The 96263-nt window shown below is 60.7% G+C and carries 106 protein-coding genes and 4 pseudogenes (1 of these 110 only partly in view); 51 read left to right on the forward strand and 59 right to left on the reverse strand.

The genetic code is table 11. The annotated features are described in order from the left end of the window. Together M5G18_RS08665 and M5G18_RS08670 are read right to left on the reverse strand one after the other, a co-directional pair. Positions 1-87, reverse strand: the 5' end (the start) of a protein-coding gene (locus tag M5G18_RS08665; RefSeq protein ID WP_273897533.1) for an HlyD family secretion protein. It extends 1056 nt beyond the left edge of the window; only the first 87 of its 1143 coding nucleotides appear in the window; it begins with the start codon at positions 85-87; its stop codon lies beyond the left edge, outside the window. Next, positions 84-1735: pseudogene (locus M5G18_RS08670) on the reverse strand (MFS transporter). Before M5G18_RS08670 ends, M5G18_RS08665 begins: the two are co-directional and overlap by 4 nt. Before the next feature lie 196 nt (positions 1736-1931). Between M5G18_RS08670 and M5G18_RS08675 the strand changes: the two are divergent. Further along, on the forward strand, positions 1932-2882 hold the full coding sequence (locus tag M5G18_RS08675; protein WP_273897534.1) for a polysaccharide deacetylase family protein: 951 nt from the start codon (positions 1932-1934) through the stop codon (positions 2880-2882). A gap of 45 nt (positions 2883-2927) precedes the next feature. Here the strand turns inward: M5G18_RS08675 and M5G18_RS08680 are convergent, their stop codons facing one another. The 3 genes from M5G18_RS08680 to M5G18_RS08690 are packed head-to-tail and all read right to left on the reverse strand — an operon-like array spanning position 2928 to position 5359. Continuing rightward, positions 2928-3728 carry a sulfite exporter TauE/SafE family protein gene (locus tag M5G18_RS08680; RefSeq protein ID WP_273897535.1) on the reverse strand — a complete coding sequence of 267 codons (801 nt, stop codon included), beginning with the start codon at positions 3726-3728 and terminating at the stop codon, positions 2928-2930. Between the two features lie 9 nt (positions 3729-3737). Continuing rightward, a complete protein-coding gene (locus M5G18_RS08685; protein ID WP_273897536.1) occupies positions 3738-4982 on the reverse strand; it encodes an NAD(P)/FAD-dependent oxidoreductase in 1245 nt (414 codons plus the stop codon). A 38-nt stretch (positions 4983-5020) separates the two neighbouring features. After that, positions 5021-5359 carry an ArsR/SmtB family transcription factor gene (locus tag M5G18_RS08690; RefSeq protein WP_007952897.1) on the reverse strand — a complete coding sequence of 113 codons (339 nt, stop codon included), beginning with the start codon at positions 5357-5359 and terminating at the stop codon, positions 5021-5023. A 98-nt stretch (positions 5360-5457) separates the two neighbouring features. On the opposite strand from M5G18_RS08690, the gene M5G18_RS08695 reads away from it, so the two are divergent. Together M5G18_RS08695 and M5G18_RS08700 are read left to right on the forward strand one after the other, a co-directional pair. Next, on the forward strand, positions 5458-6321 hold the full coding sequence (locus tag M5G18_RS08695) for an MBL fold metallo-hydrolase (protein WP_273897537.1): 864 nt from the start codon (positions 5458-5460) through the stop codon (positions 6319-6321). Positions 6322-6447: 126 nt separating this feature from the next. Next, complete coding sequence (locus M5G18_RS08700; protein ID WP_273897538.1) at positions 6448-7308, forward strand: tyrosinase family protein; 861 nt, start codon at positions 6448-6450, stop codon at positions 7306-7308. A 14-nt stretch (positions 7309-7322) separates the two neighbouring features. Here M5G18_RS08700 and bkdR read toward each other — a convergent pair whose 3' ends face one another. Further along, a complete protein-coding gene (gene bkdR, locus M5G18_RS08705) occupies positions 7323-7811 on the reverse strand; it encodes a Bkd operon transcriptional regulator BkdR (protein WP_085602691.1) in 489 nt (162 codons plus the stop codon). 185 nt (positions 7812-7996) lie between these two features. Between bkdR and M5G18_RS08710 the strand changes: the two genes are divergently transcribed. The 5 genes from M5G18_RS08710 to M5G18_RS08730 all read left to right on the forward strand — a co-directional run bounded on the left by M5G18_RS08710 (position 7997) and on the right by M5G18_RS08730 (position 14136). Continuing rightward, the gene (locus M5G18_RS08710; RefSeq protein WP_007952906.1) at positions 7997-9232 is read left to right on the forward strand and encodes a 3-methyl-2-oxobutanoate dehydrogenase (2-methylpropanoyl-transferring) subunit alpha; all 1236 of its coding nucleotides are present in this window, start codon (positions 7997-7999) and stop codon (positions 9230-9232) included. 1 nt (position 9233) lies between these two features. After that, positions 9234-10292 carry an alpha-ketoacid dehydrogenase subunit beta gene (locus tag M5G18_RS08715; protein WP_273897539.1) on the forward strand — a complete coding sequence of 353 codons (1059 nt, stop codon included), beginning with the start codon at positions 9234-9236 and terminating at the stop codon, positions 10290-10292. Beyond that, complete coding sequence (locus M5G18_RS08720; RefSeq protein WP_273897540.1) at positions 10293-11573, forward strand: dihydrolipoamide acetyltransferase family protein; 1281 nt, start codon at positions 10293-10295, stop codon at positions 11571-11573. A gap of 4 nt (positions 11574-11577) precedes the next feature. Continuing rightward, positions 11578-12951: a dihydrolipoyl dehydrogenase gene (gene lpdA, locus M5G18_RS08725; RefSeq protein WP_273897541.1), complete on the forward strand. Its 1374-nt coding sequence runs from the start codon at positions 11578-11580 to the stop codon at positions 12949-12951. Positions 12952-13116: 165 nt separating this feature from the next. After that, positions 13117-14136, forward strand: coding sequence for a branched-chain amino acid aminotransferase (locus tag M5G18_RS08730; RefSeq protein WP_273897542.1), 1020 nt, complete (start codon positions 13117-13119; stop codon positions 14134-14136). Between the two features lie 52 nt (positions 14137-14188). On the opposite strand, the gene M5G18_RS08735 is transcribed toward M5G18_RS08730, so the two are convergent. After that, a complete protein-coding gene (locus M5G18_RS08735) occupies positions 14189-15067 on the reverse strand; it encodes a LysR substrate-binding domain-containing protein (RefSeq protein WP_273897543.1) in 879 nt (292 codons plus the stop codon). A 105-nt stretch (positions 15068-15172) separates the two neighbouring features. On the opposite strand from M5G18_RS08735, the gene M5G18_RS08740 reads away from it, so the two are divergent. Further along, a complete protein-coding gene (locus M5G18_RS08740; RefSeq protein ID WP_273897544.1) occupies positions 15173-15781 on the forward strand; it encodes a LysE family translocator in 609 nt (202 codons plus the stop codon). A 29-nt stretch (positions 15782-15810) separates the two neighbouring features. Here M5G18_RS08740 and M5G18_RS08745 read toward each other — a convergent pair. The 3 genes and pseudogenes from M5G18_RS08745 to M5G18_RS08755 all read right to left on the reverse strand — a co-directional run. Then, positions 15811-16623, reverse strand: a pseudogene (locus tag M5G18_RS08745) (TIGR03915 family putative DNA repair protein); the annotation flags it as partial. Beyond that, positions 16620-17840 carry a putative DNA modification/repair radical SAM protein gene (locus tag M5G18_RS08750; protein WP_085602681.1) on the reverse strand — a complete coding sequence of 407 codons (1221 nt, stop codon included), beginning with the start codon at positions 17838-17840 and terminating at the stop codon, positions 16620-16622. The gene M5G18_RS08750 and the pseudogene M5G18_RS08745, both read right to left, overlap by 4 nt. A 79-nt stretch (positions 17841-17919) precedes the next feature. Next, positions 17920-18684 (reverse strand): ArsR/SmtB family transcription factor, encoded by a 765-nt coding sequence (locus tag M5G18_RS08755; protein WP_273897545.1) that lies wholly within the window; start codon positions 18682-18684, stop codon positions 17920-17922. A gap of 79 nt (positions 18685-18763) precedes the next feature. Between M5G18_RS08755 and M5G18_RS08760 the strand changes: the two genes are divergently transcribed. Further along, a complete protein-coding gene (locus M5G18_RS08760; RefSeq protein WP_273897546.1) occupies positions 18764-19864 on the forward strand; it encodes a cytochrome P450 in 1101 nt (366 codons plus the stop codon). Positions 19865-19883: 19 nt separating this feature from the next. On the opposite strand, the gene M5G18_RS08765 is transcribed toward M5G18_RS08760, so the two are convergent. After that, complete coding sequence (locus tag M5G18_RS08765) at positions 19884-20198, reverse strand: helix-turn-helix domain-containing protein (protein WP_192561526.1); 315 nt, start codon at positions 20196-20198, stop codon at positions 19884-19886. A gap of 513 nt (positions 20199-20711) precedes the next feature. On the opposite strand from M5G18_RS08765, the gene M5G18_RS08770 reads away from it, so the two are divergent. The 5 genes from M5G18_RS08770 (at position 20712) to M5G18_RS08790 (ending at position 23398) form a co-directional block, all read left to right on the forward strand. Next, positions 20712-21083: a DUF6124 family protein gene (locus M5G18_RS08770; protein WP_127798595.1), complete on the forward strand. Its 372-nt coding sequence runs from the start codon at positions 20712-20714 to the stop codon at positions 21081-21083. A gap of 9 nt (positions 21084-21092) precedes the next feature. Continuing rightward, a complete protein-coding gene (locus M5G18_RS08775) occupies positions 21093-21374 on the forward strand; it encodes a hypothetical protein (protein ID WP_273897547.1) in 282 nt (93 codons plus the stop codon). Between the two features lie 209 nt (positions 21375-21583). Next, positions 21584-22807 carry a colicin E3/pyocin S6 family cytotoxin gene (locus M5G18_RS08780; protein WP_273897548.1) on the forward strand — a complete coding sequence of 408 codons (1224 nt, stop codon included), beginning with the start codon at positions 21584-21586 and terminating at the stop codon, positions 22805-22807. 15 nt (positions 22808-22822) lie between these two features. Further along, entirely contained in the window at positions 22823-23062 is a 240-nt protein-coding gene (locus M5G18_RS08785; RefSeq protein WP_273897549.1) for a pyocin S6 family toxin immunity protein, read from the forward strand. 27 nt (positions 23063-23089) lie between these two features. Further along, on the forward strand, positions 23090-23398 hold the full coding sequence (locus M5G18_RS08790; protein ID WP_273897551.1) for a hypothetical protein: 309 nt from the start codon (positions 23090-23092) through the stop codon (positions 23396-23398). Between the two features lie 76 nt (positions 23399-23474). Here M5G18_RS08790 and M5G18_RS08795 read toward each other — a convergent pair whose 3' ends face one another. Both M5G18_RS08795 and M5G18_RS08800 read right to left on the reverse strand, forming a co-directional pair. Further along, positions 23475-23885 (reverse strand): hypothetical protein, encoded by a 411-nt coding sequence (locus M5G18_RS08795; protein ID WP_273897552.1) that lies wholly within the window; start codon positions 23883-23885, stop codon positions 23475-23477. A 43-nt stretch (positions 23886-23928) separates the two neighbouring features. Beyond that, a complete protein-coding gene (locus M5G18_RS08800) occupies positions 23929-24267 on the reverse strand; it encodes an FKBP-type peptidyl-prolyl cis-trans isomerase (RefSeq protein ID WP_007952931.1) in 339 nt (112 codons plus the stop codon). A 160-nt stretch (positions 24268-24427) separates the two neighbouring features. Here M5G18_RS08800 and M5G18_RS08805 point away from each other — a divergent pair, with 160 nt between their 5' ends. Continuing rightward, on the forward strand, positions 24428-25504 hold the full coding sequence (locus M5G18_RS08805) for a sensor domain-containing diguanylate cyclase (protein ID WP_273897555.1): 1077 nt from the start codon (positions 24428-24430) through the stop codon (positions 25502-25504). A 3-nt stretch (positions 25505-25507) separates the two neighbouring features. Here the strand turns inward: M5G18_RS08805 and M5G18_RS08810 are convergent, their stop codons facing one another. Further along, the gene (locus tag M5G18_RS08810; protein ID WP_273897556.1) at positions 25508-25972 is read right to left on the reverse strand and encodes a hypothetical protein; all 465 of its coding nucleotides are present in this window, start codon (positions 25970-25972) and stop codon (positions 25508-25510) included. Positions 25973-26072: 100 nt separating this feature from the next. Then, positions 26073-26381 (reverse strand): RcnB family protein, encoded by a 309-nt coding sequence (locus M5G18_RS08815; protein WP_115078403.1) that lies wholly within the window; start codon positions 26379-26381, stop codon positions 26073-26075. A 247-nt stretch (positions 26382-26628) separates the two neighbouring features. Between M5G18_RS08815 and tcuC the strand changes: the two genes are divergently transcribed. Beyond that, on the forward strand, positions 26629-27921 hold the full coding sequence (tcuC, locus tag M5G18_RS08820) for an MFS transporter (protein WP_273897557.1): 1293 nt from the start codon (positions 26629-26631) through the stop codon (positions 27919-27921). A 10-nt stretch (positions 27922-27931) separates the two neighbouring features. Next, the gene (locus M5G18_RS08825; RefSeq protein ID WP_273897558.1) at positions 27932-28702 is read left to right on the forward strand and encodes a substrate-binding domain-containing protein; all 771 of its coding nucleotides are present in this window, start codon (positions 27932-27934) and stop codon (positions 28700-28702) included. Here the strand turns inward: M5G18_RS08825 and M5G18_RS08830 are convergent. Further along, positions 28692-29606: a LysR family transcriptional regulator gene (locus tag M5G18_RS08830; RefSeq protein WP_011334875.1), complete on the reverse strand. Its 915-nt coding sequence runs from the start codon at positions 29604-29606 to the stop codon at positions 28692-28694. The genes M5G18_RS08825 and M5G18_RS08830 overlap by 11 nt on opposite strands. A gap of 164 nt (positions 29607-29770) precedes the next feature. Between M5G18_RS08830 and M5G18_RS08835 the strand changes: the two genes are divergently transcribed. Then, positions 29771-31579, forward strand: a complete 1809-nt coding sequence (locus M5G18_RS08835) for a monovalent cation:proton antiporter-2 (CPA2) family protein (protein ID WP_273897559.1) — start codon at positions 29771-29773, stop codon at positions 31577-31579. Positions 31580-31690: 111 nt separating this feature from the next. Here M5G18_RS08835 and hcnC read toward each other — a convergent pair whose 3' ends face one another. The 6 genes from hcnC to M5G18_RS08865 form a co-directional block, all read right to left on the reverse strand. Then, the gene (gene hcnC, locus M5G18_RS08840) at positions 31691-32950 is read right to left on the reverse strand and encodes a cyanide-forming glycine dehydrogenase subunit HcnC (RefSeq protein WP_134023230.1); all 1260 of its coding nucleotides are present in this window, start codon (positions 32948-32950) and stop codon (positions 31691-31693) included. Beyond that, complete coding sequence (hcnB, locus tag M5G18_RS08845) at positions 32943-34352, reverse strand: cyanide-forming glycine dehydrogenase subunit HcnB (protein ID WP_085602652.1); 1410 nt, start codon at positions 34350-34352, stop codon at positions 32943-32945. The genes hcnC and hcnB overlap by 8 nt, the downstream gene beginning before the upstream one ends. Further along, positions 34349-34663 carry a (2Fe-2S)-binding protein gene (gene hcnA / locus M5G18_RS08850; protein ID WP_207983171.1) on the reverse strand — a complete coding sequence of 105 codons (315 nt, stop codon included), beginning with the start codon at positions 34661-34663 and terminating at the stop codon, positions 34349-34351. The genes hcnB and hcnA overlap by 4 nt, the downstream gene beginning before the upstream one ends. Before the next feature lie 249 nt (positions 34664-34912). Further along, positions 34913-35452, reverse strand: a complete 540-nt coding sequence (locus M5G18_RS08855) for a hypothetical protein (protein ID WP_273897560.1) — start codon at positions 35450-35452, stop codon at positions 34913-34915. A 222-nt stretch (positions 35453-35674) separates the two neighbouring features. Next, positions 35675-36613, reverse strand: a complete 939-nt coding sequence (locus M5G18_RS08860; RefSeq protein WP_207983172.1) for a hypothetical protein — start codon at positions 36611-36613, stop codon at positions 35675-35677. Between the two features lie 193 nt (positions 36614-36806). After that, complete coding sequence (locus M5G18_RS08865; RefSeq protein WP_420793308.1) at positions 36807-37115, reverse strand: YdcA family protein; 309 nt, start codon at positions 37113-37115, stop codon at positions 36807-36809. 190 nt (positions 37116-37305) lie between these two features. Here M5G18_RS08865 and M5G18_RS08870 point away from each other — a divergent pair, with 190 nt between their 5' ends. Beyond that, entirely contained in the window at positions 37306-37989 is a 684-nt protein-coding gene (locus tag M5G18_RS08870) for a response regulator transcription factor (protein ID WP_007952956.1), read from the forward strand. Further along, positions 37967-39361: a sensor histidine kinase gene (locus M5G18_RS08875; RefSeq protein WP_273897562.1), complete on the forward strand. Its 1395-nt coding sequence runs from the start codon at positions 37967-37969 to the stop codon at positions 39359-39361. Before M5G18_RS08870 ends, M5G18_RS08875 begins: the two co-directional genes overlap by 23 nt. A 44-nt stretch (positions 39362-39405) precedes the next feature. On the opposite strand, the gene M5G18_RS08880 is transcribed toward M5G18_RS08875, so the two are convergent. Genes M5G18_RS08880 through M5G18_RS08890 form a run of 3 tightly spaced genes read right to left on the reverse strand, consistent with a single transcriptional unit; the run spans position 39406 to position 41658 of the window. After that, entirely contained in the window at positions 39406-39816 is a 411-nt protein-coding gene (locus tag M5G18_RS08880; RefSeq protein ID WP_273897563.1) for an SRPBCC family protein, read from the reverse strand. Positions 39817-39841: 25 nt separating this feature from the next. Further along, positions 39842-40639, reverse strand: a complete 798-nt coding sequence (locus tag M5G18_RS08885) for an SDR family NAD(P)-dependent oxidoreductase (RefSeq protein WP_273897564.1) — start codon at positions 40637-40639, stop codon at positions 39842-39844. After that, positions 40636-41658 (reverse strand): aldo/keto reductase, encoded by a 1023-nt coding sequence (locus tag M5G18_RS08890; protein WP_273897565.1) that lies wholly within the window; start codon positions 41656-41658, stop codon positions 40636-40638. Before M5G18_RS08890 ends, M5G18_RS08885 begins: the two co-directional genes overlap by 4 nt. A gap of 112 nt (positions 41659-41770) precedes the next feature. Here M5G18_RS08890 and M5G18_RS08895 point away from each other — a divergent pair, with 112 nt between their 5' ends. Continuing rightward, a complete protein-coding gene (locus M5G18_RS08895) occupies positions 41771-42673 on the forward strand; it encodes a LysR substrate-binding domain-containing protein (protein ID WP_273897566.1) in 903 nt (300 codons plus the stop codon). Between the two features lie 155 nt (positions 42674-42828). Beyond that, positions 42829-43200, forward strand: coding sequence for an endonuclease domain-containing protein (locus M5G18_RS08900; RefSeq protein ID WP_273897567.1), 372 nt, complete (start codon positions 42829-42831; stop codon positions 43198-43200). Positions 43201-43782: 582 nt separating this feature from the next. Here M5G18_RS08900 and M5G18_RS08905 read toward each other — a convergent pair. After that, positions 43783-44700 (reverse strand): pyridoxal-phosphate dependent enzyme, encoded by a 918-nt coding sequence (locus M5G18_RS08905; protein WP_273897568.1) that lies wholly within the window; start codon positions 44698-44700, stop codon positions 43783-43785. Positions 44701-44832: 132 nt separating this feature from the next. Between M5G18_RS08905 and M5G18_RS08910 the strand changes: the two genes are divergently transcribed. Continuing rightward, positions 44833-45492: a methyltransferase family protein gene (locus tag M5G18_RS08910; RefSeq protein WP_273897569.1), complete on the forward strand. Its 660-nt coding sequence runs from the start codon at positions 44833-44835 to the stop codon at positions 45490-45492. Here M5G18_RS08910 and M5G18_RS08915 read toward each other — a convergent pair. Together M5G18_RS08915 and M5G18_RS08920 are read right to left on the reverse strand one after the other, a co-directional pair. After that, positions 45486-46154 (reverse strand): HAD family hydrolase, encoded by a 669-nt coding sequence (locus tag M5G18_RS08915; protein ID WP_273897570.1) that lies wholly within the window; start codon positions 46152-46154, stop codon positions 45486-45488. The two genes, M5G18_RS08910 and M5G18_RS08915, sit on opposite strands and share 7 nt — an antisense overlap. A gap of 63 nt (positions 46155-46217) precedes the next feature. Continuing rightward, positions 46218-46631, reverse strand: a complete 414-nt coding sequence (locus M5G18_RS08920; protein ID WP_273897571.1) for a response regulator — start codon at positions 46629-46631, stop codon at positions 46218-46220. A 187-nt stretch (positions 46632-46818) separates the two neighbouring features. Between M5G18_RS08920 and M5G18_RS08925 the strand changes: the two genes are divergently transcribed. Then, positions 46819-47760, forward strand: coding sequence for a class I SAM-dependent methyltransferase (locus tag M5G18_RS08925; protein ID WP_273897573.1), 942 nt, complete (start codon positions 46819-46821; stop codon positions 47758-47760). Between the two features lie 9 nt (positions 47761-47769). On the opposite strand, the gene M5G18_RS08930 is transcribed toward M5G18_RS08925, so the two are convergent. Then, positions 47770-48354, reverse strand: a complete 585-nt coding sequence (locus M5G18_RS08930) for an NAD(P)H-dependent oxidoreductase (protein ID WP_273897574.1) — start codon at positions 48352-48354, stop codon at positions 47770-47772. A 100-nt stretch (positions 48355-48454) separates the two neighbouring features. Here M5G18_RS08930 and M5G18_RS08935 point away from each other — a divergent pair, with 100 nt between their 5' ends. After that, positions 48455-49087, forward strand: a complete 633-nt coding sequence (locus tag M5G18_RS08935; protein ID WP_273897576.1) for a TetR/AcrR family transcriptional regulator — start codon at positions 48455-48457, stop codon at positions 49085-49087. A 193-nt stretch (positions 49088-49280) separates the two neighbouring features. Here M5G18_RS08935 and M5G18_RS08940 read toward each other — a convergent pair whose 3' ends face one another. Next, positions 49281-49907 (reverse strand): TetR/AcrR family transcriptional regulator, encoded by a 627-nt coding sequence (locus M5G18_RS08940; RefSeq protein ID WP_273897578.1) that lies wholly within the window; start codon positions 49905-49907, stop codon positions 49281-49283. Positions 49908-50063: 156 nt separating this feature from the next. Between M5G18_RS08940 and M5G18_RS08945 the strand changes: the two genes are divergently transcribed. Further along, entirely contained in the window at positions 50064-50504 is a 441-nt protein-coding gene (locus M5G18_RS08945) for a hotdog fold domain-containing protein (protein WP_273897581.1), read from the forward strand. A 71-nt stretch (positions 50505-50575) separates the two neighbouring features. Here the strand turns inward: M5G18_RS08945 and M5G18_RS08950 are convergent, their stop codons facing one another. The 3 genes from M5G18_RS08950 to M5G18_RS08960 form a co-directional block, all read right to left on the reverse strand. Further along, complete coding sequence (locus M5G18_RS08950) at positions 50576-51262, reverse strand: GNAT family N-acetyltransferase (protein ID WP_273897584.1); 687 nt, start codon at positions 51260-51262, stop codon at positions 50576-50578. Between the two features lie 66 nt (positions 51263-51328). Next, a complete protein-coding gene (locus M5G18_RS08955) occupies positions 51329-51886 on the reverse strand; it encodes a YceI family protein (RefSeq protein WP_273897585.1) in 558 nt (185 codons plus the stop codon). A 53-nt stretch (positions 51887-51939) separates the two neighbouring features. After that, on the reverse strand, positions 51940-52845 hold the full coding sequence (locus tag M5G18_RS08960) for a LysR family transcriptional regulator (RefSeq protein WP_273897586.1): 906 nt from the start codon (positions 52843-52845) through the stop codon (positions 51940-51942). 122 nt (positions 52846-52967) lie between these two features. Between M5G18_RS08960 and M5G18_RS08965 the strand changes: the two genes are divergently transcribed. Beyond that, positions 52968-54404, forward strand: a complete 1437-nt coding sequence (locus M5G18_RS08965; RefSeq protein WP_273897587.1) for an amidase — start codon at positions 52968-52970, stop codon at positions 54402-54404. 6 nt (positions 54405-54410) lie between these two features. Here M5G18_RS08965 and M5G18_RS08970 read toward each other — a convergent pair whose 3' ends face one another. Beyond that, a complete protein-coding gene (locus M5G18_RS08970; RefSeq protein ID WP_273897588.1) occupies positions 54411-55409 on the reverse strand; it encodes an acyltransferase family protein in 999 nt (332 codons plus the stop codon). A gap of 83 nt (positions 55410-55492) precedes the next feature. Next, positions 55493-56848, reverse strand: coding sequence for an MATE family efflux transporter (locus M5G18_RS08975; RefSeq protein ID WP_273897589.1), 1356 nt, complete (start codon positions 56846-56848; stop codon positions 55493-55495). Positions 56849-56995: 147 nt separating this feature from the next. Here M5G18_RS08975 and M5G18_RS08980 point away from each other — a divergent pair, with 147 nt between their 5' ends. Together M5G18_RS08980 and M5G18_RS08985 are read left to right on the forward strand one after the other, a co-directional pair. Further along, positions 56996-57562, forward strand: coding sequence for a chorismate mutase (locus M5G18_RS08980; RefSeq protein ID WP_273897590.1), 567 nt, complete (start codon positions 56996-56998; stop codon positions 57560-57562). 126 nt (positions 57563-57688) lie between these two features. Next, positions 57689-58038: pseudogene (locus tag M5G18_RS08985) on the forward strand (hypothetical protein). Between the two features lie 61 nt (positions 58039-58099). Here M5G18_RS08985 and M5G18_RS08990 read toward each other — a convergent pair. After that, a complete protein-coding gene (locus tag M5G18_RS08990) occupies positions 58100-58576 on the reverse strand; it encodes an Hcp family type VI secretion system effector (RefSeq protein ID WP_273900385.1) in 477 nt (158 codons plus the stop codon). A gap of 269 nt (positions 58577-58845) precedes the next feature. Here M5G18_RS08990 and M5G18_RS08995 point away from each other — a divergent pair, with 269 nt between their 5' ends. Beyond that, entirely contained in the window at positions 58846-59286 is a 441-nt protein-coding gene (locus M5G18_RS08995; RefSeq protein WP_273900384.1) for a phage infection protein, read from the forward strand. A gap of 73 nt (positions 59287-59359) precedes the next feature. Here M5G18_RS08995 and M5G18_RS09000 read toward each other — a convergent pair whose 3' ends face one another. The 3 genes from M5G18_RS09000 to M5G18_RS09010 form a co-directional block, all read right to left on the reverse strand. Further along, complete coding sequence (locus M5G18_RS09000) at positions 59360-59695, reverse strand: hypothetical protein (protein ID WP_273900383.1); 336 nt, start codon at positions 59693-59695, stop codon at positions 59360-59362. A gap of 102 nt (positions 59696-59797) precedes the next feature. Continuing rightward, entirely contained in the window at positions 59798-60886 is a 1089-nt protein-coding gene (locus M5G18_RS09005) for a polyamine ABC transporter substrate-binding protein (protein WP_273900382.1), read from the reverse strand. Between the two features lie 51 nt (positions 60887-60937). Next, the gene (locus M5G18_RS09010) at positions 60938-62239 is read right to left on the reverse strand and encodes an NAD(P)/FAD-dependent oxidoreductase (RefSeq protein WP_273900381.1); all 1302 of its coding nucleotides are present in this window, start codon (positions 62237-62239) and stop codon (positions 60938-60940) included. A gap of 160 nt (positions 62240-62399) precedes the next feature. On the opposite strand from M5G18_RS09010, the gene M5G18_RS09015 reads away from it, so the two are divergent. Continuing rightward, positions 62400-63284, forward strand: a complete 885-nt coding sequence (locus M5G18_RS09015; RefSeq protein ID WP_273900380.1) for a LysR substrate-binding domain-containing protein — start codon at positions 62400-62402, stop codon at positions 63282-63284. Between the two features lie 49 nt (positions 63285-63333). Here M5G18_RS09015 and M5G18_RS09020 read toward each other — a convergent pair whose 3' ends face one another. Together M5G18_RS09020 and M5G18_RS09025 are read right to left on the reverse strand one after the other, a co-directional pair. Further along, on the reverse strand, positions 63334-63720 hold the full coding sequence (locus tag M5G18_RS09020) for a cytochrome c family protein (protein ID WP_273900379.1): 387 nt from the start codon (positions 63718-63720) through the stop codon (positions 63334-63336). Positions 63721-63775: 55 nt separating this feature from the next. Then, on the reverse strand, positions 63776-65107 hold the full coding sequence (locus M5G18_RS09025) for an aminotransferase-like domain-containing protein (protein ID WP_273900378.1): 1332 nt from the start codon (positions 65105-65107) through the stop codon (positions 63776-63778). Positions 65108-65196: 89 nt separating this feature from the next. Between M5G18_RS09025 and M5G18_RS09030 the strand changes: the two genes are divergently transcribed. Next, positions 65197-66090, forward strand: a complete 894-nt coding sequence (locus M5G18_RS09030; protein WP_085602576.1) for a DMT family transporter — start codon at positions 65197-65199, stop codon at positions 66088-66090. 3 nt (positions 66091-66093) lie between these two features. Here the strand turns inward: M5G18_RS09030 and M5G18_RS09035 are convergent, their stop codons facing one another. Then, a complete protein-coding gene (locus M5G18_RS09035; protein ID WP_273900377.1) occupies positions 66094-66915 on the reverse strand; it encodes an AraC family transcriptional regulator in 822 nt (273 codons plus the stop codon). Positions 66916-67049: 134 nt separating this feature from the next. Between M5G18_RS09035 and M5G18_RS09040 the strand changes: the two genes are divergently transcribed. After that, positions 67050-67568 (forward strand): carboxymuconolactone decarboxylase family protein, encoded by a 519-nt coding sequence (locus M5G18_RS09040; protein ID WP_273900376.1) that lies wholly within the window; start codon positions 67050-67052, stop codon positions 67566-67568. Between the two features lie 19 nt (positions 67569-67587). Here the strand turns inward: M5G18_RS09040 and M5G18_RS09045 are convergent, their stop codons facing one another. Further along, positions 67588-69033, reverse strand: coding sequence for a SulP family inorganic anion transporter (locus M5G18_RS09045; protein WP_273900375.1), 1446 nt, complete (start codon positions 69031-69033; stop codon positions 67588-67590). A 175-nt stretch (positions 69034-69208) separates the two neighbouring features. On the opposite strand from M5G18_RS09045, the gene M5G18_RS09050 reads away from it, so the two are divergent. Both M5G18_RS09050 and M5G18_RS09055 read left to right on the forward strand, forming a co-directional pair. Then, a complete protein-coding gene (locus M5G18_RS09050) occupies positions 69209-69505 on the forward strand; it encodes a DUF7693 family protein (protein WP_273900374.1) in 297 nt (98 codons plus the stop codon). A gap of 78 nt (positions 69506-69583) precedes the next feature. After that, complete coding sequence (locus tag M5G18_RS09055) at positions 69584-70129, forward strand: hypothetical protein (RefSeq protein ID WP_085602565.1); 546 nt, start codon at positions 69584-69586, stop codon at positions 70127-70129. A gap of 52 nt (positions 70130-70181) precedes the next feature. Here the strand turns inward: M5G18_RS09055 and M5G18_RS09060 are convergent, their stop codons facing one another. Together M5G18_RS09060 and M5G18_RS09065 are read right to left on the reverse strand one after the other, a co-directional pair. Then, positions 70182-70796: a hypothetical protein gene (locus M5G18_RS09060; protein ID WP_085602563.1), complete on the reverse strand. Its 615-nt coding sequence runs from the start codon at positions 70794-70796 to the stop codon at positions 70182-70184. A gap of 123 nt (positions 70797-70919) precedes the next feature. Next, on the reverse strand, positions 70920-71378 hold the full coding sequence (locus M5G18_RS09065; protein ID WP_273900373.1) for a GNAT family N-acetyltransferase: 459 nt from the start codon (positions 71376-71378) through the stop codon (positions 70920-70922). A gap of 124 nt (positions 71379-71502) precedes the next feature. Here M5G18_RS09065 and M5G18_RS09070 point away from each other — a divergent pair, with 124 nt between their 5' ends. Both M5G18_RS09070 and M5G18_RS09075 read left to right on the forward strand, forming a co-directional pair. Beyond that, complete coding sequence (locus tag M5G18_RS09070; protein ID WP_041475350.1) at positions 71503-72144, forward strand: TetR/AcrR family transcriptional regulator; 642 nt, start codon at positions 71503-71505, stop codon at positions 72142-72144. 55 nt (positions 72145-72199) lie between these two features. Next, positions 72200-72472, forward strand: a complete 273-nt coding sequence (locus M5G18_RS09075) for a DUF3630 family protein (protein WP_273900372.1) — start codon at positions 72200-72202, stop codon at positions 72470-72472. 54 nt (positions 72473-72526) lie between these two features. On the opposite strand, the gene M5G18_RS09080 is transcribed toward M5G18_RS09075, so the two are convergent. Beyond that, a complete protein-coding gene (locus M5G18_RS09080; RefSeq protein WP_273900371.1) occupies positions 72527-73060 on the reverse strand; it encodes a cysteine hydrolase family protein in 534 nt (177 codons plus the stop codon). Between the two features lie 66 nt (positions 73061-73126). Beyond that, complete coding sequence (gene ggt / locus M5G18_RS09085) at positions 73127-74854, reverse strand: gamma-glutamyltransferase (RefSeq protein ID WP_221533701.1); 1728 nt, start codon at positions 74852-74854, stop codon at positions 73127-73129. Positions 74855-74990: 136 nt separating this feature from the next. Here ggt and M5G18_RS09090 point away from each other — a divergent pair, with 136 nt between their 5' ends. Further along, positions 74991-75506, forward strand: coding sequence for a methylated-DNA--[protein]-cysteine S-methyltransferase (locus M5G18_RS09090; RefSeq protein WP_273900370.1), 516 nt, complete (start codon positions 74991-74993; stop codon positions 75504-75506). Here the strand turns inward: M5G18_RS09090 and M5G18_RS09095 are convergent. The 4 genes and pseudogenes from M5G18_RS09095 to M5G18_RS09110 form a co-directional block, all read right to left on the reverse strand. Continuing rightward, on the reverse strand, positions 75503-76093 hold the full coding sequence (locus M5G18_RS09095; protein WP_064380653.1) for an NUDIX domain-containing protein: 591 nt from the start codon (positions 76091-76093) through the stop codon (positions 75503-75505). The two genes, M5G18_RS09090 and M5G18_RS09095, sit on opposite strands and share 4 nt — an antisense overlap. Positions 76094-76260: 167 nt before the next feature. Continuing rightward, a pseudogene (locus M5G18_RS09100) lies at positions 76261-77262 on the reverse strand (chitinase); the annotation flags it as partial. Positions 77263-77302: 40 nt separating this feature from the next. Next, positions 77303-77938: a lytic polysaccharide monooxygenase auxiliary activity family 9 protein gene (locus M5G18_RS09105; protein ID WP_262195729.1), complete on the reverse strand. Its 636-nt coding sequence runs from the start codon at positions 77936-77938 to the stop codon at positions 77303-77305. Between the two features lie 223 nt (positions 77939-78161). Next, a complete protein-coding gene (locus M5G18_RS09110; RefSeq protein ID WP_115078454.1) occupies positions 78162-78599 on the reverse strand; it encodes a hemerythrin domain-containing protein in 438 nt (145 codons plus the stop codon). Between the two features lie 137 nt (positions 78600-78736). Here M5G18_RS09110 and M5G18_RS09115 point away from each other — a divergent pair, with 137 nt between their 5' ends. Continuing rightward, positions 78737-79162: a GNAT family N-acetyltransferase gene (locus M5G18_RS09115; RefSeq protein WP_011334932.1), complete on the forward strand. Its 426-nt coding sequence runs from the start codon at positions 78737-78739 to the stop codon at positions 79160-79162. A 62-nt stretch (positions 79163-79224) separates the two neighbouring features. Here the strand turns inward: M5G18_RS09115 and M5G18_RS09120 are convergent, their stop codons facing one another. Beyond that, positions 79225-79575: a hypothetical protein gene (locus tag M5G18_RS09120; protein WP_007958217.1), complete on the reverse strand. Its 351-nt coding sequence runs from the start codon at positions 79573-79575 to the stop codon at positions 79225-79227. Positions 79576-79710: 135 nt separating this feature from the next. Between M5G18_RS09120 and M5G18_RS09125 the strand changes: the two genes are divergently transcribed. The 8 genes from M5G18_RS09125 (at position 79711) to M5G18_RS09160 (ending at position 84333) form a co-directional block, all read left to right on the forward strand. After that, positions 79711-80040 carry a DUF6388 family protein gene (locus tag M5G18_RS09125; protein ID WP_007958215.1) on the forward strand — a complete coding sequence of 110 codons (330 nt, stop codon included), beginning with the start codon at positions 79711-79713 and terminating at the stop codon, positions 80038-80040. Positions 80041-80064: 24 nt separating this feature from the next. After that, positions 80065-80766, forward strand: a complete 702-nt coding sequence (locus M5G18_RS09130; RefSeq protein ID WP_273900369.1) for a YoaK family protein — start codon at positions 80065-80067, stop codon at positions 80764-80766. Between the two features lie 100 nt (positions 80767-80866). Beyond that, positions 80867-81259, forward strand: a complete 393-nt coding sequence (gene tusD / locus M5G18_RS09135; protein WP_039767683.1) for a sulfurtransferase complex subunit TusD — start codon at positions 80867-80869, stop codon at positions 81257-81259. 1 nt (position 81260) lies between these two features. Next, positions 81261-81617, forward strand: coding sequence for a sulfurtransferase complex subunit TusC (gene tusC / locus M5G18_RS09140; RefSeq protein WP_273900368.1), 357 nt, complete (start codon positions 81261-81263; stop codon positions 81615-81617). Then, a complete protein-coding gene (tusB, locus tag M5G18_RS09145; RefSeq protein WP_273900367.1) occupies positions 81617-81910 on the forward strand; it encodes a sulfurtransferase complex subunit TusB in 294 nt (97 codons plus the stop codon). The genes tusC and tusB overlap by 1 nt, the downstream gene beginning before the upstream one ends. After that, the gene (locus M5G18_RS09150; protein ID WP_011334938.1) at positions 81907-82242 is read left to right on the forward strand and encodes a TusE/DsrC/DsvC family sulfur relay protein; all 336 of its coding nucleotides are present in this window, start codon (positions 81907-81909) and stop codon (positions 82240-82242) included. The genes tusB and M5G18_RS09150 overlap by 4 nt, the downstream gene beginning before the upstream one ends. Continuing rightward, complete coding sequence (locus M5G18_RS09155; RefSeq protein WP_273900366.1) at positions 82239-83240, forward strand: glycosyl transferase family protein; 1002 nt, start codon at positions 82239-82241, stop codon at positions 83238-83240. The genes M5G18_RS09150 and M5G18_RS09155 overlap by 4 nt, the downstream gene beginning before the upstream one ends. 91 nt (positions 83241-83331) lie before the next feature. Then, on the forward strand, positions 83332-84333 hold the full coding sequence (locus M5G18_RS09160; protein WP_273900365.1) for a glutathione S-transferase family protein: 1002 nt from the start codon (positions 83332-83334) through the stop codon (positions 84331-84333). Between the two features lie 45 nt (positions 84334-84378). Here M5G18_RS09160 and cysG read toward each other — a convergent pair whose 3' ends face one another. The 6 genes from cysG to M5G18_RS09190 all read right to left on the reverse strand — a co-directional run bounded on the left by cysG (position 84379) and on the right by M5G18_RS09190 (position 91898). Then, positions 84379-85773, reverse strand: coding sequence for a siroheme synthase CysG (cysG, locus tag M5G18_RS09165; RefSeq protein ID WP_179694435.1), 1395 nt, complete (start codon positions 85771-85773; stop codon positions 84379-84381). After that, entirely contained in the window at positions 85774-87054 is a 1281-nt protein-coding gene (gene serS, locus M5G18_RS09170) for a serine--tRNA ligase (protein ID WP_007958190.1), read from the reverse strand. A gap of 15 nt (positions 87055-87069) precedes the next feature. Continuing rightward, positions 87070-87444 carry a fluoride efflux transporter CrcB gene (crcB, locus tag M5G18_RS09175; protein ID WP_007958188.1) on the reverse strand — a complete coding sequence of 125 codons (375 nt, stop codon included), beginning with the start codon at positions 87442-87444 and terminating at the stop codon, positions 87070-87072. Then, complete coding sequence (locus M5G18_RS09180) at positions 87444-88766, reverse strand: replication-associated recombination protein A (RefSeq protein ID WP_064597723.1); 1323 nt, start codon at positions 88764-88766, stop codon at positions 87444-87446. The genes crcB and M5G18_RS09180 overlap by 1 nt, the downstream gene beginning before the upstream one ends. A 24-nt stretch (positions 88767-88790) precedes the next feature. Then, positions 88791-89411 carry an outer membrane lipoprotein periplasmic chaperone LolA gene (gene lolA / locus M5G18_RS09185; protein ID WP_007958184.1) on the reverse strand — a complete coding sequence of 207 codons (621 nt, stop codon included), beginning with the start codon at positions 89409-89411 and terminating at the stop codon, positions 88791-88793. 78 nt (positions 89412-89489) lie between these two features. Continuing rightward, complete coding sequence (locus M5G18_RS09190; RefSeq protein WP_045121862.1) at positions 89490-91898, reverse strand: DNA translocase FtsK; 2409 nt, start codon at positions 91896-91898, stop codon at positions 89490-89492. A 522-nt stretch (positions 91899-92420) separates the two neighbouring features. Between M5G18_RS09190 and aat the strand changes: the two genes are divergently transcribed. The 3 genes from aat to infA all read left to right on the forward strand — a co-directional run bounded on the left by aat (position 92421) and on the right by infA (position 94198). Next, positions 92421-93101 (forward strand): leucyl/phenylalanyl-tRNA--protein transferase, encoded by a 681-nt coding sequence (gene aat, locus M5G18_RS09195; RefSeq protein WP_273900364.1) that lies wholly within the window; start codon positions 92421-92423, stop codon positions 93099-93101. 58 nt (positions 93102-93159) lie between these two features. Further along, on the forward strand, positions 93160-93867 hold the full coding sequence (locus M5G18_RS09200; RefSeq protein WP_273900363.1) for an arginyltransferase: 708 nt from the start codon (positions 93160-93162) through the stop codon (positions 93865-93867). Between the two features lie 112 nt (positions 93868-93979). Next, complete coding sequence (gene infA, locus M5G18_RS09205) at positions 93980-94198, forward strand: translation initiation factor IF-1 (protein ID WP_002553999.1); 219 nt, start codon at positions 93980-93982, stop codon at positions 94196-94198. 395 nt (positions 94199-94593) lie between these two features. Here infA and M5G18_RS09210 read toward each other — a convergent pair whose 3' ends face one another. Continuing rightward, the gene (locus M5G18_RS09210) at positions 94594-95610 is read right to left on the reverse strand and encodes an IS110 family RNA-guided transposase (protein WP_273900362.1); all 1017 of its coding nucleotides are present in this window, start codon (positions 95608-95610) and stop codon (positions 94594-94596) included. Between the last annotated feature and the right edge of the window lie 653 nt (positions 95611-96263).

A 96263-nucleotide genomic window follows, 5' to 3' on the forward strand; every position in this document is an offset into this window, starting at 1 on the left:
CGGCTCGGTGTTGGGTGATGACGGCGGCGCCACGCCTTCAGGGGTGGCGGCGATGGCATTGGTGGTCGTGGTAGTCGGTTCGGTCATGAAGAAGTGGCACCGCTGGAAGGTACGGAAGGTGTCGGGGCGACGGCTCTGGTGGTGCTGATCAGCCACAGCGCACGGATGGAAATCCAGATCATGGTCAGGATCGCGATCACCGCGATCAGCATGAACACATCGTTATAGGCCAGCACGTTGGCTTCGCGGGTGGCGGCGTTCGCCAGGCTGCGAATGCCTTGCAGGTTGCGCAGGCTCGGATCGGCAATCAGCGAGCCAACCGCCGACCCGCCGCTCTGCACCCGGGCGGCGACGCGGGGATCGGACATCACCAGCTGCTCGACGATATGACTGGAATGAAACTTCTCGCGCACGATCTGGAAGGTCCCCAGCAACGCCGCGCCGATCAGGCCGCCAAGGTTGTTGCAGATCCCGAACAACACCGAAAAGCTCACAAGGTTGCGCGGATTGGTCAGCACGTTGCGCGTGCCCAGCACCATGGTCGGGCCGAGAAGGTACTGCCGAACGCCAGCAGGAACTGGCTGAAATACAAGTTGCCGGGGCGGGTCAGGTTGTTCGATGAGCTGTCCATGATCGAACCGGTGGCCATCAACGCCAGCGAGACGATCAGCGGCATCAGCAGGTGTTTCGGGTCGATGGTCAGCGCACTGGTCAGCAGCCCGGCAACGCTGCCGATCAACATCACCACATACAGGCTATGAAGCTGCTGGCTGCTCATGTTCAGGTTTTGCATGAAGCCCACGGCACCGGTGGATTGCTCCGAGGTCACCATGCGAATCAGGATCACCGCCAGCGCCAAACGGATCATCACCCCGCTGCCGAGCCAGCGGGTCATCAGCATCGGGTTGCTGCGGTTATGTTCGATGGCCAGCCCCGCGAGAATCAGGGCAATCGACGCGGCCAGGGCGATGCCGATCCAGTCGGCCTCCAGCCACCAGTCGATCCGGCCCAGGGACAACACGGCGCACAGCAGGGCCACGCCACTGGCAAGGATCGCAAAGGTGAGAAAATCGAGAGGTTCGAAGGTCTTGAACCGGTCACCCGGCGGCAGTTTGAGCATCAGGACGCAGCCCAGCGACAGCAGTGCCATGCCCAACTCGAACAGGTACAGGCCGCGCCATTCGGCGATCTGCAACAGGTCTTCGGAAAACAGTCGCGCCAGCGGCAACGCCAGTTGCGAGGTGCCGAGCCCCAGGACCAACGCTTTCATCCGCCATTTGGCCGGGAACGCCTGGACCATGTAATACAGGCCCAGCGAGCTCAACGCCGCGCCGACCATGCCGTGGGCGGCGCGCACGGCGACTGCCGAGTTAAGGTCATTGACGAACAAATGGCCGAAGGTCACCAGCGCATACAGCACCAGAAACACCTCGGTGAACGCGCGCAAGCCGAACTGCTGGCGAAACTTCACCAGCAGCAGGTTCATCGACACGTTGGTCATCACGTACGCCGCCGGCAGCCAGGCCATCTCCGCCGTGGTCGCCCCGAGCGCGCCTTGCAGGTAAGGCAGGTTGGCAACCACCAGCGAATTGCCCAACCCGCCGGTCAACGCCACCAGCAACCCGACCAGCGCATACGCCAGGCGCTTGGGGTTGGAGTGCAGCGGCGTCGAGGGGGAACCGGGCAGACTGGGCTTCTCGTGCGGCTGCCAGTTGCGCGGGGCGTATTGGTTCATTGATTGGCCTTGTACGGTGATGGCTTGAGTGTGCCGCAAAACGGCAGCCAAACCCATATCCCTGTGGGGGCTTGCTCACACGGGTTTGGGGGGGATTCGTAAATTTTGTTTAAAAGTCATCTCTCCCGCAGCGGATTTTTCCCATGCGTGGCGAATGCCAACCTTGCAGCACTTCTCAACCTGCAAGGTGCCCGATATGACCACTCCCCGTTGGCAACGCTCCCCGCGTCTGCTGAAAAACCTGCTGGCCGCCGCGCTGTTGCTGCCCGCCCTCGCCTTCGCCCAGGAACGCCCGTGGCCGGATGGCTCGCAACTGGTGATTTCAGTGTCGATGCAATTCGAAACCGGCGGCCAGCCCGAGGGCGCTGAAAGCCCGTTTTCCGGTACACCGCTGCCAAAAGGTTATCCAGACCTGCCGGCGCAGACCTGGTTCGATTACGGCTACAAGGAAGGCTTGTGGCGCATGCTCGATCTGTGGGATCGCACCGGCATCAAGGTGACCTCCCACGTGGTTGGCGAAGCGGCGCTCAAGCACCCGGAACTGGCCAAAGCCATTGCCGAGCGCGGTCATGAACTGGCGGCCCACGGCATGCGTTGGGCCGATTCGTACAACATGAACTACGCCCAGGAAAAACAGTTCATCGGCGACGGCGTCGCGGCAGTGGAAAAAATCACCGGTCAGCGCTCGGTCGGCTACAACGCCAACTGGCTACGGCGCAGTCCCAATACGTTGAAAGTGCTACAGGATCTGAACTTCACCTACCACATCGACGATGTCAGCCGCGATGAGCCGTTCGTGACCATGGTTCGCGGGCGCAAATTCGCCGTGGTGCCGTACACCCTGCGCAACAACGACATCGTGCTGGTCGAGGGCCGGCACTTCTCCGCGGAGCAGTTCTATCAGCAACTGGTGCTGGAATTCGATCGACTCTACGCCGAAGGCGCGAGCAAGCGGCGGATGATGTCGGTGAGTCTGCACGACCGTATTGGCGGCACACCGGCAATGGTCGAGGCCATGGAGCGTTTTATCCGTTATGCGCAATCCCATCCGAAGGTGACATTCATGCGCAAGGACAAGATTGCCCAGATCGTCCTGACCGAGAAAAACCCGCTGATCGACAACACCGAGGCGGCGTTCAACCAGTGACAAAAAAATCGCAGCCAGGGCTGCGATTTTTTCTCTGCTAACGACTCACGCCCGCAGCAGCATATAAGCCGCAACCACCAGGCACACACTGGCGAATCCCACCTGCAACGTCCTCGCCGGCACTCGCGCGCAGAGTTTTCGGCCGATCATCATGCCGACGATGCTGGCGACGATGAACGACGCGCCCAGATGATCGATGCGTACCCCGGCATGGAAAGCGCCGATCACGCCGATGGCGGAAATCAGGCTGATGACCATCAAGGACGTGGCGACGATGCCGCGCATTTGCACGTCGGTCAGTTGCTTGAACGCCGGCACGATCAGAAACCCGCCGCCAACCCCCAGCAACCCGGACACCACGCCGGTGACCGCGCCCAGTGCCGCGAGGGTCGCGGTGCATTTGGCGGTCCAGTCGAAACGGCCGGTCTGCTCATTGAGCATGCAGTTTTTCTGGCCCCAACTGGCGTGGCCATGATCGCTCGGCCCCTCCTGCTGGCGTTCGCGGCGCAGCATGCGCCAAGCCACCATCACCATCAGCAGGCTGAACAGGATCATCAGGACCTTTTCCGGCAACTGATGGGCGAAGTAGATGCCCACCGGCGAAAACACCGCGCCGAGCGCCGCGATCAACAGCGCCGCGCGATAACGCACCAGACCATGGCGCAAGCCATCAATCGCGCCGACTGCCGCCGCGCTGCCGACGGCGAACAACGCCACCGGCGCCGCTTGCGTCATCGTCCAGCCCAGCCCGAGCACCAGCGCCGGCACGGCGAGAATCCCGCCACCGGCCCCGGTCAGACCGAGGATCAACCCCATCACCACGCCAAACAGACTTGCCAGCAACATAGAGTGTTCTCAGTCGACCCTGGACAGGCTTGTCAGCCATTCGCGGCCCTTGAGCATGCCGTTCCAGTAGAACCACGGCAGCAGCGTCGCCTTCAGCCACCACGCGGAGCGGCGCGGCACGGTCGGGTCGAGGGGAAAGGTCGGCAGCAGTTTTCCGCCATAACCGAACTCGGCGAGGATCACCTTGCCCTTCTCTACCGTTAGCGGGCAGGAACCGTAGCCGTCGTACTTCAGCGGCAACGCCAGCTCCTTGCGCAGGGCCAGCAGGTTTTCCGCTACTACCACGACCTGCTTGCGCACTGCCGCAGCGGTTTTCGCATTGGTGGTGCCGCAGATGTCGCCCAGGGCAAACACCTCGGGATAACGCGGATGTTGCAGCGTGTGCGGATTGACCTCGCACCAGCCGGCGGCGTCGGCCAGCGGACTTTGCGCGATGAAATCCGGTGAAACCTGCAGCGGGACGACGTGCAGCAGATCGAAGGTCTTGGCCTGACGGGTGACGTTGCCATCCGCATCCTTGACGTCGAACCAGGCGGTTTTCGCCGGGCCGTCGACCTTCACCAGATTGGAATTGAACGCCAGCCGCGCGTTGTATTTTTCGATGTACTTCATCAGCGGCGGCACGAAGGTCGGGACGCCAAACAGCGCGGCGCCGGCCAGATTGAACTCGACCTCGACCTTGCTCAGCACATTGCGCTTGAGCCAATGATCGCAGGACAGGTACAGCGCCTTTTGCGGCGCGCCGGCGCACTTGATCGGGATCGGCGGCTGGGTGAACAGCGCTTTGCCGCCGTGCAGTTTCTGCACCTGATCCCAGGTGTATTGCGCGTGCTGATAGCTGTAGTTGGACGTGACGCCGTGCTGGCCGAGGCTTTCCTGCAGACCTTCGATCTTCTCCCACGCCAGGCGCAAGCCGGGGCAGACAATCAGGTTCTGATAGGTGACCGTGCGTTGATCATTGAGGGTGAGACGGCGCTGGTCGGGATCGATTCCGGTCACTGCCGCCTGAATCCAGGTGGCCTGACGCGGCATCACTTTGTTCATCGGTCGGGCGGTGTCTTTGGCATCAAAGGCGCCACCGCCGACCAGCGTCCACGCCGGCTGATAGTAATGCAGGGTGCTCGGCTCGATCACCGTGATTTTCAGGCCGGGATCGCGCTTGAGCAGGCTCGCGACAAAACCGATGCCGGCAGTGCCGCCGCCGATGACCACGATGTCCGCACTGATGGATGGGCCCCAGTGTTGATCGTTCATTGTTTGTTCCTTATGGCTGCACGCAAGGATAGCCGGGTCTATTGCGCCCAGCTTTTGAGCACGGCTCCGCAGTAGAGTCCGGAAAGGGTTTTCATCACCTGGATCACTTCGTGACTGGCGAGACCGTAAAAAATGTACTTGCCTTCACGACGGGTCGCGACCAGCCCTTCATCGCGCAGGATGCCCAGTTGCTGAGACAGGGTCGGCTGACGCACGCCGGTCATTTTCTCCAGCTCGCCGACATTGCGCTCGCCCTGGGTCAACTGGCACAGGATCAACAATCGATCCTCGTTGGCCAGGGCCTTGAGCAGCGAACAGGCCTTGGAGGCCGAGGCGCGCAGTTGGGCGACTTCACATTCGGTCAGACTGGATTGCATTTGCAGGATGCCTTCAACGTCACTTAAGCTGCGGACATTATGTGTTTACATAAAGTGTTGCAACTCTGACTTCCCACCTTCTGCACAGGACCGTGTCCATGCCCGCGCTGATTGAAGCTTTCCTCGACCCCGCCTCTTCGACCTACAGCTACGTGGTCTACGAGGCCGACGGCGGGCAGTGCGCAATCGTCGATCCTGTGCTTGATTACGACGGTGCGGCCGGCCGCACCTGCACGGCTCAGGCGGACAAGATCATCGCCTTCGTGCGGGCTCATAACCTGCAAGTGCAGTGGCTGCTGGAAACCCACGCCCACGCCGATCACTTGTCCGCCGCGCCGTACCTGCGCCGGGAACTGGGCGGGAAAATCGCGATTGGCGAGTCGATCAGCAAAGTGCAGAACGTGTTCAAGGCGCTGTTCAACCTGGAACCGGAATTTCGCGTCGACGGCTCGCAGTTCGATCATCTGTTCGCGCCGAACGAGTCGTTCCGGATCGGCAATCTCAAGGCCACCGCCCTGCACGTCCCCGGGCATACCCCGGCGGACATGGCCTACTTGATCGACGGCGAACAGATCCTGGTCGGCGACACGCTGTTCATGCCCGACGTCGGCACCGCCCGTTGCGACTTTCCCGGCGGCAACGCGCATCAATTGTTCAATTCGATTCAGAAGCTGCTGGCCTTTCCCGCCAGCGTGAAGCTCTACGTCTGCCACGACTACCCGCCGCAAGGTCGCGACTCGCAGTGCCAGACCACCGTTGGTGAACAGCTCAAAAGCAATATCCATGTGCATGACGGCGTCGACGAAGCCGCGTTCGTCGAGATGCGCACCCAACGTGATGCAGGATTAGGCATGCCGACGCTGTTGCTGCCGGCGATTCAGGTCAACGTGCGGGCGGGAAATTTACCGCCAGCCGAAGGCAATGGCGTTGTCTACCTGAAGATTCCTGTCAACGCCGTGTAAGAAAAAATCATTGAAGAAACCCGAAACAAGGGGATTCGTACCTGTCACGTCGGATCCCATGAACTGGGCGGAATCTCGGCCGGCAGGCAGACTTCATGGGCATTCAACCCATGGAGATTTGGCAATATGGATATTCGCCGTAACCACCGAGACATGACGCAAACACAGAAAGAGGAATTCGTGAATGCCATTCTGATCCTGAAAAACCGGACGCCCAGTGTGCTGCGTCCGGGACAGCAGAATCGCTACGATGACTTCGTGCAGATCCACAAGAACGCAATGGGGCGAGGCAACCCGATCTTCCCCAACCCTCATCGCAGTCCACTGTTTCTCCCATGGCACAGAATCCTGATTCGCCAGTTCGAGCTGGAACTGCAAGCTGCCGCAGAAAACCCGACCATCACGCTGCCCTACTGGAACTGGAGCATGAGTGGTGCAGACGACCCCTTTACTGACGACTTCATGGGCAGAGATGGCGATTCGACGCAAAACCAGCGGGTTACCATTGGCCCGTTTGCCTACGAGCATCGTTTATTCGGGATCAAGGTCTGGGATGGTGAAACCGGAGATGCAGGCCTGCGGCGCAACTTTGGAGCAGGGCCCGCTCCGCTGCCTTCTGCACAGGATGTCGAGACCGTATTGAACAGGACGCCCTACTGGCTCGAACCGACCGGATGGGAAAACCTGACGGAAATGATGCACAACGATGTGCATGCCTGGCTTGGAGGCAACATGGGTGAAGCCTCCTCTCCCAACGACCCGGTGTTCTTCCTGCACCACTGTTATCTCGACTATCTCTGGGAGCGCTGGAAACGCAAACACCCGACCGAGCCGGTGATCGCGTTTCCCGAGAACGCACCGCACGGGATGCTCGGCTCAACCCTGATTTTCAACCCGGACAATGAGCCTGCGCCCTGGCTGCAGCCTTTCAGGGTCGAGCAGACCTTGAACACGGCAAGTCTGGATTACGGCTATGCCGATCTTTGATCAGGGCTGGACACTCAGCTCCCGAGAATCAGGCCATTGGCCGGCAATGGCAGTGCCGTCTTGTAGCGCACCTGCTTGAGCGCAAAGCTTGACCGGATGTTCGCCACGCCGGGGACTTTGGTCAGAAAATCCATCATGAAGCGCTCAAGCGCCTGAATGGTCGGCACCAGCACCCGGATCAGATAGTCCGGGTCGCCGGCCATCAGATAGCACTCCATGACTTCGGGGCGGTCGGAAATAGCCTCCTCGAAATGCTGCAGCGCTTCCTCTACCTGCTTCTCGAGGCTGACATGGATGAACACGTTGACGTGCAGCCCCAGCAGGTCGGCGTCCAGCAGGGTCACCTGCTCGCGGATCAGTCCCAGTTCCTCCATCGCCTTGACCCGGTTGAAGCACGGCGTCGGCGACAGATTGACCGAACGGGCCAGGTCGGCGTTGGTGATGCGCGCGTTCTCCTGAAGGCTGTTGAGAATGCCGATGTCGGTACGGTCCAGTTTGCGCATGAGACAAAACCACCTGTTTTTTATGTTTATGCAGAATTTCTATCTGCAAATGATCTCCAGCGCAACGAAACAGAGAGAAATATTCTTCTTGCCCGGGCCTATGATTGTTGTAGGACAAGATTTCTTTTATCGAAGAATGACTGCCAGCTCACTACAAGAAATTCACAAGATCGAGCGTAGAAGCCATGACCCAAGCGTATGAACCGCTGCGTCTGCACGTCCCTGAACCCTCGGGCCGCCCAGGCTGCAAAACCGATTTCTCCTACCTGCATCTGACCGATGCCGGCACGGTGCGCAAACCCTCCATCGACGTAGAACCCGCCGACACCGCCGACCTGGCCCGTGGCCTGATCCGCGTGCTCGACGATCAGGGCAACGCCCTCGGCCCATGGGCTGAAAACGTGCCGGTCGAGATCCTGCGCAAAGGCATGCGCGCCATGCTCAAGACGCGGATCTACGACAACCGCATGGTGGTCGCCCAGCGTCAGAAAAAAATGTCGTTCTACATGCAGAGCCTCGGCGAAGAAGCCATCGGCAGCGCCCAGGCCCTGGCCTTGAACATCGACGACATGTGCTTCCCGACCTACCGCCAGCAAAGCATCCTGATGGCCCGCGACGTACCGCTGGTCGACCTGATCTGCCAGTTGCTGTCCAACGAGCGCGATCCGCTCAAGGGCCGTCAGTTGCCGATCATGTACTCGGTCAAGGACGCCGGTTTCTTCACCATTTCCGGCAACCTCGCCACTCAATTCATTCAAGGCGTGGGCTGGGGCATGGCCTCGGCGATCAAGGGCGACACCAAAATCGCCTCGGCCTGGATCGGCGACGGCGCCACCGCCGAATCGGACTTCCATACCGCCCTCACCTTCGCCCACGTTTACCGTGCGCCGGTGATCCTCAACGTAGTCAACAACCAGTGGGCAATCTCGACCTTCCAGGCCATCGCCGGTGGTGAGGCCACCACCTTCGCCGGACGCGGCGTCGGTTGCGGCATCGCCTCGCTGCGGGTTGACGGCAACGATTTCTACGCGGTCTACGCCGCCTCCGCCTGGGCTGCCGAACGCGCTCGCCGCAACCTCGGCCCGACCATGATCGAATGGGTCACCTACCGCGCCGGCCCGCACTCGACCTCCGACGATCCGTCCAAATACCGTCCTGCCGACGACTGGAGCCACTTCCCGCTGGGCGACCCGATTGCCCGCCTGAAACAGCACCTGATCAAGGTCGGCCACTGGTCGGAAGAAGAGCACGCCGCCGTCAGCGCCGAGCTCGAAGCCGAAGTGATCGCCGCACAGAAACAGGCCGAACAGTACGGCACCCTCGCCGGCGGCCAGATTCCGAGCGCCGCGACCATGTTCGAAGACGTCTACAAAGAGATGCCGGAGCACTTGAAGCGCCAGCGTCAGCAGTTGGGGATCTGACATGAACGATCACAACAACAATATTCAGTTGGAAACCGCCATGACCACGACCACCATGACCATGATCCAGGCCCTGCGCTCGGCCATGGATGTGATGCTTGAGCGTGACGACAACGTTGTGGTGTTCGGCCAGGACGTCGGCTACTTCGGCGGCGTGTTCCGTTGCACCGAAGGCCTGCAGACCAAGTACGGCACCTCGCGGGTGTTCGACGCGCCGATCTCCGAAAGCGGTATTGTCGGTGTCGCGGTGGGCATGGGCGCTTATGGCTTGCGCCCGGTTGCCGAGATTCAGTTCGCCGACTATGTGTATCCAGCCTCTGACCAGATCATTTCCGAAGCCGCGCGCCTGCGTTATCGCTCGGCCGGTGAGTTCACCGCCCCAATGACCCTGCGCATGCCTTGCGGCGGCGGCATCTACGGCGGACAGACCCACAGCCAGAGCATCGAGGCGATGTTCACTCAGGTCTGCGGTCTGCGCACCGTCATGCCGTCCAACCCGTATGACGCCAAAGGCCTGCTGATCGCCTCCATCGAAAACGATGACCCGGTGATCTTCCTCGAGCCAAAACGCCTGTACAACGGCCCGTTCGACGGCCACCACGACCGCCCGGTAACCCCGTGGTCGAAACACCCGGCCGCCCAGGTGCCGGACGGTTACTACACCGTGCCGCTGGACCTGGCCGCGATCACTCGTCCGGGCAAGGACGTGACCGTGCTTACCTACGGCACCACCGTTTACGTATCGCAAGTTGCGGCTGAAGAAAGCGGTGTGGACGCTGAAGTCATCGACCTGCGCAGCCTGTGGCCGCTGGACCTGGAAACCATCGTCAAATCCGTGAAGAAAACCGGCCGTTGCGTCGTGGTTCACGAAGCCACCCGCACCTGCGGTTTCGGCGCCGAACTGGTGTCGCTGGTGCAAGAGCATTGCTTCCACCACCTGGAAGCGCCGATCGAGCGCGTCACCGGTTGGGATACCCCCTACCCGCACGCGCAGGAGTGGGCGTATTTCCCTGGGCCGTCCCGAGTGGGCGCGGCGCTGAAACGGGTCATGGAGGTCTGAATGGGCACGCACGTTATCAAGATGCCGGACATCGGCGAAGGCATCGCAGAAGTAGAACTGTCGCAGTGGCACGTCAAGGTTGGCGATCTGGTCGTTGAGGATCAGGTGCTGGCGGATGTGATGACCGACAAGGCGATGGTCGATATTCCCTCGCCGGTGCACGGCAAGGTGATTGCGCTGGGCGGTCAGCCGGGCGAAGTGATGGCGGTCGGCAGTATCTTGATCAGCATCGAAGTTGAAGGCGCAGGCAATCTGAAGGAGTCGGACAAACCGGCGCCTGTTGCGGCGAAAGAAACACCTGTCGCAGCCAAAGTTGAAGCTGTCGTTGAAAGCAAACCTGCTGGTGCCGCACCGCGTCCGGCGGCTGCCGTTTGCCAGGGCCCGATGGTTGCTCGCGAAGCCGATGAGCGTCCGCTGGCCTCGCCGGCCGTGCGCAAACATGCGCTGGATCTGGGCATTCAATTGCGTCTGGTGCGCGGCTCCGGCCCGGCCGGTCGCGTATTGCACGAAGACCTCGACGCCTATCTGGCGCAAGGTCAGTCGAACGCTTCGGCGCCGGTCGCCGCCGCGTACGCTCAGCGTAACGATGAAGAACAGATTCAAGTGATCGGCATGCGCCGCAAGATCGCCCAGCGCATGCAGGACGCCACCCAGCGTGCTGCGCACTTCAGTTATGTCGAGGAAATCGACGTCACGGCGATTGAAGAACTGCGTGCGCACCTGAACGAAAAACACGGCGCCAGCCGTGGCAAGCTGACCCTGCTGCCGTTCCTCGTGCGCGCCTTGATCGTCGCCCTGCGCGACTTCCCGCAGATGAACGCCCGTTACGACGACGAAGCCCAGGTCATCACCCGCCTCGGCGCGGTGCATGTCGGCGTCGCCACCCAAAGCGATGTCGGCCTGATGGTGCCGGTGGTGCGTCACGCCGAGGCTCGCAGCCTGTGGGACAGCGCGGCGGAAATCTCCCGCCTGGCTAACGCCGCCCGCAACGGCAAGGCCAGCCGCGATGAACTGTCCGGCTCGACCATCACCCTGACCAGCCTCGGCGCCCTTGGCGGCATCGTCAGCACCCCGGTGCTGAATCTGCCTGAAGTCGCGATCGTCGGCGTCAACAAAATCGTCGAACGCCCAATGGTCGTTAAAGGCCAGGTGGTGATCCGCAAGATGATGAACCTCTCCAGCTCTTTCGATCACCGCGTGGTCGACGGCATGGACGCGGCGCTCTTCATCCAGGCCATTCGTGGTCTGCTCGAACAACCCGCGACCCTGTTTGTGGAGTGACGGCATGCAAACTCTGAACACCACGCTGCTGATCATCGGCGGCGGCCCTGGCGGTTACGTGACGGCCATTCGTGCCGGGCAACTGGGCATTTCGACCATTCTGGTCGAGGGCGAAGCGCTGGGCGGCACCTGCCTGAACATCGGCTGCATTCCGTCGAAAGCGCTGATCCATGTGGCCGAACAGTTTCACCAGACTCTGCACCACAATCAGCATTCGGCTCTGGGCATCAGCGTCTCCGCGCCGACCCTCGACATCAGCAAGAGCGTCGAGTGGAAGGACGGCATCGTTGATCGCCTGACCACTGGCGTCGCCGCGTTGCTGAAGAAGCACAAGGTTCAGGTCATCAACGGCTGGGCCAAAGTCATCGACGGCAAGACCGTGGAAGTCGGCGACACCCGCATCCAGTGCGAACACCTGGTGCTGGCCACCGGTTCGAAAAGCGTCAACCTGCCGATTCTGCCGATTGGCGGGCCGATCATTTCGTCCACCGAAGCGCTGGCGCCGAAGTCGGTTCCGAAACGTCTGATCGTGGTCGGCGGTGGTTACATCGGTCTGGAACTGGGCATTGCCTATCGCAAGCTCGGCGCCGAGGTCAGTGTGGTCGAGGCGCAGGATCGGATTCTGCCGGCCTACGACGCCGAACTGACCCAACCAGTGCATGACGCGCTGAAGCAACTGGGTGTAAAGCTGTACCTCAAGCACAGCGTGCTGGGCTTCGACGGGACGTTGCAGGTGCGCGATCCGAACGGCGATACCCTGAACCTGGAAACCGATCAGGTGCTGGTGGCCGTTGGTCGCAAACCCAATACCCAGGGCTGGAACCTCGAAGCACTGAACCTGGACATGAACGGCTCGGCGATCAAGATCGACAGCCGCTGCCAGACCAGCATGCGCAACGTCTATGCCATCGGCGACCTGAGCGGCGAACCGATGCTGGCCCACCGCGCCATGGCTCAGGGCGAAATGGTTGCCGAGCTGATCAGCGGCAAGACCCGCGAATTCAACCCGACCGCCATCGCTGCCGTGTGCTTCACCGACCCGGAACTGGTGGTCGTCGGCAAGACGCCGGACGAAGCCAAGGCGGCGGGACTGGACTGCATCGTGTCGAACTTCCCGTTTGCGGCGAATGGTCGGGCGATGACGCTGGAATCGAAAACCGGCTTCGTGCGGGTGGTCGCTCGTCGGGACAATCATGTGATTGTCGGCTGGCAGGCGGTCGGTGTCGGGGTATCCGAACTGTCGACCGCGTTCGCGCAAAGCCTGGAAATGGGTGCGCGACTGGAAGACATCGGCGGCACCATCCATGCGCACCCGACCCTGGGTGAAGCGGTGCAAGAAGCGGCGTTGCGTGCCTTGGGGCACGCGTTGCACCTGTAAAAAACCGCCGCGGGGGAGTTTTTTCATAAGCAGGCTAATAAATCTGCTGCTCCCCCCATCGCCCGGGCTGCGAAACCGCTCAAGAATGAAGTATTGTTGTGCCCATCCAAAAAAACGTCAGAAGCCTTGAACCGCTTCGGCGGTTGTTCAGTGATAGAGGGTGTCATGGGTAACGAAAGCATCAACTGGGACAAGCTGGGTTTTGACTACATCAAGACCGACAAACGCTATCTGTCGTACTTTCGCAATGGCGAGTGGGACAAAGGCACCCTGACCGAAGACAACGTGCTGCACATCAGCGAAGGCTCCACTGCCCTTCACTATGGCCAGCAATGCTTCGAAGGCCTGAAGGCCTATCGTTGCAAGGACGGCTCGATCAACCTGTTCCGTCCGGACCAGAACGCCGCACGCATGCAACGCAGCTGCGCCCGCCTGCTGATGCCGCATGTATCCACCGAGCAGTTCATCGAAGCGTGCAAGGAAGTGGTTCGCGCCAACGAGCGCTTCATCCCGCCTTACGGCACCGGCGGCGCGCTGTACCTGCGTCCGTTCGTGATCGGCGTGGGTGACAACATCGGCGTGCGTACCGCCCCTGAGTTCATCTTCTCGGTGTTCGCGATCCCGGTCGGCGCCTACTTCAAGGGCGGCCTGACCCCGCACAACTTCCAGATCTCCACCTTCGACCGTGCCGCGCCACAAGGCACCGGTGCCGCCAAGGTCGGTGGCAACTACGCCGCCAGCCTGATGCCAGGCTCCCAGGCCAAGAAAGCGCACTTCGCTGACGCCATCTACCTGGATCCGCTGACCCACAAGAAGATCGAGGAAGTCGGTTCGGCCAACTTCTTCGGGATCACCCACGACAACAAGTTCATCACCCCGAACTCGCCGTCGGTACTGCCGGGCATCACCCGTCTGTCGCTGATCGAACTGGCCAAGTCCCGTCTGGGCCTGGAAGTGGTCGAAGGCGACGTGTTCATCGACAAGCTGTCGGACTTCCAGGAAGCCGGTGCTTGCGGTACCGCTGCGGTGATCACCCCGATCGGCGGCATCAGCTACAACGATCATCTGCACGTGTTCCACAGCGAAACTGAAGTCGGCCCTGTGACCCAGAAGCTCTACAAAGAGCTGACTGGCGTGCAGACCGGCGACGTTGAAGCGCCAGCAGGCTGGATCGTCAAGGTTTGATCTGACGGCCAGATGCACAAAAGCCCCCATCGAGTGATCGATGGGGGCTTTTTCATGGGATCTGTTTTTGCAGCCACGCCACAAACACCTGAGCCGCTGCAGAGGCCTGCGGTGTAACGCCGTAGTAATAACGTGGCAACGGCATCCGCAGGTCGGGCAACGGGCAGACCAGCCGACCGCTCGACAGATGCGTGCCTAGTAAAGTCGTCGGGCACAGCGCAATGCCCTCACCCGCCACGGCGGCCTCCAGCACTCGATGCATGTAGTCGAACTGGCGAATCTCCTGACTCGCGCTCTGCTGCTGGCCAAAACGCAGCGCCCAGTGGTGCCAGTCCTCACGCCGGGCCCTGACGGTCAGCAACGTGTGCTGCCCCAGATCGGCAAGATCCGCCAATGGGATTCGCTCGATCAGCTCGGGCGCCGCCACCATCAGTAATTCATCCTCAAACAACGGGTGCGACTCGATGGTCGGCGCCCAGTCGTCACGTCCACGGCGGATGACGATGTCGAAGCTGTCCTGCGCAGGATCCGGGGATCGGGTCTGGGTGATCACCTGCGGTTCGATGTCCGGATGCTCTGCCATGAAGGCATCCAGCCGGGGCGTCAGCCACAATTGGGCAAAAGACGGGCGGGTGTTGATATTCACTGTCGGCCGTGCCGCCTGCTGTCGCAACTCGGCAGCCGCGTCGGCGATCTGCGCCAGACCGGCGCTGACCTGCTGATAAAAACGCTGGCCGGCAGGCGTCAGCAACGATTGCCGGATGCGCCGTTCGAACAGCAACACACCCAGGTGTTCTTCCAGCAATTTGATGTGCCGGCTGACGGCACTATGGCTTACGTGCAGCTCTTCAGCCGCCAGCGTGAAACTCTGATGACGGGCAGCGACCGCAAAGGCACGAACCGCATTGAGCGGCGGGAGAGATTTGTTCATGGGTCTAATTTAGTCACGTATGCGCTGCATTTAAAGCGTTTGTCACACGTTCGGCGCCACGCCAATCTGCCCGCACGCCTAATCCCGCGCCCCGACGGAGCAGACATGCACAGCTACGGACTCTTTGTACTCTTCGCCACGCTGACCATTTTGAGCCCCGGCCCGGGTGTGGTGCTGACCCTGTCCAACGCCGTGCGCCTGGGCTGGGCGGGCGCAGTGCCGGGGATTTTGGGAATTGCCTCGGGGGCCTTCGTGGTTGCCGCCCTTAGCGCCACCAGTGTCGGCCTGATCCTCAGTGCCTCGGCAACGGCTTTTACCGTGCTGAAATATGCTGGCGCCGCTTATCTGTTGTATCTGGGTTTCAAGAGCTGGCGTTCTGATCGTTTCCGTACCCTGCAAGACGTCCGCCCTTCTCGCCCGGGCTACCGCTTTCTGGAAGCCGCATCCCTGCAGTTCCTAAATCCCAAAGCCATCTTCTTCTTTCTGGCGGTATTCCCGCAGTTCATCAACACCGCACAGGCTTTCCATCCGCAGTTCTTCAAACTGGTGACCACCTATGCAGCGCTGGTGATTCTGGTGCACGGCAGTTATGCGCTGCTCGCCAATGCCGCCAAGGGTTGGTTGTCGAGCCCGAAAGGCTCCTGGCTGGCGGCGAAAGTCTCGGGCGTGACCTTCGCCGGTTTTGGACTGTTGATGGCTTCAGCGACGCGCTGAACGGACGGCGGATGCTCCAGCTGTTTCAACGCAATACGTTTGCCGCCACGCCCGGCAATCCCGCTCGCCTGCCCGTTCTGCTGCTTGCCCATGCGCGCCTGGGTAATCAATCCGGGAATCAGTTCCCCCTCCGGCAGGTTCTTCCAGAACCGCGTCGGCAAATGCCCCTGCATGACCTTCTCGTTCAACCGCGCCGGGTTGAAGATGTGGCTGTAGTACGTCAGCCATAGGTCACCGTGGGGATCGTCGACGTTCTGCGCCAGTTGCTGCCATTCCACCGGACACTGACGCTGATGGATCAGTTGTTCGCCATCGTAATAAACCCCGTCGCGGGGTGTGGCGATCAGCCAGCGATGCCGGCCCATGCGCCCGATGAAGTGTTCGCTGGCGCTGTGCAGGATGTCGTGGGCCGGTTCGTGCCACGCCACATATTGCGGGCCCGGCAACTCAGCCGGGCGTTCGATGAAACGCACGAACGCATGCAGGTGATGCGCTTCACGCTGCACCTGCTTGATCCGCCGCTGCAACTCGCTGCCCAGTTTGTCACCGGCCATCATTGCCGTGCGATCGCCATGGCTGACCCGCCACAGCACTTCATACAGCAGGCTCCAGCGTTGATCGCCCCGGTAACGAGATGCTTGTTCCAGGGTGTCGAGCAACGCACGCGGGATGCGCGCCTGAAATGGCCCCTGCCCTTCGGGCACCGCTACGTCACTGGCAAACAGATCACTCACCCCTTCCGACGCCCAGCTCACCAGACTCGGATCGATTTCATGGCTAAGCAGCCAGCGCGCCTGTTGGCGCCACGTGTCGAACAGGTCGTCGCAGTCGAGGTTGATCATCCCCATAGCCCCATCTGCTGCGGCATCGGCCGGTCGCGCAACTGCTGATAGAGCATCTGGCTGGTGACCTCGGCCTGCTGCGGGTGGTAATCGCTGGTGATGATGAACGGCTTGGCCTTGGCCAGCACACAGCGCATGCGGGCCACGTCTTCGTAGCGAATGCGCCGCTGCCTTCGCAGTTCCACCAGACGTTCGGTCGTACGCAGGCCGATGCCTGGGATGCGTGAGATCAACGCCGGTTCAGCGCGATTGAGGTCCAGCGGAAACACCTCACGATTCTGCAGCGCCCAAGCCAGTTTCGGGTCGATGTCCAGCGCCAGGTTGCCCGGCCCCGTGAGCAACTCACCGGCGGTATAGCCATAACCGCGCAACAGAAAATCCGCCTGATACAAGCGGTGTTCGCGCATCAGCGGCGGCGCGGCCAGTGGCACACTTTTAGGGCTATCGGGAATCGGGCTGAACGCCGAGTAATAGACCCGGCGCAGGCGAAAGTTGCCGTAGAGCGCCTGAGCACTGTGCAGAATGGTGCTGTCGTCGGTGTCATCGGCACCCACAATCATCTGCGTGCTCTGCCCGGCCGGGGCGAATTTCGGTGCACGGGGTTCGTTGAGCACGGTCTGCACGCCGGTGTAGATGGTGTTCATCGCCTGCTTGATCGAACCGATGTGCTTCTCCGGCGCCAGGGTTTGCAGGCTGGCATCGGTGGGCAATTCGATGTTGACGCTCAAGCGATCGGCATAACGCCCGGCCTCTTCGATCAACGCAGGATCCGCATCGGGAATGGTCTTGAGATGAATGTAGCCACGGAATTCATGCTCCTCGCGTAGCAGCTTCGCGACGCGCACCAGTTGCTCCATGGTGTAGTCCGCCGAACGGATGATCCCCGAGCTGAGGAACAACCCGCTGACGCAATTGCGCCGGTAGAAATCCAGGGTCAGCGTCACCACTTCCTCGGGCGTGAAACGCGCACGCGGCACGTCACTGGAGCGTCGGTTGACGCAGTATTGGCAGTCGTAGAGGCAGAAATTGGTCAGCAGGACCTTGAGCAGTGACACGCATCGCCCGTCCGGCGTGTAGCTGTGGCAGATGCCCATGCCATCGGTCGATCCCAGCCCGCTCTTGCCCTCGGAGCTGCGCTTGGGCGCGCCACTGCTGGCGCAGGAGGCGTCGTACTTGGCGGCGTCGGCGAGGATGCTGAGCTTGTCGATGATTTGCATGGCACGGACTCGATACTGTTCGCATATACAGTATAGAGTCCGCCCACGGGCCACAAGCCGTAAAACGACCCTTCGTCAGTCAGGCTTGCTGCGCTCGACTGCCAGCCGCCACGGTTGAGGATTTACGCACCGGGACCGGTTGCTTCGACTCGGGCCACTTCACCCCGAATCGCGCCGCCATTTCCTTGCGCCCCAACGCCGTCAACGTCAGCGCCCGGCTGTCCAGATCCTGCGTCACCCATTTGCGCTTCAACGCCGCCTGCAACAACGCCGCCCCGAGCGAACCGCCCAGATGCGGCCGGCGCATGCTCCAGTCCAGGCACGGGCAAGCAAAGCGGCGGCGCATCGTCGACAGATCCTTGACCTCAATACCCATCCCCTCAAAAAACGCCTCGCCGCTGTCACTGAGGCGATAAACCTGCTCGTCGGTTTCCACCAGCCATCCCGTTTCAAGCAAGCGGTCATGCAGCATTACCGCCAGCGTCCCGGCCATATGGTCGTAGCAGGTTCGGGCGAATTGCAGGCGATCCGGCGTGTGCGGCTTGAAGGTCGGCGCGGGGTTCTGGCCGATCACCATCAGCGCTTCCAGCGCCTGGGCCACGCGTTTGTCGGCGAGGCTGTAATAACGGTGGCGGCCTTGCACATGCAGGCGCACCAGCGCCAGGTCCTTGAGCTTGGCCAGGTGTGCGCTGGCGGTCGAGGCGCTGACGTCGGCGAGGGTCGCCAGCTCCGTGGCGGTGCGGGCGTGGCCGTCCATCAGCGAGCACAGCATTTTGGTCCGCGCCGGCTCCGCGATGGCAGCGGCCACTTGCGAGACGCCGATGTCTTGATGTTCTGCGTGCATATTTCGCTCCCGGACGAATCATCGCCCTCAAGGACTGGAGATAGTAGCAACACTTTCCCCACCGACAAGGTTGCGATCCATGGACCCGATCATCGCTGCGACTCACGCCGATCCCTATCCCTACTACGCCGAACTGCGCGCGGCGGGCGGGCTGACTTTTCATCACGGACTGAAACTGTGGGTTGCCAGTAGCGCCCGGGCGGTGTGCGCGGTGCTGGCGCATCCGGATTGCCGGGTGCGCCCGGTGCAGGAACCGGTGCCCAAGGCGATTGCCGATGGCATGGCGGGTAAGGTGTTCGGCCAATTGATGCGCATGAATGACGGCGAAGCTCAGCGCTGCCCGCGTTCGGTCATCGAGCCGCCGTTGGGGCTGTTTGATCGGGAAGAAGTCAGCGCTTTGGTGTCCGCGCGGCTGATAACGAACGACGCCGACGGCCTCTATAAAGCCATGTTTCGCGGCCCGGTGTGCGTGGTTGCATCGCTGCTCGGATTCACCCCGGCGCAGGCGCGGGTCATCAGTGAACTGACGGCGGATTTCGCAGCGTGCCTGTCGCCGTTGAGCAATGACCTGCAACTGGCGGCAGCCCATCGGGCGGCGGAGCAATTGCGCGGATACTTTATTGAATTGCTGGCGGATCCGAACCCGTTTCTCGCCGACATCCAACAGCGTTTTGTCGGCGATGAGGACGTGTTGCTCGCCAACCTGATCGGCCTCTGTTCGCAGACGTTCGAAGCCACCGCCGGGCTTATCGGAAATGCGCTGGTGGCGTTGCAGCGTCAACCTGAATTACGCGCGGCGTCAGTGGATTCATTGCTGGCTGAAGTCCAGCGCTTCGATCCGTCGGTACAGAACACCCGCCGATTTGTGGCAAACAGCTGTGAAATCGACGGCTTGCGGCTGGAATCGGGCGACGTGATTCTGGTGTTGCTGGCCTCGGCCAATCGCGACCCGGTACTCAATGAAAACCCGGATCGTTTTATGCCGGATCGCCCGAATCGCCGCAGCTTCACGTTCGGCAGCGGTCGGCATCAATGTCCCGGACAGATGTTGGCGATGACGATCGCCCGCGCCACGCTCACTGAAATTCTCGCCCGCGACATTGATCCGGGAAGATTCACGTGGCACTACCGGCCTTCGTTGAATGGGAGAGTTCCGATGTTCAGCGAGGTGCAGATTTAAGCATCGCTGCAATCAAGGATCAGGTGGCCCATTCCAGGGAAGCAGGCAGCTGGAAACAGAGGTCTACTTCCAGTTTTGCGGCCGCCGACAGGTTGACCAGCGCATCCAGCGAGAACTTGTCGATTTTGCCGTTGAGTACGTCGTTAAGACGCGGCTGAGTGATGCCGAGACGCTTGGCCGCCTCTTTCTGCGGAAGCTCCCACGCACGAATCGTTTCGCAAAGCGTGCGCATCAATTTGGCCCGCAGACGCATGTTGGCCGCTTCCTGCGGCGTGTCTTCCAGCGCATCCCAGATGCTTGAGAAACGCTGGGGTGGGTTTTGATGATCCTTCATGGTTTAACCTGTTCCTGGCATTTGAACGTGCCACGCAGGCTATATCGAAACCAATATAAATCAAGCTCGAAGTGGCTTATTAAATATTCGGTATCACAAAGAGGATGTTCACAAGCAAGCACGCTTCACAGGCCGGCGGCGACCTCTTATGTGAGCCATAACGCCTGACAAATGAAGCATCATTTTGCCCTCATCCGAGAGGCTACATCGCCTTGCGCCTTTGCCTACAACTACGCCAGAATCCGCCGGCTTGTGCAGTTTGGAGCCTGCCCGTAACTTGATTCGCATCACTGAATGGTCAGTGAACGGGTTTAGTCGCTCGGACGGTTTTAAGTTGCATGCAGTCCATTTAGTCAGGTGTTCATTTGCCTGTGCTCAATGGTAGCTGTGCGCAGGGCGTCTTCGGGCGCGCCGGGAATGCTTAGAACCACCGGTCGACTAACCTGCGCATAGCTGCCACCTAATTGTTTAGTCGCAATGACGGTGTAAGCCTCAATTAAAGGTTCTAGGCAAATGTTCAAATACGTTCCTGATCCACCCGAAACTGACGTACCCAACGAATCCGACCCAACCTCTCCCTACTCCACAACCGACTCAAAAAAACTCCACGAAGCCGCCGAGCGCGCCCTCGACCATTACCTGAAACCCACCGCCCCGAAACAACACTGCCCCGGCCGCATGTTCCTCGTCGCCCCCGACCTGGATCAACATGCCCTGCTGGCCCACGCCTGCGAATCGATGACTTCGGCCAGCGTGATGCTCAGCGACTTCGCCGCACTGCTGGACCCGCCCTACCGCAGCACCGTGCTGGGCATCGCCCAAGTGGTGATGTGTGGCGAACTCGCGGTGAACCGGGCGCTGGACACTCTCGATGCCACGACCTGAGGAACACCCATGGAAAGCAAATCCGATGCACACATCGTCGCCGCCCTGATCTCCATCGGCCTCAACGAGAAAGACAGCCAGTGGGCCCAAAAAGCCTGTCTGTTACTGCTCGAGAGCGAACGGAAATCCATCGTCAGCGCCGCACTCACCGCCCTCGCCCAACTCGCCCGTGACCATGGCGAACTGGATCGCAATCGCCTGCTGCCGGCACTCACCAGCGTAAAACGCAGATTTCCAAGCCTGACCGGCACGGTTACCGCGACGCTGGATGAGATGGCGATGGCTGCGTAATAACCTGCGCACAAGGCAAGAAAAAACCCGCGGTCTCCCTTCACGGAGGCAGCGGGTTTTGTGCTTACAACTCATAAGAAATCGCTCCACGGATCTTGCCGAGAGCGTCATTTTGTAACAACCGCTTGAGCTTCAGAACCGTCCTACATCTTTCAAATGCTCATTCAGATAGCGTTCCCAACGCTTTAAAAGTTGGAACAAGGACGCTCATGGCTCAAAAATCAGAAATTCCCCGAATTCAGAATCCCCCCTCAGGCGACGGGCACCACATCACTACCCGCTACATGACTGCTACCGAGCTGGCAGAGCAGGACGCCAGACAAAAAAAGTACGACGAGATGCAGGCCAGACAACAAGCCTACGAAGATCGCTTTCTTCGGCAGTCTCAACAACCGAATCAACACAGCGCCCTAGGGTGTGTATTTACCAAGAGCTGCAACCTCCCCGACGGCGTCATCAACCATGAAAGCCCCGCAGGGTTTATCCCGGTCGAACGACTTGCTGACTTTGGAGCATTCACCTTGCTCGGTGGCCGCGAATTAGATGCGGCGGGAAATATCACCCTCAAAAGAATAGGTGGTGCCAAGTTACCGTCTGCTGTAGGCACGCTTCTCTTGGGAGGCTCGGCTTCTATTGGCACCAGCACAAGCGCCATATCCAGTGCTGGCGCAGTCACGGGCGGTGTTGCAGCAGGTGCTTTGGCGGGCATGGTTGCACTTTTGTGGCCATCCAATCTTGGTGACAGTTCACTCTATACCGAAGAACAGCTCAGATCGCTGAAGGAAGGTCGAACACGTATTCGACTACAGGTAGAGCAACAGCCCGATGGCAGTCTCAAAGGGTACGGGTACAACACTCAAAAGCGTCCTGACTGGGAAATGATTCCGGTTGTGCAGTTCACCGCCCAAGGCTCTCGCCAAGTGGCTGACTTTGGCAATGGCGCCACTTTGACCTGGACGCCTGCCGTCGATTCATCCAGCACCTCGGGTATCCCTCCGCTGGAAGGTGCCCCGCAAACACCGACTATCTGGATCTATCCGCCGACTGAGCAAGCAGACAAAATCATCGTCAACCCGATCTATCCGCCAGAGTACGAGGATTTCATCCTTGTGTTTCCGGCTGACTCCGGGGTGCAGCCTCTGTATGTTGTGCTCTCCAGGCCAGCACTGGGCGGTGATATCAAATACCACAGGCCCCCACGGACACTGCCCGCATTCCCGGATGCCCAACCAGTCAAATCAAAAAGCAGCGTTCAGGGTGGAGGAGGCAAGCGAAGCCGCTGGAAGGACCGGAAGGGGCGAATATATGAATGGGATAGCAAGACTGGCGCTATTGAGCTTTACAACAAACAAGGCAAACACCTTGGTGAATTCAACCACGAAACCGGTGAACAAATAGATCCCGCAGATCCCGAGAGATCTACCCCGAAGTAATACAGGAGGCTTTTAATGTTTTTATGGATAAGTGGCTTTTTGAAAGGTGATGAAGAGGACGACTCTTTGAAGTTTGAACTGACGGTGAAGCCTGAGGCAGAAGCTGCGGTTTTAGCATTGCTGGGTTGGGATAGCCTGGAAGAAAGCGAGGCCGGAGAATGGTTATTGAATGAAGGTCAGGTCCGGCAAATCGCTTCAGTCCTTAATGAACACCTACCAACTGAACTAGATCTTTTTATCGGGGTTCGGGAATAGTTGAGTCTTTCCTATCAAGAACCAACAGTGAACCACGATGAGGCAGTGAGGCTTCTTGAAAGCGGCGTGGAAAGGAATGTTGTCGCTGGATTGATTTCTATTGGCTTGAACGAATCAGACAGAATCTGGGCTCAGCAAACCTGCCTGAAGTATTTCGCCAGCAGCAATGAGTCGGTTGTCACCTCTGCCATTACCGCTCTCGGCCACATTGCTCGTAGACACGGCGAGCTGGACAAAGACATTGCCTTTGCAGCGCTGGAAGAAGTAAAGACAAGATTCCCTTCGCTGGAAGGCGTGATCGCAGACACACTTGACGATATTGAGGCGTTCACCTGATTCATAGAGCCCTTGCACACAGTACGTTGTGATCAGGGTTTCCCCTCATCACAACGGGCTTTATATGCAGACGCGATCACCGCCGAAAGTCAGACAGGATGAAAGGCGTAGTCCCCCTCAAGTAAGCCTCGACCTCCTCCAGCGAGTGCAGTCCGTCGCTCGAAGAAACAACGGAGCCTTGAACATTTTGTCGAGTCAGGGTCACGGTATAAGTCCCCTCTTCCTCCAGCAGAACGCCGGTGAATCTGACCTGTTGCCCGCCTTCTTCTGCGAAGGAAGTCGCTGTAAGGCTTCCAGACGCAAGCGTCGTCGTCACACGATCCTTGAGCGCTTTGCGCTTTGCCATCAGTTCCCTGGCCACAACCCAAGTGCCAACCCCCACAGCAGCGTTGAGCACAGCCATATACCCGTAAGACCAGCGCCCGTGCGACGAGTGTTTCTCGCCCAACCACTGGGCAATCTGGGAAATCATGTGCCACACGTCCATGCGCTAATCCCTTAATGCGATCATCAAATCTGCAACGCCGGATTCAATCCTCCCGCGTCAAAACCTCAAGCAACTCAATCTCGAACACCAGATTCGAATTCGGCGGAATCTTGCCCATCGTCCGCTCGCCGTAACCCAGATGCGCCGGCACCAGCAGCTTGCGCTTGCCGCCCACCTGCATCCCCATGATCCCCTGATCCCAACCCTTGATGACCCGGCCCGTACCGATCACGCACTGAAACGGCTTGCCCCGGCTCCAGGACGAATCGAATTCGGTGCCGTCTTCCAGCCAACCGGTGTATTGGGTGGTGATCAACGCGCCTTTGACGGCGGCTTTTCCGTCACCGGGCTGAAGATCGATTATCTGCAGTTCATCATTCATAACATTCGCTCTATTGTTCCGCTGGCCGCCGTTTTCCCAGAAATGCCGGCCATTGGCAACCGTTTGACCCAAGGTTGCCGCTGTTTCCGGCGTTGGCCGTGAATTAAGATAGCGACACGCCATCACTCCCGGATCGATACGCCATGACAGCGACGCTTGAATGACTCAACTCTGGATCAGCTTCGCCATTGTCGTCGTGCTGATGGTCGTGATCGCCTTTCTGATCCGCCGAGTGCGCGAGCTTCGTCAGCAACTCGCCGAGTATCGCGAACTGCTCACCCGCGCGGCCGAGGGCCAGAACATCCGTCAGGATGGCGATGCCGACCGCTTCAAGCGCAGCCAGTATTTCGCCCGGATCGGCACGTGGGACTGGGAGGTCGACACCGATCGGCTCTACTGGTCGGACGCGATCTTCGGCATGTTCGGGTTCAAGATCGGCGAAGTGACGCCGTCCTACGCTCTGTTCTGTTCCTGCGTACACCCCGATGACCGCGCACGGGTACGCGCCGGGGAATTGCGATGTCTTGAGACCGGCGAAAACCACGATGAGGAATACCGCGTGGTCTGGCCCGACGGCACGATTCGTTGGCTGCGGGAAACCGGCAATGTGGTGCGCAACGATCACGACGCGGTGATCAAGATGATGGGCGTGGTACGCGACATCACCGAAGAAAAGGCCTCGGCCAGCTATCTCCAACATCTGGCCCACTTCGACCCGTTGACTGGCCTACCCAATCGGCTGGTGCTGGAACAACGGCTATCGGAAGCACTGGAACATGCGCGCGCGACTGAAACGCGGGTGGCGCTGGTGTTCATCGATCTCAACGGCTTCAAAGCGATCAACGACCGCTACGGCCACGCCGCTGGCGACCGCGTTCTGATCACCACCGCTACGCGCCTGAAACGCATCCTGCGGGTCAGCGACACCGTCGCACGGATCGGCGGCGACGAGTTCGTGGTCATCCTGCAAGGCCTCGCCCCCGGCCTGAACCTGCAGGACGAAGCCCGCAGCATCTGTCAGAAAATCTTCATCGAACTGTCCCCGCCGATCCCCATCGGCAACGAGCAACGCCACATCGGCACCAGCCTCGGCGTCGCCGTATTCCCGGACCACGCACCGACCATGGATCGCTTGCTGCACATTGCGGATCTGGCGATGTATGAGGCCAAGCGCAGCGGGAACAATCAGTATCGATTGGGTGGTGGGCAGACGCTCAGTCATGGCCGGGCTGATTGAATTTCAGCGCTCGGGCGTACCGAATACAACGCCATTGAAGGTATGCGTGCAGCACTGGCAGTAGGGCGTCATGTCTTCGGCTTTCAGGGCAGGATTGACGATTTGCAGGCGCTTCTGTTCATCGACATACAGGCCATTGAAGTAACTCGATTCACCGAGTCGCACTATTTCTTGCCGGTCACTTTCCAGCACAGCGACCATCCAGAACACCGGTTCCTGCCGATCCAGCCGCGACACGGCCGCACTGAAAATCTCGTCCCAATCACCGCCGACACGCGACAGCAAAAAGCGAAACAAAGGCGTGTAATCGAAGCCACGGTGCTGGACCCCATGCATCGAGCCACGAGTAGCGTCGCTGTTGATTTCAGCCTTGGTGTTTCGCTGATGCCGGTAATGCCCGCCGGGATTGTTGCGACGGACGTTATGGGTGGTCGTGTTTTCTTTGCGGTAAAGGGGTTTCTTGTCCAACGAATTGCTCCTGACATCCAGTCACTCGAAACGCCCCTCGCGTTTTACCGGAACGGCGCTCGAATGCAATCAACCGTCCATGGCTAATTGTTGCTTGAGGTCAGCGCTCCACCGGCTGAATCGCCACAATCGTCCCGTTGGTAATCATCACCATCACGTACTTGTCATTGATCTGTACCCACTGCGCCTGCGGCTCCGGTTGCTTGAGGCCTTTCTGTTTCCAGTTGGTCAGGGCTTTTTCGCTGCGCTGATAGATGTCCGGAGCGCGGTCGTTGACTTGCAATTCGCGGCCGTCGACCGGGGAATGTTCGACGGTAGAGGTCGAGGTTTGCGCCGCTTGAACGAGGGGGCTGATCCCGGCGATGCCGGCGACGAGGGCCAGGCTGGCGATTAGGGTCTTGTTGTTCATCGGTGAACCTCCTGAAATTTGTGATACCTGAACTCCGACTGCGGGGTTCTGGAATCATTCCTTGTTTTTTGATGATGGCGGATCCGAAAGTGTAGCCGCCCACCGGACACATTGATCCGCCTTGAACATCAATCCATGCCAACTATGCAATTAACAGATCGATCACCCTGCGCCACTATCCGCCCCAATAAAAACCGTGCGCCGCCTCCCCGTCGCGCACGTCATAAAAGCGGTGGAGTATTTTTCGATGACAGCCTCAATCCCACACGGCGGCTCGCGGGCCGGCGCCATTTTCCGGGTGACCTCGGGTAACTTCCTCGAACAGTTCGACTTCTTTCTGTTCGGTTTCTATGCCACGCAGATCGCGGCGGTGTTCTTTCCGGCGAGCAGTGAGTTCGCGTCCCTGATGATGACTTTTGCGGTGTTCGGCGCAGGCTTTTTGATGCGTCCGCTCGGGGCTATCGTGCTCGGCGCGTACATCGATGACGTCGGCCGGCGCAAAGGGTTGATCGTCACTTTGTCGATCATGGCCAGCGGCACGATCTTGATTGTGCTGGTGCCCGGATACGAAACCATCGGCCTGTTCGCCCCGGCGCTGGTGTTGATCGGGCGGCTGCTGCAAGGCTTCTCCGCCGGTGCGGAGCTGGGCGGGGTTTCGGTGTATCTCTCGGAGATCGCCACGCCCGGCCGCAAGGGCTTTTTCACCGCGTGGCAGTCGGCCAGTCAGCAGGTGGCCATCGTCGTCGCCGCCGCACTGGGTTACGCGTTGAACCAATGGATGGCGCCGGACGTGGTTGCGGATTGGGGCTGGCGGATTCCGTTTTTCGTCGGCTGCATGATCGTGCCATTCATCTTTATCCTGCGTCGTAACCTGGCCGAGACCGAAGAGTTCGCCGCCCGCAAACATCGCCCGAGCATGAAGGAAGTGTTCCGTACCCTCGGCCAGAACTGGGTCGTGGTGCTGGGCGGGATGTTGATGGTTGCCCTGACCACCACCGCGTTCTACCTGATCACCGTGTACGCGCCGACCTTCGGCAAAACCGTGCTGCACCTGAGCACGTCCGATGCGTTGCTGGTGACGTTGCTGGTGGGCGTTTCCAACTTCTTCTGGCTGCCGATTGGCGGCGCGTTGTCCGACCGCATCGGGCGGCGCCCGGTGTTGATCGCCATGTCGCTGCTGGCCCTGGCCACCACGTATCCGGCGCTGTCGTATCTTGTGCAGGCACCGAGCTTCAGCCACATGTTGCTGTCGCTGTTGTGGCTGTCGTTTATCTACGGCCTGTACAACGGCGCGATGATTCCGGCGCTGACCGAGATCATGCCGGTGGAAGTGCGCGTAGCCGGTTTCTCCCTCGCCTATAGCCTGGCGACGGCGGTGTTCGGCGGTTTCACCCCGGCGATGTCGACTTTCCTGATCCAGTACACCGGCGACAAGGCTGCGCCGGGTTACTGGATGAGCGTCGGCGCGCTGTGTGCGTTGTGCGCGACGCTGTATCTGTATCGCCGCACGGGCGGTCGTCTGCAACCTGTCGCTGCCTGAGGAGAGCACCATGAAAAAACTGATGACCGTTACGGCCCTGCTCGCCGGCCTCGCGTTCAACGTTGCGGCCCAGGCCGAAGAACTGCGGGTGATGACCTCCGGTGGCTTCACTGCCGCCTACAAAATCCTCGGGCCGAAATTCGCCGCGAACAGCGGCAACACCCTCGACACCATCCTCGGCCCGTCGATGGGCAAGGCCCCGGAAGCGATCCCCAATCGCCTTGCGCGTGGCGAACAGGCCGACGTGGTGATCATGGTCGGCTACGCCCTCGATGACCTGATCAAACAAGGCAAGGTCGACCCGGCTTCGCGTGTGGAACTGGCGGATTCGCGGATCGGCCTGGTGGTGCGCGAAGGCGCGCCGAAACCGGACATCAGCAACGTCGACAACCTGAAGAAAACCCTGCTCGACGCCCAGTCGGTGGCCTACTCCGACAGCGCCAGCGGCGTATACATCGAGCAGCAACTGTTCAAGAAACTCGGCATCGAGGATCAGCTGAAACCGAAGGCGAAGATGATCCCGAAAATCCCGGTAGGCTCGGTGGTTGCCACCGGCAACTATCAACTGGGCTTCCAGCAGGTCAGCGAATTGCTGCCGGTGCCGGGGGTGAGTTTTGTGGCGAAGATTCCGGAATCGGTGCAGTCGGTGACGCGGTTTGCTGCGGGGATTCCGGTGGGTGCGCAGCATCCAGAGGAAGCGAAAGCGTTGCTCGCTTATCTGGCCGCACCTGCCGCCCAGCCTGACGTGCAGGCCACCGGGCTGGATTCGGTCAAGCGCTGACCGTCGGCGGCTGGACTTTCATTTCCACCACCAGCCGCTCCAGTTCCAGTGCCGCCGGGGTCAATGTGCGACCCCGGCGTTTGATGATGCCGACGCTGCGCATCACTTGCGGATCGGTCAGCGGCACCCGCGTCAGGATCGGATGATCCGCCGCCGGCATCGCCATCAGCGGCACCGCCGCCACGCCCAACCCCGCTTCCACCAGACCGATCATGGTCGTCACATGCCGCGTCTCGCAGATGCTCGGACGCTGCGGCACCACTTTGGCCAGGGCCTGATCCAGCAGAAAACGATTGCCCGAAGTCTTGTCCAGCGAGATGTAATCCTGCCGGTAGAACTCGTCCCAGGTCACGCTGCTGCGCCCGGCCAGCGGATGATCGCGGCGACAGGCGACCACGTAACTCTCCTGCACCAGCGGCTCGAAATCCACGCCCGCTTCCTGGGTGCCCATGAAACTCAGGCCGAAATCCGCCTCGCCGTTGACCACCGCGCTCAGCACGTCGTGGGCGCTGGAGTCGAGGACTTTGACTTTGATTCGCGGGAACTGTCGGTGATAGCGGGCGACCACGCTCGGCATGAAGTAATACGCCGCCGACGGCACGCAAGCGACCGTGACGTGTCCCTGCCGATTAGAGGCGACTTCGCTGATGCCGAGTAACGCGACGTCCAGGTCATCCAGCAAACGCTCGACACTGGGCATGAAACCGCGACCGGCCTGGGTCAGGCTGACCTTGCGCGTGGTGCGTTCGAACAGCTTCACGCCGAGGGCGTCTTCGAGCTTTTCGATGCGCCGGCTCAGGGCCGGTTGCGACAGGCGCACGGTGTCGGCGGCCTTGCGGAAACTGCCCTGCTCGACCACGGCGCGAAAGGCTTGCAGGTCGTTGAGGTCGAAGTTGATGGCCATGGGAAACTCGGGGGGAATTGATTCGCTGAGGCTATAAATGTAACCAATTGATGCAAATTATTACAGAAGCACATCTGCTCAAGCAGGCTGTGCGGTAGATCTGCAATCATTTCAGCCTTTATCCTTGTCGCCCCCCGCCGTACCGCGTTACTGGAGTTCCGCTCATGCCCCATGAAGGCAATCTGTTGCAAGCCGCCGTCGTCTTTCTCATGGCCGCCGTGCTTACCGTTCCCCTGGCCAAGCGCCTGCAACTGGGCGCGGTGCTCGGTTATCTGTTTGCCGGGGTGATCATCGGCCCGTCGGTGCTGGGCCTGATCGGCAATCCGCAAAGTGTCAGCCATATTTCGGAGCTGGGCGTGGTGCTGCTGTTGTTCATCATCGGTCTGGAGTTGTCGCCGCGACGGTTGTGGGTGATGCGCAAATCGGTGTTCGGCGTGGGTCTGGCGCAGGTGCTGCTGACCGGTTCGGTGATTGGTGTGCTGGCGTTGTCGGTGTTCGGCCAGCCGCTGAACAGCGCGATTGTCTTGGGCCTCGGTCTGGCGCTGTCGTCCACCGCATTCGGCCTGCAAAGCCTGGCGGAACGCAAGGAACTGACCAGCCCCCACGGTCGTCTGGCGTTTGCGATTCTGCTGTTTCAGGACATCGCTGCGATCCCGTTGATCGCGCTGGTGCCGATGCTCGCGGGCGTCGATCACCACACCAGCACTGCCGACGATGTGCGCCACAGTCTGCAGGTTTTGGGTAGCATCGCCGTGGTGGTAATCGGTGGGCGTTATCTGTTGCGTCCGGTGTTCCGGGTGGTGGCGAAAACCGGTTTGCCGGAAGTCTCTACCGCCACCGCGTTGCTGGTGGTGATCGGCACGGCGTGGCTGATGGACATGGTCGGCGTGTCGATGGCGCTGGGCGCGTTTCTCGCCGGCCTGCTGCTGGCGGATTCTGAATATCGCCATGAGCTGGAAGCACAGATCGAGCCGTTCAAGGGCCTGCTGCTCGGATTGTTTTTCATCAGCGTCGGCATGGGCGCCAACCTCAGTCTGCTGCTCAGCGCGCCGATCACGGTGCTGGGGTTGACGCTGTTGTTGATTGCCCTGAAATTGCCGCTGCTGTTTGTGGTCGGACGTCTGGCCGGTGGGTTGAACAAGGTCAGCGCAATTCGCCTCGGCATCGTGCTGGCGGCAGGTGGTGAATTCGCGTTTGTGGTGTTCAAGATCGGTCGCGATCAGGGCCTGTTCGAACCGCGTCTGTATGACCTGCTGGTGCTGACCATCACCCTGTCGATGGCGGTCACGCCGTTGTTGCTGTTGATCTGCGCACGGTTGGTCAGCCCGAAGGTGCAGCCGGTGGAAGTGCCGGAGAAATTCCGCCAGATCGAGACCGAAACCCCACGGGTGGTAATTGCCGGCATGGGCCGGATGGGCCAGATCGTGGCGCGGATTTTGCGGGCGCAGAACATCAAGTTTGTGGCGCTGGACACCTCGGTGGAAACCATCGAACTATCGCGCAGTTTTGGTGGCGTGCCGGTGTTCTACGGTGACCCGATGCGGCCGGAAATCCTCAGCGCGGCCAAGGTCGGGGAAGCGGAATATTTCGTGATTGCCACGGACGATCCGGAGACCAACATCAAGACCGCCGAGATCGTGCGCAAGCTCTACCCGCACATGAAGATCATCGCCCGGGCGCGTAACCGGCAGCATGTTCATCGGTTGGTGGATGTGGGGGCCGATCCGATTCGGGAGACCTATTACTCCAGTCTGGAAATGAGCCGTCGCACGCTGGTTGGCCTCGGCTTGACCCAGGCCCAGGCCGATGCGCGGATCAAGCGCTTCAAGCACCACGATGAACAGGTGCTCGAGGCTCAACACGCGGTGTACGACGACGCGGCCAAAGTGCTGCAGACCGCCCAGGAAGCGCGTGCGGAACTGGCCCGGTTGTTCGAGTCGGATCAACTGGAAGAACAATCGGGCAAGTCCTGAAGTTTGCAGAGTTCCAAATGTGGGAGCCAGCCTGCTGGCGATTGCGACAGCTCGGCCACCATCAAGGGTGACTGAACCGGCCTCATCGCCAGCAGGCTGGCTCCCACAAGTTCAGGCTATCTCCAGCTCCCTCTCTTCTTTGGCCGGCGCCACTTCAAACCGGTCCGCCAGAAACGGCGTGATGTCCAGCGGCAGCGGTTCATCGTTGACCAGCTTATCCAGCAACACTCCGGTAATCGCCGACGTCAGCACCCCGGTGCGGAAATGCCCGCAGGCGTTGAGATACCCCTCCACCCCGGCCATCGGCCCAAGAATCGGCAACTCATCCGGCGAGCCCGGCCGCAGCCCGGCCCAGGTGCGCTTGAGGTTGATGTCCGCCAGTTCCGGCAGGCAACGCACGGCGCCCTGCACCAACCCGGCGATTTCCGGCCAGGTGGTGGTGACGTCGAAGCCCTTGTCCTCGGTGGTGCTGCCGATCAGGATTTCACCGTTGTCCTTCTGTGCCATGTAGCAATCGCTGGTGGTCAGGCAACCGTTGAGGATTTTCGGCAGGCGTTCGGTCAGCAGGATCTGGCCCTTCACCGGTTTCACCGGAATCCGGATGCCGGTGGCCCACTCGCTCAAATCCGCCGCCCACGCGCCAGCGGCGTTGATCAGGGTCTTGCAGTGAAACACCCCGGCTTCGGCCGTTTGCACGCCAGTTACCCTCGTGCCGTGATGCAGCACGCCGGTGATGTTGGTGTTGACGTACATGTCCACGCCGTTCTGCCGGGCGCCTTCGGTGTAGGCGTCGGCCAGACGGAACGGGCTGACCTGATGGTCGCAGAGGAATTCCAGCGCGCCGCGCGCTTCATGGCTGACGCTCGGCTCGGACTCGCGCAATGCCGCCTGATCCAGCCAGCGCACCTGATCGGCCAGGTGCGGAATGCAGCCGACGATGTGCTCGGCATACAACCGGTCTTCATCGTCATAGATCACAAACTTGAGCCCGGTCTTTTCGAACTTGAAATCCATCCCGTGGTTGTCACGCAGCTCGCGGTGCAGCGCCGGGTACAGCGCGTTGGACTGCAAGGCGAAATCGAAGAATGACGGCGGCAGGATGTGCGGCGTGCTGGAGTCCACCGCCACCGCCGCGCCCTGGGTTTCGCGCTTGCGGTTGGCCGACATCATGCGGAAGAAAATCACCCCGCAGCCCAATCCCACCGACTCGCCAATCGCCCACAGGCCACCGGCCGAGGCGCGGGTCGCGTTGCCCGGGCGCTTGGCGTCGATCAGCGCGACCTTGAGGCCTTTGCGCTTGGACAATTGATAGGCGATGGACGCGCCAATCACACCGCCGCCGGCGATGACCACGTCATAGAACTTACTCATGGGAAACGGCCTCCGTGCCGAGGGACTGGAACGCGGAAAAGGGAATCGGATCAATCGGGAAACGCGGCCGCAGCCAGCCGACATCCTTGCGCCCGGTGGCCTGTCGCAATCGGTCGCTGCAATAGCCGACGCACATCCGCCCCTGACAGTCGCCCATGCTCACGCGAGTGCGCATTTTCAGGCTGGCGATGTCTTGCACGCCCTGCTCCAGCGCGCGGTCGATGTCGGCGCGGGTCGCATGTTCGCAGCGGCAGATCACCGTGTCGGCCGCCGGCAATGCGGTCTGCCCGACGCCGCGTTCGGTGTAGCGATCCACCGCCGCACGGAAACGTACGATGGCTTTCAGTTTGCCCAGATAACGGTCGCGACGGACCCGCGCCAGTTCTTCTTCCAGCACGCCGCGTTGCAGCAGGATCGAGGTGGCGGCGATCTTGCCGGCGAGCATCGCCGCTTCACCGCCGCGAATCCCGCCCATGTCACCGGCCAGATGCACGTGGGGCTCGCTGCTTTGCTGCCAGATGTTGGCGTTGGCGCGCAAGTAGCCGTCGTCGCTGAAGCCGTGATCCAGGCCCATTTGCTGGCTCAACTGTGTACGCGGAATGAAGCCGTAACCGACCGCCAGCGTCTTCGCTTCGAAGCGTTCGACGCGGCTCATGTCCGGCTCCCACGTTGCCGAGTACGGCGCCACGCTGACGCTTTTCAGTTCGCCTTCGCCGTGCGCTTCGACCACGCCCCAGCCGTAGTTCATCGGGATGCCGTGCAATTTCAGGTAGGCGAGCATGCTCAAGCCATCGAGGAACAGTTGCGGCTTGTTCAGCAGCGCCAGACTTTCCTTGGCGATCTTGCCGAATGCGCAGGCCTCGTAGACGCCGGCCACGCTCACGCCCGACGCGTGCAGCTGGGTTGCCACCAGCGGCAACAACGGCCCGGTGCCCGCAATCACCACCGGCCCCTGCGGTTTGACCACGCCGCTTTTGATCTGCAATTGCAGGCCACCGAGCATGATCACACCGGGCAGCGTCCAGCCGGGAAACGGCACGCTGCGCTCGTGGCAACCGGCGGCCAGCAGCAGCTGCGGGTATTCGATTTCGTGCAGACGCTCGTCGCCGTCCAGCACCACCAGCGAGCGCGTGCCTTCGGCGCCGACCACGCGGTGGTTGAGGCGCACGTCGATCAGACCGGACTGCTCCTGAAAATCACCGTGCAGTTTGCCCAGCGCCTCGGAATAGCGCGGCCCCAGATAATCCAGCTGCACACCGTCACGCAGCGGCCCGCGATAGACCACGCCGCCCAGGCGCGACGCCTCTTCGAGCAAGGTGCAGCGCACCCCGTGCAGGGCCAGTTCGATGGCCGCGGCCATTCCCGCCGGGCCACCGCCGACGATCACCGGATGCAGGCTCATACCACCTCCTGCCCGTGAATACGGTTGACCTGGGTTTCGATCAGCATGCCCTCGCGCACCACGGTCTGGCAGGCGCGGCGCTTGTGCCGGCCGTTGATTTTCACCAGGCAGCACTGGCACACGCCCATGCCGCAATAGGCACCGCTGACCTGGTTGTGATCGTTGCGCGCGACCTGGCGCACGCCGAGGGACTGAATGACGCTGAGCACGGTTTCGCCGATGGCGGCAGTGACCGGCTGGCCGTTGATGTGGACAGTCATATCCGCCTGCGCCAAGGGCTGGATATCGAAGGTTCTTTCTAGGCAGTGCATTGCAATGATCATCCGTGAAAAGTTCAGGTGAGGTTGAAACAGCTCAGCTCCTTGCTGCACTACACCTCGCCGGCTCGTGGGGTTTATCGCTCTCTATCGGGCCGGCAGGTTGGTTCCGCTCGCGCAGCAAAGTGCGCGCAAGCAATGTAGTCGATCCAGCGGCAAGGGCCTGGAAATTTCACGGTAGGGGATATTGCGCCGACGAATATTGATCCAGGCCATGGAAATGACTGTACGGTTCTGTGCCGGTCAGTTGGAGAAGACGAACTGGCCCTTGATCTTTTTCGACCCGATGAAACCAAGGTCGGGGAACAGTTTGGTTTTCAGCCACGCGACATAAAACACCAGGGCCAGGGTTAGGCCTACGCCGATCAGCGTGGCCACCGGGTCTTCGGCGTAGTCCTTGAACAGGCGTGAAAACTGGCTGAGCGTGAGGATCACGAAGACGGTGTAAGTCTGCGCGGAGTACTTGTAGAAGCCCCACGCAAACAGCAGCGGGATAGCACCGCCGATCAGCGCGAGCACCAGGGCCAATCCGACGCTGGAGTTCCAGCCCAGCGCAAATCCGATGAGCGCACCGATCAACGCCTGAATGCAGAACAACACAATCAGGATCGTGACCTTGCGCGCATGCTGTTTCCGCAGCGCCGGCTCAATCCGCGAACCGATCCAGTAGGCCAGGACCCGATCCTTGACCGCTCCACCGGAAAACGCCTTGAAGGTGTCGGTTTTCGAGCGTCCTGCATCGAGCATCTCATCCAGCTGGCGTTTGATTTCCTTCTTGTCCAACGTCTTCATCCTTAAACAGGGTTCGAAGTGGCCGATCCACTTCACGCACGGATTCTGGCCGCTGGCCCCTTAGAAAGCAAAAAGCCGCTTCAACCCGAAGGTGGAAGCGGCCAAGGCATGTGCCTCAAGGAATCAGTGCACGAACAGGGCGATCAGGATGATGATCGGGATTGGAACGCCGAGGAAAAACAGCAGTAGTGAGCGCATGGTGGTTCTCCTTGATTAACGGACTGGCGGCAGCGTGGTCGTGGTGTAGGTTTCGACTTCGACGTACTCGACCGCATCCCGGCGGCGACCGCCGAAGGTGGCCGAGAGGCTGGCGAAGAACGCACCGGCCAGCAGCGCGATGAACATCCACAGCGAGGTCCAGGCAGCGACTTTGGCGGCGGTGTCGGCAGCTTGTTGCGCTTTCACTTTGGCGTCGGCAATTGCCTTCTGGGTGCGGGCGTAGATTTCATCGACCCGACGTTCGGCGTCGGCCTGGGTCAGGTTGGTACGCTGGGCGACCAGTTGGGCGAGGTAGGTGCGGTCTTCAGCGCTGAGCTGACCGTTGGCCAGGCTCTGGGCAAAGATCCGGGTCACGGTGCCACGAGCGGCGTCATCGCTGACGGCGGCGGGACGATCGTCGCGGAACAGGCTGTCGACGAAGTAGCCGTACTGATCGCTGTCAGTGTTGGCCGCTGCGGTGCCGGCTGCTTGGGTCATCGCACTGGCTGCGCCACCGGCAACACTTGCACCGGCCTGCACGCCACCGCTGACAATGCTGCTGACCGAACCGACCACCAGCGTCGCGGTGACCAGCGTCGCCACACACCAGGCGAGAAAGCCATGGGCGGTATCGCGGAAGTACACCTCGTCACCGTGCATGTTGGCCCATTTCACCCGCAGGCGACCGGCGATGTAGCCGCCCAGTCCCGAAGCGATGATTTGTGTGGCGGCCAGCCAGATGATCGTTGAAATGCCCAGGCCCTTGGCGCTGACGCCCTCTCCGGCCCACGGTGAAACAGCGGAAAAGCCCAGACCGAAACCGAGCAGGACCAGAATCAACGACAGCGCCGCAGCGGCTGCGGCCCCAGCGAAGATCGCGCCCCAGGACACCCCTGAGACGTTGCTCGACTCGCCTTCGAAGGCAGGATAAAACCCATCTGAGGATCTATTCATTGTTGTTCTGCTCCCGGCATGAAAAATGGTGTTACAACTCGTCATCAGAGGAATTGCAGTGACCGTGCCAGTCGCCAACATTAAATAAATCGTTTGGATTCAATAACTTAAAAAGACTGAACTTCCCGAATCCATGCAAATTGCAACAACGGGTCGATAACAGCGGGTTTTATGCATTGGCACAAAAGCCCGGTCATTTGCGTTTGTAGCTTTTCTTGCCACTCGGCGTCAGGCAATACACGCCGCCGCGCGGCCCGGTGCAGAACGAGCCGGTGCCGCAATCACACGCATCGTTGCTTTGCAGAAATTGTTGCGGCCTCGCCTGTTCGCGGATGCCGAACATGGCGGCGCAGCTCTTCTTCGAGCCGCTGATGGAGCCGTCATTGCACAGGAACAGATCGCCGTCGCAGCGAGCGATGCCGCCCTTCTTCCCGGAACACGGGGTGTTGGCGGCCAGTGCCGAAGCGCTCAGCAGCGCCAGCAACATCCCGGCCATCGGCATCCAGCCACCACGAATCAACCAGCTCACGCCTTCACTCCTTGAAAGATGTGGCCAGATGATATCAACGTTTCACAAAATAATTCGGCGACGGCGACTAATGACGGCTAAAACATGAAAGTTAATTTAAAGCGTCAACGCAAAATCTTGGCAAAATGCTGCCATTGCGTTTGAACAGACCAGCAGGCCCACCATGACTCGCATCCTGACCATCGAAGACGACGCCGTGACCGCAAGGGAAATTGTCGCCGAACTGAGCAGCCACGGCCTCGACGTGGACTGGGTCGACAACGGCCGTGAAGGCCTGGACCGCGCCGTCAGCGGCAACTACGACCTGATCACCCTCGACCGCATGCTGCCGGAGCTTGATGGCCTGGCCATCGTCACCACCCTGCGCACCATGGGCGTGGCAACGCCGATCCTGATGATCAGCGCCCTCTCCGACGTCGACGAACGCGTGCGTGGTTTGCGCGCCGGCGGCGATGACTACCTGACCAAACCGTTCGCCACCGATGAAATGGCCGCGCGAGTCGAAGTGTTGCTGCGTCGCCAGAACAGCAACGGCGCCCAGCCGACCACATTGCAGGTGGCGGATCTGCAACTCGATCTGATCAGCCACGAAGCCCGGCGCGCCGAGCAAGTGCTGACGCTGCTGCCGACCGAATACAAGTTGCTGGAATTTCTGATGCGCAACAGCGGCCAGATTCTGTCGCGGATGATGATTTTCGAAGAGGTCTGGGGCTATCACTTCGACCCCGGCACCAACCTGATCGACGTGCACATCGGCCGTCTGCGCAAGAAGATCGACCCGCCGGGCAATGTCCCGCTGATCCGCACGGTGCGAGGCTCGGGTTATGTCATTGCCGAACCCGTCTGACGGTTGGCGTTCCTCCAGCAGCCGTTTGCTGGCGCTGTACAGTTCGTTGTTCGTGGCCTGGAGTGCGATCCTCATGGGGGTCATGTACTTCGAGGTTTCCGGTTATCTCGACAATTTGGCCAAGCATTCGCTGATGCAACGTCAGCATCTGTTTTCGCACTTTCGCGGCGATCAGCTGGAAGACGCGCTCGCCGCCAGCATGACTTTCGACATTCGCGGCATCGACGCCTACGGCCTGTTTGATGCCCAGCATCGCTACCTCGGCGGCGCGTTGCAGAAGATCCCCGAGGGTCTGCCGCTCGATGGCAAGATCCACATGCTCAGCGAATGCGCCGACTCCGACGACCCGACCCTGCCCAACGACAGCTGCGACGCGGTAGCCACTCCGACCCGCGACGGCCGCTGGCTGGTATTGTTGCGTGACAACGGTTCGCTGTTCGCGGTCACGAAGATCATTCTGCATGCCTTGCTCTGGGGCGTTTCGCTGACGATTGTGCCGGGAATCATCGGCTGGCATTTGCTGCGTCGTCGACCGCTGCGGCGGATCCGAGCGATCCAGGCCAGCGCCCAGTCGATTGTCGCCGGCGACCTGACTCACCGTTTGCCGCTGTCCAATCGCCGCGATGAGCTGGACATGCTCGCCGCCATCGTCAACGCCATGCTCGATCGCATCGAGCGCTTGATGAACGAAGTCAAAGGTGTGTGCGACAACATCGCCCATGACCTGCGCACCCCGCTGACCCGTTTGCGCGCGCAGTTGTATCGCATGCAGCAGCAGGCCGGCGAAGGCTCGCCGGAAGCGGCGCAGCTGGATCTGGTGCTGGCCGAGGCCGATACGCTGATGGCGCGGTTTCGCGGGTTGCTAAGGATTTCGGAGCTTGAGGATCGTCAGCGGCGCTCGGGGTTTGTCGAGCTCGATCCGGTGTTGTTGCTGCAGGAACTGCACGAGTTCTATCTGCCGCTGGCCGAAGACGACGATCTGCGTTTCGAGCTGAACATGCCGGAAACCCTGCCGATGCTGAACGGTGATCGGGCGTTGCTGTTTGAAGCGCTGGCGAACCTGTTGAGCAACTCGATCAAGTTCACCCCGGCCGGTGGCACGGTGGTGCTGCGCGGGGTCAATGATGCGGGGCATACGCGGATCGAAGTGCATGACTCCGGGCCGGGCATTCCCGAGTCGGAACGGGAGGCGGTGTTCCAGCGGTTCTACCGCGCCGAGGGCGGGCAGTTGCAGAATGGCTTTGGCCTGGGGCTGTCGATTGTCGCGGCGATCGTCAATCTGCACGGGTTCAGCCTTGAGGTGGGGCGAAGCGATCTGGGCGGGGCGAAGCTGGTGCTGGATTGTCGGCAGAGCCTGATTTCACAGTCTTGAGATAGATCGTTCCCACGCTGCGTGGGAACGATCAGTGAACAAACTCAGGCGGGGTAGTTGGCGCGCAGTGCTTCGAGCCCACCCTGATAGATGCCGCTGAACAACGCCACCACTTCCTCATCACTCACGCCCTTGGCCGTGAAGCGTCCCGACCACGTTACCTTCGCGCCCTGCCCCTGGGCTTCAACGCGAATCGTCGCCAGATAATCGGTGGCCGGAAACGGTGCCTGCAGAATCGAATAGCTATAGGTTTTGCTCGCGTTATCGAACGTTTCCAGACGCTCGACCACCACGCCACCGTCAGCGGTTTGCAAGGTGCGCACGCGCCCGCCTTCGCTCAGCTCGCTGTTGGGAATGAACGGCAGCCAGTCCGGCAAGGTGTTGAAGCCGCCAATCAATTGCCAGACTTGATCGGCCGAAGCCGGGATGTCGATCGTTGCTGATGCTGTTGCCATAAATAAAAAGTCTCTCTCGATGAATTCAGATAGTCAGGCTGTCGACCACGCCGCCGTCGACCCGCAAAGCGGCGCCGGTGGTGGCCGAGGACAGCGGTGAAGCGATGTAGGTGACCAGGTGCGCGACTTCTTCGACATCCGCCACGCGCTGGATGATCGAACTCGGACGGGCCCGGCGCACAAACGCGTCAGCCTCGTCCCGCAGGCTGCGGCCAGACTCGGCGGCGGCATCCTTGAGCATTTCCTCGACACCGTCGGTGAAGGTCGGCCCCGGCAGGATCGCGTTGACCGTAACCCCGGTGCCCGCCAGGCGTTTGGCCAGGCCATGGGAGACCGCGAGGTTGGCGCTTTTGGTCACGCCGTAGTTGATCATGTCGGCCGGGGTGGCCACGCCGGATTCCGAAGACAGGAAGATCACCCGGCCCCAGCCCTGCTCGACCATCGCCGGCACGTAATGCCGCGACAGGCGCACGCCGGAGATCACGTTGATCTCATAGAAGCGCGTCCACTCATCGTCCGGCGCGTCGAAGAAATCCACCGCGTTGTAGATGCCGAGGTTGTTCACCAGGATGTCGGCTTTCGGTTCGGCGGCGAACAGTTTCTGTGCGCCTTCGGCCGTGCCCAGATCGGCCGTCAGACCGCGCAGTTGCGCGCCCGGCACCTTGTCGCGAATGCTTGCCAGCGCCTGTTCGACCTTGGCCGAATCGCGACCGATCACCACCACCGTGGCGCCCGCCTCGGCCAGCGACTGGCTGATGCCCAAACCGATGCCCGCCGTGCTGCCGCTGACAATCGCCAGTTTTCCGCTCAGATCGATCTTCATGCTTTCACCTCGTCGATGGGTAATGGTGCACGTTCGGACACCAGGTTCGCTTCACGCATGGCCTGCCAGAAACCGGCCGGAATCACCGCCGACAGCGCCGCCACATCTTCAGCGATACGTCCCGGTTTGCTCGCACCGGGAATCACTGCCGCCACGGCCGGATTGGCCAGCGAGAATTGTAGTGCAGCCGCTTTGACATCGACGCCGTGGGCCGCGGCGATGCGTTTGATCTGCTCAACCCGGGCAACGATTTCAGGGCTGGCCTTCTGGTATTCGAAGTGCGCACCGCCGGCCAGGATCCCCGAGCTGTAGGGGCCACCGACTACGATTTCAACATTCTGCGCCCGGGCCGAATCCATCAAACGCTGCAGTGCGCGGTCGTGATCGAGCAAGGTGTAGCGGCCAGCCAACAGGAAGCCGTCAGGCTGCGCCTCGGTCAGGTCCAGCGTCAACTCGCACGGCTCGACCTTGTTCACGCCCAGGCCCCAGCCCTTGATCACGCCTTCTTCGCGCAGGCGGGTCAGGACTTTGAAGGCGCCGGTGCGGGCCTGATTGAAGTACTCGAGCCATTGATCACCGTAGAAATCCTGAGCGATGTCATGGACCCAGACGATGTCGAGGCGATCGGTTTTCAGGCGCTTGAGGCTGTCTTCGATCGAACGCAGCGTGGCGTCGGCGCTGTAGTCGTTGACGATCTTGTTCGGGCGGCCGTGTTCGAACACCCCGCTTTTCTCGCCCAGATCCCGGGCGGCGGCGTCTTCGACTTCATCGAGAATCACCCGGCCGACCTTGGTGCTGAGCACGTAGTCGTCGCGCTTGTAGCGGGACAGTGCTTCGCCGAGGCGGATTTCCGAGAGGCCCGAGCCGTAGAACGGCGCGGTGTCGAAGTAACGCACGCCGGCATCCCACGCCGCATGCACGGTGGCTTGGGCTTCCTCTTCAGGAATGGCGCGGAACATGTTGCCCAGTGGCGCGGTGCCGAAGCCGAGTTGGCCGGGGAGTTTGTCTTTCAAGCTCATGATGCAGTCCTCGTAAGTCGTGGTCGGTGTTGACCGTTGAGCAGATCCTAGATTGCGCCACTCAGACCGTCCAAGACATAATCAGCAGCACTTGAGTCCCTGAAGGTCTGACATGATCGACATCCGCCAATTGCGCTACTTCGTCGCCGTCGCCGAGGAAGAACACGTCGGCCGCGCCGCCGAGCGCCTGCACATTTCCCAGTCGCCCCTGAGCCGGCAGATCGCCCAGCTCGAAGAACGCCTGGGCCTGACCCTGTTCGAACGCAGCCAGCAGCGCATCCGCCTGACCCGCGACGGCCAGACCTTTCTCGCCGAAACCCGCGCCCTGCTGACCCACGCCAATCGCCTGGAATCTCTCGGCAAACGCCTGGGCCGTGGCGAAGAAGGCGGCCTGTGCATCGGCTACATCGAAAACGCGATGCACGCCGGGGTCTTGCCCAATGCCTTGCGCGTGCTGCGGGTGGATCGGCCGAACGTGCATGTCGCGCTGTATAACCTGAGTTCCGCCGAACAACTGGAAGGCCTGCGTCAGCGTAGCCTCGATATCGCGCTGGTCAGTGAACCGCCGACGATCGACGATCCCGACCTGCTGGGCTTTCAGGTGCTGGACGACCCGATGCTGCTGGCGCTGCCCGAACATCACCCGCTGAACCAACTGCCATCGCTGACCCCGGCGGATCTGGCCGATCAGGAATGGATCGGCGTGCAGCCTCGCCAGGGGGCCGACGATGAGCTAGTCAGCGCCTGCATTCGCGCAGGTTTCACCCCGGATGTGCGGATGCAGGCCACGGAGCCGTTTACCGCGTTAGGGCTGGTGGCCTCGGGGCTGGGGATCGCGATGATCCAGAAAGGTCTGAGCCATAATGCACCGCCGGGCGTGGTGTTGCGGGAGGTGCCGTGGCTGGCGTTTACCACACCGTTGTGGGCGGCTTGGCACCGGGTCAATTTAAGGCCGTTGGTGGAGACGTTTCGTGAGGTGTTGACTGGGTCTGATATCGCCGAGCCCTCACCCTAACCCTCTCCCGGAGGGAGAGGGAACTGATTGGGGGATATTGACGTAATACATCGACCTGAAAAATCTTGTGTGAATCCATCATCAGGTTGATCCGATATTGACTGTTGGTCTGGTCTACAGTGAATTTTCCATCCCACTTCACAAGGACGTGAAGCATGCAAAATCGCCCGACGCTCGCCCAACGCCAGTTCGCCCGCCACTTGCGCACCTCCCAGACCGACTGTGAACAACTGCTCTGGCAGAAGCTGCGGGCGCGACAGTTAGCGGGGCTGAAATTTCGCCGGCAGGTGCCGGTTCCGCCGTTCGTGCTGGATTTCTATTGTGTGGAATTGAAGTTGGCGGTTGAGCTGGATGGGGGGCAGCATTTTGAGGCGGCGGGAGAGATTCATGACCGGCGGCGTACGGTTTATCTACAGCGGTTGGGGATTGAGGTGGTGCGGTTCAGTAACCTGGAGGTGATTCGGCAGATGGGGGATGTGTTGGAGCAGATTGTGCGGGTTGCGGAGGTTTTGAGATTGCGATCCTGATCCGAAAAGCGCCCTCACCCCAGCCCTCTCCCGGAGGGAGAGGGAGCCGATTGGGGGATATTGTCGGGATACATCGACCTGAAAAATCTGCGGTGAATCCGTAATCGACGTTGTGTTTCAAATCGATGCTTGGAATCCATAATCGACTCGGTTTTTCAGGTCGATGTATCTCTTAAGACACCTCGGTCGGCCCCCTCTCCCTCCGGTAGAGGGCTGGGGTGAGGGCAAGCGGTCGACGCAGAATCCCCGACAGTCCCGGAATCCATAATCGAATCGGCGTCTCAAGTCGATGCCTGGAATCCATAATCGACTCGGTGCATCAGGTCGATGTATCTCTCAAGACACCTCGGTCGGCCCCCTCTCCCTCCGGTAGAGGGCTGGGGTGAGGGCAAGCGGTCGACGCAGAATCCCCGACAGTCCCGGAATCCATAATCGAATCGGTGTCTCAAGTCGATGCTTGGAATCCATAATCGACTCGGTGCATCAGGTCGATGTATCTCTCAAGACACCTCGGTCGGCCCCCTCTCCCTCCGGGAGAGGGCTGGGGTGAGGGCCAGCGATCGACGCGCAATCCCTGAGCATTCAAGCCCCCAACCGCGCCCACCCCGCCACCAGCTGCGCACTGATACTCACCCCGCCACAAACGATGACCACCACATCATGCGCCCCCGCCAGCGCCGGATGATCAAGGTAAGCCACCGCCAGCGAAACCCCGCACGCCGGCTCCACCAATTGCCGCAAATCACTGGCATATCGCACCACACCCATGATCGCGTCGTCATCCGACAGCACCAGACATTCATGATCAAACTCGCCGATATGCTCCACCGGCCACGCCGCCACCTGCGCGGCACCCAGGGAGGTGGCGACAGTGTCGATCCGATTCAGGCGCACCGGATGGCCGGCCTGAACGGCCGCAGCGAACGAGGCGGCGCCTGTGGTTTCGCAGGTGATGATGCGGCAGTCTCGGCGCTCATGGCGCAGCAGCCCGGTGAGGATGCCCGCCAGCAAACCACCGCCGCCGACCGATGTGACCACGGTATCGACCTGCGGGCAGTCGTCGAGAATTTCGTCGATCATCGAGCTGTGCCCTTCCCACAACACCGGGTGATCGAAGGCCGGCACGTATTCGGTGTCCGCCGCACTGGCCAGTTCCCGCGCTCGCTGGTTGGCCTCGTCCCAGACTTTGCCGTGGACGACGACTTCCGCGCCGGTGCGGCGAATACGCGCGCGGGTCGCTTCCGGCGTTGTGTGCGGCACCACGATGCAGGCTTGCAGGCCCAGGCTGACCGCTGCCACCGCCGTGGCCAGCCCGGCATTGCCGCCGGACGGACACACGACCTTGCGCTTGCCCTGCTTCGCTGCCTGGCTGCACAACAAACCCATCCCGCGCAGCTTGAACGAGCCGCACGGTTGCAGGTTTTCCAGCTTCAGCCAGATGCGCCGGGACGCGGTCGACAGGGTCGGATGGAGGATCAGCGGCGTGCGGATGTGCAGCATGGCGGACTCCCGAAGCGGCGGATCGGATGATCGGAACGTCTCTGCCTGAAGTTTAGTCCACGCCCCCTCCAGCGGTTAAACGCCGGGGATCGTGCCGGGATCTACACTGAACGGAACAGCCGTCAGGTGCCTATGAAAATGTCTGCGCAAATGACCGTGGTCGCCGTGCTCGCCACCCTCGCCTATCTGGGTTTGGCGATGTGGGGCATCGGTGGCGTGGCGGTGTTTTTTTCTCACGGTGCGTTGGTCGTGGTGGCCCTGGCAACCCTGGCCATGGTGGTGGCGTCGTTGTTTACGGAAGTGAACTTGAGCACCGGCGAGCGCGAGGACCGGGCCAATCGCTGGGTGATTCCGGCGTTCGCCGTGATCGGACTGGTCAGTGCCTTTCTGCCGGCCTACTGCGACCGCATCGGTTTCTGGACAGTGGGCCGCGAAGGCACCCGTTGGCTGGGCGCGCTGCTGTTTATCGTCGGCGGTGGATTGCGCCTGTGGCCGGTGTTTGTGCTGGGCCATCGGTTCAGCGGGCTGGTGGCGATCCAGCCGGGACATCGGCTGGTGACCGAGGGCATTTATCGGCATCTGCGCAACCCCAGTTATCTGGGGCTGGTGATCAATGCGATCGGCTGGGCGCTGGCGTTTCGCTCGGTGGTCGGCCTGTTGCTGGCGGCGCTGACGCTGATCCCGCTGATCGCCCGCATCCACGCCGAAGAGGCCCTACTGCGCACGCAGTTCGGCGCCGAATACGACGCCTATTGCGCCCGCAGCTGGCGCTTGGTGCCCGGGATTTATTGAGGTTGCAGGCGCAACTGGCCGTCGCTGTCGATGCTCAGCGCAATGTCGCGGTAACTGGCAATCGTCGCGTGGGCGGTTTCAAGCGGATGCTGGTGAGTCGTGGTGATGATCATCAACGGCGCACCAGCGGCTTCAGCGGCCTGAATACCGACGGTGGCGTCTTCGAAAATCAGGCAGTCCGACGGTTCCAGGCCCAGGCGTTTGGCCGCCAGCCGATAACCGGCCGGATCCGGTTTGCCGGCGGTCACGTCTTCAGCGGTGATCATCACCGCAGGCTCCGGAATCCCCGCTGCGGCCATCCGCCGCAACGCCAGATCCCGTGGCGCCGAGGTCACCATGGCCCAGCGATCCGCCGGCAACGACTTGAGAAAAGCCGCCGCACCGGGGATCTCGACAATGCCTTCGACGTCTTCGATTTCCGCCTCGGTGATGAACGCCGCTTGCGCCTCGGCGTCCACGCCCGACAGGTTCAAACGCGTGATGGTGTCGATGGCGCGCACGCCGTGGATGGTCGGCAGGAACGTCTCGACGTTCACCCCGTGGCGCACGGCCCAGGCGGACCAGATCCGCTCGGCGGCGGCGATGGAGTTGAGGACGGTGCCGTCCATGTCGAACAGGAACGCGCCGAACGCGCGGTTGAAAACAGCATCGTGAGCAGACAAAAGATCACTTCCTCGCAAGGGGCCGGGCAACGATGCCCGGCAATGTAGCACTTGCGAGGCGTGTCAGTGCAGACGCGGCGCCTTGGATTTGAACGCACCGTCCACACAATCGAGCAACTGGCCGATGGCCCACGGCTTCTTGATGAACGCCACCGGATGCTTCACGCCCGAGGTTTCCGGTGTTTCATAACCGGACATGACCATCACCGGTTTGTCCGGCCAGCGCTCGCCGACCAGATTGGCCAGGTCGGCGCCATTAAGGGTGCCGGGCATGGTGATGTCGGTGAGCAGCAGCGCGACTTCCGGCGCGTGCGCTTCCAGATATTGCGACGCCGCATCGGCACTGGTCTGCGGCTCGACCTTGAAACCTTCCTCCTGAAGAATTTCGCACAGAAACTCCAGAATCAACGGATCGTCCTCGACTACCAGAATCAACCCGCCAGGAAGGTGCGCGCTCGACGTCGGAATTGGACACATGAACTGGCACTCCCTGAATTGCATGAACGATTTAGCGGCTTGATCCCGCTGCTTATCTGGTATGAGCAGCGCCTTCTACAGAAATTCATTTTTGATACAGGTCTTTTCGATAACACTCGGTCAACGGGCAGTCGCCGGCGCGTAATTGCGGTTAAAATGCGCGCCCTTTTGCTGGCCGATCCGATTGATGAACCCTCAAGCCCTCGCCGTTCTCCATGCTCACCTGCTCACCGCGCTGACTTCGGCACCCGCCGAAACCCGGCGCCTGTTCCACGGGCGCGGGCGTTGCTGGCCGGGGCTGGAGCAAGTCACCGTGGACTGGCTGCAAGGCGTGGTGCTGGTGTCGCTGTTCAAGGAGCCCGAGGCTTCGCAGCTGGAAGACCTCAAGCACCTGTTGCTGGAAATCACCGCTTCGGCACCATGGCAGCAGGCCGGCGCCCACACCCTGCTGATTCAGCACCGCTACTTGCCGCAAAGCACCGCCGAATGGCTGCTCGGTGAAGAGATCGACGAAATGACCATCGTCGAGGGCGGGCTGAAATACCGCGTGGATCTGGGTCGCAAGCAGAACGCCGGGTTGTTCCTCGACATGCGTTATGGGCGCAACTGGGTGCGCGAACAGGCGGCGGGCAAACGGGTGCTGAACCTGTTCGCCTACACCTGCGGCTTCTCGGTGGCGGCCATCGAGGGTGGCGCCAGCCATGTGGTCAACCTCGACATGTCCCGCGCCGCGCTGAGCCGGGGCCGCGACAATCACCGGTTGAACGGGCATGACCTGAGCAAGGTGAGTTTCCTCGGCCACGACCTGTTCAAGTCCTGGGGCAAGGTCATCAACAGCGGCCCGTACGATCTGGTGATCATCGACCCGCCGTCGTTCCAGAAAGGCAGTTTTCTGCTGACCAAGGATTACCAGCGCGTGCTGCGTCGTCTGCCGGAATTGCTGACGGCGCAGGGCACGGTGCTGGCTTGCATGAACGATCCATCGTTCGGTTCGGACTTCCTGATCGACGGCGTGACCCAGGAAGCACCGAGCCTGCGCTTCGAGCAACGGCTGGAAAATCCGCCGGAGTTTCCGGATATCGATCCGGAAAGCGGTCTGAAGGCTTTGGTCTTCAAACGCGTCGACTGACAACAGGTTTCAACGAAACAAAGCCTGTCCGAGTTCGCGCGCCGCCTGCAACTGCATCGCAGGATCGCTCGACTCGGACTCCAGCAACAAGGCCGAGCTCGCCACCGTCGCCCCGCAGTAATCGAAAATCCCGTGATCGATCTGCGTCTTCATCGCCGCGCCGTAGCCGTGGCGCTCGTAAGTGCGTGTATCCGCTCCGCCGAGTCCGACGAGGTGCACGCGCAATCGTCCGAGCTTCTGCAGCGTCTTGTCACCGTCGAAATCGTACGCCCAGCCATTGCTGAACACCCGGTCGATCCAGCCCTTGAGCAGCGCCGGCATCGACCACCAGAACACCGGATAGACCAGCACCAGTGTATCGGCGCGGTCGATGCGCGCCTGCTCGGCCAGCACGTCCGCCGGCGGTGCGGATTCGCGGTGATGCACTGCCCAGTCGGCCACGCCGAAGCGCGGGTCGAATTCCTCGGCGTGCAGGTCGGCGATTTCGAAGGTGTTGGATGGATCGCTTTCCGAAAGACCTTTGGCAATCTGCTGCGCCAACGCGTGGGTCAGCGAACGTGGATCATCGTGATCTACAACAATCAATGCGTGCATGGGGAAATCTCCGGTTGGTGATTGCTGACCAAGGGCTTATCCTTTCGATAAGCTACGATTGGTAAGTTACCATCAGTAAGTTACGTTTGGTATATAAGCGATGTCAACCACTGAAATCCCCGAATCCGCACAACCCCGTCGCCGCCTGTCCCGGGAAGACCGCCAGCGCCAGTTGCTCGACATGGCCTGGCAGTTGATTCGCGAAGAAGGCACCGATGCCCTGACCCTCGGCTATCTGGCGGAAAAGGCCGGCGTGACCAAACCGGTGGTCTACGACCATTTCACCACCCGCGCCGGTCTGCTCGCGGCGCTGTATCAGGATTTCGACCGGCGCCAGACGGCGCTGATGGACGCCGCACTGGCCAATGCCGAAGCAACCTTGAACGGCACCGCGACGGTGATTGCCACGGCGTATGTCGATTGCGTGCTGACTCAGGGCAACGAGATTCCGGGGGTGATTGCGGCCCTGGCGAGTACGCCGGAACTGGAGAGGATCAAGCGCGAATACGAGGCGATCTTTCTGGAGAAATGCCGCAATGTGCTGTCGCCTTTCGCTGACGGCGCAGAGATCAGACAGGCAGGATTACGCGCCATGCTTGGCGCCGCCGAAGCCCTGTCGCAAGCAGCGGCCACTGATGAGATCAGCGCCGAACAGGCCCGTGACGAGCTGTTGGCAACCATCATCGCGATGGTCGAACGAGCCGCCGCCCGCGCCACCCAGGCAGGTGACTGACGGTACTTGAGCGCATCAGCCCACCTTCCTACGATGGAACTACGCAGTCGCTTGGTCCGCCAAGCCGTTGCGTAGGTGCGGGTGCTCTGAACCCCAATCAAGCCCGCACCTGGCTTCATGCGCATCTTGAGCCTCGCGGGCTCTACTTCCTCCCCATCAAAGAGTCTTGAGGCTCTTTTTTTGTCTCTGAAAATCAGCGTTCGGGTTCGCGGCGGATCGAACGCCACGTGGCTTGCGCCAGCAATTCGCGATAAGCCTTCGGACTGCCCTGCACTCGCCCGGACAACCAAGCGCGGCAATAGCTGTCGGCCTGCCCGACGATCAGCGACGGCAGCAATTCGGCCGGGCACTCGTTGAGTTCAGCCGCGCGCCCGGACTCGGCCAGCCAGGTACGCAGGCCCAGATTGCGGGTCTTGTTGCGCTCGACCAGTTCATCCTTGTGCGGGCCCCGGGTCACGGCATAACGCGCGTGATACTGGAAGCGCGCCCATTCCGGTTGATTCTCGACCCAGTCCACGTAGCTGTAGACCAGCGCCTGCACGCCCTCTTCGGTGGTCGTCGCGTCGGCCAGATAAGCGTCGCGCAGGCGCGCCTGATCCTCCAGCGCGGTGAAGAACAGCGCGGCCACCAGTCCTTCCTTGTTGCCGAAATGGTGGTAGATCGCCCCGACACTGGTGTCGCACTCGGCACGGATCATTTCGATGGTGGTGGCCTCGATGCCCTGCTCGTTGAACAGGCGCAGGGCCTTGCGAAAGATGTCGCGCTTGAGTTCGGCGCGGCGGCCCGGGTAGCTGCGTTCGAGTAGATCTGCGGTGTCCATGGGCCTTGAAAATCCGGGTAAAGGGCACATTCGTGCCGGTGATCGAAACGCGCACAGGTTGACAGATTTCCCGCAGACAGAATACCGTTCCGTTACAGAATATTATTCTGTAACGGAACATGATTCTGTAAATCCCCTAACCGCGAGGCTTCACCCATGAGTCAGTTTCTCAGCATGTTCAACAGCGTCGGTTCCCAGGCGTTCAGCCAGATGGCCTGCCAGGTCGCGCCGTACTTCAGCACCATCAACCCGCTGGTGACCGAATTGCGCCCAGGCTCGGCGCAGGTGCAAGTACCCTTTCGCCGCGAGATCACCAACCACCTCGGCACCGTGCATGCCATCGCCCTGTGCAATGCCGCCGAACTGGCAGCCGGGATGATGACCGACGTGTCGATTCCCGCCGGCGCACGCTGGATTCCCAAAGGCATGACCGTCGAATACCTGGCCAAGGCCAAGACCGACGTGACCGCCGTGGCCAGTGGCGAAGCACTGGACTGGCAGACCGAAGGCGACAAGATCGTGCCGGTGGATGTCCACGACGCCGAAGGCAAGAAAGTGTTCACGGCGCGGATCACCATGAACGTGAAACTGTCCTGAAATCACCGGCACAAAAAAGCCCTTGCTGCGCAGATCGCAACAAGGGCTTTTGTCGTTTCGAAGAGAAGGGATCAGTGAACGGTCAGGCGCTGGCGGACAAATTCTTCGGTGCGGCGAGTGACCTGATCCAGATGCCGGTCGCGCTGCTTCTCGGCATCGAGCATCGCCCGCTTGCCGTGTTTCTGCAGCAGATAGGTGTGGATCTGCTGCACTTCCAGCGAACGGTAGATCGGCGTCGTGTCGATAAAGCCGCGCAGCCCGTTGCTGCGGTAGTGCCGGGTGCTCATCAGCACTTGCGTCTCCAACTGGCCCAGCACTTCAAAGCCCAGCACTTCGAAATACGGCACCTTGCCGATGCTGCAGGTCAGTTCGGCATGGGGGTAACGCGCCACCATGTCCGCGATCAACGAGCGGGCCACACCCTGACGCCGATGCCCCTCGCGCACCGCCAGATAGGCCACGTTGCACGCCTCCCAATCGCCCTGCACCGGCAGGTACAACAGGAAGCCGATCACCTGCTCGGGGTCATCGTCATCGGTGGCCACTAGCAACTCCACCTCGGTGCCCTTCTCGCCGTTCAACGCCTCCAGATACAGATGCACCTCGTAGCCGACCGCGTACTGATAGACGTTGTACAGCAGATTGCTCGGGCCCAGCCCGATGGCACTGATGTCGGTCAGGTTGTCGACCACCATCTGCAAAATCTGGCTGTTGACGCCTTCGGGGCATGGGGATTTGTAGTGGGTGATGCGGGGCATGGCGGGCGGACTCCGGCGGAAAACGCCGCCATCATACCGCGCCAACGCGTCGGGGGCCGAACACCATCACTGCTGCGGCGCCACGACCTTGAACTTGATGTCGATATCCTTCGACACCACGGTGTCCGCCCACTCCCCCGCGCCGAGGCCGAACTCGTCGCGCTTGAGCACCAGTTCGCCGTCGAAGATGCCGATGCTGCTGTCGGGTTTGAGTTGCACCGGCACTTGCACCTCACGGGTGATGCCTTTGAGGGTGAGGTGGCCGTCGACCAGATAACGGTTGTCGCCGGCCGGGCTGAAGCGGGTCGATTCGAACACCGCCACCGGGAATTTATCGGTGTCGAACCACGCCGGTTTCACCAGCTCGGTGTTGGCGTCTTCGCTGCCGGCGTCGATGCTGGTGAGGTCGATGTGCAGCGTGGTGCGGGCACTGGCGAGGTTGTCGCTGTCGAAATCCAGCGTCGCGTCGAACTTGCCGAACGTGCCGTACATCCGCGAGCCCATCTGGTTGTAGGTGAAACTGATCTGGCTGGCGGTGGTGTTGACCCGGTTGTACTCCACCGCCTGCGCAGCAGGGACGACAATCAGGCAACACGCGGCAGCCAACAACAATCGAATCGACATGGAAGGCTCCGGCGCCCGATGGGTCTCGAATGACTTAAGCAAACATCCGGCGGTTATGCCACCTCGTCGGCCATGCGCGCCTTCAAGTAGCCGATCAGCGCCGTCACCTTGGGCGATGGCAGATGCTCACGCGCCGTCACCGCGTTGAGATCCTGCGCCGGACCGATCCATTGCGGCAGCACCCGGATCAGACGTCCGGCCTGCACATCGGCCTGCATGCTCTGCTCCATTCCCAGGCTCAGCCCTTCACCCGCGAGCAACGCGTCATGCAGCAGCGCCGGATCGTTGGCCAGGATGGAAGGTTCGACGCGGTAGTCTTTCAGGCGTGCGCCCTCGCGACGCAACGGCCAGACATAACCGACATCGCGCCTAGCCTGATGCAGCGTCAGCGTCTGATGATGAATAAGCTCGTCAGGATTGTCCGGCGTACCGTGGCGCGCCAGATAATCCGGGGACGCGTAAATACCTGTGGGAAAACTCGCCAGCCGCCGGGCGATCAGGCTCGAATCCGGCAACGCCCCGAGACGCAGCGCCACATCGATTTCCTCCCCTACCAGATCCAGCGGCACATGGGAGGCCAGAACCTCCAGGCGAATTTCCGGGTACGCCTGACGAAATCCCGCCAGCACCGGCGCAAACCAGCTGACGCCGAATGAAAACGGCACCGTCACCCGCAACCAGCCGCGCGGCCCGTCACGCAACTGATGCACAGCGCGCTCGGCGTGTTCGAGGGTATCGGCGAGGGCCTTGCAGTGTTCGTAATACACCGCGCCGGCCTCGGTCAGGCTCAACTGGCGCGTGGTGCGCCGCAGCAGCTGAACGCCGATGGCCTGTTCCAGTTCGCGCACCCGACGGCTGACCGTGGTCTTGGGGATCTGCAATGCATGGGCAGCGGCAGTGAAACTGCCGAGGCGCACCACGCGCACGAAAACCAGCGTGTCGTTCAAGTCACGGATCATTTGCAGGCCTTCCGCCAATCAATGGATTGTGCCAATAGCGGCACATTGCATGCCACGATTATGGGCTAATCACGACAAGACCTGCGACCTAAGATCGCTGCTCCCTTCCTGGAGTGCCTCTGATGAATCTCAACGAATACGCCGAACATGACGCCATCGGCCTGGCGCAACTGGTCGCGTCGGGCGACATCCGCGCCGAAGAACTGGCCGCGCTGGCCATCAAAGCCGTGCAGCAAGTCAACCCGTCGATCAATGCGCTGATCGAACACTGGACGCCAACGGTGACCACTGGCAGCGGCCCATTGGCCGGGGTGCCGTTTCTGATCAAGGATCTGGCGATCACCGCTGCCGGGCGACGCAACGAACTGGGCAGCCGACTCGCCCAAGGTGTTGTCGCGCAGAGTGATTCGCACCTGATGCAACGCTTCAACGCCGGCGGATTGATGACCCTGGGCCGCACCACCACCCCGGAAATGGCGTTCAGTACCGAGACCGACTCCGTCCTGCAAGGGCCGACCCGCAACCCCTGGGATCCGCAGCGCTCGGCCGGCGGTTCCAGTGGCGGCGCCGGGGCTGCGGTCGCCGCCGGCATTGTGCCGATCGCCCATGCCACCGATGCGGCGGGTTCGATCCGCGTACCGGCGGCGTTCAACGGTCTGGTCGGGCTCAAGCCGACGCGCGGGCGCAGCTCTCACGGGCCGGTGATGGATGAAGTGTTCGCCGGGCTGGGCGTGCAACTGGGTCTGTCGCGAACCGTGCGTGACAGCGCGGCGTTGATGGATGTGGTGCAAGGCTGCGCGCCGGGAGACCCGTACCACACGCCCGCACCGGCTGAAGGTTTTCTGGCGCAGGTCGGTCGCGATCCGGGACGGCTGCGAATCGGTGTGCTCGACACGCCATGGAACGGCGCCGCCGTCGACAGTGAAATCCGTGAAGCCACCCAGCGCGTCGCCCGCGAACTCGAAGCGCTCGGCCATCGGGTGGACGTCGTGCAAGCCCCGCTCGGTCTGTCATGGGAGGCCTTCGTCGACGCCAACGCGCACATTTGGTGTGCCAGCCTGGTGCGCTGGATCGACCACCTCGCCAGCAGCACCGGCCGCGCCATCGACCACCGCACCCTCGAACCCGCCACGCTGGCCTGCTACGCGTTCGGCGAGCAATCCCGTGGCGTGGACTTCGCCGCCGCGCTGGAAGTACGCAACAGCATCGCCCGGCAAGTCGCGAGCTGGTTCGACTCCATCGACATCCTGCTGACCCCGACCCTGCCGCAATTACCGCAAGCCGTCGGCACCTACAATCGCGGCGCAGAGGCGCTTGATGGCCGGCAATGGACGGCGCGGGTGTTCGCGCATTCGCCGTTCACTCCGGTGTTCAACGTAGCGGGGACGCCGGCCATTTCATTGCCGTTGGGAATGTCGCACAGCGGGTTGCCGATCGGCGTGCAACTGGCTGCCCGCTTAGGCGCCGACGACGTCTTGCTGCGGTTGGCCGCGCAACTGGAACAGGCATTACCGTGGCACCATCGGCGTCCAAAGATCCGGGCCAGCCACCCGGACTGAAGTCACTCAGGCAACCGATTCGCTGCCGGGTGCCTGTGCCGCACCCGTTCGCACGCCGGCCCGCAGTTTGTGACGCAGCTTCAGGGCCGGCCGTTCGACGGCATGGTAGGACACGATGCTCATGACGAAAGCCAAGACCATCACCGCCTCGACATACCAGCCGATGTAGGCCAGCGGCCACAGGGCACGCAGGAGGTACATCGCCACGAAATGATTGAGAAACACGCCATAACTGATGTTGCCGAAGAATTCGTCCAGCGGATGCTGGCGCAGTTTCGTCAGCAAAAACACGGCGGGAATGCCCAGCGCGACGCCCAGCGTCACCTCGGCATTGAAGGGGCGGCGCTCGATCCAGCCGGCCATGATCGCGACGAACAGTACGGCCACCCCCAACAGGGTGGCCGCCACGATTAACCGGCCCTTGGCTTGTTCGCCATACAGATAGCTGCCGCAGAGGAACATGAACAACACCCCCGGCAGCAGTCGGTAACCATAGACATCGGTGTTGATGTAGCCCAGGCAGGCGACCAGGAACACCGCGCCGGACAGCACGAACGCCACCCCGCGCAACTTGAAGATCAGCAGAAACGGAATCGCCAGATAAAAACACAGCTCCAGCCCCAGCGACCACGCCGGCGGCATGAGCTCGGTTCCGGCCAGGCCGAACATGTAGAAATCGAGGGGTACGATCGCAAGATTCGCGACGATGTGCCTGAAGGTCAGCTCGGCGGCCTGAGGCGTACCGGGCAGCAAGAAATAGATCACGGCACAGGACAGGCACAGATAGAACAGGAACTGCGGGTAGAGCCGCAACGCCCGGTCCACGTAGAACAGGCCGACTTTACTCAGTGCGTTGTAGTTGCGTTCGATGAGCGAGGTCATCACGAAACCGCTGATGATCAGAAACGAAATCACCGCGACCACACCCGGATTCAGCCCCGCGAAATTGATCCCCATATGGGACAAAGCCACCAGCACCGCCAGCAACAATCGATAAACACCCACGAACCTGCTCCAATGTCCTTATCGTTATGGGCGGCTAAGCTACGACGCTTTGCGACAGGAAAACAGTTATTTTTCGTTGCGTCCTACACCAGCCGCTCGATCTTCTGATGCTTCCAGACCCGCGTGTAATACAGCGTCTGCAACACCAGCATCCCCAGATACGCAATCGGAAACGCCATCCACACACCCTGCAGACCGAACTGCCCGTCCAGCCAGTAGGCCGCCGGCAACTGCACGCCGAGCACGCAGATGATCGCCACGCCCACCGGCACCAGCACCGTGCCGCTGGCGCGCATGATGCCGCCGATGATTGCCTGGAAACCGAAGATCAGCAGGCTCCACAACATGATGTGCAACAGGTGCTCGGCCATCGCCCGGGTCGAGTCTTCGGTCAGGAACAGCCCCAGCAACCAGTGCGACAACAGGTAACCCGCCAGGATCAACCCCCCGGTCAGGCACACGTTGATCCACAACCCGGTGCGTAGAATCGGCCCCATCCGCTCAAGCCGTCCGGCGCCGATCGCCTGGGCGCCGAGGATCGACGCAGTGATCGCAATCGACAGCGCCGGAAACTGCACGTAATTGACGATCTGCGTCACCGCGCCGTAGGCCGCCGTCGCCTGTGAGCCGTGCTGGTTGACCAGCGCCAGAATCACCAGCTCCGACAGCGACAGCACGATCATCTGCACCCCGGTCGGCAGACCGATGCGCAACACCTTGCCGAGAATCGCGCCGTCCAGACGCAGCGCCGCGAAGAACTCGCGATCCGGCGCCAGCGGATGGCCCTTGCGGATCAGGCTCCATGACAGCCACGCCATCGCCGCCAGCGTACCGGCCAGACCGGCGAACGCCGCGCTCTGAATGCCCAGTTGCGGCAAGCCGAACCAGCCGCGAATGAACGCCGGGGTCAGCGCCAGCCCGACCACGGTCGACAGCAACAGCGCCAGCATCGGCGACAGCGTGTCGCTCACCCCGCGCAACAACTGGGTGAACAGCACGTACACCAGCACAACCGGCAAGGTCCACATCATCACCCGGGCATAGGCCACCGCATCATCCAGCACATCCGCCGGCGTCCCCAAACCCTGCAATGCCTCACGCGCAAACACACTGCCCAGCACCGCCGCCGCCAGCCCGATCAACACCCCCAGCAACAACGTCGCCCCGGCAATCGCCTTGACCATATGCGACTCACGCGCCCCCCACGCCTGGCCGATCAGTACCCCTGCCCCGGCGCCCAGACCGATGACCAGCGCAATAAAGAAAAAGATGATCGGAAACATCCCGGACACCGCCGCCAGCGCCTGCGTGCCGAGCATCTGGCCGATGTAGATGCTGTTGACCGTGCCCGACATCGATTGCAGGAAGTTCGACAGCACCATCGGGGCCAGGAACAGCAGGTAGGTTTTCCAGAGGGAGGATTGAGCGGGGGTTTGCATTGAGGATCCGTCTCGGGTGGGAGCTGATGACAGAGTCTAAGGTATGCAATGCCGTTCAGGTCGTACCCCTTTGCATTAAAACTTCGTAATCTGCACCCCGAACAATCTGCATTGCCTCTCCATAACGACAGGAAGTGAATCCCTCCCATGCGCCGTTCCCCGTTTCTGCTGAGTTGCACCTTATTGACCGCTCTGGCGACGACCGTCCACGCCGGCCCCGCGCCCTCGCCCGAAGTGGTGCAAGGATTGGTGAGCACCCTGAACGAGCGCCTGAACATCGGCGACCTCGTCGCCCTGACCAAATGGGACAGCGGCAAGCCGATCCAGGACAGTCCCCGTGAGGCGCAGGTGATCGACAACGCCCGCAAACTGGCCACCGAACGCAAGCTCGATCCGGAAGACGTCGCGCAGTTGATCGCCGCGCAGATGGAGGCCAACAAACTGGTGCAGTACGGTTTGCTCGCACAATGGCAAGCGGCCGGTGCCGCGCCGGACACGCCGCGCCCGGATCTGGGCAAGCAGATTCGCCCGCGCCTGGATGAGTTGCAAACCCGTCTGCTGCAGCAGTACGCCGACTTCACGCCCTACCGTCACGACCCGAACTGCCCGGCGTGGCTGGCCAAGGCGCGTACCGGTCTGACCCGTGACGCGCTGCATGAACTGGCCCTGACCCGCGCCACCGGGGAGCTGTGCATTCGGCCGCTGGCGCCCTAGAACAAGGGTCCTGGCATTCATTGCTGGCGTCGATAGTCACCATCAGTTCAATGAAGTTCTCATAAAAAATCCGCGGCGTAACATCGGCTCCATACCCAACAAACAACACCCCTGGAGCACACGATCATGAAACGCCAAATCCTTCTCGGCATCGCTTTCTCGGTTCTTGCAGTCAACGCTTTTGCAGCCAAACCCGCCCACACCATGATCGCCGAAGGCGGTTCGGATCGGTTGATTGAAAGTCGTGTGGCTGAGGGTGGTTCTGATCGTCTGATCGAACGCCGCGTTGCTGAGGGTGGCGCTGATCGACTGATCGAACGTCGTGTTGCTGAAGGTGGCGCTGATCGGCTGATCGAACGTCGTGTTGCTGAAGGTGGCGCTGATCGACTGATCGAACGTCGTGTGCTGATCGGCTGATCGAACGTCGTGTTGCTGAAGGTGGCGCTGATCGGCTGATCGAACGCCGCGTTGCATAAGTAAGCAGCGCATAAAGAAAAGCCCGGCCTGATCAGCCGGGCTTTTCTTTGCCTGCCTTATTCACTCCTCGGCGTCCCAGAAACTGTAACTACTGGTGCCGGCCAGATGGTGGGTCCAGGTGATATCGCGATAGCGGATGGCAAGACGCTCCTGTGGGGCGACGTCGTTTTGCTGGATGGCATGGGGAACGTCCAGGGTGATGTCGGCAATCACTCCCCCGCCGATCTTTATCGTGAAGTACTTTTCCTCAATGCCATACGGCGAAATTCTATAGAAGCTGACGGAGCAGTCGATTTCCTCTCTGTTGGAGAGTGCCTGCGCCAGCAAGGGCGAAGACGGGTCAATCCACTTGGTGATTGCGACAGGACTGTGGATCAATTTGTCGGTGTTCATCCGATTGTGGGCGAAAGCCAGCACTCGGATTTCATCGTCATGTCCGACCTGACCTTTGTTGTCCAGAGTGTCCGGTGTCGAGCACCCTGCCGAGATAAGTCCTTGGGTTTTCCCTTCGATGGTCATGTAACTGTGATTGGCCATACCTGTCACTCCTTGTGCAAGAGCAGCAGATTAGTGGATGTGGACATCACTTTATGTAGGGTGCTTCCGAAAGTGAAAGTCGTTAACTGACAGACGCTTCCCATAACTTAAACCGTGTTTTAACCGCGACACCATTCAACTGTTTACTATCGATTTCGCTTCATTGCCCGCGTCGATAGTCACCATCAGCCCAATGAAGTTCTCATAAAAAATCCCCGGCGTAACATCAGCTCCATACCCAACAAACAACACCCCTGGAGCACACGATCATGAAACGCCAAATCCTTCTCGGCATCGCTTTCTCGGTTCTTGCAGTCAACGCCTTTGCAGCCAAACCCGCCCACACCCTGATCGCCGAAGGCGGTTCGGATCGGTTGATTGAAAGTCGTTTGGCTGAGGGGGGTTCGGATCGTTTGATCGAACGCCGCGTTGCTGAAGGTGGCGCTGATCGTCTGATCGAACGTCGTGTAGCTGAAGGTGGTTCCGATCGCTTGATCGAACGCCGCGTCGCTGAAGGTGGTTCCGATCGCTTGATCGAACGCCGCGTCGCTGAAGGTGGTTCCGATCGCTTGATCGAACGCCGCGTCGCTGAAGGTGGTTCCGATCGCTTGATCGAACGCCGCGTCGCTGAAGGTGGTTCCGATCGCTTGATCGAACGCCGCGTCGCTGAAGGTGGTTCCGATCGCTTGATCGAACGCCGCGTCGCCTGAATCTAACGCTCTACCGAAGTACAAACAAAAAGCCCGGCCTGATCAGCCGGGCTTTTTTACGTCCAACCGGCGCTTATTGCACGGTTTTCAGTTTGACCACGTCACCGGAGATCTTGGTGGTGTAACCGGTCAGGACCCAGGCCCAGAACCAGTTTTCCTGAACCTGGGTGTTGATCATGGCGTCGCCGCCCTTGGCTTTGATCGCGGCGGTCTGGGCGCGGACAAAGCGACTGTTCTGCTGAATCGGGATAACGCCGAACAGCAGCAGACCGGTGGCGGTGGCTTCGCTGTGGCCAATCACGGTGTATTGGCTGCTGTCGTATTGTTTGGTGTTCATCGGGGTGCCGGTGCAACCTGCCAGAACCGCACCGATCAGGGCGGCGGCGACGACTTTGCTGAGGTATTTCACTTCAAGACTCCATGGGAAAACGCCCGGGATCCGTCTCTCGGGCGGCGCGCACTTTACCGCAAGTGATGGCGCATTAGTATCAATCCAGGCCATGTTTCATATTCAGGTGTTGGTTTTAAGCCGGGTCCACAAGCGCGTCGTCAGCCGGGCAATCGCCGCCGGCAGTTCTTCCACGGTGAACAACTTGTCCATCACCGCTTTGGGTGGATAGATCGCCTGGTCCTGTTTCACCGCCGGCGTCAGAAACTCATCGGCCGCCGCGTTGGGGTTGGCGTAGTGAATGCTGTTGCTGATATTGGCGATCACCTTCGGTTCAAGTAGATAGTTCATGTAGGCGTAGCCATTCTTTTCGTGGGGCGCGTTTTTCGGCATGACCACCATGTCGAACCACAAGGTCGTGCCTTCTTCGGGAATCGAATAAGCGATGTCGATACCGTTCTTCGCTTCCCGGGCACTGGCAGCCGCCTGGACGACATCACCGTTAAAGCCGATCACCGCGCAGACATTCCCGTTGGCCAGATCGCTGATGTACTTCGACGCATGGAAGTACTGCACGTACGGGCGAATCTTGAACAAGGCCGCTTCGGCCTTTTTGTAATCCGCCGGTTCGTGGCTGTGCGGCGGCAAGCCCAGATAGTTGAGGGTGATCGGCAACACTTGGGTCGGGTTGTCGATGATCGCTACACCGCACTGGCTCAATTTCTTGATGTTGTCCTCTTCGAAAAACAGCTTCCACGAACGCGTGACATCGGTGTTGCCGAAGATCGCCTTGATCTTCTCGACGTTGTAGCCGATGCCGGCGGTGCCCCACATGTACGGATAACCGTATTGATTGCCCGGATCGTTGACTTCGAGTTTCTGCATCAACTGCGGATCGAGATTCTTCCAGTTCGACAGTTGCGACTTGTCGAGTTTCTGAATGGCGCCCGCCTTGATCAGCCGCGACAGAAAGTGGTTCGACGGGCTGACCACGTCGTAACCGGTATTGCCGGTCATCAACTTGGACTCCAGCACTTCGTTACTGTCGTGGATGTCGTAAGTGGCTTTGATGCCGGTGTCTTTGGTGAAGTTCGCCAGGGTGTCGTCGGCGATGTAACTGCTCCAGTTGGAGATGTTGACGGTTTCATCGGCCAGGGCGAACCCGGAACCGGTGGCGAGCAAGACCGCCAGGGAAAGTGTGTGGACGCGCATGTTCTGTCACCTGAATTGAGTGGCTTTTGTTCTTGTGGGATGTGCGAATTTTCAGATTTCTGTTCTGGCCCTGACCGCCTCCACGCGCATGCGCAACATGGCGCCGATATCGAAGAAAGGTCGCGGCGGCAGCCAGCCGGGCTCGGCCCGTTGCATCACTGATTGCAGCAGTGGCGAATCGACGCCGGATGCCAGTTCCGCCAGCAGTCGTCCCCACAAGGTTCCGCGCGCTACGCCCGATCCGTTGCAACCGGCCACGGCAAACACGCCCTCTTCCACCTGGTCGAAATACGCCTGACCGCTTCGGGTCGCGCTCAGATGGCCGGTCCAGGTGTATTGGATGTCGTGCTCGCCGAGGAACGGAAAGCGCCGTTGCAAACCCCGGACATGGTGTTGCCGGCGCAGCGCAAGTTCGCTGTTGGAGAGGTCCCGCGTCCGGTATTCGGCGGTGTTGCGGATCATCACCCGGCGATCCGGCGTCAGCCGAACCGTGGCGCCCAGCGGCCGGGTCGACAGCACGCCCCACGGTTCAACGGCCCCGATGGCGGCGAACTCCTGATCCGTGAGCGGGCGCGTGAGGCTGGCGCTCAGCTCCATCGGGAACGTGGCGCTGTCATCGATGCCGACCCGTGGAATGAATGCGTTCAGGCAGACCAGTACCTTTCCTGCCTCGACGCTGCCATCAAGTGAATAGGCCCGAATCCGTCCCTGACTCAAACGTTCGAGCCCCGTGATGTCGGTGTTTTCGTACACGCTGACATTGCCCGGGAGTGCATCGAGCAAACCCTTCACGTATTTGGCCGGTTGCAGCAGCGCGTTGCCGTTGCCGCACCAGATCGCGGCTTGATAGTGACGGGTGCCGAGTTTTCGGCTCAGTTCTTCACCTTGCAGAAACTCCGCGCGGGCACCGAGCACGCGCAGCGTGGCGAGTTTGGCGTCGACCTGATTGAGCTTGGCCGGATCGTTGACCGCAAAGAAATAGCCGCTGTCACGGAAGTCGCAATCGATGGCGTGACGGGCAATGCGTTGTCGGACTTCTTCACTGGCGGCGCGGGAAATCATCGTGTCGACTTCAAATCCGGCAAAGCCCTGCCCGCCGATCAATTCGTTGTCCGTCGGATGTTCATGGGCGACGACAAAACCCGAATTGCGCGCCGAAGCGCCTTGCGCCGCTCGCTGACGATCAACCACCACGATCCGTGCCTGCGGATGCATCTCGGCCAGATGATGGGCAGCGCTGAGGCCGGTGATCCCGGCGCCGATCACCAGCCAGTCGGCCTTTTGCGCACCGCTCAGGCGATCACGCTCCGCAGGGTTTGCGGTTTGCGCGATCCAGCCACAGACATTTTCCATGCATCACCTCATTCGACGATCGTTCGGCGGCTTGTCTTCCATCCGTAGCCATGCGTGAATCGCATGCCCACGTTGTGAAGATCACCGACAGAACTACAATCTATAAGGTCTTCACACACCTAACCAACGTTAAGAAATCATCGAGCCATTCCGAAAACGCATGGATAAAATTCGCCACGTCCCGTCGCTGCAAGCCATGCAGGCGCTGGTGGAAGTCGCCAGGTCCGGCAGCTTCACCCAGGCCGCGCAGAAGCTGTGCCTGACTCAAAGCGCCGTCAGCCGGCAGATTCAACAGCTGGAAAGCCATTTCAACGTCCCGTTGTTCTTGCGCACCAGCCGCAGCCTGCGCCTGACCCAGGAAGGCGAGCAGGTTTTAGCCAGCGCGCGGAGCATTTTCGAGCAGCTGAAAACCCTCGAAGAACGCCTGACGCCGCAGAAACGCCCGTTCCGGATTCGCATGCATGTGTCGTTGGCGGTGCGCTGGCTGTTGCCTAAACTCAGCGACTTTTATCTGCGTCATCCCGAGGTTTCGCTGGCCATCGAAACCGTCGCCACCGAAATCGTCGAACCGACCAGCGACAGCGACGCCTACATCCTTTACCTGCCGACGGCATCGAGCGATCCGGATTGCCTGACCCTGTTTCAGGAAACCCTGGTGCCGGTCTGCGCCCCGAGCCTTGCCGATGCGCCCCGATCAGTGGAAGAACTGCTGCGCTTTCCGCTGCTGCATCGCTCGGCGGATCGTCAGGCGTGGATCGAATGGCTGGCGGCGAACGACGGCCAACCGCTGGACGATTACCGCCACATCCCGTTCAACCTCGATGAACTGGCATTGGACGCGGCGGCACGGGGATTGGGCGTAGCGGTGACGGACATGACGCTGGCGGCGGAATCCATCGAGCGCGGCGTGCTGGTGGTGCCGTTCGGGCAACCGCTGAAAACCGGGGGGATTTATTCGTTGTGCTTGCAGCCGTCGGCAGCTGCGCATCCGGCTTGTGCGGTGGTGATGGGGTGGTTTGCCGGGCAGGCCGAGCGCCAGCTTTGAACCCGGACTTCACACGAGAGCTGCCTTGCGCAGCTCCCGCACAGGATTTTCATTGCTGAGAGAACGTCTGCAAATACGCCAACAAATTATCGATCTTCTCCTCGTCACTCAGCCCCCAAAAGATCATCCGCGTCCCCGGCACCACGCCCTTTGGGTCTTTCAGATACGCCGTCAGCGTTTCACGGTTCCAGGTCAGGCCGGAGTTTTTCATCGCGTCGGAATACACGTAATTCGCCGACGTCCCCGCCGGGCGACCGATGATGCCATTGAGTTCAGGGCCGAAGCCCGGGCGGGCGGATTCACCGACCTGATGGCAGCCGCCGCACAGGCGCGGGAAGATTTTGGCGCCGGCCTCGGCGTCACCGGCTGCCAGTGCTGGCGTGCTGAGCAGGCCTGCGTTGAGGATCAGGGCGAGCGTTAATGCAGCGTTTTTCATCAGGGTTTTCCAGATCTTCGGCCGCGCCAAGGGTAATCGCGCGCGGCAAGTTGCGCTACAGGTAGGCGCCCACGACCTGACGGACTTTGAGCAAGGCTTGACGCAGGACAAGCATGTCCACCGAGCCCAGCGCCAGGCGAATTGCGTGGGGCACATGGCCGGACACGGTAAAGGGTTCTGCGGTGGTGACGGAAACCTGTTCGTGCATCAATTCGACCACGATGTGGTCGGCCCGGACGTCTTCCGGCAGCGGTAACCAGAGGAAATAAGAAGAGGGATGGCCGACGGTCGGGAGACCTTCGAGGATCTGCGCAGCTAATGTTTGCCGGGCTCGGGCGTCGCTGCGCTTTTGTGCTTCGAGCAAGGTGACGGTGCCGTCGTCGAGCCAGCCGCAGGCGATGGCGGTCATCACGCCGGGGGTGTTCCAGGTGGTGGCGCGGATGATCCGTTCCAGCGCCGCCACCTGTTCGACCGGCGCGGCGATGAAACCGACACGCAGGCCGGTGGCGATGTTTTTTGATAGGCCCGACACGTAGACCGTGCGTTCCGGCGCCAGATCGGCCAACGGGGGCGGTGGGTTATCGACCAGAAAGGCGTAGGCCGCATCCTCAATGATCGTCAGATCATGCCGGCGGGCAATCGCGACCAAATCCTCGCGTTGCTCCAAAGGCATCACCCAGCCCAATGGATTGTGCAGGGTCGGCATGCTGTAAACCGCACGCACCGGGCGCTGCCGACAAAGTTTGTCGAGGGCCGCCAGATCGGGGCCCTGCTCATTGACGGGAATCGCCACCACTTCCAGGTACAGCGCTTCGGCCAGCACTTTGAATCCCGAATAGGTCAAGGCGTCGGCAGCGATCACATCGCCGGGCTTGAGCAGCGCCATCAGCGTCACCGCCAGCCCTTGCTGGGCGCCGTTGACGATCAGCACCTGCTCGGCCTCGACACTCAAACCCCGCATTTGCAGATGCCGCGCCACCGAGGCCCGTTCGTGCTGGCGACCGGCGTGGGGCTGATAGCGTAGCAGCGCTTCGAGGTCACCGGACAACGCCAGTTGCCGCAACGCGGTGCGCAGCAACTCGGCCTGCCCCGGCAATGACGGGTAGTTGAAGTTCAGATCGATCATGCCGACCGCGACGTCTTTCTGGTCGATGCCCTGCCCCGGCAACAACGACGTTTCCCGCACAAACGTGCCGCGCCCGGCTTCGCCGCTGACCAGGCCCATGGCCTCAAGCTCGGCGTACACCCGAGACGCGGTGACCAGCGCCAGCCCTTCGTTCGCCGCCAGTTGCCGGTGAGTCGGCAAACGGGTGCCGGGCAAAAGGCGGCCGGCGCGAATGTCGGCGGCATAGGTGTCGACGAGGGTCTTGTAACGAGAGCGTGGCATGTCGGGCTGTATCCATGACAATTCTTTGATTGTCCTGATTCTCAACCCTAGGATGGTTTCAACGCAACCCACCACTGAGCGCAACGCGTATGGAACGAACCACCCAACTCGGCACCCCGGCCCTGGAAAAAACCAGCGGCTGGATCAATGGCTTCATCGGCGTCGTGATCTTCAGCGGCTCGCTGCCCGCCACCCGGCTGGCGGTGCTCGAATTCGACCCGGTATTTCTCACCGTCATCCGCGCGACCATCGCCGGCGCCCTGGCGTTGTGCTTGCTGTGGCTGTTTCGCGAACGGCGTCCGGCGCGGGATCAGTGGTTGTCATTGCTGATCGTCGCACTGGGCGTGGTTGTGGGTTTTCCGTTGTTGACGGCCCTGGCGCTGCAATACGTGACGTCGGCGCATTCCATTGTGTTTGTAGGACTGCTGCCGCTAGCGACGGCGATTTTCGGCGTGTTGCGCGGCGGTGAACGGCCGCGTCCGGTCTTCTGGATTTTTTCGGTGCTGGGCAGTTCGCTGGTGGTCGGTTTTGCGATCTCACAAGGGCTGACCGCCTCGCCCACCGGTGATCTATTGATGCTGGCGGCGATCCTCGCCTGCGGCCTCGGTTACGCCGAAGGCGCAAAACTGTCGCGCACCCTCGGCGGCTGGCAGGTGATCTGCTGGGCGCTGGTGTTGTCGTTGCCGGTGATGGCCGTGCTGAGCGTGTGGCTGGCTCCCGCCTCGTTCAGCGGTATCAGCGTGTCGGCGTGGGTGTGTCTGGCGTACGTTTCGCTGTTCAGCATGCTGATCGGTTTTGTGTTCTGGTATCGCGGGCTGGCTCAGGGCGGGATTGCGGCGGTCGGACAGTTGCAATTGCTGCAGCCGTTTTTCGGCCTGGCACTGGCCGCGACCTTACTCCACGAGCACGTCAGCGTCGGCATGTTGGTGGTCACGCTGGGGGTGATCCTGTGCGTGGCCGGGGCGAAGAAATTCGCCAAATAGTTTTCAGCTCGCGCCGGCCTTCCATTCTCGCGGGCTGAGCCCGGTCTTACGCCGAAACGCCCGGGCCAGCGCCGAAGGACTTTCATAACCGACCTCTTCGGCGATCAACGCAATCGGCCGTCCCTCGCGCAGGCGTTTCTGCGCGAGGCTGATCCGCCAGTTCACCAGATAGTCCGCCGGTGTCTGTCCCACCACCCGCCGGAAGTGCTCAGCAAAACCGGCGCGGGACAGATTGGCGGCATTCGCCAACTCGGCGACGCTCCAGGCCTTGGCCGGTTGCTCGTGCATCAGGTTCAAGGCTCGGGAAATCTTCGGATCGGCCAGCCCCGCCATCATGCCCGGCTGCTGGTTGCGACTGCTGATGAGGTGGCGCAGCAGCAGAATCACCAGCAACTCGAACAGCCGGTCCATCACGGCTTCACGCCCGCAATGGCCGTCGAAAGCTTCCTTGAACAGCCACTCCAGGGTGTTGGCCATTTCCGGAAGGTCGGCGAGTTTCAGCACCAGATAATCCGGCAGCGCTGCCGCCAAAGCATTGCCCGCGCCGCCGTCGAACGTCAGTGAGGCGCACACCAGTTGCGTGCCCATGGCTTCGTTGGCGAACAAGCGATGGGCCATGGGGCGCGGGAAAAAGATCAGGGTCGGTTCATTGAGCGAGATTTCAGGATCGTTGCCCGGTTTGAGCAACAACTCCCCCGCCTGCAACAGATGCACATGCCCGCACACCTGATCGCCACCGTAGGCGCTCACCCCGCAGAACGTGCCGCTGTGAAAGGTGCCGGCATTGACGCCGAAATGGCTGAGCAACGTAGAAAGGCGATCCATGACTGATTCTCGCAAGGACAGATTTGGACGATCTGTCGCATATCCTCGACGATTTGCACCCAAAGCACCAGCCGCGCTCCGTAGCATTCACTCCATCCCCGGCGCACTTCGCACCGGACTTTCGGAGAATCACCATGAGCCGCATCGCCCCTCTCAGCCTCGAAACCGCCACCGACGCCACTCGCCCGACACTTGAAGGCGTGCAGAAAAAAATCGGCTTCCTGCCCAACCTGTTCAAAACCATCGCCGTCGCACCTGTCGCGCTGGATGCCTACGTGCAAATCTCCGCCACGCTGGGCAAGACGTCCCTGAGCGCCAAGGAAAAAGAGGCGGTGTATCTGGCCACCTCGCAAGTCAACGGTTGCGACTATTGCCTGGCGGCGCACACCCTGTTCGCCAGCAAGGCCGGGCTGGATGCAGAAGAAATCATCGAAGCGCGTCACGGTCGGCTGAATGCTTTTGCCACCCTCGCCCATCAACTGACCGAAACCCGTGGTCATCTGAGCAATGAACAGATTGCCGCCGCCCGCGCCGCCGGTATCGACGACAAGAAGATCATCGAAGTGATCGCCGTCGTCGCCGCGCAAACCCTCACCAACTACCTGAACAACGTGGCGCTGACCGACATCGATTTCCCCGCCATCGATGCCTGATCAGTGACCGGGGTCGATCTCAGTCGTGATCGACCCCGGCGCGTTTCAGCAACTTCTTGCACCGTTCGGACAGGTGAAACACCTGCAACTGCTTGCCGGCCTTGGCGTAGCGTTCACGCAGGGTTTTCAGCGCGGCGATGGCCGAGTAATCGACAAAGCTCAGGTGCCGGCAGTCCAGCGTCACCCGTTGCGGATCACTGGCCGGATCGAACTGATTGAGAAACGGCGTGGTCGAGGCAAAGAACAGCGTGCCGTGCAGGCGATAGAGTTTGCTGCCGTCCGCTTCCAGATGTTCATCGGCGTACAACTCGCGCGCTTGCTGCCAGGCAAAATTCAGCGCGGCAATGATGATCCCGCACAGCACAGCCGTGGCCAGGTCGGTAAACACCGTGATGGTCGTTACCGCGATGATCACCAGCACATCGTTGAGCGGCACTTTGTTCAGCACCCGCAGCGAAGCCCAGGCAAAGGTCTGCTGCGACACCACGAACATCACCCCCACCAGCGCCGCCAGCGGAATCCGCTCGATCAGCGGCGACAGAAACAGAATGAACAGCAGAATCAACACACCTGCCACGACGCCGGACAAACGCCCGCGCCCGCCGGAACTGAGGTTGATCACGGTCTGGCCGATCATTGCGCAACCGCCCATGCCGCCGAACGCACCGGAGACCATATTTGCTGCGCCCAGCGCCACGCATTCGCGGTCCGGATAGCCACGGGTTTCGGTGATTTCGTCGGTGAGGTTGAGAGTCAGCAGGGTTTCCAGCAGACCGACCAGCGCCATCAGAATCGCGTAGGGCGCGATAATGCGCAGGGTGTCCAGCGTCCACGGGATGTCCGGCAACGCGAACGTTGGCAGGCCGCCGGCGATGTGCGCCATGTCGCCGAGGGTGCGGGTCGGCAGGCCGAGCAGGTAAACCAGCAAACCGACGCCGAGAATCGCCACCAGCGCCGGCGGCACGGCGCGGGTCAGGCGCGGCAATATATAAACGATGGCCATGGTCAGCAGCACCAGCCCGGTCATCAGGTACAGCGGCGTGCCGCTGAGCCACTGCTCACCGCTCTTGAAATGCTCCAGTTGCGCCAGCGCAATGATGATCGCCAGACCGTTGACGAACCCGAGCATCACCGGGTGCGGCACCATGCGCACCAGTTTGCCCAGCCGCAACAGCCCGAACGCCATCATGATCAAACCGCCAAGCAACACCGTCGCCAGCAGGTACTGCACGCCGTGTTGCACCACCAGCGCGACGATCACCACCGCCATCGAACCGGCCGCGCCGGAGACCATGCCCGGCCGGCCACCGAACAACGCAGTCAGCGTGCAAATGATGAAAGCACCGTACAGGCCCATCAGCGGGTTGAGGTGAGCCACCAGCGCAAACGCAATGCATTCGGGCAACAGGGCAAACGAGGTGGTGAGTCCGGCCAGGACATCGGCGCGCAGACGAATCGGTTTCATGGCTTACCTGACAGAGCGGCCGACGGGCGCGGCCGCATGCATTTGCGCAAAAGAGCGCCGCGGAAAAAGAGGGTTGCGGATGTTACGCAAATGCACCGGCGTGGGCCAGCAATCGCTGACAACCGTTGGCGTGCGCTCTATGCTGGCGCGCTGTTTTAAGCCATTGGAGCCCCGGATGCCGACCGAACTGACCAGCCGCGAAGTGTGCCAGCGCTTGCGCGATGCCGCACTGGGCGTGTGTGCCTTGCGGGTGATGGACGTGCGAGTGGATCGGGTTGCGGTCGACATCGAGGGCTGGCGCTTGCAGCTGGACTTTGACGGCCAGCGCTTGCATCACTGCGCTGATTGTCTTTGTCCGGAAGGTCGCGAATGGACGCTAGACATCCGGCAACGCTTCGGCACCGACCCGGTCAGTCTGCTGAGTACCTGGGAGCTGGCGCAGATCGAGCGCTTGTTGCGTCAACGTGAATGATGGACGGCAAACGGAGTTGCCCAATGATGGCACTCTGCCCATAATTCGCCCCCCCTCTTCAACGCGCAAGGAACTGCCGTGAAAAAATCGCTGCTGTTGGTCCCGCTGTTTGCTCTGCTCCTGCAAGGCTGTGGCATGACCATGACCCGTTACGAGCCAAGCTTCGACAACGTTCAGAAGCTCAAGCAAACCCCGCCGCTGCACGCGATCAGCAATCCACAGGTTACCGCCGAGTCGGGTGAAGGCTCGTTGATGGTCCGCGCCAACCCGATCAAGTCGCCGACAGGCAGCATCCCGGCGCATATCCAGGACGCGATCACCGAAGAACTGCGCAAGGCCGGTCTGCTCGACCCGCAGGCGACCCGTCATCTGCAAGTGCTGGTGGTGAAAAACCAGTTGAACGCCGGCATGGGCACAGGTGACGGCACTATCGCTGCGCGCTTCACCCTGCGCAATGGCAACGATGTGGTGTACGACGCCACCAAAGATGTCAGCCATCAGTGGGACAGCAGCTTTTTCGGTGTTATCGCGATTCCCAACGCGACCAACGCCTACAACCCGATGCTGCAGGACTTGCTGAAGAATCTGTACAGCGATCCACAATTCATTCAGGCCCTGAAGTAAGGGCAAAAAAAAAGAGCCGCGATTGCGGCTCTTTTTTTGCTGCTGGAGTGAGTCAGATGCCCGAATACTTCGGACGGTTGCTGTCGGCCCATTCCTTGAGCAACGCATTGACCTGCCGAGTGAACGTATCGGTCACTGCTGCTTTCGGTGTATTGAACGCCAGCGGCAGGAACCAGATGCCCATCCAGGTGCCGACCGCGTCATGGTTACTGGCGGTGGACAGCGGCTGACCTTGCTGATCGAGGGTTTCCAGGCTCATGGTGTACTGGTCGGTGGCATAGGCCGGAATGATCGTCATGCTCAGGCCACTGATGAACGCCAGCACCATCTGACCGCCATTCGGTGGATGGTTGTACATTTTCAGGCGCAGGCTGTAGTCACCTGGCTGCTTCTCGAACTTGTCGAAGGTGACACGACCGAACAAACCGGAATCCTTCAGGACGGTTTGCAATTGCGGTTTGAGCATGTCACGAGCTTGTGGCATTTCCACGGCGGAAGCGCTTTTCGGCTCGCCCTGGTAGAAGTCGAAATCGACATAGACGTTTGGCTTGTTGGCATAGCTTGCCATCGATGGCAGTGTGACCGGGGCCACTTCGTCCTTGGTGAAACTGGCACAGCCGCCCAACGCGAGCACCAGACCCAGCGCAAGGATTTTCCCGAATTGCATGATGTCGTCCCTAAAGTGATATCAAAGAGCCTCCATTGCGGAGCGCCGGGGCGGATTCTAGTGATCGTCTACGTCCGGGAAAAGACCTGATTCGGGAAAACCGTTAAAAAAGATCGCGCCGACTCAGCTTTGGCGCAAATCGAGGGTGTACGTGTAATAGCCCGTATCGCGCACCCAGCCGAGTGACTCGTACAAACCCTGGGCACTGAAATTGTCGGTGGCGGTTTCCAGCACCAGCCCCTTGGCGCCGGTTTCGACGGCGAAGTTGCGGGCGGTGTTCATCAATAGTCGCCCCACTCCACGGCCACGGGCGGCCGGCGTGGTGAACAGGTCGCTGAGCAGCCAGGTGCGATGGGCGTCTATCGAAGAGAACGTCGGGTAAAGCTGGACGAATCCCAGCGCTTCGCCGCTTTCATCCTCAACCAGAAAAATCGCTGATTCATTGCCGGCCATGCGCTCGGCAATGAAGGCCCGTGATTGCTCGAGATTCGACGGCTGGCCATAAAAACCGCGATAGGCGTCGAACAGCTTCGCCACCGCGTCGAGATGAATCGTCGTGGCGCGCAGTGCCTGAAGGGTCATTGTCATTTTCCTGAGGTTACCGAAACTGAAACCAGCATAGCGCTGAGGAGCGAGTTCGCTGGCTTATTCGCTATATAGTTTTGTATATTGCGAGTCCGAAATGGCCAGACCCTTCATGCCGTCCATGAGCAGCATCCGCGAACGCAACCAGCAACTGATCCTGGCCGCCGCCAGTGAAGAATTCGCCGCCAACGGCTTCGACGCGACCCAGACCCGCGACATCGCCGCCCGAGCCGGTGTGCCCAAGGCCAACCTGTATTACTACTTCCAGAGCAAGGAAAACCTCTACGGCAAAGTGCTGCTCGGCTTCGTCGAACCATTGCTGGAAGCCTCGGCGGTGCTGCGCGAGAGTGACGACCCGCTGATCGGCCTGCGCGCTTACGTTGCCGCCCGTATCCGCATTGCCCGCGAGCATCCGGCGATCGCCAAAGTGTTCAGCGGTGAATTGTTGCTGGGTGGTCGCCAGTTGCCCGACGAATGCCGCGACCTGCTGCACGGCGAAGCCCGGCGCAATGTCGAGTGTCTGCGCAGCTGGATCGACCGCGGGCTGCTGGCGCCGGTTGATCCAGAACATTTGATGTTGTTTATCTGGTCGGCGACGCGTACCTACACCAACATTGGCTGGCAGATGGGGCGCATCACCGGGCGGGAAGTGCCGCAGGATGAGGATTATGCGGTGGCGGCGGAGACGATTACGCGGCTTGTGTTGAGCGGTGCCGTGTCCGAGCCGGTGAGTGATGTTCGCAGGTTGATGTTTGCGACCTGATTTCAGGCGGTGGCAGTATGCCTTCCCACCCTCATCGTCATCTGAGGAGCAGCACATGGCCGATTCGGATATTCACCTGTCGGACAGTTCGGATAGCGGACTCTTCAAGCGCATCGCCGACGAGCTCCAGCAGACGTTGAGCGGAACCTGGACAACCCAGGCCAGCGGTCTGGATCAGTATTACTGGGATCTGGCGGTCGATGGTCAGGTGATCACCCTGCACCTGGAACATTACCTGGGGATCATGTTGCTGGTGGAGGATGCGAATCCGCAGTGGGTGGCGTCGGAGCGGTTTCAGGCTGTGGTGCGGCGGTTGCAGATGGCGTGATTCACACGCGTCTTTGTGGGAGCGAGCTCGCTTCCACAAAGACTGCAATAACCATCAGAACGTAATCTGGGTCGCCGGCTTAACATCGATCCGCGCCACGGAACCGGTCAGGTGCGCCCAGTCCTTGTTATGTTCGGCGATGATGTCTTCGGCGCTCATGTTGCCGTTGTCGACGGTGGAGTGCGCGTCGGCCGCCAGTTCCACGTCGTAGCCCAGTTGATGGGCCTGGCGCACGGTGGCGTTGACGCAGTAATCGGTTTGCAGGCCGCAGATCACCAGGCGGTCGAAGTCTTCCCGGGGGATCAGTTTCTGCAGGTTGGTCTGGTAGAACGAGTCGTTGGCGGTCTTGTCGACGCGCAGATCGCCGGGCGCAGTGGCCAAGCCGTCAGCCAGTTGCCAGCCCTCGGCACCGTGGGTGAACGGACTGTCCTTTTCGTTGTGCTGGATCAGCACCACCGGCACACCGGACTGGCGCGCGCGGGCGCTGAGGCCGTTGATGGTATCGATCACCCGTTTGATGTCGTGGCACTCGTATTCGCCCGTGCACAGGGCGCGCTGGACATCGATGATCAGCAATGCGGTGATCATGGTGAGCCTTCCTTGATCGGTCCTTGAGACAGGGGCGGACGTGTGCCCGCCCCCTTTTTACTCTGCTCAGTAACCCAATGACAACCCGGTGTTGCGCCGTGGATCGTTGGCGCCGTAGAAGCGGTTCTTGCCGACCGGTTTACCACCCAGCGACGGTGCACCGACCAGAATCGCGGCGATGTGGTTGGCGTCCTGCGGACCCGCAAACTTGTGGCCCCAGCTCTCGAGAATCTTCTTCGTGTCAGGGCTGGCGGCGAAGTCTTCGAGGTTGGTTTCCTCCGGCATCCACTGCTGGTGGAAGCGCGGCGCATCGACCGCTTCCTGCAGGCCCATGCCGTAGTCGATGACGTTGAGCATGGTCAGCAGGGTTGCGGTAATGATGCGGCTGCCGCCCGGCGTACCGACCACCATCACCACTTTGCCGTCCTTGGTGACGATGGTCGGGCTCATCGATGACAGCGGCGCCTTGCCCGGAGCAATCGCGTTGGCCTCCCCCTGCACAAGGCCGTACATGTTCGGCACGCCGACCTTGGAGGTGAAGTCGTCCATTTCATCGTTGAGAATCACCCCGGTCTTGCTCGCCATCACGCCCGCGCCGAACCAGTCGTTGAGGGTGTAGGTGACCGAGACCGCGTTGCCCCACTTGTCGACGATCGAATAGTGCGTGGTGTTGCTGCCTTCATGGGGCGCGACGCCGGGTTTGAGTTCCGCCGACACACCGGCCTTTTGCGGCTGGATCGCGTTACGCAGCTTGGTCGCGTAGTTTTTGTCCAGCAGATGCTCGATCGGGTTTTTCACGAAATCCGGGTCGCCCAGATAGCTGTTGCGATCCACGTATGCGTGGCGCATCGCTTCGATCTGGTAGTGCATGCCCTGGGCCGAATGGAAGCCCAGATCCTTCATCGGATAGCCTTCGAGAATGTTCATGATCTGGCAGATCACCACCCCGCCGGAGCTTGGCGGCGGTGCCGATACGACGTGATAGCCACGATAGTCGCACTCCACCGGGGCCAATTCGCGGGTCTTGTATTTGTCGAGGTCAGCTTGGGTGATGATGCCCTTGTTGGCCTGGCTGGAGGTGACGATGGCGTCAGCCACCCAGCCTTTGTAGAAACCGTCGGCGCCTTTTTCGGAAATGGTGCGCAGGGTTTTGCCCAGGTCCTTCTGTACCAGTTTCTGCCCGACCTGCATCGGCTCGCCGTTGCTCAGGAAGATCGCGCCGGAATCCTTGATGTCCTTCTTGAACACGTCGGTCGCATACTCCAGCAGCTCGACGTCGCCCTGTTCCAGCGCAAAACCTTCTTCGGCCAGTTTGATGGCCGGGGCAATCATTTCCTTGCGCGGCTTGGTGCCGTACTTGCTCAGCGCCAGCTCCATGCCGGACACGGTTCCCGGAACGCCGACCGCGAGGTGGCCACGGGTACTCAGGTCCGGAATGACGTTACCGTCCTTGTCGAGGTACATGTTCGCCGTCGCGGCCAGCGGGGCTTTTTCGCGGAAGTCGAGGAAGGTCTTGCGGCCGTCCGCCAGTTGAATGGTCATGAAACCACCACCACCGAGGTTGCCCGCCGCCGGGTAAACCACCGCCAGTGCATAGCCCACGGCGACCGCCGCATCCACCGCGTTGCCGCCACTTTTCAACACGTCGACACCCACGTGAGTGGCCAGGTGCTGGGCGGTGACCACCATGCCGTTTTCGGCAGCAACCGGGGCAACCGAGGCGGCGTGGGCCATTAGGCAGCTGAGCGCCAACGAGGTCGCAATCAGCGATTTGGCAAAAGGTTCGTACTTCATGAGTCGGTCTCTTCTTTTTATAAGGTAGGAAAGCGCTTCAAGAGCATCAGCCAGTATGGTCGCGATTACGGTTTGCGCCTCCCTGATCCGGCAGTATGCTGAGCGCAGTTTTCGCCCCCATCCCGGAGTTTTCCCCATGGCCTATACGTTCATTACCCTGCCCTCGCCCGTCGGCGAGTTGAAGCTGGTCGCGAACGGCTCACGTCTGGCCGCCATCCTCTGGGAAAACGACAAACCGAACCGGGTGCGGCTGGGACCGATGAGCGAAGCACCGGACAATCCGGTGTTGATGAAAACCGCGCGACAGCTGGAAGAATATTTTGCAGGAACGCGAAGCGCGTTCGATCTGGAGCTGGACTTTGCCGGCACCGAGTTCCAGAAAAAGGTCTGGGCCGCGCTGCTGACCATTCCGTTTGGTGAAACGCGCACCTACAGCCAGATCGCCGAACAGATCGGCCACCCGAGTGCGGTGCGTGCCGTCGGCGCGGCGAACGGGCGCAATCCGATCTCGATCATTGCGCCGTGCCATCGAGTCATCGGCGCCTCAGGCAAACTGACCGGTTTTGCCGGAGGCCTGGAAGCCAAGGAGCGTCTGCTGACCCTGGAGGGTGGCCAGTGGTCGGACATCGGTAAAACCGGTGACTTGTTTTAACCGCCAAACAGGTTATTCATCGCCGCGTATTGCAGCAGCATGATGGTCTTGGCATCGCAGATCTCGCCGCGCTGGAACGCCGCCAGCGCGTCGTCGAAACGCCACTCCAGCACTTCAAGTTCTTCGGTCTCTTCTTCCAGACCGCCCCCTTCACTGACCTTTGACGAGGCATCGTACTCGGCGATGAAAAAGTGCAGTTTCTCGGTCACCGAGCCGGGGCTCATGTAGGCCTCGAACACCTTCTTCACGTCATGCACGCGGTAACCGGTTTCTTCCTCGGCCTCGTCGCGGATGCGTTGCTCCGGCGCCGCACCTTCGAGCAGTCCGGCCGCCACTTCAATCAGCAAACCGTCATGACCGTTGACGAACACCGGCAGGCGGAACTGTCGAGTCAGCACCACGGTGCGTTGCTCGCGGTTGAACAGCAGAATCGCCGCGCCATTGCCACGGTCGTAGACCTCGCGCGTCTGACGCTGCCAGTCGCCGTTGTTGCGGTGATAGTCGAAGGTGATTTTCTTCAGCAGATACCAGTCGTGGGACAACACCTGGGTATCGACGATGTTGACCCGCTCGGCTGTGTTGGACATGACGCCTGATCCTTTTTTGTCATCGGAAGATGGCCATGGTAGGTGAAATGCTGCGAACCGCCGACGAAAAAAAGCCCGGCAGCGCTACCGGGCTTTTCCTTCATTGACTACTGATGAGCCACGTTCACCGTTGCTGCATCAGCACTCTGCACCGCAGACGGCGCCCCGTGAATCAGCGGTCCATAACGCCGACTGAATTCCCAGTTGTACGACACGCGATCCTTGCTGGTGCCGTTGTCCCAGTTCACCGACCAGGTCATCAGGCCCTTGATCGGATGCCCTTTGACCGCCAGGCGTTTCATCGCGTTGCCGACCACGGTTTTGTCGATCACATAACCGGTGGCAGCGGCATCGACGTTGGACGGCAGGCCGATGACGAACTTGTCCGCCGGGATCTTCGTGAAGCCGCGGGTGCCAGTCACCAGGCTCTCGGTCAGGTAATAGAGGAAGTCCTCTTTCATCGCGTCGTTGTTCTGGGCGATCCACGCGCCGTTGCCGTTATTGGCTTCCGGCACCCAGACCCCGTCGCCGCCCTGGTTGTAGAACTGCGGAGCGATGAAGTCGTAATAGCCTTCCAGCGCCTGCAGGTAACCAACGTATTTGCCGGAGGTGGTCAGGTACGGAAACTCCGGCGCCATACTGATGATGAAATGCTTGCCCTGGCCTGCGTAGTGATCCTTGACCAGTTTCAGCGCGGCCGGCAGGACGGTCTTGTTGGCAGCGAAATCAATCGCGCTCTGTTCAAGATCGATGTCCAGGCCGTCGAAGCCGTAGGTTTCCACCAGACGGATGATTTCATTGGCCAGCGGTTGCTCCTGACCGGCGCGCAACTCGATGTGCGCATCGGCACCGCCCAGGGAAATCAGCACGGCCCGCCCCTGACTGTTGAGCACGCCGACCTGACGGCGGAACTCGGCATCAGAGACGTTGAACGGCTTGAAGGTTGGAATCCCGCTGCCCTTCATGAAGGCCACCGCGACCACGTTGTATTCCTTCGGTACGTTTTCCAAAGCGATGTTGGCGAACTGGCCGCGCTGGTAACCATCGCTCGGGCCCGCCGGCCAGTTGTGCCAGAAGCCCATGAGGATCTTCTTGCCGGCAAGAGTCGGCATCAGCGACGCCGCGTCGCTGGCCTGGTTTTTCAATAGGGTGAAGTCGATGTTTGACATGTTCTAATCCTTCAGAACGTGTGGGTTTGACGTTGCGGGCTTATTTGAAGTCCACATCGAAGGCCTGATAGAAGGCGTTGCCGGTGTTGGCGACGATCCACATCAGGACGATGACGTGATGACCCTGCTTGTTGCCCGGAAGTTTCACGGCGTGGTTGACCTTGGCTTTCAATTCCGCCGAATGACTGTAGTACGGTACTTGCGGATAGAAATCCTCGGCGAACGGTTGCGCTTCCAGTTGCGCTCGGGTGATGCGTTGTTTCGGGTCCCAGCCATCCTTGGTGATCAGCCAGCGATAACCGCGGGTGGTGTGCGGCGCGGTGTACTCCCATTTGACCTCAAGGGTCTGGCCGGGGGTGACATTGAGCAGCGGCCAGGTGAATGGACGCCCGAGTTTCTTGCTCATTTCTTCTGCGGTGAAGTTCACACAGTCACGTGCGTCGTTCTTGCCGCCACTGAGAATATAGCCGTCAGCCGGCGGCACGACGCTCGGATTGTCGCTTTCGAACGGCGCCGGGAACGGACCGGCCGCGAGTGCCGGGAAGTTCTTGCCGCCTTCCATTTCGTTGACCTGCCAGCCGCCGAGCAATCCTTGCTCGATGGCCACCGCGCCGCGGCTTGCAGGGGAAATGACGCGACCGTGTCGCAGTTGGGTTTGAGCTTGTGGTTGGTTCATGTTTTTCACTCCGTTGATTTAAGAACTCTCCTGTCCGAGGAGAGGCCTTCAAGCTAACGGAGGGGGATTTTTTGTCCATCGGCGGTTTTGGCGCAGTCGGCCTCGGCGAAACTCGAAAAATGCCGAAAACACTGTATATAAACACAGTACATTACGACGACGCTCACCCGACGCATGGCAAAAAGACTACACCGCGTCATTACAAAAACCTGCATTCACCGGTTCAGGGAAGCTGCGCCTTGAACTCCTTTTCATACTGCCCAGCGAGCTGTTCCTTTTGCTTGTCGTCGAGCAGCTTGCCGGCCATCTGGAAGAACTTCTGCTCTTCTTCCTGCAGGTGGTGATGGACCTTTTCCGAGAGCTTTTTCGCCGTGGCCAGCCAGGCCGGACTGGACATCTCGGTCTCGTCGAGCTCTTCCATCATTTCGTCCATTTCATGGTGCTCGGCGATGGCATGGCGGCTGAGGTCGACACCGTTGTCGAACTCCATCAGCGGGATGTAGAAATGGCGCTCTTCGGCCGTTTCGTGGGCCTGAAGCTCAGCCTTCAGTTGCTTGTAGGCCTCGACCCTTTCCGGGGTGTCACCGCTGGTCTTGATCAACGATTTCGCGTAGGTCCGCTGACGGTCGTGGCTTTCACGCAGGGCTTCGAAAATGTTCATGGAATCTCCCAGGCAAACGCGTTCCGGATGGACGCCCTAAAGGGCTAGACCCCGGCGCAACAGCGACGGTTCCAAGCGATTGCTTCAATCGGCTGCGGCGCGATAGGCTGGCGATTCATTACTACAAGGAAGACAACATGACGTTGCGGATCGAGCTGTCACAGGACCCTACCGAAGAACAGCGCGCAGCCATCCTGGCGCCCCTGCGTGCCCATAACATCGCCAAAGCCGGGCCTTCGCTGTACGAACCGGTCGCGTTGCTGGTGCGCGACGATAACGACGCGATCCTCGGTGGCCTCTATGGGCACACATTCTATCGGTGGCTGTTTATCGAGTTGCTGGCGGTGCCGGAAGAAGGCCGGGGACAGGGCATCGGCTCGAAGCTGATGAACATGGTCGAAGAATTCGCCCGGGAAAAAGACTGCGTGGGGATCTGGCTCGATACCTTTGATTTTCAGGCGCCCGGGTTCTACAAAAAACTGGGATATACCGAGTGTGGCGAGATTGTGGATTATCCGCTGGGGCACAAGCGGCATTTCTTCCAGAAGCGTTTGATTGATTGAATTCAGCGTCCCTCGCCCGCAGGCTGGCGAGGGTCGCAAATTTCAACGCATTCAGCCGCCCGTTACAGACAGGTCGCCAGCGCCGCCAAACGGCGCTTGGCCACAAAATCATCCTTCTGCGCGTAGTAATTCAGCACGGTGCCGGACGCATCCGTGGTCAAGTCGACAAACGACTCCGCCGAGCGCGTGTAGACCGTCGAACCGCCCTTCTTGCCCGGTTGCAGATACGCCGCCGCGTCCACGCCGAACACCGCTTCGTCCTGCCAGGCGAACTGCACGCACTGGGCCACGACTTTTTCGGGTTTGTCCGAATTCAGGGTCTTGTAAGGGGTTTGCGTGCGGGCGTCTTCCATCGCCGAACCCGCGCAACCGGCCAGCAGGGTTGCCGCCAGCGCTACCATCAGCATTCGCATTGCATTCGCTCATTCGGAAAAAACCGGACTGTATCACCGCAACGCCAAAATTCGTTCTGCTTTACTGCATTTAGAACGCGACACATGCCGGCCGCTGCGGCACATTAACGGTCATCAGCCTTACAAGGAAAGCCCATGGCGCCTACTGACCAGCGACACGAACAGGCCCTGAAACTGTTTCTCGATGCGCGCCCGGAACTGCGCGAAGCCCTTGACCACCTCAACCCGCTGCTGGCCCAGGCCAAGGGCGAAACCCAGGCGCAGTATCGCGAAGAACGCCTGCACGAAGCCTTCGAGGCCGAGGCCGAAAGCCAGGGTCTGTTTGCCTGGGAGCTGACGTTGCAGCTCACCGCCGCGACGCCCGAGGAGTATCAGGCGCAACGCCTGGAAGTGCATCGCGAAGTGGCGGAAATGGCCGGCATGGACTGGCTGGAGTATTGCGATCTGTATGGCATAGAACCGTAAACCCCGCTCAAGGACGCTGCCTCGATGCTGCCTTCCACCTCGACCCACCGCGCCAGCCCCGGACATCTTCATATACAGAAATGGCGCGGCCGTGTGGGTCTGGCGCTGGTTGCCAGCCTGTCGGTACTGGCCGGCATGACCGACGCCATCGGCTTCATGGCCAGCGGCGATTTCGTTTCCTTCATGAGCGGCAACACCACACGGCTGGCCGTGGCGATCAGTGATGGCGACAGCGCACTGACGTTAAGGCTGATCTTGCTGGTCGCGACGTTCATTGTCGGCAATGCCCTCGGGGTTGTGGTCAGCCGTTTGGGTGGTCGGCGGGCGCTGCCACTGTTGTTGTCCATCGCCGCTCTACTCTGTTTGGCAGCCTGGCCCTTTGACACGCAACTGCCGGCCCTGCTGGCGGCAATCATTGCGATGGGCATGCTCAACGCGGCGGTGGAAGAAGTGAACGGTCTGCCGGTCGGGCTGACGTACGTCACCGGCGCGCTGTCCCGATTCGGCCGTGGATTGGGCCGGTGGGTGCTCGGCGAGCGGCGAAGTGGCTGGCGGGTGCAACTGGTGCCGTGGAGCGGGATGCTGGTCGGCGCCATTCTGGGGGCAGTGCTGGAACATCATCTGGGGCTCAAGGCGATGTTGGTCAGCGGTCTGTTCGCCGGCGTTCTAGGGCTGCTGACCCTGAAGATTCCGCGGCGCTGGCAGTTGGGCTACATGCCGCGCTGAAGGACACCTGCTCGCATCGAGACGGGTGCAGGAAACATCCGCTTCGCCGCCCCGTCGAGAAAGCTTTATCATGGCCGCAGTTTTGCTGATCGAGTCCGTCATGAAGTTCGCCATTGCGCTGTTTTCCGCCGCCCATGCGCCCTCCTCGCGCCGCGCCCTGCTGTTTGCTCAGGCTGCGCTGGCCGGCGGGCATGAGATTGTCCGGCTGTTTTTCTATCAGGACGGGGTCCACAACGCGTCCGACGCCGTGGTCACGCCGCAGGACGAGCTGGACCTGCCCAAGCAATGGCGCAATTTCATCACCGAACAAAACCTCGACGGCGTGGTGTGCATCGCCGCCGCCCTGCGCCGTGGCGTGTTGAATACCGAGGAAGCCGGGCGTTATCAGCGTGACGCCGTGGCCGTCAGCGCGCCATGGGAGTTGTCCGGCCTCGGCCAGTTGCATGACGCGGTGCAGGATGCCGACCGCCTCATCTGTTTCGGAGGCGCATGACATGGTCAAGTCCCTTCTGATTATCAGCCGTCAATCGCCATGGTCGGGTCCCGGTGCCCGCGAAGCGCTGGACATCGTGCTGGCCGGCGGCGCTTTCGATCTGCCGATCGGCCTGCTGTTTCTCGACGACGGCGTGCTGCAACTGGCCGCCGGGCAAAACGCCAAGGCCCTGCAACAGAAAGACCTGAGCGCCAACCTGCAAGCGCTGCCGATGTTCGGCGTCGAAGAGCTGTTCTACTGCGCTGACAGCGCCAGTGCTCGCGGCCTTGGCGATCGTTCGCTGGACGAGGCGCAGCCTTTGGCCGCCGAGCAAATCACCGCCCTTATTGACCGTTACGACCAGGTGATCACCCTCTGATGTCGACTTTGCATGTGTTGTCCCATTCCCCGTTCGGCGACGAACGCCTGACCAGTTGCCTGCGCCTGCTGGGTGCCAGCGATGCGCTGTTGCTGTCTGGCGATGCCGTTTATGCACTGCAACCCGGCACTGCGCCGTTCAGTGCGCTGGAATCGCGCAAGGTGAAATTGTTCGTGCTGGCCGAAGACGCGCAAGCCCGTGCCGTACAGGTTCCGGACTGGGCCGAAGCCATCGATTACCCGGCCTTCGTCGAGCTGTCGATTCACCACGACAAGGTCAACAGCTGGCTATGAATGCGTTGACCGTCGGCGCCCGCGCCATTGAACTGGACAAGGACGGCTTCCTGGTCGATCTCAACGACTGGTCGGCCGAAGTCGCCAGCGCCCTCGCCGCTGCCGAAGATATCGAGCTGAGCCCGGAGCACTGGGAAATCCTCGAACTGCTGCGCAGCTTCTACGCCGAATTCCAGTTGTCCCCGGCCACCCGGCCGCTGATCAAGTACACCGCGCTCAAACTCGGCGCGGAGAAAGGCAACAGCCTGCACCTGAACCGACTGTTCAAAGGCACCCCTGCCAAACTCGCCGCGAAACTGGCGGGCCTGCCCAAACCGACGAATTGCCTATGACCGACTATCCAGCGCTGACCCTCGAAACGCCCGCCGAGCATCCGTTCGCCCAGTTCGTGCGCATCCTCGGCAAGGGCAAGCGCGGCGCCCGCGACCTGACCCGCGAGGAAGCCCGGCAAGCCATGGGCATGGTGCTCGACGAATCGGTCGAGGAAACCCAGCTCGGCGCGTTCCTGATGTTGCTGCGGCACAAGGAAGAAAGCGCCGAGGAGATGGCCGGTTTCACCGAGGCCCTGCGTGAACGCTTGCAGGCGTCAGAGTTGAAGGTCGATCTGGACTGGCCGACCTATGCCGGCAAGAAGCGTCACCTGCCGTGGTATCTGCTGGCCGCCAAGTGCCTGGCGCAGAACGGCGTACGCATCTTCATGCACGGCGGCGGCGCCCACACCGCCGGGCGCTTGTACTCCGAACAATTGCTCGGTGAGCTGAACATTCCGCTGTGCCGCAACTGGCAACAGGTCGGCGCGGCGCTGGATAACGGTGGCCTGGCGTTCATGCCGCTGGTGGACTGGGCGCCGCAGCTGCAACGGATGATCGACCTGCGCAACACCCTCGGCCTTCGTTCGCCAATCCATTCGTTGGCGAGGATCCTCAATCCGCTGGGCGCGCGTTGCGGCCTGCAGAGTATTTTCCACCCTGGCTATCAAGCGGTGCACCGCGATGCCAGCGGCCTGCTCGGCGACACGGCCATCGTGATCAAGGGCGACGGCGGCGAAATCGAGATCAACCCGGATGCCGACAGCCACTTGTACGGCACCACTGGCGGCGAGAGCTGGGACGAGGAATGGCCGCAGTTGTCGGCGCAGCGTCACGTCAAACCTTCTTCGCTGGATATCGAGCATTTGAAGGCCGTCTGGCGTGGCGATGTGGTCGACAGTTATCCGCAGATGGCACTGATTTCGACCATGGCATTGGCGCTGCGCGGCCTCGGTCAGAGCCGTGAGCAGGCTTTCGAAACCGCCGAGCAATACTGGGCCGCGCGGGACAAATCGATTTAACCGATCATTAACCCCCGATCTTTGCGCTTTTTGTTCGAACTCATCGGAATAGACTCGGCTCCAACGATTATTGGTTTCTGGAGTCTTGATCATGGGTTTACTCGTCGACGGCCGCTGGCAGGACAAGTGGTACGAAAGCAGCAAAGACGGCGCGTTCCAGCGCGAACAGGCGCAGCGCCGCAACTGGGTCACTCGCAATGGCGAGCCGGGCCCGAGCGGTGAAGGCGGTTTTGCCGCCGAAGCCGGGCGCTATCACCTTTATGTCTCTCTCGCCTGTCCGTGGGCTCATCGCACGCTGATCCTGCGCAAGCTCAAAGGCCTGGAAAGCCTGATCGACGTGTCAGTCGTCAGCTGGCTGATGCTGGAAAACGGCTGGACCTTCGATCAGAACCTCGGTTCGACCGGCGACAAACTCGACCACTTCGATTTCATGCACCAGCGCTACACCGCCGACACCGCCGACTACACCGGGCGCGTCACCGTGCCGGTGCTGTGGGACAAAAAGCTCAAGCGCATCGTCAGCAACGAATCGGCGGAGATCATCCGCATGTTCAACAGCGCCTTCGATGACTTGACCGGCAACGATCTGGACTTCTATCCGGCGCCGTTGCGTGGCGAGATCGATGCGTTGAACGAGCGGATCTACCCCGCCGTAAACAACGGTGTGTATCGCGCCGGGTTCGCGACCTCGCAGAAGGCCTATGAAGAAGCGTTCGATGATGTGTTTGCCGAACTGGATCATCTGGAGCAAGTGCTGGGCGCCAACCGTTATCTGACAGGCGAATACCTGACCGAGGCGGACGTGCGCTTGTTCACCACGCTGATTCGTTTCGACGCGGTGTACCACGGACACTTCAAATGCAATCTGCGACGGATCAGTGATTATCCGAATCTGTCGAACTGGCTGCGTGAGATGTACCAGTGGCCGGGCGTTGCCGAGACCGTGGATTTCCAGCACATCAAGAATCACTACTACGGCAGCCACAAGACCATCAACCCGACCGGGGTGGTGCCGAAGGGGCCGGAGCAGGATTTCACTGTTGCCCATGACCGGAACCGGTTGGGCGGGAAAGGGGTTTGGCGCAGAGGTTGAGAGCAGAATCGTTCCCACAGCGTGGGAACGATCCCTTCAGAGTCGTCAGATCTGACCCTGAGCGCCTTCAAACCACGCCAGTTTCTCGCGCAGTTGCACCACTTCGCCGACGATCACCAGCGTCGGAGCATGCACTTCATGCTCCGCCACCAGACGCGGCAGGTCAGCCAGCGTGCCGGTAAAGACCCGCTGATTGACCGTGGTGCCCTGCTGGATCAGCGCGGCCGGCGTTTCGGCCGCACGACCATGCTTGATCAACTGCTCGCAGATGATCGGCAACCCCACCAGGCCCATGTAGAACACCAGCGTCTGCGCCGGCGCGACGAGGTCGGCCCACGGCAGATCGGTGGAACCGTCCTTCAGGTGCCCGGTGACGAAACGCACCGACTGCGCATAATCACGATGAGTCAGCGGAATCCCCGCATACGCCGCGCAACCGCTGGCCGCCGTGATGCCCGGCACCACCTGGAACGGGATGCCATGGGCCGCCAGTTCCTCGATCTCTTCGCCGCCGCGGCCGAAGATGAACGGATCCCCGCCCTTCAACCGCACCACACGCTTGCCGGCCTTGGCCAGATCCACCAGTTGCTGGTTGATCTGATCCTGCGGCACGGCGTGATCGGCGCGACGCTTGCCGACGTAGACACGCTCGGCATCGCGACGGCACAGCTCAAGAATCGCGGGCGCCACCAAACGGTCGTACAGCACCACATCGGCTTGCTGCATCAGGCGCAAGGCGCGGAAAGTCAGCAGATCCGGATCGCCCGGCCCTGCGCCCACCAGATAAACCTCACCCGTGGTAACACTCGCTTCGCCGTCGATTTTCGCCTGCAACAGACGCTCGGCCTCGGCGCCCTGCCCAGCCAACTGACGATCGGCAATCGGTCCCTGGAACACGTCTTCCCAAAAACCGCGACGTTGCTGAACATCGGGAAACAGGCCTTTGACCTGATCGCGAAACCGCGCAGCCAGACCGGCCAGATGGCCGTAGGTCGAGGGAATCCAGGTTTCGATCTTGGCGCGGATCAGCCGGGCCAGCACTGGCGCATCGCCGCCGCTGGAGACCGCGATGATCAGCGGTGAACGATCGACGATTGCCGGGAAGATCACGCTGCACAGCGCTGGCGCATCGACCACATTGACCGGCACGCAACGCCGATGGGCATCGGCGGAAACCTGCGCATTCAACGCTTCGTCGTCGGTGGCGGCAATGATCAGCCCGCAACCGTCCAGATCCGTTTCGGCGTAGCCACGCAGCAGGCATTCGCCACCGCTGGCGGCAACCAGTTCGCGCAATTGCGCTTCGATTTCAGGTGCGACCACCCGCAGCAGCGCACCGGCATCGGCCAGCAGGCGGGACTTGCGCAAAGCAATCTCCCCCCCACCGACGACCAACACACGACTGCCGCGCAGGTTGTGAAACAGCGGCAGATATTTCATTTAGCCGATGACCTCAAGGCCACCCATGTACGGCTTCAGCACGTCCGGCACGCGGATCGAACCGTCGGCCTGCTGGTAGTTTTCCAGCACGGCAACCAGCGTACGACCGACCGCCAGACCGGAACCGTTCAAGGTGTGTACCAGCTCAGGCTTGCCGGTTTCCGGGTTGCGGAAACGCGCCTGCATGCGGCGGGCCTGGAAGTCGCCGCAGTTGGAGCACGACGAGATTTCACGGTACTTGTCCTGGCTCGGAATCCACACTTCCAGGTCGTAAGTCTTGACTGCGCTGAAGCCCATGTCGCCGGTGCACAGCGCCAGGGTGCGGTAAGGCAGCTCCAGCAGTTGCAGGACTTTTTCGGCGTTGGCGGTCAGGCCTTCCAGCGCTTCCATCGACTTCGACGGCTCGACAATCTGGACCATTTCAACTTTGTCGAACTGGTGCTGACGGATCATGCCGCGGGTGTCACGACCCGATGCGCCGGCTTCGCTGCGGAAGCACGGAGTGTGAGCAACGAATTTGATCGGCAGCTGTTTCGAATCGACGATTTCACCGGCCACGATGTTGGTCAGCGATACTTCGGCGGTCGGGATCAGGTACAGATCGGCTTCGCCTTCGCGAGCGATCTTGAACAGGTCTTCTTCGAACTTCGGCAGTTGACCGGTGCCTTGCAGCGCCGGGGCCTGAACCAGATAAGGCGTGTAGGCCTCTTCGTAGCCGTGCTCGGTGACGTGCAGGTTGATCATGAACTGCGCCAGTGCGCGGTGCAGACGGGCAATCGGGCCGCGCAGCAGGGCGAAACGTGCGCCGGACAGCTTGGCGGCGGTTTCGAAGTCGAGCCAGCCGAACTTCTCGCCCAGGGCCACGTGGTCCTGAACCGGGAAGTCGAAAGCGGTCGGAGTGCCCCAGCGGCGGACTTCGACGTTGCCGTCTTCATCTTCGCCGACCGGCACCGATTCGTGCGGCAGGTTCGGGATGCCCAGCAGGATCGAATCCAGTTCGGTCTGGATCGCGTCCAGCTCGACTTTACCGGCACTCAGTTCGCCCGCCATGCGCTCGACGTCCGCCATCAGCGGCGCGATGTCTTCGCCGCGCTGCTTGGCCTGACCGATGGATTTGGAACGCGCGTTACGCTCAGCCTGCAGTGCTTCGGTGCGGGTCTGGACGGTCTTGCGCTGTTCTTCCAGCGCTTCGATGCGCGCGACATCCAGGGCAAAGCCACGGGAAGCCAGGCGGTCCGCTACGTCCTGGAGGTTGCTACGTAACAGTTTGGAATCGAGCATGTCGGTTTCTCGTTATCAAAGTTTGGTCAGGGACAGGCCGGCCCAGGTCGCGAGCAGCCCGCCGAATACGCTGATGGCCGCATAGCCCAGGGCCAGCGGCACTTGCCCGCTTTCCAGCAGGCGCACCGTATCCAGTGAAAAGGATGAAAAAGTCGTCAGCCCCCCGAGGAAGCCGACCATCAACCCGGCACGTACCTCGATCGGTACTTCCGGGCGTATCAAAAACAGGCCGTACAACACGCCAATCAGCAGACAGCCCACGATATTAACGGCCAGCGTCGCGGTATAGAAGTGCCGCGGCCAATTGGCGTTGACCCAATTGCCGGTGGCGAAGCGCAACAAGGTGCCGGCAATCCCGCCGACGGAGACTGCAACGATCAATGGAACCACTATTTTCTCCGCTGCCGGGGGCTTAAACGATCAAGTTGGGCGAGGTGGTTGAGCTTTTCGCCGATCTTCAACTCCAGGCCGCGCGGCACCGGTTGATAGAACGGAATCGGGTCGAGCTCTTCCGGGAAATAGTCTTCGCCGGCCGCGTAGGCGTCCGGTTCGTCGTGGGCATAACGGTATTCGTCGCCATAACCCAATTGCTTCATCAATTTGGTCGGCGCATTGCGCAGGTGCAGCGGCACTTCCAGCGAACCGTGTTCGGCGGCGGCGCGCAGCGCGGTCTTGAAGCCCATGTACACCGCGTTGCTTTTCGGCGCGCAAGCCAGATAGGTGATGGCCTGAGCCACTGCCAACTCACCTTCCGGGCTGCCGAGACGTTCCTGCACTTCCCACGCGGCCAGACACAGGCTCAGGGCGCGAGGATCGGCGTTGCCGATGTCTTCGCTGGCCATGCGCACCACGCGCCGGGCCAGGTAAAGCGGATCGCAGCCGCCGTCGATCATTCGCGCAAACCAGTACAGCGCGCCGTCCGGATTGGAACCGCGCACCGATTTGTGCAGCGCGGAAATCTGGTCGTAGAACGCTTCACCACCCTTGTCGAAACGCCGACGCGTGTCGCCGAGCAGGCTTTGCAGCAGCTCGGTGCCCATCTCGCTGTGGTCTTCGGCCAGGTCCGAGGCGTTTTCCAGCAGGTTCAGCAGGCGCCGGCCATCGCCGTCGGCGGCGGACAGCAGCATCTGGAAGCCTTCATCGCTGAGGGTCAGGTGACGCTTGCCCAGACCACGCTCTTCGGTGAGCGCGCGGTGCACCAGTTTGCGCAACGCCGCTTCGTCGAGGCTCTTGAGCACGTAGACCCGCGCCCGCGACAACAATGCGTTGTTCAGTTCGAACGAAGGGTTTTCAGTGGTGGCACCAATGAAGATCAGCGTGCCGTCTTCAACGTACGGCAGGAAGGCGTCCTGTTGAGACTTGTTGAAGCGGTGTACTTCATCGACAAACAGGATCGTGCGCTTGCCGTACTGACCGGCCTGCTGCTTGGCGATTTCCACCGCCTGACGGATCTCCTTGACCCCGGCCAGCACCGCCGAGACCGTTTCGAAATGCGCATCCGAAACTTCCGCCAGCAACCGCGCCAGCGTGGTCTTGCCCACGCCCGGCGGGCCCCAGAAGATCATCGAATGCAGGGCACCCTGCTCCAGCGCTTCGCGCAAAGGCTTGCCGCGAGCGAGCACGTGTTCCTGACCGACGTACTCATCCAGATTGGTCGCCCGCAAACGGGCGGCCAGTGGCTGGGCAATCGGTGCACTGCGAAACAGATCCATCACGTACCGTTGAAACCTCTGTGTTTATTCCTGGATCACGTCGGCACCCTTTGGGATGTCGAACTTGAACTTCGATGCAGGGACCGCTTCGTTGGCCTTCACACCGGTAAACAGGATGTTGGTGCGCTGGCCGACGCTGTCGATCAGTTGCATGTCATTGACCAGACCGTTGCGGAACGACAAGCGCAGGCTGTCGAACAGGGTGTCCTTGGTTTTCGGCTTCAGGGTGAAGTCGATCACGCCGCCCGCCTCTTTGGCGCTGATGTCGAAGCTCTGGCTGATTTTCGACACGTCGCCGGACAGCAACAGAGCCGGGGTCTGGGTCAGACGCTCATCGAGCTTCTTGATGGTGGCCTGTTCCAGATCCGGGTCCCACAGGGTGACTTTCTTGCCGTCGGACACCATGGTCTGCTCGGCTGGCGCATTGGTGTGCCAGTAGAACAGGCCTGGACGCTGCAGGGTCATGTCGCCGGTGGTTTCCTGCAACTGGGTGCCGCTGCCGTCGAGGGTCAGCTGGGAAAAGTTGGCGGTCAGGGTCTTGGATGTTTCGAGCAATTGGGTCAGGCGAGCCACATCCTTGTCATCGGCGTGAGCCGTGAGGGTGGTCAGAGCCAGTACCGGCAGCAACATGCGGATAAGACGCATGGGAGTCCTCTTGAATACTCGTGGGAAAGTGGACGGCGCTTCATGCACCGTCCATTGCATTTGGATCAGGGTATCGAATCAGTCGCGTACCGGGCCAGGGGCCAGGACTTCGCGGGAACCGTTGGTGTTCATCGACGTCACGACCCCGGCCATTTCCATGGCTTCGATCATGCGCGCGGCACGGTTGTAACCGATCTTCAGCTTGCGCTGCACAGCGGAGATGGAGGCGCGGCGGCTTTCCAGTACGAACTGCACGGCTTCGTCGTACAGCGCGTCGGCTTCCGGATCATCACCGTCACCACCGCCGCTGCTGCCTTCGAAACCACTGCCCGCCTCTTCGACACCGTTGAGGATGTCGTCGTTGTATTCCGGCGCGCCGCGCAGTTTCCAGGCTTCAACCACCCGGTGAACTTCATCGTCGGAGACGAAGGCGCCGTGAACCCGGATCGGCAGGCTGGTGCCCGGCGGCATGTAGAGCATGTCACCGTGGCCGAGCAGTTGTTCGGCGCCGCCCTGGTCGATGATGGTCCGGGAGTCGATCTTGCTCGATACCTGGAACGCCATCCGCGTCGGGATGTTGGCCTTGATCAGACCGGTGATCACGTCCACCGACGGCCGCTGGGTCGCGAGGATCAGATGGATACCGGCCGCACGCGCCTTCTGGGCGATACGGGCGATCAGTTCTTCTACCTTCTTGCCGACGATCATCATCATGTCGGCGAATTCGTCCACGACCACGACGATGGTCGGCAGCTTCTGCAACAGCGGCGCTTCGTCGTGGATGCTTTCGCGTTTGTACAGCGGATCGCTCAGCGGCTCGCCGGCGTCCTGGGCTTCCTTGACCTTGGCGTTGAAGCCGGACAGGTTTCGCACGCCCATCTTCGCCATCAGCTTGTAGCGACGCTCCATCTCGGCAACGCTCCAGCGCAGGGCGTTGGCGGCGTCCTTCATGTCGGTCACGACCGGGCACAGCAGGTGCGGAATACCTTCGTAGATCGACAGCTCAAGCATTTTCGGGTCGATCATGATCAGCTTGGCGTCGTCCGGGCCGGACTTGAACAGGATCGACAGGATCATAGCGTTCACGCCCACCGACTTACCGGAACCGGTAGTACCGGCCACCAGCAAGTGAGGCATCTTCGCAAGGTCTGTGATGACCGGCTTGCCGCCGATATCGTGGCCCAGGGCCAGGGTGACCGGCGACTTGAAGTTGTCGTACTCAGGCGTCGACAGCACTTCAGAGAAGCGCACGATCTGCCGGTCTTCGTTGGGAATCTCGATACCGACCGTGGTCTTGCCCGGAATCACTTCCACCACCCGCACGCTGGTCACGGCCAGCGAACGTGCAAGGTCTTTCGCCAGGTTGGCGATACGGCTGACCTTCACGCCCGCAGCAGGCTGGATTTCGTAACGGGTAATGACCGGGCCGGGATGGATCGAATCCACGGTGACTTCGACGCCGAATTCCTTCAGCTTGATCTCCAGCAAGTGGCCGACCGCCGCCAGGGATTCAGGCGAATAATTGAGTTGTTTCTTTTCAGCCGGGTCGAGAATCGAGATCGGCGGCAAGGTGCCTTCCACGGCGCTGTCGACGAACAACGGCACCTGCTTCTCTTTCTGCACGCGTTTGCTTGGCTCCGGCGCCTTGACCGGGGCCGGGGCGATGACCGGTGGCACCTGTTTCTCGCGCTCGGACATGTGCTTGCTCAGAGCCTGCTCGCGCTCGATCAGACGTTCCTTGACCTTGGCCTGCTCGCGTTTGTCGGTGACCGTCGGCGCGACCACGTCATGCACGCGATCGTCGACTTCACGCAGTTGCGCGACCAGTTGCTTGCGCTCGGTGCGCGCCGACCACCAGCGATTGACCGCGCCCTGGAACAGTTCGAACAGGTCGAGGGTGATCTTGCCGGTGATGTCCATCACCTTGAACCACGACAGGTCGGTGAACACCGTCAGGCCGAACAGGAACAGGGCGATGAACAATAACGTGCTGCCCTGAATGTTCAGGGCATTGCGGGCCAGATCACCAAGGCTTTCACCCAGCGCACCACCGGCGCCAGCGGGCAAACCAGTGGCTGCATGGAAATGGATGTGCGCCAGCGCAGCGCCGGACAACACCAGGAACACCAGACCGATCAGGCGCCAGGAGAACAACCAGCCGCTCCACTGCCACGGTTCGTGACGCTGACGGAAGATCTGATACGCCTTGATCGCCAGCAGCAACGGGAAGATGTAGGCGAAGTAACCCAGCACCATGAACAGGATGTCGGCGCTGTAGGAACCGGCCGGGCCGCCGAAGTTCTGCACGTCGTCGATCTTGCTGTTGTGGCTCCAGCCCGGATCGTCCTTGCCATAGGTCAGCAACGCCATCATCAGGAACAGGCACAAGGCACCGATGGCGATCAATGCACCTTCCTTGAGCCGGTAGTGCAACTGTTGACGCCAGAGCGGAACGACTGTTTTTGGTGCTTCCGTGGATTTCTTCAAAACGCTTCTTTTCCTGCGCCAGAGGCGCGTCCATCTATTGAATGACGATAAAAAACTGCCCAATCCAGGCAGGTAAAAAAATTGACGGGCGCAACGGAGACTACTTTTAACACTGCGCCCCGCCTTTTATAAACACGGCACGCGGCGAATATTCTGTAACAGCCCGGCATTGTACGGGTTTGCGCGTTCGATGCCATGCTTCCAGGCCCCAGGTTCAAGCATAGCCAAACGCACAACTCCCGGCGTTCAATTTGAGCATGCATTACCTTTTGTGACAAAGGCTTATGAGGTGTATTTGATGAACGTAGCGAAGCATTCGCGCCTCATCTTCCCTGAGTGCCACACATTGGCATCGGCAACCTTGCCCGCACTAGTGCAGCGCCCGATTACGACCGCATCCGGATGCTCAAGTTGCAGCTACGCAAAAGCCGCACTGCAACGGAGGACATTCGCGTCATTTCCCGGCACACTTTACCGCGGGCCCAGCGCCCACCGCCCTCCCCTTCTGCAAGCCTGGACGCCATGCTGACTTGGTTACAACGCAATTCACTGACTTTCCCGCCACTGGAAAAGGCCATGCGCGATCCCAACGGATTGCTGGCGGCCGGAGGCGACCTGTCCGCCGATCGCTTGATCCAGTCTTATCGTCACGGCTGCTTTCCATGGTTTTCCGAAGGTCAGCCGATTCTTTGGTGGTCACCGGATCCGCGCACCGTGCTTTTTCCCGACGAACTGCACGTCTCGCGTAGCCTCGGCAAATTGATGCGCAAACAGCGTTATCAAGTGACCTTCGATCAGGATTTCGATGCTGTGATCCAGGCCTGCGCCGCTCCCCGGGAATACGCCGACGGCACCTGGATCACCGAAGCGATGCAGGACGCCTATATCGAACTGCATCGACGCGGCTTTGCCCATTCGGTGGAAGTCTGGGATGACGGTGAACTGGTCGGCGGCCTGTACGGCCTGGCGATGGGGCAATTGTTCTTCGGTGAGTCGATGTTCAGCCGGGCGGACAATGCCTCCAAGTACGGTTTTGCGACGCTGGTGCAACATCTGAAAGAAGCGGGTTTCGTATTGATTGACTGCCAGATGCCTACCGATCATCTGCACAGCCTTGGCGCCCGGGCGATTTCCCGCTCTGCATTCGCTGAATATCTGGCCCGACACCTCGATCAACCCCATCATGCGACCTGGGTTTGCTGAGCGACTTTTGCGCGCGTGGCTTACACTTAATTCACCAGCTTACCCTTGAGGGTTGATCATGACCGAGTTGGCGCGGTTGAAGTTTTATGCCACTCAGCCTCACTCTTGCAGTTATCTGCCCGAGGAACAGGCGACGACCCTGTTTCTCGATCCGAGCCAGCCCATGGATGTGCATGTCTACGCAGACCTGTCAGAAATGGGCTTTCGTCGCAGCGGCGATCACCTGTACCGCCCGCATTGCCAGAACTGCAATGCCTGCGTGCCTGCGCGCATTCCGGTGGCGCAGTTCAACCCCAACCGTCAGCAGAAACGCATTTTCAAGCGCAACATCGATTTGCAGGTGCGCCCGGTCAAGCCGGCGTTCAGCGAAGAGTACTTCGACCTCTACCAGCGCTATATCGAACAGCGCCACGCAGATGGCGACATGTATCCGCCGAGCCGCGACCAATTCTCGACTTTTCTGGTACGCGATCTGCCCTTCTCTCGGTTCTACGAGTTCCGGCTCGACGGACGGTTGTTGGCGGTCGCCGTCACCGATCTGCTGCCCAATGGCCTGTCGGCGGTCTACACCTTTTACGAACCGCAGGAAGAACGCCGCAGCCTGGGGCGCTACGCGATCCTCTGGCAAATCGCCGAAGCCCAGCGGCTGGGACTTGAGGCGGTGTACCTGGGTTACTGGATCAAAAACTGCAAAAAGATGAACTACAAGACCCAATATCGGCCTATCGAACTGCTGATCAATCAGCGCTGGGTCGTCCTGAACTAAACGCAAACCCTAAACCCCTTGGCGTAAACCCCATTTTTCGGGCACAATGCACGCCGCTTTTGCCTGGCGCAGTTGCACCGGGCCATTCATTGGATACCGAGGGCTTTACTGCATGTCGAAAGAAGACAGCTTCGAAATGGAAGGCACTGTCGTCGACACCCTGCCCAACACCATGTTTCGTGTGGAGTTGGAAAATGGGCACGTCGTAACCGCGCATATTTCCGGCAAGATGCGCAAGAACTACATTCGTATTCTTACCGGTGACAAAGTGCGCGTCGAGCTGACGCCCTATGACTTGAGCAAAGGGCGTATTACTTACCGCGCTCGCTAATCAAGTCAATACAAGACGCCCGGCATATGCCGGGCGTTTTTGTGTGTGCGTGTTTTTTTTGGATTTGGGTGTATATCCGTTGCTGCGGTAACGGCTTCTTATGGTTTCGCTCTTACAGCGACTCACTTTTCCAAACGCCGAAAAGTAAGCAAATGTATGGTCAGCCCACCTTTTGCTATCCAGTCACGATGAACGGTAAATCAGGCTTGCGCTAATGTATCCGGGCTCCTTGTGAGCGCGGTTACGCGCTCGGCCCTTGATGAGTATTCGCTCCTGCCTGTCCTGAAAAACGCTTCAGCTTCGAAAGCTATTTTGCTTATCAGGTTCTCAGCCAGGATATCTGCCGTTTATCGCCATCAATTAATGACGTCGCAAAAGCCGGTAGTAAAACTGGATCATGCGGTGAAATGCCCGTTATAGGTGCCACCTTTGGTGAGCAGTGCCCAGACAATCCTGGCCATTTTATTAGCCAGCGCACAGGCAACTTTGTTGAGAGGTTTTCGAGCCAGTAGACTTCTGGCCCAGACGCCAAGGGCGTCGTTTCGTTTATCGATTCGATAAAGCAAGGCTTGGGCGCCCGGCATCAACAAGGTTCGCAAATACCTGTCCCCACGCTTGCTGATACCCAGCAACGTGGTTTGCCCTCCGGTCGAGTATTGCCGTGGCACCAGTCCCAACGAAGCCGAAAAATCTCGGGACGATTTGTATATCGAAGCGTCCCCGACATCGGCCACCAGCGCGCTAGCGATGAGGGGGCCGATGCCGGGGATGCTCTGTAATCTTTTGCCGGCGTCACTCCCGTTTACCTGCTGCTTTATCTCGGTATCCAGTGTTTTGATTTCGCTGGTCAATTGGCGAATGTCATCAAGCATCCGATTGATAGCCTGGCGCAGGCGCAGAGGTAGATTGTGCTCGTCCATCAATGCAGGAACCCGATCCAGCGCGGCATAGCCGGCGGGAAAGATAACGCCAAATTCCAGTAAGAACCCGTGCACCTGGTTGATCACTCCAGTGCGCCGACTCACCAGTGATTTACGCAGTTTATGCACGGTCGACAGCACCTGCTGGTCAACCGACTTGACCTGTACAGAACGCGTTCTGGGACGGGATGCGGCCTCACAGATAGCCTCGGCATCAATGAAGTCGTTCTTGTTGCCGGTGACGTAAGCCTTCACATGCTGTGGCGCAATCAATTGAACCTGGTGACCGAGCTTGGTGATTTCTCTGGCAAGAAACTGTGACCCGCCACAGGATTCCATGGCGACTTTGCAGGGCGGCATTTGCGCAAGTAATGGCAGCAACTGGCTTCGATTGAGCTTCTTGCGTAGTACCTGATGGCCTTGTGCGTCTTGGCCGTGTAAGTGGAAGCTGTTCTTGCCAATGTCGATGCCTAGAATCGTTACGCTGTTCATGAGAAAGCTTCCTCAGGAAAAGTGAGAACCTCAGTAGTGTAGAGCTGAGGTTCTCGCCGGGCTGACCATCTCATTAAGGCTTTTGCCCCGGCGTACGGCACTTCGCTTAGGCTCAGTGTTCCCTCGCTACGGTGTCCATCAGGGGGCATCGCCTACGGTTTGCTTCGCTGCACCTCCTCTCGATGTATGCGGCTTCGCCGCACGGCGCTGCGCGCCTACCCCCTGATGGACACCTCCGCTCGGCCTGCCGAAGGGAATAAAGATCAAAAGCAGATCAAGAACCAGATCAAGAGCCAGATCAAGAGCCCCTCACCCTAGCCCTCTCCCGGAGGGAGAGGGGACTGATCGAGGTGTATGGCAGAGCTACGCCGACGTGCGATACCGCGTTGAACTCAGGCTTTGAAAAGCACACCGATCGGCTCCCTCTCCTCGAGGAGAGGGCTGGGGTGAGGGGTAAACCCACCACAAAACCAAAGCCGAACACGCCCCGCTCATCCCCACTCAAAACGATGAGCGTTAGCTCGAGTACCGCTTTTGATCGCAGGGCCCGTCGGCAGGCTGAGTGGAGGGATTGATCCGGGGGTGGGAGCGCAGCGACCGTGCGGCGCAGCCGCATGCATCGAGAGGAGGTGCAGCGAAGCAAACCGTAGGCG

Origin of the sequence: Pseudomonas aphyarum (genome assembly GCF_028657055.1) — a bacterium.
GTDB lineage: Bacteria > Pseudomonadota > Gammaproteobacteria > Pseudomonadales > Pseudomonadaceae > Aquipseudomonas > Aquipseudomonas aphyarum.

Bases quoted from the DNA above. Each gene is read 5' to 3' on its own strand.
- M5G18_RS08675 (WP_273897534.1), top strand. From the start codon at position 1,932: ATGACCACTCCCCGTTGGCAACGCTCCCCGCGTCTGCTGAAAAACCTG.
- M5G18_RS08680 (WP_273897535.1), bottom strand. From the start codon at position 3,728: ATGTTGCTGGCAAGTCTGTTTGGCGTGGTGATGGGGTTGATCCTCGGT.
- M5G18_RS08685 (WP_273897536.1), bottom strand. From the start codon at position 4,982: ATGAACGATCAACACTGGGGCCCATCCATCAGTGCGGACATCGTGGTC.
- M5G18_RS08690 (WP_007952897.1), bottom strand. From the start codon at position 5,359: ATGCAATCCAGTCTGACCGAATGTGAAGTCGCCCAACTGCGCGCCTCG.
- M5G18_RS08695 (WP_273897537.1), top strand. From the start codon at position 5,458: ATGCCCGCGCTGATTGAAGCTTTCCTCGACCCCGCCTCTTCGACCTAC.
- M5G18_RS08700 (WP_273897538.1), top strand. From the start codon at position 6,448: ATGGATATTCGCCGTAACCACCGAGACATGACGCAAACACAGAAAGAG.
- bkdR (WP_085602691.1), bottom strand. From the start codon at position 7,811: ATGCGCAAACTGGACCGTACCGACATCGGCATTCTCAACAGCCTTCAG.
- M5G18_RS08710 (WP_007952906.1), top strand. From the start codon at position 7,997: ATGACCCAAGCGTATGAACCGCTGCGTCTGCACGTCCCTGAACCCTCG.
- M5G18_RS08715 (WP_273897539.1), top strand. From the start codon at position 9,234: ATGAACGATCACAACAACAATATTCAGTTGGAAACCGCCATGACCACG.
- M5G18_RS08720 (WP_273897540.1), top strand. From the start codon at position 10,293: ATGGGCACGCACGTTATCAAGATGCCGGACATCGGCGAAGGCATCGCA.
- lpdA (WP_273897541.1), top strand. From the start codon at position 11,578: ATGCAAACTCTGAACACCACGCTGCTGATCATCGGCGGCGGCCCTGGC.
- M5G18_RS08730 (WP_273897542.1), top strand. From the start codon at position 13,117: ATGGGTAACGAAAGCATCAACTGGGACAAGCTGGGTTTTGACTACATC.
- M5G18_RS08735 (WP_273897543.1), bottom strand. From the start codon at position 15,067: ATGAACAAATCTCTCCCGCCGCTCAATGCGGTTCGTGCCTTTGCGGTC.
- M5G18_RS08740 (WP_273897544.1), top strand. From the start codon at position 15,173: ATGCACAGCTACGGACTCTTTGTACTCTTCGCCACGCTGACCATTTTG.
- M5G18_RS08750 (WP_085602681.1), bottom strand. From the start codon at position 17,840: ATGCAAATCATCGACAAGCTCAGCATCCTCGCCGACGCCGCCAAGTAC.
- M5G18_RS08755 (WP_273897545.1), bottom strand. From the start codon at position 18,684: ATGCACGCAGAACATCAAGACATCGGCGTCTCGCAAGTGGCCGCTGCC.
- M5G18_RS08760 (WP_273897546.1), top strand. From the start codon at position 18,764: ATGGACCCGATCATCGCTGCGACTCACGCCGATCCCTATCCCTACTAC.
- M5G18_RS08765 (WP_192561526.1), bottom strand. From the start codon at position 20,198: ATGAAGGATCATCAAAACCCACCCCAGCGTTTCTCAAGCATCTGGGAT.
- M5G18_RS08770 (WP_127798595.1), top strand. From the start codon at position 20,712: ATGTTCAAATACGTTCCTGATCCACCCGAAACTGACGTACCCAACGAA.
- M5G18_RS08775 (WP_273897547.1), top strand. From the start codon at position 21,093: ATGGAAAGCAAATCCGATGCACACATCGTCGCCGCCCTGATCTCCATC.
- M5G18_RS08780 (WP_273897548.1), top strand. From the start codon at position 21,584: ATGGCTCAAAAATCAGAAATTCCCCGAATTCAGAATCCCCCCTCAGGC.
- M5G18_RS08785 (WP_273897549.1), top strand. From the start codon at position 22,823: ATGTTTTTATGGATAAGTGGCTTTTTGAAAGGTGATGAAGAGGACGAC.
- M5G18_RS08795 (WP_273897552.1), bottom strand. From the start codon at position 23,885: ATGGACGTGTGGCACATGATTTCCCAGATTGCCCAGTGGTTGGGCGAG.
- M5G18_RS08800 (WP_007952931.1), bottom strand. From the start codon at position 24,267: ATGAATGATGAACTGCAGATAATCGATCTTCAGCCCGGTGACGGAAAA.
- M5G18_RS08805 (WP_273897555.1), top strand. From the start codon at position 24,428: ATGACTCAACTCTGGATCAGCTTCGCCATTGTCGTCGTGCTGATGGTC.
- M5G18_RS08815 (WP_115078403.1), bottom strand. From the start codon at position 26,381: ATGAACAACAAGACCCTAATCGCCAGCCTGGCCCTCGTCGCCGGCATC.
- tcuC (WP_273897557.1), top strand. From the start codon at position 26,629: ATGACAGCCTCAATCCCACACGGCGGCTCGCGGGCCGGCGCCATTTTC.
- M5G18_RS08825 (WP_273897558.1), top strand. From the start codon at position 27,932: ATGAAAAAACTGATGACCGTTACGGCCCTGCTCGCCGGCCTCGCGTTC.
- M5G18_RS08830 (WP_011334875.1), bottom strand. From the start codon at position 29,606: ATGGCCATCAACTTCGACCTCAACGACCTGCAAGCCTTTCGCGCCGTG.
- M5G18_RS08835 (WP_273897559.1), top strand. From the start codon at position 29,771: ATGCCCCATGAAGGCAATCTGTTGCAAGCCGCCGTCGTCTTTCTCATG.
- hcnC (WP_134023230.1), bottom strand. From the start codon at position 32,950: ATGAGTAAGTTCTATGACGTGGTCATCGCCGGCGGCGGTGTGATTGGC.
- hcnB (WP_085602652.1), bottom strand. From the start codon at position 34,352: ATGAGCCTGCATCCGGTGATCGTCGGCGGTGGCCCGGCGGGAATGGCC.
- hcnA (WP_207983171.1), bottom strand. From the start codon at position 34,663: ATGCACTGCCTAGAAAGAACCTTCGATATCCAGCCCTTGGCGCAGGCG.
- M5G18_RS08860 (WP_207983172.1), bottom strand. From the start codon at position 36,613: ATGAATAGATCCTCAGATGGGTTTTATCCTGCCTTCGAAGGCGAGTCG.
- M5G18_RS08865 (WP_420793308.1), bottom strand. From the start codon at position 37,115: ATGCCGATGGCCGGGATGTTGCTGGCGCTGCTGAGCGCTTCGGCACTG.
- M5G18_RS08870 (WP_007952956.1), top strand. From the start codon at position 37,306: ATGACTCGCATCCTGACCATCGAAGACGACGCCGTGACCGCAAGGGAA.
- M5G18_RS08875 (WP_273897562.1), top strand. From the start codon at position 37,967: ATGTCATTGCCGAACCCGTCTGACGGTTGGCGTTCCTCCAGCAGCCGT.
- M5G18_RS08880 (WP_273897563.1), bottom strand. From the start codon at position 39,816: ATGGCAACAGCATCAGCAACGATCGACATCCCGGCTTCGGCCGATCAA.
- M5G18_RS08885 (WP_273897564.1), bottom strand. From the start codon at position 40,639: ATGAAGATCGATCTGAGCGGAAAACTGGCGATTGTCAGCGGCAGCACG.
- M5G18_RS08890 (WP_273897565.1), bottom strand. From the start codon at position 41,658: ATGAGCTTGAAAGACAAACTCCCCGGCCAACTCGGCTTCGGCACCGCG.
- M5G18_RS08895 (WP_273897566.1), top strand. From the start codon at position 41,771: ATGATCGACATCCGCCAATTGCGCTACTTCGTCGCCGTCGCCGAGGAA.
- M5G18_RS08900 (WP_273897567.1), top strand. From the start codon at position 42,829: ATGCAAAATCGCCCGACGCTCGCCCAACGCCAGTTCGCCCGCCACTTG.
- M5G18_RS08905 (WP_273897568.1), bottom strand. From the start codon at position 44,700: ATGCTGCACATCCGCACGCCGCTGATCCTCCATCCGACCCTGTCGACC.
- M5G18_RS08910 (WP_273897569.1), top strand. From the start codon at position 44,833: ATGAAAATGTCTGCGCAAATGACCGTGGTCGCCGTGCTCGCCACCCTC.
- M5G18_RS08920 (WP_273897571.1), bottom strand. From the start codon at position 46,631: ATGTGTCCAATTCCGACGTCGAGCGCGCACCTTCCTGGCGGGTTGATT.
- M5G18_RS08925 (WP_273897573.1), top strand. From the start codon at position 46,819: ATGAACCCTCAAGCCCTCGCCGTTCTCCATGCTCACCTGCTCACCGCG.
- M5G18_RS08930 (WP_273897574.1), bottom strand. From the start codon at position 48,354: ATGCACGCATTGATTGTTGTAGATCACGATGATCCACGTTCGCTGACC.
- M5G18_RS08935 (WP_273897576.1), top strand. From the start codon at position 48,455: ATGTCAACCACTGAAATCCCCGAATCCGCACAACCCCGTCGCCGCCTG.
- M5G18_RS08940 (WP_273897578.1), bottom strand. From the start codon at position 49,907: ATGGACACCGCAGATCTACTCGAACGCAGCTACCCGGGCCGCCGCGCC.
- M5G18_RS08945 (WP_273897581.1), top strand. From the start codon at position 50,064: ATGAGTCAGTTTCTCAGCATGTTCAACAGCGTCGGTTCCCAGGCGTTC.
- M5G18_RS08950 (WP_273897584.1), bottom strand. From the start codon at position 51,262: ATGCCCCGCATCACCCACTACAAATCCCCATGCCCCGAAGGCGTCAAC.
- M5G18_RS08955 (WP_273897585.1), bottom strand. From the start codon at position 51,886: ATGTCGATTCGATTGTTGTTGGCTGCCGCGTGTTGCCTGATTGTCGTC.
- M5G18_RS08960 (WP_273897586.1), bottom strand. From the start codon at position 52,845: ATGATCCGTGACTTGAACGACACGCTGGTTTTCGTGCGCGTGGTGCGC.
- M5G18_RS08965 (WP_273897587.1), top strand. From the start codon at position 52,968: ATGAATCTCAACGAATACGCCGAACATGACGCCATCGGCCTGGCGCAA.
- M5G18_RS08975 (WP_273897589.1), bottom strand. From the start codon at position 56,848: ATGCAAACCCCCGCTCAATCCTCCCTCTGGAAAACCTACCTGCTGTTC.
- M5G18_RS08980 (WP_273897590.1), top strand. From the start codon at position 56,996: ATGCGCCGTTCCCCGTTTCTGCTGAGTTGCACCTTATTGACCGCTCTG.
- M5G18_RS08990 (WP_273900385.1), bottom strand. From the start codon at position 58,576: ATGGCCAATCACAGTTACATGACCATCGAAGGGAAAACCCAAGGACTT.
- M5G18_RS08995 (WP_273900384.1), top strand. From the start codon at position 58,846: ATGAAACGCCAAATCCTTCTCGGCATCGCTTTCTCGGTTCTTGCAGTC.
- M5G18_RS09005 (WP_273900382.1), bottom strand. From the start codon at position 60,886: ATGCGCGTCCACACACTTTCCCTGGCGGTCTTGCTCGCCACCGGTTCC.
- M5G18_RS09010 (WP_273900381.1), bottom strand. From the start codon at position 62,239: ATGGAAAATGTCTGTGGCTGGATCGCGCAAACCGCAAACCCTGCGGAG.
- M5G18_RS09015 (WP_273900380.1), top strand. From the start codon at position 62,400: ATGGATAAAATTCGCCACGTCCCGTCGCTGCAAGCCATGCAGGCGCTG.
- M5G18_RS09020 (WP_273900379.1), bottom strand. From the start codon at position 63,720: ATGAAAAACGCTGCATTAACGCTCGCCCTGATCCTCAACGCAGGCCTG.
- M5G18_RS09025 (WP_273900378.1), bottom strand. From the start codon at position 65,107: ATGCCACGCTCTCGTTACAAGACCCTCGTCGACACCTATGCCGCCGAC.
- M5G18_RS09030 (WP_085602576.1), top strand. From the start codon at position 65,197: ATGGAACGAACCACCCAACTCGGCACCCCGGCCCTGGAAAAAACCAGC.
- M5G18_RS09035 (WP_273900377.1), bottom strand. From the start codon at position 66,915: ATGGATCGCCTTTCTACGTTGCTCAGCCATTTCGGCGTCAATGCCGGC.
- M5G18_RS09040 (WP_273900376.1), top strand. From the start codon at position 67,050: ATGAGCCGCATCGCCCCTCTCAGCCTCGAAACCGCCACCGACGCCACT.
- M5G18_RS09045 (WP_273900375.1), bottom strand. From the start codon at position 69,033: ATGAAACCGATTCGTCTGCGCGCCGATGTCCTGGCCGGACTCACCACC.
- M5G18_RS09050 (WP_273900374.1), top strand. From the start codon at position 69,209: ATGCCGACCGAACTGACCAGCCGCGAAGTGTGCCAGCGCTTGCGCGAT.
- M5G18_RS09060 (WP_085602563.1), bottom strand. From the start codon at position 70,796: ATGCAATTCGGGAAAATCCTTGCGCTGGGTCTGGTGCTCGCGTTGGGC.
- M5G18_RS09065 (WP_273900373.1), bottom strand. From the start codon at position 71,378: ATGACCCTTCAGGCACTGCGCGCCACGACGATTCATCTCGACGCGGTG.
- M5G18_RS09070 (WP_041475350.1), top strand. From the start codon at position 71,503: ATGAGCAGCATCCGCGAACGCAACCAGCAACTGATCCTGGCCGCCGCC.
- M5G18_RS09075 (WP_273900372.1), top strand. From the start codon at position 72,200: ATGGCCGATTCGGATATTCACCTGTCGGACAGTTCGGATAGCGGACTC.
- M5G18_RS09080 (WP_273900371.1), bottom strand. From the start codon at position 73,060: ATGATCACCGCATTGCTGATCATCGATGTCCAGCGCGCCCTGTGCACG.
- ggt (WP_221533701.1), bottom strand. From the start codon at position 74,854: ATGAAGTACGAACCTTTTGCCAAATCGCTGATTGCGACCTCGTTGGCG.
- M5G18_RS09090 (WP_273900370.1), top strand. From the start codon at position 74,991: ATGGCCTATACGTTCATTACCCTGCCCTCGCCCGTCGGCGAGTTGAAG.
- M5G18_RS09095 (WP_064380653.1), bottom strand. From the start codon at position 76,093: ATGTCCAACACAGCCGAGCGGGTCAACATCGTCGATACCCAGGTGTTG.
- M5G18_RS09105 (WP_262195729.1), bottom strand. From the start codon at position 77,938: ATGAACCAACCACAAGCTCAAACCCAACTGCGACACGGTCGCGTCATT.
- M5G18_RS09110 (WP_115078454.1), bottom strand. From the start codon at position 78,599: ATGAACATTTTCGAAGCCCTGCGTGAAAGCCACGACCGTCAGCGGACC.
- M5G18_RS09115 (WP_011334932.1), top strand. From the start codon at position 78,737: ATGACGTTGCGGATCGAGCTGTCACAGGACCCTACCGAAGAACAGCGC.
- M5G18_RS09120 (WP_007958217.1), bottom strand. From the start codon at position 79,575: ATGCGAATGCTGATGGTAGCGCTGGCGGCAACCCTGCTGGCCGGTTGC.
- M5G18_RS09125 (WP_007958215.1), top strand. From the start codon at position 79,711: ATGGCGCCTACTGACCAGCGACACGAACAGGCCCTGAAACTGTTTCTC.
- M5G18_RS09130 (WP_273900369.1), top strand. From the start codon at position 80,065: ATGCTGCCTTCCACCTCGACCCACCGCGCCAGCCCCGGACATCTTCAT.
- tusD (WP_039767683.1), top strand. From the start codon at position 80,867: ATGAAGTTCGCCATTGCGCTGTTTTCCGCCGCCCATGCGCCCTCCTCG.
- tusC (WP_273900368.1), top strand. From the start codon at position 81,261: ATGGTCAAGTCCCTTCTGATTATCAGCCGTCAATCGCCATGGTCGGGT.
- tusB (WP_273900367.1), top strand. From the start codon at position 81,617: ATGTCGACTTTGCATGTGTTGTCCCATTCCCCGTTCGGCGACGAACGC.
- M5G18_RS09150 (WP_011334938.1), top strand. From the start codon at position 81,907: ATGAATGCGTTGACCGTCGGCGCCCGCGCCATTGAACTGGACAAGGAC.
- M5G18_RS09155 (WP_273900366.1), top strand. From the start codon at position 82,239: ATGACCGACTATCCAGCGCTGACCCTCGAAACGCCCGCCGAGCATCCG.
- M5G18_RS09160 (WP_273900365.1), top strand. From the start codon at position 83,332: ATGGGTTTACTCGTCGACGGCCGCTGGCAGGACAAGTGGTACGAAAGC.
- cysG (WP_179694435.1), bottom strand. From the start codon at position 85,773: ATGAAATATCTGCCGCTGTTTCACAACCTGCGCGGCAGTCGTGTGTTG.
- serS (WP_007958190.1), bottom strand. From the start codon at position 87,054: ATGCTCGATTCCAAACTGTTACGTAGCAACCTCCAGGACGTAGCGGAC.
- M5G18_RS09180 (WP_064597723.1), bottom strand. From the start codon at position 88,766: ATGGATCTGTTTCGCAGTGCACCGATTGCCCAGCCACTGGCCGCCCGT.
- lolA (WP_007958184.1), bottom strand. From the start codon at position 89,411: ATGCGTCTTATCCGCATGTTGCTGCCGGTACTGGCTCTGACCACCCTC.
- aat (WP_273900364.1), top strand. From the start codon at position 92,421: ATGCTGACTTGGTTACAACGCAATTCACTGACTTTCCCGCCACTGGAA.
- M5G18_RS09200 (WP_273900363.1), top strand. From the start codon at position 93,160: ATGACCGAGTTGGCGCGGTTGAAGTTTTATGCCACTCAGCCTCACTCT.
- infA (WP_002553999.1), top strand. From the start codon at position 93,980: ATGTCGAAAGAAGACAGCTTCGAAATGGAAGGCACTGTCGTCGACACC.
- M5G18_RS09210 (WP_273900362.1), bottom strand. From the start codon at position 95,610: ATGAACAGCGTAACGATTCTAGGCATCGACATTGGCAAGAACAGCTTC.